Source organism: Acidovorax sp. SDU_ACID1 (assembly GCF_045291395.1).
In the GTDB taxonomy this organism is placed as follows: Bacteria; Pseudomonadota; Gammaproteobacteria; order Burkholderiales; family Burkholderiaceae_C; genus MR-S7.
This window is the reverse complement of record NZ_CP152342.1, coordinates 3,090,541-3,200,236: the sequence shown is the minus strand read 5'-3', so window position 1 is coordinate 3,200,236 and position 109,696 is coordinate 3,090,541. Positions and strand designations below refer to the sequence as shown.

Sequence of the window (109,696 nt, the reverse complement as noted above, 5' to 3'; positions counted from 1 at the left end):
CCTGGCCGGCGTGCCGCTGGTGGCGCGCGCCGTGGGCGGCGTGGGCGGCGGCGGCGCGCGGCTCACGCCGGCCGGGCACGAGCTGCTGGCCGCCGCCGATGCCATGCGCCAGGCGCGCGCCGCCGTGGCGGCGGGCCTGCGCCAGGGCGACGCGGCGCGCGCTCCGCTGCAGGCGGCGGCCGTGCGCCTGTCGGTGCGCACCAGCATGCGCAACCAATGGCCCTGCACCGTGCAGGGCATGCAGGCGCAGGGCCGGATCGTGCGCGTGCACCTGCGCTCCGTGGACGACGCTCTGGCCGTGGTGGCACGCATCACGGTGGAGAGCGCCGAGCTGCTGGGGCTGGCCGCCGGCACGCCGGTGCAGGCGCTGTGCAAGGCCACGGCCGTGCGCGCCATGGCGGAAGGAGGCGCCCCCGTGCCGCAGGAGAACCACTGGCCCGGCCGCGCCACGCGCGTGTCGCGCGGCGAGTTGGGCGACGAGGTGGCGGCGGAGCTGGCCGCCGGCGTGCAGATGGTGGGCTTCGCGCCCGCCGGGTCGCAGCTGCGCGCGCGCTCGCGCGTGGTGATGGCGGTCGACGAGTCGGCCGTGGCGCTGGCCATCGCCTAGCACAAGTTACGTAGGCGTTTATACATAGGCATTTCTCCCAGTGCGGGGCTGGGGAGCCGCACTTAGGATGCGGTGCAACATTCACATGGAGACACGGGCAGCGCCGCGCCACCGCGCGGCGCTCATCTGTTTGCAATGAGCGACGTCATACTGGAAACCTCCCACCTCACCAAGGAATTCAAGGGCTTCACCGCGGTCAGCGATGTGAACCTGTCGGTTCGCCGCGGCTCCATCCACGCGCTGATCGGCCCCAACGGCGCAGGCAAGACGACGTGCTTCAACCTGCTGACCAAGTTCCTGGAGCCCACCTCGGGCACCATCCGTTTCAACGGCACGGACATCACGCGTGAACAGCCGGCGCAGATCGCGCGGCGCGGCGTGATCCGGTCGTTCCAGATCTCGGCCGTGTTCCCGCACCTCACGCTGCTGGAGAACGTGCGCCTGGGCCTGCAGCGCAAGCTGGGCACGAGCTACCACTTCTGGCGCAGCGAGCGCAGCCTGCACCAGCTCGACGACCGTGCCATGCAGCTGCTGGACGAGGTGGGCCTGAAGGACCTTGCCGACGAGGTCACGGTGAACCTGCCCTACGGCCGCAAGCGCGCGCTGGAGATCGCCACCACGCTGGCCATGGAGCCCGAGCTGATGCTGCTCGACGAGCCCACCCAGGGCATGGGCCACGAGGACGTGGACCGCGTCACCCAGCTCATCAAGAAGGTTTCGGCCGGCCGCACCATCCTCATGGTAGAGCACAACATGAAGGTCATCTCGACCATCGCGGACCGCATCACGGTGCTGCAGCGCGGGGCCGTCCTCGCCGAGGGGCCTTACGAGGAAGTTTCGAGGAATCCGCAAGTCATGGAAGCGTACATGGGCACGACCGACGGCCAACTGCAGGGAGCGCACTGAGATGGCCGGCACCCCCGCACTGGAGATCCGCAACCTCGAGGCCTGGTACGGCGAGTCGCACGTGCTGCACGGCGTGGACATGGTCGTGCAGCCTGGCGAGGTGGTCACGCTGCTCGGGCGCAACGGCGCCGGGCGCACGTCCACCATGCGCGCCATCATGGGCCTGACCGGCGCACGCAAGGGCTCCGTCAAGATCAACGGCACCGAGACCATCGGCATGCCCACGCACCGCATCGCCCACCTGGGCGTGGGCTACTGCCCCGAGGAGCGCGGCATCTTCTCCAGCCTGTCGTGCGAGGAGAACCTGATGCTGCCGCCCGTGCTCAAGACGGGCACGGCAGGCATGCCGGTCGACGAGATCTACGCCATGTTCCCCAACCTCGCGGAGCGCCGCGGCAGCCAGGGAACGCGCCTGTCGGGCGGTGAGCAGCAGATGCTGGCCGTGGCCCGCATCCTGCGCACGGGCGCCAACCTGCTGCTGCTCGACGAGATTTCCGAGGGCCTGGCGCCCGTGATCGTGCAGGCCCTGGCCCGCATGATCACCATGCTGCGCGAGAAGGGCTACACCGTGGTGATGGTGGAGCAGAACTTCCGCTTCGCCGCGCCGCTGGCCGACCGCTTCTACGTGATGGAACACGGGCGCATCGTGGAGCAGTTCGGCGCGGCCGAACTCGACGAGAAGATGCCCGTCCTCAACCAATTGCTGGGCGTGTAACGGCGCCCTCCACCCCTGTTTTTTCGACCAAGGAGACAACGATGCAACACAAACTCAAGACGCTGGCCGCCGGCCTCGCAGCCGTGGGCCTGGGCCTGGTGGCCGTGCAGGCGCATGCACAGGACAAAGTCAAGATCGGCCTGATCACCGACATGTCCAGCCTCTACGCCGACGTGGAAGGCAAGAACGGCGCCGTGGCGATCCAGATGGCCATCGACGACTTCGGCGGCAAGGTGCTGGGCAAGCCCATCGAGCTGCTCTCGGCCGACCACCAGAACAAGGCCGACATCGCCGCCTCCAAGGCCCGCGAGTGGATCGACACGCAGGGCCTGACCATGCTGTTCGGCGGCACCAACTCCGGCACGGCGCTGGCCATGGCCAAGATCGCCGAGGAGAAGAAGCGTGTCTACTTCAACAGCGGCGCAGGCTCCTCCGCGCTGACCAACGAGCAGTGCACGCCCTACACCGTGCACTATGCCTACGACACCGTGGCCCTGGCCAAGGGCACGGGCGGCGCGGTGGTCAAGCAGGGCGGCAAGGACTGGTTCTTCCTGACGGCAGACTACGCCTTCGGCCAGGCGCTGCAGGACGACACCACCAAGGTCGTCAACGCCGCGGGCGGCAAGGTGCTGGGCAGCGTGAAGCACCCGCTGAACGCGTCCGACTTCTCCTCGTTCCTGCTGCAGGCGCAAAGCTCCAAGGCGCAGATCCTGGGCCTGGCCAACGCGGGCGGCGACACGATCAACGCGATCAAGGCAGCCAAGGAATTCGGCATCAACAAGACCATGAAGATGGCCGGCCTGCTGGTGTTCCTGACCGACGTCCACAGCCTGGGCCTGAAGAACACCGAAGGCCTGCTGCTCACCACGAGCTGGGACTGGAACCTGAACGACCAGACACGCGCATTCGGCAAGAAGTTCTTCGCCAAGACCAAGCGCATGCCCACGGACATCCATGCGGCCGACTACTCCGCCACCATGAACTACCTCAAGGCCGTGCAGGCCGCCGGCACCACCGATGCCGACAAGGTCATGGCCAAGCTCAAGTCCACGCCCATCAACGACTTCTACGCCAAGGGCAACATCCGCGCCGACGGCCGCTTCGTGCACGACATGTACCTGATGCAGGTGAAGTCGCCCGCCGAGTCCAAGGAACCTTGGGACTACTACAAGGTCGTGGCCAAGCTCCCTGGCGAAGAGGTGTTCACCACCAAGGCCGAGAGCAAGTGCGCACTGTGGAAGTGACGGCCTGCTGACCTGACCTCAACCGACTCCTCCATCCCGCAGCGTTTTTATGGAAATCTTTGGTGTATCAATGCCGGCCATGCTGAGCCAGCTCCTGCTGGGGCTGGTCAATGGCTCGTTCTACGCGATCCTCAGCCTTGGGCTGGCCGTGATCTTCGGCCTGCTCAACGTGATCAACTTCGCGCACGGTGCGCTGTTCATGCTGGGGGCGCTGATCACCTGGATGGCCATGAACTACTTCGGCATCAACTACTGGGTGATGCTGATTGCCGCGCCGCTGGTGGTGGGGCTGGTCGGGGTGGTGATCGAGCGCACGCTGCTGCGCTGGATCTACAAGCTCGACCACCTCTACGGCCTGCTGCTCACACTGGGCCTGACGATGATGATCGAGGGCGTGTTCCGCTCGATCTACGGCGTCTCCGGCCTGGGCTACGACACGCCCGAGGCGCTGGAAGGCGCGACCAACCTCGGCTTCATGATCATGCCGAACTACCGCGCCTGGGTAGTCGTGGCCTCCATCGTGGTGTGCATCGCCACGTGGTACGTGATCGAGAAGACCAAGCTCGGCGCCTACCTGCGCGCCGGCACCGAGAACCCGCGCCTGGTCGAGGCCTTCGGTGTCAACGTGCCCGTGATGATCACGCTCACCTACGCCTTCGGCGCCGCGCTGGCGGCCTTCGCCGGGGTGCTGGCCGCGCCGGTCTACCAAGTCACGCCGCTCATGGGGCAGAACCTCATCATCGTCGTGTTCGCGGTGGTGGTGATCGGCGGCATGGGCTCCATCATGGGCTCCATCCTCACGGGGCTGGGGCTGGGAGTGGTCGAAGGCTTCACCAAGGTCTTCTACCCCGAGGCTTCGTCCACCGTGGTGTTCGTCATCATGGCCATCGTCCTCCTCATCCGCCCCGCCGGCCTGTTCGGCAAAGAGAAGTGATTAGGGGCTGCAACGCATGAACTCGAAGAAATTTGCCCCCATTGGGTATGGCCTGCTGCTGCTGGGTCTGATCGCCGCGCCCTTCCTGGGTGCCTACCCGGTTTTCGTGATGAAGCTGCTGTGCTTCGCACTGTTCGCCTCGGCCTTCAACCTGCTGCTGGGCTACACGGGCCTGCTGTCCTTCGGCCACGCGGCCTTCCTGGGCGGCGCGGCCTACGTGACGGGCCACGCCGTCAAGGTCTGGGGCGCCACGCCCGAGCTCGGCCTGCTGGCAGGCCTCGCGGCCGGCGCGCTGCTCGGCCTCGTGATGGGCTTCTTCGCCATCCGCCGGCAGGGCATCTACGCCACCATGATCACGCTGGCGCTCGCGCAGATGCTGTTCTTCGCGGCGCTGCAGGCGAAGTTCACCGGCGGCGAGGACGGCCTGCAGGGCGTGCCGCGCGGCAAGCTGTTCGGCGTGATCGACCTCACGAGCGACATGACCATGTACTACGTGTGCCTGATCGTCGTCGTGGTGGCCTTCCTGCTGATCGTCCGCACCATCCACTCGCCGTTCGGCCAGGTGCTCAAGGGCATCAAGGAAAACGAGCCGCGCGCCATCTCGCTGGGCTACGACACCAACCGCTTCAAGCTGCTGGCCTTCGTCATCTCGGCCGCCATCGCGGGGCTGGCCGGTTCGCTCAAGACGCTGGTGCTGGGCTTCGCCACGCTGTCCGACGTGCACTGGAGCGCCTCCGGCCACGTGGTGCTGATGACGCTGGTGGGCGGCCTGGGCACGCTCAGCGGCCCGCTGGTGGGCTCGGCCGTGGTCGTGCTGCTGGAGAACAAGATCGGCGAGCTGGGCAACCTGCTGGCCAAGATCACCACCATCGACTGGTTCAACACGCTGGGCGAATCGGTGACCATCGTCACTGGCCTGATCTTCGTGGTCTGCGTGCTGGCCTTCCGTCGCGGCATCATGGGCGAGCTCATCGCCTGGCTGGAACGCCGCAAGGCCGGTGGCGGCGCGCACTGACCGCCCGGGCCAGCCGAACGAATAGCCGCGCACTGCGCGGCTATTTTTTTGATAGCTGGCTGCGCTTGCTGGTACCGGGTTTTGCTGCCATATGCCCCGTAAAGCGCCATATGGCAAGCGCAGGCAGCTCTCTTTTTGGAAGCGCGCTCAGCCCAGCTGCAGCCGGCGTGCGTAGCCCGTCATCTCCAGGTAGCCGCGTCCCACCTCCCGGCCGGCGGCGTCCAGCAGCGCGCACAGCCCCTCCCAGTAGATCGCGCCGGTGGAGCCCTGGCTGTCCAGTTCCTGGTCGTCGAGCAGCGCCCGCACGGTGAAGGCGCCCGCGGGCGTCTGCACGCGCCATTCGACGGGATAGCGCGCGCCGCTGGCGCCGCTCTCCCAGTGGCGTAGCGGGGTGAACGCCACCTCGTGCGGCCCGAAGGCCCGTGCCGCCTCGCCCGCGCGGCGCAGCGAGCCGCCCGCCCAGAGCGCGCTGCCATCGGCCCGGCGCAGGCGGAAGGCCGTGAGCGCGCCGCCATCGTGCAGGTTCATGCCGATCCAGTCCCAGCCCACGGCGTCGGGGTGCATCAGCGCCTCGCTCCACTCGTGGTCCATCCAGGCGCGGCCCGCGCTGACCGGCATGCGCCGGCCCGCGAGCGTGAGCGTGCCGCTCACCGCGAGCTGCGGCTGGCTGTAGTAGTAGCTCGCCTGCGCTTCCTGCGGCCCCTTGCGCGACAGGCCCGCCCGGCCTTGCAGCAGCACGGGCTGGGTGCTCGCGCAGTCCAGCGCCAGCCCGAAGCCCTCGGCCTGCGCCTGCAGCGCGTAGCGGCTGGCACCCGGGGCATCGGCCGCGTGGCGCACCAGCGACCAGCCGCCCAGGCGGATGCGCGCATCGTCCTCGGCCGCCTCGGCGATGCCAAACCCGGCGCGTGCGATGCGCTGGTCATGCAACTGCCGCTTGCCCTGCACATCGGTGAGCGCCGCGTGGGCAAAGAGCAACTGCTTGGCCGCGAACGCCGAACGCAGGCCCTGCGTGGCCTCCACGCGCGAACGGAAGAAGGTGATCTGGAAGCCCCAGGAGCGCTCCTCGGCCTGCGCATGGCCGGTGATGTACCACCACTCGGTGCGCAGCTCCGGGTGGCTGCCGTGGTCGCGCGGGAAGACCAGGGCGCGCGGCGGCAGCGCGAGGGCGGGCGAGCCCCAGGCCAGCGCCCCGAGCAGCAGCGCGCGCCGGCCGAACGCCATGTCAGTTTTCCACGGCGCTGCGCACCACCCGCAACCGATGAAACCGGCGCGACCCCAGCGCGGGCAGCCGCGCAAGGGCCGCCCCGCTGCGCTGGCTGCGTCCCCCTTCCCCTAGCGCGCAGCGCGTAGAGAGAAGGGGAAGCCGCGAAGCGGCTCAGGGGGTTGTCGTTTCATCTCAGGCCATGCGCCCCTGCAGCCGCTCGCCGGCGTCCGCGCAATCGCCCAGGCAGCGCCGCACCCAGTCCTCGTCGTGGTAGGTGGGCAGGTAGCGCTCGCCCGCGTCGCACAGCAGCGAGAGGATGGAGCCCTGCTCGCCGCGCGCGCGCATCTCCTGCGCCAGTGCCAGCATGGCGACGAAGTTGGTGCCCGTCGACGGCCCCACGCGCCGCCCCAGCAGCGCCGAGAGCGCCCGCATGGCGGCGATGGAGTCTGGGTCCTGCACTTCCTCCATGCGGTCCACCAGCGTGCGGATGAAGCTCGGCTCCACGCGCGGGCGGCCGATGCCCTCGATGCGCGAACCCGGGGCGGTGAGCGTGGCGTCGCCGGTGCGGTGGTAGGCCGCGAACACCGAGCCCGCCGGGTCCGCCACGCAGATCTGCGTGGCGTGGCGCTGGTAGCGCACGTAGCGGCCGATGGTCGCGCTCGTGCCGCCCGTGCCCGCGCCCACCACGATCCAGCGCGGCACCGGATGGCGCTCGCGCTGCATCTGCGTGAACATGCTCTCGGCTATGTTGTTGTTGCCGCGCCAGTCGGTGGCGCGCTCGGCGTAGGTGAACTGGTCCATGTAGTGCCCGCCGGTCTCCAGCGCCACGGCGCGCGCGGCGTCGTAGACCTCGCCCGCGCTCTCCACGAAGTGGCAGCGCCCGCCGTAGAACTCGATCAGCGCGATCTTCTCGGCCGAGGTGCTGCGCGGCATCACCGCCACGAAGGGCAGGCCCAGCAGGCGGGCGAAATAGGCCTCGCTCACGGCCGTGGAGCCGCTGGACGCCTCCACGATGGTGGAGCCCTCGCGCACCCAGCCGTTGCACAGTGCGTAGAGGAACAGCGAGCGCGCCAGCCGGTGCTTGAGGCTGCCCGTGGGGTGGGTGGACTCGTCCTTCAGGTACAGGTCGATCCCCGCGGCCGCGAAGGTGGGCAGGGGCAACGGAATCAGGTGCGTGTCGGCACTGCGCTGGTAGTCGGCCTCGATGCGGGCGATGGCCTGGTGCAACCACGACGCGGTGGCAGGGGAAGAGGTGTGTGGCATGGGCATGATTGTCGCAAGCATGCGCCGGTCGCCACCATGGCTCAGCGCCCCCACTCGATGCGGTTGCGCCCGGACGCCTTGCCGCGGTAGAGCGCGGCGTCGGCTTCCTGCATGGCCGCGTCGAACCCGTCCGGGTTGTGGAAGGCGCGCGAAATGCCGATGGTCGCGGTGCAGCGCAGCGGCTCCTTCGCGCCCGGCATGGGCACCGCCTGCTGTTCGATGGCCAGGCGCACGCGCTCGGCCAGGCGCATCACGCCCTCGTCGTCCGTGTCCAGGCAGACGATGACGAACTCCTCGCCCCCGGTGCGGCAGGCCAGGTCTGCACGCCGCACCGTGCGGCGCAGCACCTCGGCCACGCGGCACAGCACCACGTCGCCGGCCTTGTGGCCGTGGGTGTCGTTGATGCGCTTGAAATGATCGATGTCCAGCAGCAGCAGGCGCGCGGGCCCGGCGGTGCGGGCGCCGAAATGCCCCTCCAGCCCCGCGAGCAGGCCGCGCCGGTTGAGCAGGTGGGTCAGCGGGTCGCGCGCCGCCGCGGCCCGCAGCGCGTCGGTCAGGCGGCGCAGCACGAGCCAGATCATGGACGGCGCCAGCACCGTGGCCAGGAAGGACATGTAGACATAGAACATGACCTGGAAGCGGTGCTTCATGTCCAGTGCGTCCAGCCCGTCCTGCACCACCAGCACGCCCTTGATGGCGTTCAGCACGCCCAGGCCGCCGATGAGCAGCGCGAAAAGCGCCATCTCCACGCGCAGGTCCCTGGCAATGCCGCGCATGGCGTGGACCACCGCCACGGTCATGGCCAGGAACATCAGCGCCATGACGAATGCCAGCATCGCGTAGCGGGCGACCGGGCCCGCCAGCCACTGCACCAGCACCTGCGCGGCCGCATAGGTCAGCGCCAGGGCGAGCACCGGCTTGAGCAAGGGGGCGGGCCGGCCGAAGAACCGCATGGCGCCCACCCAATAGACCACGGGTGTGCACACCGTCAGCGTGTGGTTGACTACGACGGATGCACCCCAGTCCGACCCGTCGCCCAGCAACTGCAGCACATAGGCCGAGCCCAGCATGGCATTGCCCAGGGCGAAGGCATCCATGCCCAGCGGGCTGCCCTGCAGGCGCCTGCCGATCAGCCAGAACATGACGGCGAAGCACAGCAGGTGCACGCACAGCATGCCGACGATGACGGTTGCAACCATGGAGGGAAAGAGGCGCGGTGAAGCGGAGGCTGGCGTGGAACAGGCCCGCAGCCTACCAGTCTTCCTTGACGGCCGTGACCGCGTCGCGCCCCGCCGCGGTGCGGCCCGCCGCCCATGCCGTGAGCGTGCCCGCAGCGACCACCGCCAGCCCCAGCAGAACGAGGCGCGGCCAGGGCACGGCCAGGTCCATCGTCCAGTGGAAGCTCTGCGGGTTGACCACGTGCACCAGCACCACCGCCACGGCCAGGCCCAGCAGCGTGCCCGCCACCGCGCCCACGGCCGTCCAGGCCGCGCCCTCGCCGGCGACCACGGCCAGGATCTGCCGGCGCGTGAGGCCCAGGTGCGCCAGCAGGCCGAACTCCTTGCGCCGCGCGAGCACCTGCGCGCCGAAGCTGGCCGCCACGCCGAACAGGCCGATGGCTATGGTCACGGCCTGCAGCCAGTAGGTGACGGCGAAGCTGCGGTCGAAGATGGCCAGCGAGCGCGCGCGGATCGCGCCGGCCGAGGTGAAGTCCAGCGCCGCAGCGTCGGCGCCCAGCCGCTCGCGCGCCAATTGCTGCACGGCGGCGCGCAGCGCGGCCACATCCGCGCCCGGCGCGGGCCACAGCGCGAGGTCGCTGGCGCGCGCGTCGCCCGTCAGGCGCGTGAAATCGCCCGCATCCAGCGCGATGGCGCCGTGCTGGCGCACGTAGTCGCGCCATACGCCTGCTATGAAAAAAGAAGCTGCTTGCGCTTGTCCCGATTGCGCTGCAGGCACAAAAGACTGTGAAAGTGCGGGCCAGTCCGCGCCGGGCCGTGCGCCGTAGAGGTCGGCCACCGCCTCGCTCACGTACACGCCCACCCGGCCGGGCGGCACCGGCAGCGGCGGGCCCACCAGCGGCAGCGCGTGGGCCGGGTCCGGCGCCAGGGGCCGCGCCAGCAGCGCCACGGCCGGGCGCGTGGGCGCGAGCTGCACGCTGCTGGTGCGCAGGGCCTGCGCGCGTGCCACGCCGGGCAGGCGGGCCACGGCGTCGGCGAAGCCGGGGGAAGACGGCGGCGTCGTCGCCCGTGAGGCCGCCCGCCGCGCGCACGTAGAGCGGCGCGGGCAGCACAGCGTCCAGCCACTGGTCCACCGACCCGCGAAAGCTGCCCACCATCACCGTCAGCGCCACGGCCAGGCTGAGCGAGGCCACCACGCCGCCCACCGCCACGGCGGCGGTGGCGCGCATGCGGCGTGCGCGCTCCAGCGCCAGCAGCCGCAGCGGGCCGCGCGCGGCCCAGGGGCGCAGCGCGCCCAGCAGCGCCTGCACCAGCCAGGGCAGCAGGGCGATGCCGCCCACGAGCAGCAGGCCCACCGACACGTAGGCCGCCAGGGGTATGCCAAAAACGGGTGGAGCGCTTGCCAGTAAAGCGCTGGCAGCTATCAAAACCATACCAATGCCGCCGCGTGCGGGGTGCGTGTCGGCCAGGCCCAGCCCCTTGAGCGTCTGCGCGGGCGGCAGCCGCTGGGCCGTGCGGGCGGGCCACCAGCCGCCGGCCAGCGCGGCGGCCGTGCCCAGCATCCCGTAGAGCAGGGCGGCGGGCAGGCTCCACTGCAGCGGCGGGCGCACGCCGGTGAAATAGCCGCCGCCCAGGTCCCCGCCCAGCAGGCGCAGCGCCAGTGCGGCCAGCGCCGTGCCCAGGGCGATGCCGGCCGCGCTGCCCGCCAGGCCTAGCGCGGCGGCCTCGGCCAGTACCAGCGCCAGCCGCTGGCGCGGCGTGGCGCCCAGTACGGCCAGCAGCGCGAACTGCGGCAGCCGCCGTGCCACGCCGAGCGCGAGCACCGAGAACACGAGGAACGCGCCGGTGAACAGCGCCACCAGCGCCAGCACGGTGAGGTTGACGCGGTAGGCACGCGAGAGCTGGTCCACCTGCGCGGCGCTGTCGCCGGGTTCGGACAGCACCGTGTTGGCGGGCAGTTCCCGGGCGAGCGCGACGCGGTCGGCACCGGGCGCAAGCCGCAGGTCGATGCGCGAGAGCTGGCCGGTGCGCCCGAAGAAATCCTGCGCGGCGCCGATGTCCATCACCGCCAGCGGCCCGCCCGCGGCGGCCACCGTGCCCGCCACGCGCACGCTCTGGCGCTGCAGGCCGGCTTGCAGGTCAATGGTCTGCGGGGCGCTGTCCAGCCCCAGCGCCTGCAGCGCCGCCGCATTGAGGAAGACCGTGGCGGGCGCGAGCATCGCCAGCCGGTCGGCGCCCTCCCACGCGCGGGGCATGAGCGCGGGCGCGGTGGCGGGCAGCAGCAGCGCATCGGCCGCCACCACGCGCAGCGGCACGCGCGTCTGGGCATGCCAGGCCACGGCGGGCAGTTCCAGCACCGGGTTGGCATGCGCTACCTGCGGGTGCTTAGCCACGGTGGCGTATAGCGCTTCGGGTAGCGGGCCCTGCGCGGCGCGCAGTTGCAAGTCGCTCTGGCCGCCCGCCACGCGCACGGCGCGCGCGAACTCGTCCAGGGCCGAGGTGTTGATCACGTGCACCGCGAACGCCAGTGCCACACCCAGCATCACCGCCACCACGGCCGCGAGGCTGCGCCAGGGGTGGCGGCGCAGGTCTTGCCAGGAGAACGTGAGGAACAGGGCGCGCATGAAGGGGATTGTGTGGCGCAAAAAAAGCGCCCCGGGATAGGGGCGCCTGTATGGGGGCGTTGCCGGTCAGTCGCGGCGCAGTTTGGCCAGCCAGTGGTCGAGCAGCTTGCCCGCCGCCTCGCGCCCGCCCAGGCCGAAGGCCAGCGCCACGGCCACGGCGATGGCGCCCAGCGTGAGGCCAAAGGCGAGCTGCACGATCTCGTTGGCAATGCCCATGGCGCGCAGGCCCATGGCGATCACCAGACCCAGAATGGCGAAGCGCGCCACGTTGGCGGCCAGCTGGCCGCCCTCGGGGCTGGCGCGGCGGATGGCCGTGGCGGCCACGCCCGAGAGCCAGAAGCCCACGACCAGGATGGCGCTGCCCAGCAGGATGTCGCCGCTGAAGGTGATGAAGGTGGTCACCACGTCGCTCACCTGGTAGAAGCCCAGCTGCGAGGCGGCCTCCACCGCGCCGAAGAGCAGTGCGAAGAACAGCACCACGGCGCCCGCCAGGCGCGAGGGGCTGGTGGCGCCCGAGAGCGCGTGCGACAGGCCCAGCTTGGCCGGCAGGCTGTCGAAGCCTGCGCTCTCCAGCAGCTTGGTGAGCAGGCCGGCGGCGAACTTGGCCACGTACCACGTCAGCAGCAGGATCACGGCCGCCGCGATGATGTGCGGCACGGCGCCCAGGATCTGGTGCAGCACCTGCGTGGCGGGGCGCGAGATGGCCTCGACCTGCAGCGCGTCCAGCGCCGCGATGAGCGAGGGCACGAATACCAGGATGAACACCAGCGTGCCGCCCAGGCGCGAGAGCTGCACGGCCGGGTCGAGCCCGATGCAGGCGTTGAGGCGGTCGCTGCCCGCGGCGGCCAGCAGGTTGGTGACCAGCGCGCGCAGCACGCGCGCCACGACGTAGCCCGCGATGGCGATCACCGCCGCGCCGAAGATGCCGGGCACATAGGCCAGCATGCGGCCGAGCAGGTCGCGCACCGGGTCCAGCACGCCTTCGAGCCGCAGCGCGCCCAGGATGGCCGGCAGGAAGAACAGGATCACCAGCCAGAACAGCACGTTGCCCGCGCTGCGGCTGATGGGGGCCATGCCCGCCTCTTCGGACAGGCGCTCGTCCAGCGTGGTGGCCGCCAGCGCGCGCGTGGTCACGGCGCGCAGCACCACGGCCAGCAGCCAGGCCACCAGCGCCAGCACGGCACCGGCCACGAGGTGGGGCACGTAGCCCACCACGTCCTGCACCATGCTGGCGAAGGGGGCGGACAGCAGCGTCAGGTCCAGCGTGTTGAGCACGGCCACCAGCGTGGCCAGCAGCACCAGCCAGAAGACGGCGGTGGCGGCGGGCGTTTCGGCGTCGATGGGCGTGGCCGCGCTCTCGCCGATGCGCTGGTTCAGCCGCGCCATGCGCAGCACCCGCCGCGTGGCGGCCCGTGCCATGACGGCCAGCAGCCAGCCCAGCGCCAGGATGGCCAGCGCGCCGAGGATCTGGGGAATGTGGGCGCCCAGCGATTGCTGCAGCGCCTGCGAGAAGGTGTTGAGATCCATGGTTCCTCCCGAGTCGGTTGATCGCCGGTCCATTGTGGAGGCCTGAGCTCTCAGCGCAACCCTTGCGCGATGCCTCACGGCTGGGCGGGACTTTTCTTGACAATTCGTATCCAGGCGTTCGCGGGTGTTGCGGCGGGGTTTGCGCCAGATCAGAACCGTGCGCCCTGGCCCTTGAAAGCGGAAGGGGCGTACGTATTTACCCGGTGAGGGGACGCCGCCCCGGCGGCCCCGGATCACCAACCCATCCAAGGAGTTTGAAAATGAATTCTCTGGTATCCCGCGGCAGCCTGTTCGACGACTTCTTCAAGGACTTCGCTCCCGGCTTCTACGTGCGGCCGCTGCACGGCGACGGCCTGCCCCAGCCCTCGCAGATCAAGGTGGACGTGAAGGAGGACGAAGCCTCCTACACCGTCCACGCCGAGGTGCCGGGCGTGCCCAAGGAAGACATCCACGTGAGCGTGGAAGGCGACGTGGTCAGCCTGCGCGCCGAGGTGCGCCAGCACGACGAGAAGAAGGACGGCGAGAAGGTGCTGCGTAGCGAACGCTACTTCGGCGCCGTGGCCCGCAGCTTCCGCTTGCCCACGGAGCTGGACGCGTCGCAGGCCAAGGCCAAGTACGACAACGGCGTGCTGACGCTGGTGTTGCCCAAGAAGCAGGGCGGCAGCGCGCAGCGGCTGGCGATCGAGTAAGCGGCTGCTATCGTAAAAAGAGCATCCAGTGCTTGGGGCACAAGCGATGGATGCTCTTTTAGTTTTCAATCCGCTTGCCGCAGCGCGTCGATGAGCGCGGCCACGTTGGACACGCCCAGCTTGTCGTAGACCGACTGGATCTGGTTGCGCACCGTGGCCGGAGAGCGCTGCAGCCGGGCTGCGATCTGCTTGTGCGTAAGGCCCAGCGCCAGCAGGCGGGCCACCGTGCCCTCGCGGGGCGAGAGCGCATCGGCCGCGCAGCGAGGGCGGGCGCGAAGCCACAGCAGACCGTGTTGTGCGTGCAGCGCGATGGCGAGGGTGCGCGCGAGCAGGCGCGGCTCGCCGCGCTGCCCGGCGGCCACCAACGGGCCAGGCAGCCGGGGGCCCAGCCAGCCTGGCCACTCGGTGCGCAGGGCGTTTTCGAAGACAGCGTCCATGTGGTGCACCATGCCGCGCGGGTCGGCCAGGGCCGAGCCCAGGCGGGCGCCGCCCGGCGCGTGGGCCAGCTGGTTCAGGTGCGTGAGGCGGTTGAGTTCCAGGGCTTGCTGTACGTGGGGCATCAGCGTGCCGAGCAACTGGCGTTCGCCCTCGCTGCAGTGGGCCTCGGGACTGGCGCGGAACAGCGAGAGCCAGCGCGTGAAGCGCGTGGCAGGGTTCAGCGTGCCGCCGATGAAAAAATGCGACTGCTCGAAGCGCCGGCCATAGTCGAGCAGGGCGCGCTGGTGCCGGCCGTTGAACCATGCCCGCGCGTCGAAGGCCATGGTTTCGCTGGGGCGGAGGGTGACCGCCTGCGCGGCCGTGTCCAGGTGCTTGACCTCCTCGTAGGCCGTCAGCATCTCGGCCGGCTGGCGGTGCAGGTGAATGGTGTGGATGTCGATGCCCTGCGCCGTCATTGTGGCCGAGCCCCACATGGCCGAGTCGAAGGGCAGCACAGGCTTGAGCAGCTCCAGGGCCTCGTCCTGGAAACGGTCTACCGGCTGCTCGTGCGACAGCCGGTACAGGCGCAGCAGCAGATGGCTGTAGTCGGCCAGCATGGGCTACCAGCGTGCCTAGTGCTGGGCCTGCGCCAATGCGGCCGATGCGCGGCAGCGCTTCAGCAGCAGGGCACTGAAGACGTCGAAGCGGGCCTCATACATGGCGGTGTCTCCCTGTTTACCTCTTGCGGGCATATGGAAGCCAGGATAGTGCATTTGCATCATTTTGTTTGATGTGTGTCGGAAATATCGTTGGCTGGTCTGTTCCTCTTTTTTACCGACACCATGCATTCCCACTCTTCCGCTTTCCTTGCCTCCCATCCCGTGCGCCCGCTGCTGCTGTGCAGCCTCATTGCCAGCCTCTATGCCTGTGGCGGCGGCAGCGGAGGCGGCGACAGCAACGGCGGCACCACGCCGCAGCCCGTCACGCTGTCGGGCACGGTCCTGATCGATCAAGCCGTGAGCAAGGCCGCCGTGTGCGTGGACCTGAATGCCAATGGCACCTGCGATACCGGCGAGCCCAGCGCGCCCGCCACCGGCAGCGATGGCAAGTACACGCTCACCTACCAGCCTGCCGATGCAGCGGCGGCCACGGCGTTCAACGGAGCCGCGGTGCTCGCCCGCGTGACGCCCGAATCCGTGGATGCGGCAGACCCCGCAAGCACGGCCACGGCCAAGGGCTTCGTGCTGTCCGCGCCCGCCGGCAAGGCCGCGCAGATCAACCCGCTCACCACGCTGGTGCAAAAGGCCATGGCCGGCGGCATGGCGCTGGATGCGGCCGAGGCGGCCGTGGCCCGCCAGCTCGGCATCAGCGCCGCCAAGATCTACGACTACCAGGGCGACCCCTCCTCGGCCTCCGCCGTCCTTCCCGACACGGCGCGCACGGCGGCCAAGGTCACGGCCTACGCGCTGGAGCTGGGCGCGCCCATCCAGGTGGCGGCGCCCGGTGCGGCGGCCGTGGCGTCGAGCCAGCTCGGGTTCCTGAACTACGGCGATGCCCAGAACTACGTCTACCGCGAGCGCATCTCCGACGGCGTGGTGCAGGCCGACGGCTACGCGCGCCAGTTCGAGGCGCGAGCCGGCAAGACCGGCGGCGCGGCCACCGCGAAGGAGGTGCTGTTCCCCGCAGTCACCCTGACCCGCAGCGGCTGGACCCGCTGCGACGACACCGTGCCGCGGCTGGCCACGCTGGGCAGCCCCGCACGCACGCTGCTGTGCAACCAGTCCACCGCGGTCGCGTCCTTCCTCGTGACGACGCAGGACGTGGGCGGCAAGTCCATGGCGGAGGTGGTGGCCCAACTGCGTGCGGGTGACGCCGCGCTGGAGGCCGAAGGCATCCGCCACGACCGCTCCATCGAGATGGATCCGGTCGTCCTGGGCGCTGCCACGTTCCCTACGGGATCGCAGCTGCGCACCAGCCTATCGGCGCAGTTGAACCGCTCGCCGGCCTACATCAACAACACGGCGACGGACCGCTTCGGCTTCACGGCGCTGGAGGGCATGGTCGCCGGCCGGCCGGCCAGCGCGGTGAGCCTGGCGACGCCTGCGACCGTGCGTGCAACGACGATGGGTCTGATGGGGCCGGTCGATGCCAACCACGTGCTGCGCGTGGCCTTCATCGATGCCTCCAACGCGCAGTTCTATGCCTGTGAATCCACTCCGCCGGCCTACAACGACCTGGGGACGTGCGTGGCGCATTCGCAAAGCGCGTTCACGATCTCCACGGTCAACGGCGTGCGCCTGCTGACTTTCGCCAGCTTCCCCGGCCAGGCCTACATGGGCGGCGTGGCACGGGGCTACACGGAATATGACGGCAACGTGTTCGGCTTCCGCGCGCCGGCGGCCATCACCGACGAAGGGCAGGTGCTCACCTATTCCTCCCGCCTGAATGGCACGGCCTGGGCTGCCATGAAGACGGTGCTGGGCATCGAATAAGCTACCGATGCTCCGGAAAGAGTAGCTGCTTGCGCTTGCTGGATGGGCGCTGGAGCCTGTTTTGGCTTCAGGGCCGCAGCGGCCTGGATCAGCGGGCTGCCGCCACGCCCCGCGCCGTCAGGTGCAGCACCCTGTCCGCCCGCGCCGCCGCCGCGTCCGAGTGCGTGACCAGCACCAGCCCCGCGCCCTGCTGGCGCGTCTGGGCGACGAGCAGGTCCAGCACCTGCGTGGCCGTGGTGGGGTCGAGGTTGCCCGTGGGCTCGTCGGCCAGCAGCAGGGCGGGGCGGTGTACCAGGGCGCGGGCGATGGCCACGCGCTGCAGCTGGCCGCCGCTCAGTTGCTGCGGCAGGCGCTCGCCCAGGTCCGCGAGGCCCACGGCCTGCAGCATCTGCCGCGCGCGCGCGGTGTCCGCGCGGCCGAGCAGCATCAGCGGCAGGCCCACGTTCTGCGCCACGTCCAGGTGCGGCAGCACGTGGAAGGCCTGGAACACAAAGCCGACGTGGGCGCGGCGCCAGAGGGCGCGCTGGGTTTCGCCCTGCACGGCTAGGTCGGTGCCGGCGTGCAGCACGCGGCCGGCGTCCCAGGTGTCCAGGCCCGCCAGGCAGTTGAGCAGGGTGGATTTGCCCACGCCCGAGTCGCCGACGATGGCGACGAATTCGCCGGCTGCCACGGTGAAGTGCACGTTCTCGAACACGGTCGACGCGCCGTAGCGCTTGGCGAGGCCTTCGACGCGCAGCAGCGCGGTCATGCGTCCACGCGCTCCAGCCGGGTTCGCACGGCCTGCACGAGCTGCGCCGTGGCGTCGGGCGCGTCGCAGGGGATGGCGTGGCGCCCGGGCATGCCGCGCAGCCAGGTGATCTGGCGCTTGGCGAGCTGGCGCGTGGCGGCGATGCCGCGCTCGGGCAGGGTGGCCAGCGGGTGCAGGCCGTCCAGCGATTCCCACGCCTGGCGGTAGCCCACGCAGCGCATGCTGGGCAGGTCGGGGTGCAGGTCGCCGCGCGCGCGCAGGCGGATCACCTCGTCGAGGAAGCCTTCGGCCAGCATGGCGTGGAAGCGCCGGGCGATGCGCTCGTGCAGCCAGGCGCGGTTGCTGGGTTCCAAGGAAAAAGGGCTCCAGCGCTTATTTGGCAAGCGCTGGCAGCTCTTGTTTTTGTAGTGTGGAAGCTCGACAGCGGCTTGCCCGAGAGGTGCCATACCTCCAGCGCGCGCTGGATGCGCTGGCTGTCGCCCGGGGCCAGCCGGGCGGCGGTGGCGGGGTCCACGCGGGCCAGCTCGGCGTGCATGGCGGGCCAGCCCAGCGCGGCGGCCTGCGCATCCAGGCGGGCGCGCACGGCGGGGTCGGCGGGGGGCATGTCGTCGATGCCGTCGAAGAGCGCCTTGAAATAGAGCATGGTGCCGCCCACGAGCAGCGGCAGCGCGCCGCGCGCACGGATCTCGGCGATGAGGCGCGTGGCGTCCTGCACGAACTCGGCAGCGCTGTAGGGCTGCAGCGGGTCGCGGATGTCGATGAGATGGTGCGGCACGCGGGCCAGCTCCTCGCGCGTGGGCTTGGCGGTGCCGATATCCATGTCCCGGTAGACCAGGGCGGAGTCGACGCTGATGATCTCCACCGGCAGTCGCGGGGCCAGCGCCTCGGCGATGGCCAGGGCGGCGGCGGTCTTGCCGCTGGCGGTGGGGCCGGCCAGCGCGATGGGCTCAAGCATGGGGCTCTCCATGGCGCTGCACCAGCGTCCAGGCGATCAGGGCCAGCAGCACCGACCAGAAGGCCACGCCGCGCACCAGCGGCCACACCGTGCCATCCAGCGCATGGCCCAGCCAGAAGCCGATGGCGAAGGCCGCCAGCATCATCATGAAGCCGTTGAGCGCCGAGGCCACGCCCGCCGCCTGCGGGAACGGCCCCACCGCGCCCGACTGCCCGCAGGGCTGGTGGATGCCGTGGCCCAACATGAACAGGTAGAACGGCGGCAGCAGCGCCGCGACGCTGTGCCAGCCGAGCAGCGCGGCCATCGCCATGAGCAGGCCGCCGCTGCCGCTCAAGGCCCCGGCGATGGCCACCGTGCGCCGCAGCCCCACGCGCGCCAGCAGCCGGCGGCATGCCAGCGTGCCCACGAGGTAGGCCACCGCGGTGGACAGCAGCACCAGCCCGTATTGCGTGCGCGAGAGGCCCAGCACCTCGATGTAGACGAAGGACGAGGCGGCCAGGAAGGTGAACAGCCCGCCATAGCTGGCCGTGGTCTGCAGCGAGAACGCCCAGAACGTGGGCGAGCGCAGCACCAGCGCCCAGGTGCGCGCCAGCGTGGCCGGGCGCAGGGCCTGGGGGTTGCGCTGCCGCAGCGTCTCGGGCAGGCGCAGGGCGATCAGCGCCAGCGTGGCGGCGGCATAGGCCGTCAGCACCAGCAGCGCGGCGCGCCAGCCCAGCCATTCGGTCAGCAGCCCGCCCAGCGGCGCGCACAGGCAGGCGATGAGGCCCAGGCCCGTCAGCGCCTTGGACATGGCGCGAGCGCCGGCCAGCGGCGTGTACAGGTCGCGCACGATGGCCCGCGCGCACATCACCACCGCGCCCATGGCCACGCCCTGCAGCGTGCGCCAGGCCACCAGCAGCGCCATGGTCGGCGCCAGCGCGCTGCCGACGGAGGCCAGGGTGTACAGCAGCAGCCCCGCGAGCAGCACGGGCCGGCGGCCGAAGCGGTCCGACAGCGGCCCCCACAGCAGCTGCGAGCAGCCGAAGGCCAGCAGCAGCGCCGACAGCGTGAGCTGGCCCGCGGCCACGGGCGCGCCCAGGCTGCGCGTGAGCGCGGGCAGGGCGGGCAGGTACAGGTCGGTGGTGACGGGCTGGATGGACAGCAGCAGCGCCAGCACCACGATGGCAAGGCCGGGACGGATGGGCAGCGCGGGCGCGTCATCCGCGCCGACGGCGGCGGAGGGGACGGACATGGTGCGCGCGAGGGTAGCAGATGCCGTATCAGCGCAATGCCATCGTGCGCAACGGCAGGCCGAACAGCGCGGACAGGGCCTCGCGGTACTGTGCGTGGCCCCGGTCGTTGGTGTTGTGGTGGGTGCCGCCGTCCACCAGCACGAAGCGCTTGGGCTCGGCCGCGGCGTCGTACAGCCTGCGGCCCAGCGCGGGGGGATCAGCCGGTCTTCGCTGCCGTGCACCACCAGCAGTGGCGAGCCGATGCCAGCCACCTTGCGCGCCGACTCGAAGCGCTGCGTGATGAGCAGCGACACGGGCAGCCAGCCCCACTTGAAGGTGCTCACCACCTCGGGAATGTTGGTGAAGGTGCCTTCCACGATGGTGCCGCTCTCGTCCTGCACGCGCGCGGCCAGGTCGATGGCGATGGCGCCGCCCAGCGAGTGGCCGAAGATGTAGCGCTCACGCCCCGGCGCCTGCCGCGCCAGCCAGTCCCAGGCGGCCTGCGCATCCTCCAGCGCCGTGGCTTCGGAAGGCAGGCCCGCGCTGCTGCGCCCGAAGCCCCGGTAGTCCACCGCCAGCACGGAAAACCCCAGTCGCTGCATGCGCCGGATGCGGGGAGCGGAGCCGGACACGTTCCAGCGCGCGCCGTGCAGGTACAGCAGCAGCGGCGCGTCGGCCCGGGCCGCGGGTAGCCACAGGCCGTGCAATTGCTCTGGCTTGCCGGTGGTGGCGGAGTCGAATGCGATCCATACGTCCTCCATGCCTTCGGTGTCCTGGATGCCGCCCCAGACGCGGTCGCTGGGCTGGAAGATCCACTCGCGTTGCTTGGCGTCCAGCGTGGCGCAGCCGGCGCTCACGGCGAGGGCCAGGGCGGCAAGGGAAGGGGCGATCCAGCGGCGTCGAGGGTGCATGGAACAGGCAGAGTCCACGCGGCGGCGAAAAGTTCACGCGCCCGCCCGGGCGCGACGGCCGCTACAGCGCCGCGCGCAGGCGCTGCGCGTAGCCGGCCAGCACCTCGGCCGGGGGCTCCTGGCGCGGCCAGGTGAAGGTGATGCCGTCATCGGCGTGGCGCGGCACCACGTGCATGTGGACGTGGCCCACGGTCTGGCCGCCCTCGGCGCCGTTGGCCTGCAGCAGCGTGAGGCCTGCCGGATCGAAGGTCGCGCGCACGGCCAGCGCCACGCGCCGGGCCGTCTGCATCACGGCGGCGGCCTCTGCGGGCGTGGTGTCGAACAGCGTGGCGGCATGCCGCTTGGTGGCCACGAGCACGTGGCCCGGCGTGACCTGGCCGATGTCCATGAAGGCGATGGTGTGGTCGTCCTCGTACACGGTGGCGCTCGGGATCTCGCCCGCTACCAGGCGGCAGAAGATGCACTGGCCGGGAGGCGAGGTGTCGACGAACATGGGCATGCGATGGGTCTCCTGTGGCTATCGGTGGGCGCCAGTGTAGGAGAGTGCCGGCGCGGCCTGGGCGGGCGCGGGGGCGTCGCGCCAGGCGATGCCCGTGTGCGACTGCTTGGCATCGCGCTTGGCCAGCGCGGCGAGGTTGGCGACGGCGTCCGCCTGCTGCATGGTGCCCGGCGCGACGCGCACGGCGCCGATCGCCAGCGTGGTGCAGCCGAAGAAGCGCTGCACGCCGTGCCGGTCCTCGGCCCAGATGCCGCCGGCCTGGCGCGCGGGCTCGTCGAAGAGGGCGATGGCTTCGCGCGCGAAGCCGTCCACGATGCGCCGGCAGCGCTGCAGCCAGTCGCCGCTCTGGAACAGCAGCATGAAGTCGTCCCCGCCGACGTGGCCCACGAAGTCGGTGCGCGCGTCGCAGTGCGTCAGCGCCAGTTGTGCCACCAGCCGGATCATCTGATCGCCGCGCCAGTAGCCGTAGTGGTCGTTGAACGGCTTGAAGTGGTTCAGGTCCGCGTAGCAGGCGACGAACTCGGCACGGTTGTCCAGCAGCCGCTGCATGTGCAGGCTGATGGGGATGTTGCCTGGCAGGAAGGTGAGCGGGTTGGCATGGCGTGCGGCCTCGATGCGCGCCTCGGTCACGCCGCGCACGAGCTGCTCGCCGGTGCCCAGGCCCAGGTAGCGGCCGTTGTCGGTGACGATGAAACCGTCGTTCAGGTAGCGCTGGTCCTGCGAGGTGAGGATGCCCACGAGCTGCTCCACGTCGCAGTCGATCTCCACCAGCCGCGGCGCGTCGTCGGCGAAGGCGTGGCAAGGCTTGCGCCCGTGCACCTCGCGGAAGTAGAGCGTGGCATAGTGGTTCATGAACTGCTGGCGGTTGATGAGCGCCACCGGGCGGGTGCCCTCCAGCACCGCTACCGCATGCAGCTCGGCGTTGCCCTGAAACAGCTCCGCCACGCGGTCGTTGCTGGTGTCGGGGGTGACGGTGGGAGCCTGCACCATGAGCAGCTTGCGCAGGATGCCTGGACGCATGTGCTGGCTGTGGTGGGGCAGCACGGCCACGCGGCGGTCCTGCAGCACGGCGAGGGCCGCGGCGTCGATGGCGCTGCGCGGGGCCGTGGCGGGCCGGCCCAGGAGGTAGCCCTGGCCGTAGGGGATGTCGAGGTCGCGCAGTGCGCGCAGTTCGTCGCTGGTCTCGATCCCTTCGGCCACCAGCGTGGTGCCGAAGGCGTCGGCGATGCCCTTGATGGCCTGCAGCATCTGCAGCTTTTCCGGGTGCTGGCCGATATCGCGGCTGAAGTATTTGTCGATCTTCACGAAGTCCGGCTTCACCTCGGACCACAGGCGCAGGCTAGAGCGGCCGTCGCCGAAATCGTCCAGCGCCAGGCGCGCGCCACAGGCGTGCACCTGCTGCAGCGCTTCGCGCAGCGCCGCGATGTCGGTCACGCGCTCGTGCTCGGTGATCTCCAGCACCAGCATGTGCGGCGGCACGCCCAGGGTGTCCAGCACCGCGGCCAGCGGTTCGGCGCCGCACAGGCCCACGCCCCATACCAGGGCGTCGGCGCTGATGTTGACGAACACGCGCCCCGGGGCGCCCCGCTGGCGCCACTGCCGCAGCGCCTGCGCCACGCACAGCAGCTCGAAGTCGTGCAGCAGGCCCTCCGCCCGCGCCTGCGCCAGCAGCGCATCGGGCGTGTGCAGCGGCGTGCTGGCGGGGCCTCGGATCAGCGCCTCGTGCGCGTAGATGCCGCCCTCGCGCAGGTCCGCCAGCGGCTGGAACACGCAGTGCAGCCCGCCGGCCTCGCGCATCAGGCGCGCCAGCGGCCCCTGGCCCTGCCGCAGCGCGGGCGAGCGCGCCTGCAGGCCGGCCATGACCGGGCAGCGCTTCGATTCGTGCATTGATTACATTCGGTAACTATCCCCGCGCAGCGTAAGCCGGCTCTGTGACGCCCGGGTGACGCGGGCAAAGAAAAAGGCACGCGGCATGCCTGCCACGTGCCTTCGGTGCGGTCCCGCCGGGCGGGATCAGAAGCGGTGGCGGATGCCCACGCCGAAGCTGTTGCCCGACGACTGGTTGGTGATCTTGTCGTTCATGTACATGGCGTACACGTCGGTGCGCTTGGACAGGTTGTAGTCGTAGCCCACGGTGAGGGTCTTGCGGTCCAGGTCCGAGGCCGTCAGCTCGGTCTTGGCCCAGGCCGCCAGCAGCTTGCCGGCGCCCAGCGGCGCCGAAGCGCCCACCTGCAGCGTCTTGGCCTTGCCGGGCGCGTTGTCGGCCTCTGCCTGGCCGTAGCTCAGGTAGGGCTTGACCACCTTGAAGTCGTAGGCGCCCGCCAGCATCCAGTCCTTCTTGGTGGTGCCGAGGTAGGTGCCCTGGCCGGGGTTGCTGATCTGGTCGCGCTCGTAGTAGCCGGTCAGCGTCAGCGGGCCGCCGAAGTAGAAGAAATTGGCGCCCACGTTCTTCTTGCCGTTGTTGCCGGCCTGCTCGCCGAACTGGTACTGCAGGTTGGCCTTGAATCCGCCGACGGTGGGCGTGGTGTAGGCGATCTGGTTGCTCCAGCCCGTGTCCGACGGCGTGGTGGCCTGCCAGCCCGAGGCGTTGAACAGCGGCACGTTCTTGTGCAGGATCAGCGGCGAGAAGGTGAACGAATCGCCCAGCGGGTTGCCGATGACGGAGGGCAGGAAGTTGGGCGCCATCCAGCGGCCCAGCTTCACCTCGCCGAAGCCGCCGGACAGGCTCACGAAGGCATCGCGCGAGAAGAACGTGTCGTTCGGGAAGCGGCCTTGCACGCCCGTGTCCACCTGGATGAACGAGTTGAGCATGAAGTTGGCCTTGAGGCCGCCGCCCAGGTCTTCGCTGCCCTGGAAGCCGAACCACGAGGTGGTCATTCCGCCGCTGTTCACGACGGACTTGCGGTTGGCGTCGCCAGCCATCTTGATGGAGCCGGCGTACACGTCGGTCAGGCCGCTCAACTGAACGGAACTCTGGGCATAGGCCCCTGTGGCGCACAGCGCAGCGGTGGCCAGCGCGATCAGCTTCTTTTGCATTGTTTCTCCTGAGGGTGATAAGGGGGCCGGCCCGATGCCGGCAGCCCCGGTGGATGGCGCTCGCACGCTGGTAAGGAATGTGACGAGTGTGTGTCCAGGGGCAAATTCTGAGCAAGCAAACATCATGCCGCTAGAGTTTTTTGCATTCCGGCGGCCAAGTGTTGCGTGCATGACCACAAGCGGGCCTGCGCATGGGCTTTGATTTCCCTCAAAGCATGAAACGCGCCCGCTCGGCACAGTGGCGGCCATGTTCCCCATTCCGTCCTCCGACCAGTCCGCACAGATCGAGGTGGCCGCCGCGGGCGAGGTGCTGCGCGAGCGCCACCAGCAACCCATGTCCGTGCTGCACCTGGACAGCGGCCGCGTGCTGCTGGGGGTGCGCGAGGAAGGGGTGATGCGCCACCAGCTGGGCGTGGTCGAGGGGCCTTTCTGGCTCGACGCGGCCACGGCGCTGCTGGACCAGCCCTGCGCCCTGGACATGGTGGCCGACACGCGCGTGCAACTGCGGCGCATGCCGCTCGACGAGTTCAAGCACACGTTCGACGGCCTGCCCAAGGCCGCCCAGCGCCTGCTGCGCGACATGGCGACCGGCTACTGCCAGCAGACCGAGCTGGCCGTGAGCCGCCTGGCCCAGGACGCCGAAGCGCGCTGCGCCCAGTGGCTGCTGCGCCATGCGCACAGCTGCGAGGACGGCGGGTTGCGCGTCACGCTGCACCAGCGCAAGCGCCTGATCGCGGCGCAGCTGGGCATTGCGCCCGAAACCCTGTCGCGCGTGCTGCGCCACCTGCGCGAGCATGGCCTCATCGCGGGCACGGGCAACGTGCTGAGCCTGCCGCAGCCGCGTGCGCTGCAGATGGTGGCGGGGGTCTAGGAGAGCCGCGCCACTGTCAGGGTTTTCCTGCGCGGTTCACAGGGTTCCACCCAACCCCAGGGCCAGGGGGGCTGCGTATATTGGGCCGAGCCCCGGTGCTTTTGCCGGGACCGGACCCATCTGCCATGCCCTGCGCCTTGCCCGACGTTTCCGATCCAGGCGCTTCGTCCGCGGAGCGCCCATGACGCCGCCAGAGCACACGGCTGCGCTGGCGGCGCCAGTGTTCGAGCGGGACGAAGGCGGCGACGGGTTCGCGGCCTGGTTTCCCGGGCCGCTGGTGCGCAAGCTGCTGCTGGTAGCCGCCGTCGCGGTCGTGCTCTCGGGGGCCTTGGCCGTCTGGCTCGTCTCGCGCACCGTGGGGCAGGAGTCGATGCACCGGCTCGTGGGCCAGCAGAACGACGAGGTGGAACTGGTCGCGCGCCTGCTGGCCAGCAAGATCGAGCAAAGTCAGAAGGTGCTGGCCACCGTGGCCGAGGGCATCACGCCCGAGATGCTGGATTCGCCCTCATCGCTCGAATGGCTGCTGCAGCAGGGGCTGCCGGCGGTGCGCTTCTTCGATGCCATCCAGGTCGCGCGCAAGGACGGCCACCTCAGCGTCAACCTGCGCTACGGGCGGCTGGAAAAGGCCTCCGGCCTCGATCCGGCCGAGCGCGACTACCTCGTGCGCACCCTGGTGGGCGGCAAGCCGCTGGTGTCCGACCTCATCGGCACGGCGGCTTCCGACGCCCGGGTGATGTTCACCATGCCGTTGCTGCGCGGCGAGGGGCGCGTCATCGGCGCGGTGGCGGGCGTGCTGCGGCTGCAGTCGCAGGGGCTGCTGCCGCACTCGCTGGCCCTGCCGGCGCGCGCCGAGTCGCGCCTGATCGTGTTCACGCGCGAGGGCGTGATCCTCTCGCACCCCAACCTGGAGCGTGTGCTGGGCGACGTGCGCGACGAGCCTGGCCTGGGCGAGGCCTACGCCCGCTGGCGGCGCGCGGGCCAGCCGCTGTCCGGCAGGGGCGAGACCCAGACGCTGGCCGGCCACGTGGTGAGTCTGGCGGCCGTGCCCATGCCCCAATGGGTGGTGGCCCGCGTGAGCGACTCCCAGGAAATGCTCGAACCCCTGCACGGCGCGCAGCGCCGCGCCTGGTGGCTGGCGGCGGCGGCCATCGCGCTGGTGTGTCTGCTGGCCGTGGCGGGCATCGCATGGCTGGCGCGCCCGTTGGCGCTTCTGCGCCAGCGGGCCCGCGCCGTGCTGGAGACGGAAGGGGAGGGAAGCTTCGGCGAACTGACCCCGGATGATGCTCCCTGGCCCCGCTGCGCGGGCGAAGTGGACGACGTGGTGCGTGTGTGCACCCGCCTGGTGGAGCGGCGGCGCACGCAGCAGCGCGGTTCGGAAACCGTGGTGCGCCAATTGCAGGCGGTCCTGGCGCACGCGCCCCTGGGCATCGCCCTCACGCGCGGCGACCGCATCGAGGTCGTCAGCCTCCAGGCATGCCGCATGCTGGGCCACGAGCCGCAGGAGCTGCAGGGGCGCGACCTGCAGACGCTGCTGGCGCCGCAGCAGGGAGGGGAAGGCGCGTTCGGCCAGGTGCATGCGCAGTTCGAGGCGCATGGCGCTTTCGACGGCGAGCTGCCCCTGCGGCGCAAGGACGGCGCCGTGGTGTGGGTGCATGCCCAGGGCCGCGCCCTGCACCCGGGCGAGCTGGCGCGCGGCACCGTGTGGACGCTGGAGGACTGCACTGCCGAGCGCGAGGCGCGCCTGCAGCAGACCTGGGAGCACACGCACGATGCCCTGACGCTGCTGCCCAACCGCGCAGCGTTCGAGCAGCGGCTGCAGGTGCTGCTGGCCGAGCGCACGGGACGGGAGGGCCGCGCGCGGCCGGGGGATGCGGCGGACGACCGCGGCGTGCTGCTGTTCCTCGACCTGGACCACCTCACCGTGGTCAACGACGTGGCGGGCCACGATGCGGGCGACGACGTGTTGCGCCACCTTGCGCGCCTGATCGAGGCCGAGGTGCGCCAGATCGGCTGGGCCGCGCGGCTGGGCGGGGACGAATTCGCGGTGGTCTTGCCCGGCAGTGTCCTGGCGCGCGGCGTGGAGGTGGCGGAGCAACTGCGCGCGGCCGTTCAGGCCTGGGAGCCCTCGTACCACGGGCGCAGTTTCACGCTGGGCGTGAGCATCGGCCTGGTGGCGCTGGATGCGGGGCCCCAGGACGCGGCCGCCGTGCTCTATGCCGCCGACATGGCCTGCTACGACGCCAAGCGTGCCGGGCGCAATCGCGTGGCGGTGCGCAGGGTGCGCGATGGCGTGGCGACGGACTCTTAGCCTCTCTCGGCGTCCGGATAGGCCCGGGCGTACGCGTCGCGCAGCGCCACCTCCAGGTCCAGGCCCGGCTGGTAGCCCTGCAGCGACGGATGCCTGCTGACACCCGCTGCGCGCCGCGGGCAGGGAACGGGTTCTCCCAGCACGGTTCTGACGGGAATGACTTCGGCATGGATCGGCAGCTCCCAATCCTCGTCCTCGTCGACGACACCGCTGGCGCGGATCTTGGCGGAAGCCCGCTCGATATCCATGTAGATGATCGACGAGCCCTTGATTTCCTGGCGGGAGCTTTGCCTCAGGTCTGCCGTGCGGCCGGGAAAGAGCCGGTCCACCATCATGACCAGGGCATGCTCCTTCTCCTGGGGATCGTCCAGCAGCCGGGCCTGGCCGAAAGCCATGACGGACCGGTAGTCGGCCGAATGGTTGAAGGGCGACCGCGCAACCACCAGGGAGTCCAGGTGCGTGACCGTGAGGCAGGCCGGCTCGCCGTGCTCCAGGTTGCGCAGCATGCGGCTGGCGCTGCTGCCGTGCCAGTAGAGGCGCGAGCCCTCGCGCCAATAGAAGGTCGGCGTGCAGAACGGCTGGCCGTCAATGACGTAGGCCACATGGCACAGCATCGCCGAGTCCAGGAGGGCGTGTACCGTTGCGTGGTCGTAGCGGCCTCGGTCGTGCCGACGCTTGACGCGGTTGACCGAATCGACAGAGTAGCTGGTCGGACGGGGCATGCTGGCTGTGGGTGGCCCGTGGCGGGCCTCAGGCTTGGAAACCCAACTTGCCCTCATAGAAGGCGGCCAGTTCGAACACCATGTCGTCCTTGCCGAGGGGCGCCATGATCTGCACGCCTACCGGCAAACCTTCTTGCGTCACGTGCACGGGCAGGGAGGCGGCTGGCGCGCCGACCATGTTGGCCAGGGGCGTATAAGGGGAGTAGTCGAATATGCCGCCCTCGCCGAGGCGGTAGTCCAGATAGTCAGGGTTGCTGGCGGCATAGGTGCCGATGAGGGCGGGCGGAGAGGCCAGGACGGGCAGCGCGATGATGTCGATGGCGTGCTCGGCGAAGAATGCCCCGTAGGCCCTCGCCACCCTGTTCATGGTGTCCATGGACCTCGCATAGTCCACCGCGCTCAGGCTTCTTGCATACTCGATCATCGAGAGGGAGGCTGGCTGCATGTGGGGCTTGTAGCTCTCCCCCGGCGCTTTCTTCACGACGGCATGGACCGCGTTGGCCGCGATCAAGGGCAGCATGCTCGCGACCATGTCCCTGAGGTCGATGGCCGGAAAGGCGTCCATGGCTTCCATCCCCAGCGCCAGTACCGAAGCTCTGAAGGCTTCGTAGGCTTTCTGGACCTCCGGTTCCTGCGGATACAGCGGGTGCGTCGATGGCAGGAATGCCACGCGCTTCACCCTGTTCTCGCCAGAGGTGGCGATGTGCTCGAACGACTGGGCGAAGAACGGACTCGCGTACTGGCACCCGGGGTCTGCGCCATACGTTCCATCCAATGCCACCGCGCTGTCGATCACGCTCCTGGTGATCACGTGGTCCACAGCCAAGCCCGCCCAGCCCTCGCCTTTGTGAGGGCCGGTCGGCATCATGCCGCGTGACGGCTTGAAGCCGAAAAGGCCGCAGTTGGCCGCCGGGATCCGGATCGAGCCCGCACCGTCCCCGCCATGGGCGAGGTCGACGAATCCGGCGGCAACGGCCGCCGCCGCGCCGCCGCTGGAGCCGCCCGCGCTGTGCGCCAGCGATCGGGGATTGCGCGTGGGGCCGCCGTAGACGGGCGCCTCCGTCGTCGGGCTGGTGCCCAGCTCGGACGTGGTGGTTCTCGCGAAGAGGTTGAGACCGAGCTTCTTGTAGCGCTGAACCAGTTCGCAGTCATAGTCCCAAGGGGTGTCCTTGAAGAGATGCGAGCCGGATGTCGATTTCAGCCCTTTGGCGCCGAAGCCCAAATCCTTGACCGCGAACGGGACACCCAGGAACGGCTGGGTTTCGGCCAGCCGAAGGCGCTCGTCGGGGCTCAACTTCGCGAGCCGTGCGTCGATCGCCCTGGCGTTCTCCAGCCCCAGTTCCTCGTTGACGCAGGCCATGCAGTTGATGGTGCCATCGTCGCGGCGGACCGCCGCGAGCGTCTCCTGGATGGTTTCCTCCGCGGAACACTGCCCCGACGCGATGCGCCTTGCCAGGGCATGCACATACCTCGTCATTTCTTGGCCACTCCCAGCCGCTTCATCAGGGCGCCTTCTTCCTTGTTGCTCTCGACGATGAATTTGCCGTAGTCCTCCGGGTTCAGGTAGACGATCGGCTGGTCCACCGATGCCAGCACCTTCTTCATGTTGTCCGAGAAAAGCGCCTTCTTGAAGGCGTCATGCAGCTTCTGCACGACCTCCGGCGGCATTCCCTTGGGGCCTGCGAGCCCCCAGGGGGATTCGAAGACCAGGTCGTAGCCGTACTCATTGAGGATCGGGACGGTGTTCCACTTCTTGGTGCGCTCCTTGCCGAAGGTGATGAGAAGACGCATGCGGCCCGAATCGACGTGCGGCGCCATGCCCGAGGAGTCCACGCCGAAATCGATGTGCCCTCCCAGCAGTGCGCTCATGACCTCGCTGCTGCCCTTGTAGGGGATGTGCTGGAATTTCAGGCCGGCCTTCTCGGCGATGGCCTCGGTGGCGAGATGCTGGCTGGTGCCGTGGCCCACGCTGCCGTAGGTCACCTTTCCCGGATGCTGCTTGGCGTAGGCGACCAGGTCGTCCCATGTCTTGAACGGCGAATCCTTGTTGACGACTATCCCGAAGGTGTAGCCGGTCAGGCCGATGATGGGCGTGAAGTCCTTGATGGCGTCGTATTGCACGTCCTGCATGTAGGGCATGCGAATGACGGCGACCGAATGCTGGGTGATGGTGTAGCCGTCGGGCTTGGCCGTGCGCGCGACGATTTGCGGTCCCAGGGTGCCGCCGACGCCGGGCTTGTTCTCGATGACGATGGGCTGGCCCAGGGATGCGGCGGCCTCGGTGGCGAAGGCTCGGAGAACGACATCGGTGGAGCCGCCAGCCGGCCATGGAACCACCAGCTTGACCGGCTGCGTGGGGAAATCGGTCGCCTGGGCAGCGACGCCGGTGAATGCCAGCGCGCAAACGGCCAACAGTTTTCGCATAGATGTATCTCCTGATTTTGGTTTTCAGTGAAGCGGCTGAATGTAAGGAGGAGACAATCAATCAAAAAGCGAATTTATTTTGAGTGGGATCAACCGATGGTTGAAGTCCGAAAGAACCGAGGAGGTGGCATGGCGCATACGAACCAGCGCGCGCAAGGCCTGCTTGCGCGGCTCAAGCTGCGCCACTTGCGCATCGTGCAGGCGCTGGCGGAACTGCAGACCGCGACCAAGGTGGCTGCGCTCTTTCACATCAGTCCGGCGGCGGTGTCCAAGGCCCTGCTGGAGGCGGAGGCCATCGTCGGCATGCCGCTGTTCCTGCGCCAGCACGAGGGCATGCAGCCCACGGAGATCGGCCTGCATCTGATCGAGGGGGCCCGGCTGGTGCTCCGGCAGATGGAGCGCCTGGCGGAGTCCGTGGAGGCTGTCCAGGGCGGCTCGCATGGCCACTTCAGCCTGTCCTTTCGCGCTGCGTCGGCCTACCCGCTCGTCAGCAGCGCGATCTGCGCCTATCGGGAAACGGCGCCGGAGGTCCGGATCAGCGTGGTCGAGGGGGGCTCGTCGACATGGTGGCACGGGTCGAGTCGGGAGAGCTGGACCTGCTGTTCTCCTACGACGACACGCGCCTGGACCGCCCGCATCTGCGCCGGTCGCCCGTGATCACCGGGCAGCGGATCATCGTCGTGGCCAATGCCTCGCATCCGCTGTTCCAGCGCAAGCGCATCGATGCACGGGAGCTGCGCGAGCAGCAATGGTGCATCCCGGCGCCAGGCTCCCGCGTGCGGCACCACTTGCAGGCGGCGTTCCATGCGCTGGACCTGCCTGCGCCGGACCAGGGCGTGGTCGTCAGCGACATGGGCATGACCCTCAGCCTGCTGCAGCGCTCCCATTTCGTCGCGGCACTTCCCCAGCGCACGGCGGATCAGTTTGCCGCGGGCAACCTGGCGCGGGAGCTGCCGTTCCGGCTGTCCGGCAGGCTCGACCCGGTCATGATGGTCTGGAACGATGCCTTGTCTCCGCGGGCATCGGCCAAGGTCTTCCGCGATTTCGTCCGTTCCTATGCGCTGTCGCATGGATACGTGCGGAACTGACGCCGCGCCTGCGCTCCTTCAGACCGACTGCAGCCGCCCCAGGGCGCGCAGCACGTTCTCCGCCGTGGCGGGAGCGGTCAGCTCCACCCGCCCGCCGCAGCCTCGCCCCGCCGCGATGGCGTTGCGCAGGGCCTCGTACACGCTCACGGCCAGCATGAACGGCGGCTCGCCCACGGCCTTGCTGCCGCCCACGTTGTCCTCGCGGTTGGCCTCCGGCCACAGATCGACCCGGAAGTGCGCGGGCACGTCGCCCGTGGCCGGGATCTTGTAGGTGCTGGGCGCGTGCGTGGTGAGCAGCCCCTTGTCGTTCCACACGAGCTGCTCGGTGGTGAGCCAGCCCATGCCCTGCACGAAGCCGCCCTCGATCTGCCCGATGTCGATGGCCGGGTTGATGCTGTGGCCCACGTCGTGGAGGATGTCCACGGCCAGCACGCGGCTCTCGCCCGTCGCGGTGTCGATGGCGACCTCGGTGCAGGCCGCACCGTAGGCGAAGTAGTAGAACGGCCGGCCGGTCAGGGTGGTCTTGTCGTAGTGGATCTTGGGCGTGCGGTAGAAGCCGTCGCTCCAGAGCTGGATGCGGTTGGCGTAGGCCTGCTGCACCACGTCGTCCCACGCGCGCACGGCCTTGGGCGAGATCACCTGCCCGCCGGCGAAGCGGATGGAGCCCGCGCCGCAGCCGTCGAGCCCGCAGACGAAGGCCGCGAGGTTGTCGCGCACGTGGCGCGCGGCGAACTGCGCGGCGCGGCCGTTCAGGTCGGTGCCGCTCGATGCGGCGGTGGCGCTGGCGTTAGGCACCTTGCCGGTGTCGCTGGCGGTGACCAGCACGCGGGCGAAGGGCACGCCCAGCTCGTCGGCCACGATCTGCGCCACCTTGGTGTGCAGGCCCTGCCCCATTTCGGTGCCGCCGTGGTTCACCTGCACGCTGCCGTCGGTGTAGACGTGCACCAGCGCGCCGGCCTGGTTGAACAGCGTGGCGGTGAAGCTGATGCCGAACTTCACCGGCGTGATGGCCAGGCCGCGCTTGAGCGAGGCGTTGCCCTCGTTCCAAGCCGATATGGCCGCCTGCCGTTGCCTGTAGCGCGCAGACTGCTCCAGTTTTGGTAGCAAGTCGTGGAGGATGTTGTCTTCCACCGCCATCTGGTAGTGGGTGACGTTGCGATCCCGCAGGCCGTAGAGGTTGGCCATGCGCACGTCCAGCGCATCGCGGCCCAGCGCGCGGGCGATGTCGCCCAGGATGGCCTCGATGGCGATCACGCCCTGCGGCCCGCCGAAGCCGCGGAACGCCGTGTGGCTCTGCGTGTTCGTCCTGCAGCGGTACGAGGCGATGTCCACGTGCTCCAGGAAGTAGGCGTTGTCGCAGTGGAAGACGGCACGGTCGGCCACGGGGCCGGACAGGTCGGCGCTGAAACCGCAGTTGGCGGCCATGGTGAGCTGCAGGCCCGCGATGCGGCCGTCTTCGCCGAAGCCCACGTCGTACTCGTAGGCGAACGGGTGGCGCTTGCCGGTGACCATGAAGTCGTCGTCGCGGTCCAGGCGCAGCTTGACGGGGCATTTGAACTTGTTCGCCGCCACGGCCGCCCACACGGCCAGGTGGCCGGCCTGCGTCTCCTTGCCGCCGAAGCCGCCGCCCATGCGCCGGCATTCCACGCGCACCGCGTGGTTCTCGATGGCGAGCGCGTGCGCCACCCAGTGCTGCACCTCGCCGGGGTGCTGGGTGCTGGAGTAGATCCACCACTGGCGCTGTTCCAGCGGCAGTGCGTAGGCGATCTGGCCTTCGAGGTAGAAGTGTTCCTGCCCGCCCACCTCGAACGCGCCCTGCAGGCGGTGCGGCGCGGCAGCCAGCGCGGCGGCGGCGTCGCCCCGGCGCACGAAGACGGGCGGCAGCACGTAGCTCTGGGCGGCGAGGGCGTCCTGCACCGTCAGCACGGCGGGCAGGGGGGCGATGTCCAGCTTCACCTGGCGCGCGGCACGGCGAGCGCCCATCACCGAATCGGCCACCACCAGGCCCACGACCTGGCCGACGTGGTGCACGCTGTCGGTGGCGAACACGGGTTCGTCGTGCGCGAAGGCGGCCAGCATCTTGTCGCCCGGCACGTCGGCCGAGAGCACCACGCCGCGCACGCCGGGCAGCGCGAGCGCGGCGGTGGCATCCACGCCGCTCAGCCGGCCGTGCGCTACGGGCGAGAGGATGGGCGCGGCGTAGAGCGTGCCCTTCACCTCGGGCAGGTCGTCGATGTAGTGCGCGCTGCCGGCCACCTGGGCGCGCGCGCTCTCGTGCGGGTGCGAGCGGCCCATGGCGCTTTCCGCCACGGGGGAGCGGGGCGGGGGCGGGGCCTCGGCCATGGGGCCGGCGGCGCCTGCGGCGTCGGCCGCGATGGCGACGGGGTGGTCCTCGGCGTCGCGGCTCAGGGGAGCGTCTTCACGCTGGTTCATGCCAGCACCTCCGCGTCGAGTTGGTCGAGAGAGACGGGCTGCTGCCCGCCCTGGGTTGCGAGCCAGAAGCGCTGCAGCAGCGCGCCCAGCACCTCGCGGCGGTAGGCGCCGCTGGCGCGCATGTCGCTGATGGGGTTGAACTCGGCCTGCAGCGCGGCGGCGGCGCGCTCCACCGTGGCGGCGCTCCAGGACTGGCCGGCCAGCGCGGCCTCGGCTTGGCGCGCGCGTGCCGGCGTGGCGGCCACGCCGCCCGCGCCGATGCGGGCCTGGGCGACGGCGCCCTGAGCGACGGTCAGGCGGATGGCCAGGCAGACGGCAGAGATGTCGTCGTCGAAGCGCTTGGAGACCTTGTAGGCCGCCACGTGCTCGCCCGCCTGGGGCAGGGGCACGTGGATGAAGGTGAGCAGCTCATCGGGCGCCATCACGTTCTGGCGGTAGCCGGTGTAGAGGTTTTCCAGCGGGAGGCGGCGGCTGCCGCGCGTGCTGGCCAGCTCCACCTGCGCGCCCAGCGCGATCAGCAGCGGCATGGAGTCGCCGATGGGCGAGCCGTTGGCCACGTTGCCGCCCAGCGTGCCGGAGTTGCGCACGGGCAGGCCGGCGAAGCGCGCGGCGAAGCGGTGCAACTGCGGCCAGTGCGACTCGATGCGCGCGAAGGCGTCGGCCAGCGGCACGGCGGCGCCTATCGTGAGATGGTTCGCGGGCTGGCCCGCCTGCTCCGTGATGGTGCGCAGCTCCCGCGCGCGGGTCACGTCCAGCAGGCGGTCGAAGCGGCGGTGCTGCTTGGTGATCCACAGCCCCACGTCCGTGGCGCCGGCCACGACCTGGGCCTGCGGGTGGGCGGCGCGTGCGGCCAGCAGGTCGGCCAGGGTGGTGGGAGCGATATAGGCAAAATCGGGCTCCAGCGCAGATCCATCAAGCGCGAGCAGCTCCAATTGTTGTAGCAGTGCGGCTTCGTCGACCGGTACGCGGGGGAGTCGCTGCATCTGCTGCGCGGCGTCCAGGATGGGGCGGTAGCCCGTGCAGCGGCACAGGTTGCCCGACAGCTCCTCGGCCGCCAGCGCGCGGGTCACCTCGCGGCCCTGGCAGACGTGGTTCTGGTACATGCCGAACAGGCTCATCACGAAGCCCGGCGTGCAGAAGCCGCACTGCGAGCCGTGGCACTGCACCATCGCCTCCTGCGCGGGGTGCAGGCCGCCACCGCAGGAGGAGGGGATCAGCGGGTCCTCGGCCAGGTCTTCCACCGTCCACAGCGCCATGCCGTCGATGGAGTGCGCCAGGCGGATGCAGCTGTTGACGGCCTGGTAGTGCACGCGCCCGCCGCGCGCTTCGCCCAGCACCACGGTGCAGGCGCCGCAGTCGCCTTCGCCGCAGCCTTCCTTGGTGCCGGTGGCGCCCAGGTCTTCGCGCAGCACTTCCAGCAGGGTGCGGTCGGGGGCGATGCCGGCGAACTGCACGGGCTGGCCGCGGCGGATGAAGCGGATGGGGCGTGGCGTGGTCATGGGGCCAAGGGTATGCCCTACGCGGGTGGTTTCCAATATGGCCTGGCATATAACCCCGATGCCGCGCGCGCTATGCCGCGTGTACATTGGCGCCCCACGATCTCCCTGCCGCCATCCGGCATATCAAACGGCATATGGCTTGCATGCCCCCCCGCATATGAGAGACCAAGCGCTTTTCGACAAGATCGACCTTCATCTCATCAGGGTATTGCACACCGTGTTGACCGAACGCAGCGTATCGAGGGCCGCCATCCGGCTGGGCATGCACCAGCCGGCGGTGTCGAGCGCGCTCAAGCGGCTGCGCGACCTCTCGGGCGATCCGCTGCTGGTGCGCTCGGGCGCGGGCATGCTGCCCACCGACGCCGCCCTGCGCATGGTGGAGCCGGCTGCCAGCATCCTGCGCGCGGCCGAGGGGCTGTTTTCCGACGCGCGCGGGTTCGACCCGCGCACGGGCACGCGCACCTTCCGCGTGGCCGCCAGCGACTACCTGGACCCGCTGTTCCTGCCCCGCCTGGTCTCGCGCATCAAGACCGAGGCGCCGCTGTGCCCGGTGGAGATATTGCCGCTGTCGGCCGATGCCCACTACCACGCCCACCTGGCCCAGGGCGAGGCGGACGTGGTCATCGGCAACTGGCCCCAGCCGCCGGGCGAACTGCACCTGGGGCGGCTGTTCGGCGACGAGGTGGTGTGTCTGGTCAGCCGAGAGCACCCGGCCGTGCGCCGCGGCTGGACGCCCGAGGAATGGCTGGCGGCCGAGCACATCGCGCCCACGCCCACGCACCCCGGCGCGCGCGGGGTGATCGACGCGCACCTGGACGGCCAGGGCCTGGCGCGCAACATCACGGTGCGCTGCGCGCACTTCAGCCTGATTCCCTCCATGGTGGCGGGCAGCCTGCTGGTGCTGACCACGGGGCGCCAGTTCTGCGAGCGCTTCGCAGAGCGCCTGCCGCTGGTCGTGCTGCCCAGCCCCGTCGAATTCCCCCGCCTGCTTTATTACCAGCTCTGGCATGCGCGCTCGCACCATTCGGCGGCGGGCATGTGGCTGCGCGAGTGCATCCGGTCGGTGGCCTCGTCGCTACGAAAAGAGTAGCTGGTTGAGCTTGTCGGATAAGCGTTGGATGCCAATTTCACCCAAAAAACTACCACGGATTTAGGAGACAATCGCAGGCATGAACCCCACATCTCCTCCCGCTTCCGGCGCGCCGCCGCGGCTGCAGCTGGCGGGCATTACCAAGAGATACCCGGCCGTGGTGGCCAACGACGGCATCTCGCTCACCGTGCAGCCCGGCGAGGTGCATGCGGTGCTGGGCGAGAACGGCGCCGGCAAGTCCACGCTGATGAAGATCATCTACGGCGCCGTCAAGCCCGACGAGGGCCACATGCACTTCGACGGCAAGCCGGTGCAGGTGCGCAACCCGCAGGAGGCGCGCGCGCTGGGCATCGCCATGGTGTTCCAGCACTTCAGCCTGTTCGACACGCTGACCGTGGCCGAGAACGTGTGGCTGGGCCTGGACAAGAGCCTGCAACTGGCCGAGGTGGCGCGCCGCATCACCGCCACGGCCGCGCAGTACGGGCTGGACGTGGACCCCGCGCGCCCCGTCTACACCCTGAGCGTGGGCGAGATGCAGCGCGTGGAGATCATCCGCGCGCTGCTGACCGACCCGAAGCTGCTGATCCTGGACGAGCCCACCTCGGTGCTCACGCCCCAGGCGGTGGAAAAGCTTTTCGTGGTGCTGCGCAAGCTCGCCGGCGAGGGCTGCAGCATCCTCTACATCAGCCACAAGCTGCACGAGATCCGCGCGCTGTGCACCGCCTGCACGGTGGTGCGCGCGGGCCGCGTGACGGGCGTGTGCGACCCGCGCGAGGAATCCAACGCTTCGCTCTCGCGGCTGATGATCGGCGCCGAGCCGCCGGCGCTGGCGCACCGCGAATCCAGCGCGGGCGCCACGGTGCTGCGCACGCAGGCGCTCAGCCTGCCGCGCGTGGACCAGTTCGGCGTGGACCTGTACGACATCGACCTGGAAGTGCGCGCGGGCGAGGTCGTGGGCATCGCGGGCATCTCGGGCAACGGACAGAAGGAGTTGCTCTACGCGCTTTCGGGCGAGGACACGCGTGCCGCGCCCGGCATGGTGCAGATCGGCGGGCAGAACGCCGAGCGCTTGGGGCCGCGCCAGCGCCGCGCGCTGGGCCTGCACTTCGTGCCCGAGGAGCGTCTGGGCCGCGGCGCCGTGCCGTCGATGGGCCTGGCGCACAACCTGCTGCTCACGCGCGGCGACGCCGTGGGCCCCGGCGGCTGGCTGCGCATGCGCCAGCTGCAGGCGCAGGCGCGCGGGATCATCGAGCGCTTCCAGGTCAAGGCGGGCGGCCCGGATGCGGCGGCCAAGTCGCTCTCGGGCGGCAACCTGCAGAAATTCATCGTGGGGCGCGAGATTGGTGCGCGGCCCAAGCTGTTCATCGTCTCCCAGCCCACCTGGGGCGTGGACGTGGGCGCCGCCGCGCAGATCCGCGGGGCGCTGCTGGAGATGCGCGACGCGGGTTGCGCGGTGCTGGTGGTGAGCGAGGAGCTGGATGAGCTGTTCGAGATCTCCGACCGCCTCTACGTGCTGGCCAAGGGGCGCCTGTCGCCCTCCGTGCCGCGCGCAGAGGCCACGGTGGCGCGCATCGGCGAATGGATGAGCGGGCTGTGGCATGCCGACGTGCAGGCCCATCTGGCACAGCAGGAGGTGGACCATGCTCAAGCTTGAGGCGCGCCCCCAGGCCTCGCGGCTGTGGACGTATGGATCGCCGCTGCTGGCGCTGGCGATCACGGTGCTGATCGGCGTGCTGCTCTTCGCGGTGCTGGGCAAGGACCCGGTACGCGGGCTGCAGGTGTTCTTCTGGGAGCCCGTCAAGTCGCAGTACGCGCTGGGCGAGCTGGCCGTGAAGGCCACGCCGCTGCTGCTCATCGCGCTGGGGCTGGCCGTGTGCTTCCGCTCCAACGTCTGGAACATCGGCGCCGAGGGGCAGTTCGTCATCGGCGCGGTGGCGGCCGGCGGCATGGCGCTGCTGGCGGACAAGACCACGGGGCCGTGGATCATCGGCGCCATCCTGCTGGCCGGCGTGCTGGGCGGCATGGCGTGGGCCGGCATCACGGCGCTGCTGCGCGACCGCTTCAACGCCAACGAGATCCTGGTGAGCCTGATGCTGGTCTACGTGGCCACGCTGGTGCTGGGCTACCTGGTCTACGGACCTTGGAAGGACCCGATGGGCTTCAATTTCCCGCAGACCAAGATGTTCGAGCGGGTGACGCAGATGCCCAAGCTGTTCACCGGCTCGCGCGTGACCATCGGGCTGCCGCTGGCGCTCATCGGCGCGGCGCTGCTGTGGGTGTTCCTGTTCCGCACCCGCGCGGGCTTCGCCCTGCAGGTGGGCGGGCTGGCGCCGGCCGCGGCGCGCTACGCGGGCTTTTCCAGCCGCCGGGCGCTGTGGAGCGCGCTGCTCATCTCCGGCGGCGCGGCGGGCCTGGCCGGTGCGCTGGAGGTGGCCGGGCCCATCGGCCAGCTCACGCCCTACGTGCCGGCGGGCTACGGCTTCGCGGCCATCATCGTGGCCTTCGTGGGGCGGCTGCACCCGGTGGGCATGGTGTTCTCGGCGCTGCTCATGAGCATGTTCTACATCGGCGGCGAACTGGCGCAGTCGCGCCTGGGGCTGCCCAAGTCGCTCACGGGCGTTTTCCAGGGGCTGCTGCTGTTCACGCTGCTGGCGTGCGACACGCTGATCGCCTACCGCGTGCGCTGGGTGGGCGCGAAGACTGATCCGAGGGGAGCCCGCTGATGGAATCGTACGCATTGCTGCTGGGCAGCACGCTGAGCGCCGGCACGGTGCTGGCCATCGCAGCGCTGGGCCTGCTCATCAACGAGAAGGCAGGCATCGTCAACCTGGGCGCCGAGGGCATGATGCTCTGCGCGGCCATCGCGGCCTTCGCTACGGTGGTGCACACGGGCAGCTTCTTCCTGGGGCTGCTGGCCGGCATGGCCGCCGGGGCGCTGCTGGCGGCCATCTTCGGGGTGCTGGTGATCTGGTTCAACACCAACCAGTACGCCACGGGGCTGGCGCTGTCGCTGTTCGGCGTCGGGTTCTCGGCCTTCGCGGGCATCAGCTACGTGCAGGCCAAGCTGCCCGAGACGCCCAAGTTCTCCTGGCCGGCGCTGGGCGACCTGCCCGTGGTGGGGCAGGCGCTGTTCCGCCAGCACCCGCTGGTCTACCTCACCGTGGTGCTGGCGCTGCTCATGGTCTGGTTCCTCTACCGCACGCGTGCGGGGCTGGTGCTGCGTTCGGTGGGCGAGTCGCCCGAGTCGGCCCACGCGCTGGGCTACCCGGTGCGCCGCATCCGCCTCGCTGCGGTGATGGCCGGCGGCGCGCTCTGCGGGCTGGCGGGCGCCTACGTCTCCACGGTGTACACGCCGCTGTGGGTGGAGGGCATGGTGGCCGGGCGCGGCTGGATCGCGCTGGCGCTCACCACCTTCGCCACCTGGCGGCCGGCGCGCGTGCTGCTGGGCGCGTACCTGTTCGGCGGCGTGACCATGCTGCAGTTCCACCTGCAGGCCACGGGCGTGCAGGTGGCGAGCCAGCTGCTGTCCATGCTGCCCTACGTGGCCACCATCGTGGTGCTGGCGCTCATCTCGCGCAACCCGGCCTGGATCCGTGCGAACATGCCGGCCTCGCTGGGCAAGCCGTTCTATCCCGGCAGCTAGTTTTTTCGTTTTCCATTCCTTCCGAAGAACTTCCAATGAATGCACTGAACAAACGCTCCCTGTTGAAGGCCGTGGCCCTGTCGGCCGTGACGCTGGCCACGCTGGCCGCCTGCGGCAAGAAGGAGGAGGCGCCTGCACCCGCTGCGGCGCCGGCCCCGGCTGCCGCGCCCGCGGCGGACAAGCTCAAGATCGGCTTTATGTACGTGAGCCCCATCGGCGACGGCGGCTGGACCTTCCAGCACGACCTGGGCCGCAAGGCCATCCAGGAGAAGTTCGCAGGCAAGGTGGAAACCTCCTTCGTCGAGAGCGTGCCCGAGAGCGCCGACGCCGAGCGCGTGCTGCGCGACATGGCCGGCCAGGGCAACAAGCTGATCTTTGCGACCAGCTTCGGCTTCCAGGAATACGTGCAGAAGGTGGCGGCCGACCTGCCGGACGTGAAGTTCGAGCACGCCACGGGCTACAAGCAGGCCGCCAACGTGGCGACCTACGACACCAAAACCTTCGAGGGAGCCTACCTCGCCGGCATCGTCGCGGGCGGCATGACCAAGACCAAGACCGTGGGCGTGGTGGCTTCGGTGCCGATCCCCGAAGTGGTGCGCAACATCAACAGCTTCGTGCTCGGCGCGCAGAGCGTGGACCCGTCCATCAAGGCCAAGGTGGTCTGGGTGAACGAATGGTTCAGCCCGCCCAAGGAGGCTGAGGCCGCCACCTCGCTGATCAACGGCGGCGTGGACGTGATGTACCAGAACACCAACTCGCCCGCCGTGCTCAAGACGGCCGAGGAACGCGGCGCCCGCGCCTTCGGCAAGGACGGCGACATGAGCGCCTTCGCGCCCAAGGCTCACCTGGGCTCGGCCGTGGTCGACTGGACGCCGTACTACTCCAAGGTGGTCGAGGACACGCTCGCGGGCAACTGGCAGGGCGGCAACTTCTGGTGGGGCGTGAAGGAAGGCGCGATCGACCTACTGAAGATCGCCGACGACGTGCCCCAGGAAATCAAGGACCGCGTCGAGAAGGCCCGCGCGGGCCTGAAGGACGGCAGCTTCGCCGTCTGGGCCGGTCCCATCAAGGACAACACCGGCAAGGAGCTGCTGGCCGCGGGCCAGGTGGCCGATCTGCCGTTCCTCACCGGCATCAACTTCTACGTCGCCGGTGTCGAAGGCAAGGTGCCGGGCGCCGAGGGCAAGTAGGCACGGATTTTGTGTAAGCATAGGCAGTCCGGCGCCGCGCCTGGCTGCTCCTCCTCTTCATTTCCCGAAGGAAACCCATGACTGATTTGCACAAACGCTCCCTGCTCCAGATGGCCGCGCTGTCGGCCGTCGCCGCCGCGGCCCTCGTGGGCTGCGGCAAGAAGGAAGAGCCGGCGCCCGCCGCTCCGGCCGAGCCGGCACCGGCCGCTGCGCCTGCGGCCAAGCCCGAGCCGCTGAAGATCAGCTTCGCCTACGTCGGCCCCGTGGGCGACGGCGGCTGGTCCTTCGCGCACGACCAGGCGCGCAAGAAGCTCGAAGCCGAGTTCGGCGACAAGATCCAGACCAGCTACGTCGAAAGCGTGCCCGAGGGCCCCGACGCCGAGCGCGTGCTGCGCGACATGGTCACGCAGGGCAACAAGCTGGTCTTCGGCACCACCTTCGGCTACATGGACGTGATGCAGAAGCTGGGCGGCGAATTCAAGGACGTGAAGTTCGAGCACGCCACCGGCTACAAGACCAGCGAGAACGTGCGCACCTACGACAGCCGCACCTACGAGGGTGCATACCTCGCGGGCATCATCGCCGGTGGCATGACCAAGACGGGCACGCTGGGCGTGGTCGGCTCGGTGCCGATTCCCGAGGTGATCCGCAACATCAACAGCTTCACGCTGGGCGCGCAGAGCGTGAACCCCAAGATCAAGACCAAGGTCGTGTGGGTCAACGAATGGTTCAGCCCGCCTAAGGAGACCGAGGCCGCCACGTCGCTCATCAACGGCGGCGCCGACGTGCTGTTCCAGAACACCGACTCGCCCGCCGTGCTCAAGACCGCTGAGGAAAAGGGCAAGCGCGCCTTCGGCTGGGATTCGGACATGACCGCCTACGGCCCCAAGGCCCACCTGGGCTCGGCCGTCATCAACTGGGCGCCGTACTACATCAAGGCCACCAAGGACGTGCTCGACGGCACCTGGGCCACGGGTCAGAGCTGGTGGGGCGTGAAGGAAGGTGCGATCGACCTCGTCTCCATCGCCGAGGACGTGCCTGCCGAGATCAAGTCCAAGGTCGAAGAGGCGAAGGCCGGCCTGAAGGACGGCAGCTTCGTGATCTGGAAGGGCCCGATCGTGGACAACGCCGGCAAATCCGTGCTGGAGAAGGACGCGGCGGCCGACGACAAATTCCTCACCGGCATCAACTTCTACGTCCAGGGCGTGGAAGGCAAGGTGCCGGGCAGCGACAAGAAATAAGCCGCAGGGCTTTGCTGCCAAAGGCCGCCCGTCTTGGGCGGCCTTTTTCATGCGCCGATCCGGTCCAGCAGGCTGTACCAGGCCACGCCGGCAGCGATGTAGAAGCGCTGCAGCCCGTGCAGAGGAATGGGCTGCAGCGGCGTGACCGGGAAGGGGCATGCCGATGCCGGCCCGCCCGCCACCAGGGCCGCCACGTGCCTGCCCAGACTCGTCGCCATGGCGATGCCGCGCCCGTTGTAGCCCAGCGCCATGGTGATGCCCGGCGCGGGCTGGTGCAGGTGGGGCATGAAGTCGCGCGTGACGGCGATGCGCCCGGCCCAGCGGTACTCGTATTCCACGGGGCCGAGCTGCGGGAACATCAGCGCCAGCGCGCGTTCGAGGTGCGCGAAGTCCTGCGGCCCCTGCGGGTCGGCGAAGTGGCCGCGGCCGCCCATCAGCAGCCGGCCCTGCGCGTCCTTGCGGAAGTACAGCAGCAGCCGCTGCGAGGTCGAGCCTGTCTCGCCGCCGGGCAGGATGTCCGCGCCCGCCGCGCCCAGCGGCTTCGTCGCCACGATGAAGCTGTTGGCGGCGAGCACCGTGCGCGCCAGCCCCGGCCACAGGCCGTCGGTATAGCCGTTGGTGCCCAGCACCACCTGCTGCGCCCGTACGCGGTGGCCTTGCGCCGTGATGGCGACCCAGTGCGTGCCCTGACGCTCCAGCGATACCACGGGCGAGCCGCCGTGCACCTGTACGCCCAGGCCCTGGGCAGTGCGCACGAGGCCGCGCACGTAGGCCAGCGGCTGGATGCCGCCTGCGCGCCCGTCGAGCCAGCCGCCCGCGAAGGCCGGCGTGCCGATGCGCGCGGCGGCGGCGGCGCGGTCGAGCATCTCCACGCGCACGCCGCGCCGCTCCCACTGCCGGGCGCGTGCATGCATGCCGTCCACGGCCTGCTGCGTATAGCCCACCTGCAGCCAGCCCGCGCGCACCGGGGCGCAGTCGATGGCGTGGCGCGCGATGAGCTCGAACACCAGGTCCGCCGAGCGGGACACGGCGTCGATCAGCGGCTCGGCATGCTCGGCGCCGTAGAGGCGCACGAGATCGTCGGGGTCGTGCTTGAGCGTGGGGTTGACCTGCCCGCCGTTGCGCCCCGAGGCGCCCCAGCCGGGTGCGTGCGCGTCGAGCACGCACACACGCGCGCCGCTCTCGGCCAGGTGCAGCGCGGCCGACAGGCCGGTGTAGCCCGCGCCGATGACGAGCACGTCGGCGGAGAGCGGGGCATCCAGCGCGGGCGTGTCGGGCGCGGGTGGTGCCGTGGCCGCCCACAGCGAAGGGGCCGCGGGGTGCGAGGCTATCGGGCGGGCGCTCATGCGGCACCTCCTGCCGGGGCGTGCAGCACGCGGCGCAGGAAGTCCTGCGTGCGCGCATGGCTGGGTGCGCCGAGCACCTGCGCGGCGGGCCCTTCCTCGACGATGCTGCCGCTGTGCAGGAAGCACACGCGGTCGGCCACCTCGCGCGCGAAGCCCATCTCGTGCGTCACCACGATCATGGTCATGCCTTCGTCGGCGAGCTGGCGCATGACCTCCAGCACGTCGCCCACGAGCTCCGGGTCGAGCGCCGAGGTGGGCTCGTCGAACAGCATGGCCTCGGGCTTCATTGCGAGCGCCCGCGCGATGGCCACGCGTTGCTGCTGGCCGCCGGAAAGCTGCGCAGGCCAGGCCTGGGCCTTGTCTGCCAGGCCCACCTTGCGCAGCAGCTCCAGCGCCTCGGCGCGGGCCTTGTCGGGCGTTTCGCCCTTCACGTAGACAGGGCCTTCCATCACGTTCTCGACCACCGTGCGGTGCGGGAACAGGTTGAAGCGCTGAAACACCATGCCCATGCGGCTGCGCAGCTTGTGGATGGAAGGCGCGCGGTTGTCCACGCGCTCGCCGAAGGCGCGCACCTCGCCGCCCTGGTAGGACTCCAGGCCGTTGATGCAGCGCAGGACCGTGGACTTGCCCGAGCCCGAGGGGCCGATCAGGCACACCACCTGGCCGCGCTCCACGCGCAGGCTCACGCCCTGCAGCACGCGGTGGTCGCCGTAGGCCTTTTCGAGGCGGTCGATCTCGATCATGGCGTCTTCCTCCCCGCGCCGAAGCGGTGCTCCAGCCGCCGCAGGCCCCAGACCAGCGGCAGGCTCATCGCGAGGTAGAGCAGGGCGACCAGGGTGTACACGGTCATGTTCTGGAAGGTGGACGAGGCGATGAGCTGGCCCGCGCGCGTCATCTCGGCCACGGTGATGGTGGAGACCAGCGACGAGTCCTTGAGCATCATCACCAGCGTGTTGCCGTAGGGCGGCAGTGCGATGCGGAAGGCCTGCGGCAGGGTCACGCGGCGCATCAGCAGCGCGGGCCGCATGCCCATGGCCAGCGCCGCCTCGCGCTGGCCCGGGTCCACGGCCTCGATGCCGGCGCGGAAGTTCTCGGCCTGGTAGGCCGAGTAGGCGATGCCCAGCCCGATCACCCCGGCCTGGAAGGCCGTGAGCTGGATGCCGATTTCCGGCAGCACGAAGTAGATGTAGAAGAGCTGCACGATGATGGGCAGCCCCCGGATCACGTTGATCACGGTGGATGCGCACACCGAGATCGCGCGCACCGGCGAGAGCTTGCCCAGTGCCAGCACCAGCCCGATCACGCTGGACAGCAGGAACGACAGCACGGTGACCTGCACCGTGACCACCGCCCCCTGCAGCAGGATGGGCAGGAACTCGCGCGCGTGTTGGATGAAGCCTTGCATGGCGTCTCAGATTCCCCATTTCTTCACGATGGCTGCCAGCGTGCCGTCGGCCTTGATCGCGGCGATGGCCTTGTTCAGGCGCTCGCGCGTGGCCGTGTCGCCCTTGCGCACCACGAGGCACACGTCACCCACGTTCGAGGGCTTGTAGCCTTCGGCCAGCTTCACGCCCTGGAAGGTGTTCTGGCGGATCTGGTAGGCGATGATGGGCTGGTCGCCCAGGCCGGCCTTAATGCGGCCGAGCGCGAGGTCGCGCGTCATGTCGGCAACCGAGTCGTAGCTGCGCACCTCCTTGAAGATGCCCTTCTTCTGCAGCATGTCGATGAACACCGTGCCCACCTGGGCACCGACGATCTCGCCCTTGAGGTCGTCGAGCGAGGCGTAGGCCTTGGCGTCGTCGGCCTTCACGATCAGGCCCTCGCCATACGAATAGACGGGGTCGCTGAAGTCCACCACCTGCTCGCGCGCCGGGGTCTTGAGCATGGCGGCCGAGACGATGTCGATCTTGTTCGAGGTGAGCGAGGGGATCAGCGCAGAGAACACGGTCTGCTGGATCTGGACCTGGAAGCCGCCCGCCTTGGCCACCGCCTGCGCGGTGTCCACCATCATTCCCTGGATGCTGTTGGTCTTCACGTCGAGGAAGGTGAACGGGATGCCCGTCGCCGTGGCCCCCACGTTGTAGGAGGCGGGTGCGGCGCCCTGCGCCGCGGCCAGCGTGACGGCGCCGGCGGCGCACAGGCCCATGGCGATGCGGTGGAGGTGGCGGCGGGTGAAGCGGTGCATGGATGGCTCCTTGTGGCAAGTGAAGGGATGGGCCGCGCGGCGCGCCCGGGCTATGGCGCCCGGGTGCATTTGCGCTTTCCTGGCTTTGCAAGAACGGTGCCAATGATCGATTTCAATGAATCTTTAATGAATAGATTCAAACCACTAAAAGATTCAATCGAATCGATATTCGATATTTCAAGGAGGAAAAGCTATACTTCATTCCCATGGACATGCCCGCCCCGCCCGATGAGGACACCAACCCCCTGTTCAACCAGTCGCTGGAAAAAGGGCTGGCCGTGCTCTGCGCCTTCAGCGCGCAGCGGCGCAGCATGACGCTGGCCGACGTGGCGGCTGCCGCGGGCATCAGCAAGAGTTCGGCGCAGCGCATGGTGTTCACGCTCGAGCAGCTCGGCTTCGTGCGCAAGCACCCGCAGACGCGGCGCTACCAGCTCACGCCGCGCGTCATGCGCATCGGCTTCAACTACCTCGCGGCCAACCCGCTGATCGACCTGGCCAACCCTTACCTGTCGGAACTCACCAACGTGACGACCGAGACCACTTGCCTCACCGAGCCCGACGGGCTGGACATGGTCTACGTGGCGCGCTTCATCAGCGCCCAGTTCGTGCCCGTGCACATGCCCATCGGCAGCCGCATCCCGATGTACTGCACAGGTTCGGGGCGCGCCTGGCTCAGCGCGCTGCCGGACGCCGAGGCGCTGGCGCTGCTGCGCGCCAGCGAGCGCGTGGCCCACACCCGCCATACCCTCACCGACGAGGCCGCCATCCTGGCCGAGCTGGGCCAGGCGCGCCAGCGCGGCTACGCCATCAACCGCGAAGAGTTGTTCCTGGGCGACATGACGCTCGGCGCCCCGGTGATCGGCAGCCATGGCCGGCCCGTGGCGGCCGTGCACATCGTGGCGCCCACGAGCCGCTGGACGCCCGAGGAGGCCGAAAGCCGCCTGGGCCCCGCGCTGCTGGCCTGCGCCCGCTCGCTGAGCAATTCGGTGCGCGCGCTGGCCTAGCGCAGCTCCTGCACCTGCACCTGCATGGTGCGTGCCATGCACCGTTCCCGTTTCCCTTTCCAAGGAGTCGCACCATGGGTATCCAGATCATCCGGCAGAGCGCCACCGCGCCTGACCTGCAGGACCACGGCACCGTCGCCGTACCGCTGAGCGCGCCCGCCTGCGCCCTGCGCGGGCTGGACGTGGCCATCCCGCAGCGCCCCGGCACCGAGACCGGGCTGTGGGAGTGTTCGCCGGGCCGCTTCCAGCGCCAGGTGGCCTCGGGCGAGGTCATGCACATCCTCGCGGGTGCGGGCTGCTTCCTGCCCGAGGCCGCGGGTGCGGAACCGGTGGAGTTCCGTGCGGGCGATACGCTGTTCTTCCCGCCCGATACGCGGGGTGTATGGGAGATCCGCGAGGCGGTACGCAAGCTCTACGTGATGGTCTGAGGGTGGTCTGCAGGCGCATGGAACGGCGCTTGCGTTTATCCTTGCCGGCAGCCCCGGCAAGGCCGGGTGCGGCCCCCACGATACGCACACCACACCCATGATCGAAGCCACCCTCTGGCACCCCGTCGCCGCGGTGCAGGACATAGCCCAGGCCCCTTGGGCCGCGCGCCTGCTGGAGCGCGACATCGTGCTCTGGCGCGACGCCGATGGCCGCCTGCAGGCCTTTGCCGACCAGTGCCCGCACCGCGGCGCGCGCCTCTCGCTGGGCCGTGTGCACGGCGGCCGGCTCGAGTGCCCCTACCACGGCTGGCAGTTCGCCGCGAACGGCCAGTGCGTGCACGTGCCTGCACTGCCGCATTTCACGCCGCCGGCCACGCACTGCGCCCGCCACTACGAAGTGCGCGAGGCCCACGGCCTCGCATGGGTGCGGCTGGAGGCGGGAGATGCGCCGCTGCCCGCCTTCGCGGCGGAGGACGATGCGCACCTGCGCAAGCTCCTGTGCGGCCCCTACGACGTGGCGGCGAGCGCGCCGCGCATCGTGGAGAACTTCCTCGACATGTCGCACTTCGGCTTCGTGCACGAGGGCTGGCTGGGCGCGCGCGAGGCCGCGGCCATCGAGGACTACCGCGTGGAGCGCACGCCCACCGGCCTGCGCGCCACGGGCTGCAAGGCCTGGCAGCCGCAGTCCAATCTGCATTCCACGGCGCCCGCGCAGGTGGAGTACGAATACGAGGTGACGGGGCCCTACGCGGCCGTGCTCACCAAGGTGCCCGAGGCGGGCACCACCGCCGTGCAGGGCTGGCGCGAGTCCATCGCGCTCTACATCTGCCCCCTCGCGCAGGAGGCGAGCCGCGTGTGGTTCCGCCTGGCCGTGGCCGACTTCGACGCGCCCGACGAGAAGCTGCGCGCCTTCCAGCACACCATCTTCACGCAGGACCAGCCGGTGCTCGAATCGCAAAGGCCCGGGCGCCTGCCGCTCGACCTGCGGGCGGAACTGCACACCGCCGCCGACAAGGCATCCTCGGCCTACCGCCGCTACCTCCAGGCCAGCGGCATCACCTTCGGAGTCTGCTGATGTACAAGGTCCCGCCCATCGCCCCCGAACGCCTGCCGGGCCTGCTGGCCGCCATGCCCAAGGCCGAGCTGCACATCCACATCGAGGGCTCGCTGGAGCCCGAGATGATCTTCGCGCTGGCCGCGCGCAACGGCGTGGCGCTGCCCTATGCCAGCGTGGAGGCCCTGCGCCGGGCATATGCCTTCACCGACCTGCAGAGCTTCCTGGACATCTACTACGCGGGCGCCAGCGTTCTGCTGCACGAGCAGGACTTCTACGACATGGCCCGCGCCTACCTTGCGCGGGCAGCGGCTGACAACGTGGCGCACGCCGAAATCTTCTTCGACCCGCAGACGCACACCGCGCGCGGCGTGGCGATGGAAACCGTGGTGAACGGCCTGCACCGCGCCTGCACCGACGCACGGGCCGCGCAGGGCATTTCAGCGTCGCTGATCCTGTGCTTCCTGCGCCACCTGAGCGAGGAAGACGCCTTCGCCACGCTGGAGCAGGCCCAGCCGCTGCTCGACCGCATCGTCGGCGTGGGGCTGGACAGCAGCGAGGTCGGCCATCCGCCCGAGAAGTTCGCGCGCGTGTTCGCGCGCTGCCGCGAGCTGGGCCTGCACGTGGTGGCCCATGCGGGCGAGGAGGGGCCGCCGGCCTACATCTGGAGTGCGCTGGACGTGCTCAAGGCCGAGCGCATCGACCATGGTGTACAGGCGGTGCACGACGCGGCGCTGATGCGCCGCCTGGCCGAGGAGCGCATCGCGCTCACCGTGTGCCCGCTGTCCAACCTGAAGCTGCGCGTGTTCCCGCGCCTGGAGGACCACAACCTCAAGCAGCTGCTGCAGGCGGGCCTGGCGGCGACGGTGAACTCGGACGATCCGGCCTACTTCGGCGGCTACCTCAACGCCAACCTCACGCAGACCTTCGCCGCGGTGCCGCAGCTCACCGCGCGCGATGCCTACCAGCTCGCCTTCAACAGCTTCGAGGCCAGCTTCGCGCCGCAGGCCGACAAGCGCGCCTGGGAGCACCGGCTCAAGGAGTGCTTCGAGCTCTACGTCGAGAACGACTGAGGCCCTAGGACCACGATAGCGTCTATCCTGTGCATGCCCGCCGCTGCGCCGCAGCGGACCCGGGGGCGATAACGACAGGAGACAACGCATGAGAGAGAGCATCCACCGCGGCGCATGGCCGCGTTCCGTGCTGACCCTGGCCGCCGTGGCGGCACTCGCAGCCTGCGGAGGCAGCGGCGGGGGCGATGGCAGCACCTACAGCGCCGAGATCCGCCGCACCACCATGGGCGTGCCGCACATCAAGGCCGGCAACTGGGGCAGCGCCGGCTACGGCTTCGGCTACGTGCAGGCGCAGGACAACCTGTGCACCATGGCCGACTCGTTCCTCACCTACCGCGGCGAGCGCTCGCGCCACCTCGGCGGCAGCGCGCAACTGGTCTACAACAGCACGCTGGGGCGGCCGCGCAACATCGACTCCGACTTCTTCCACCGCCACGTCATCTCCGACGAGGCGGTGGACCGCACGATGGCGGCGCAGCCGGCCAAGCTGCTGCAGATGGTGGAGGGCTTCGCTGCGGGCTACAACCGCTACGTGCGCGAAGCCAAGGCCGGCGGCTCGGCCCATGCGGCCTGTCGCAGCGAGGCCTGGGTGCAGCCCATCACCGCGCGCGACGTGTGGCGCCGCATCTATGCCGCCAACCTGGCGGGCGGCTACAGCAACTTTGCGGAGGCCATCGCCAATGCGCAGCCGCCGCAGGCCAAGGCCGGCGCGCAGGAGCCCGCCGCCTTCGAGCCGGGCCGCACGCGTGCGCCGAGCCTGCAGGTGGGCGGCGAGCTGGGCGTGGGCAGCAACATGTACGGCTTCGGCACGGCGGCCACGGGCGAAGGCAGCGGCGTGCTGTTCGGCAACCCGCACTGGTACTGGAAGGGACCGGACCGCTTCTACCAGGCGCAGCTCACCATCGACGGGGAGGCGAACGTGAGCGGTGTGTCCTTCCTCGGCCTGCCGGTGATCCAGATCGGCTTCAACGACAGCGTGGCCTGGAGCCACACGGTGTCCACGGCGCGGCGCTTTGGCTTCTTCCAGCTGTCGCTCGTGCAGGGCGAGCCCACGAGCTACCTGCGCGACGGCGTGCCGGTGAAGATGAAGCCTGCCACCATCACCGTGCCCAGCCGCAATGCCGATGGCTCGGTGAGCGACGTGACGCGCACGCTCTACCACTCCGAATACGGCCCGCTCGTGAACCTGGCGGGCCTGAACCCCGCGCTCGCCTGGAGCCAGGGCATGGCCTTCGCCATCCGCGACATCAACGGCGAGAACTTCCGCACGCTGCGCACCTGGATGCGCTGGAACCAGGCCAAGTCGCTGGACGAGTTCATCGCCATCCAGAAGGAAGAGGCGTCGATCCCCTGGGTCAACACCGTGGCCGTGGGTCGGGGCAGCGCCAAGGCCTGGTACGCCGACATCGGCGCCGTGCCCAACGTGTCGCCCGCGCAGACGGCGGCCTGCACCACGCCGTTCGGCATGGCCGTGGGCCAGGCGCTGCCCAACGTGCCGTTCTTCGACGGCTCGCGCAGCGAGTGCGACTGGCTCACCGACGCCGACTCGGTGCAGAAGGGCGCGGTGGGCGTGTCGCGCATGCCCAGCCTGCAGCGCGACGACTACGTGGGCAACATGAACGACAGCTACTGGCTGGCCAACGTGCATGCGCCGCTCACGGGCTATCCGGCCATCTTCGGCCCGGCCGGCACCAGCGCGCAGACCCTGCGCACGCGCATGGGCCACACCATGGCGCTGGAGCGGCTCGCAGGCACCGACGGCTATGCGGGCAACAAGGCCACCAGCGCCGTCGTGCGCGAGATGGTGCTGGGCAGCCGCGTGTTCTCGGCCGAGCGCTTCAAGGACGAGGTGCTGGACCTGATCTGCACGCCCGCGCAATGGACGGTGAACGGCGCTGCGGTGGACGCCGCCCAGGCCTGCGCCGTGCTGGCCGCATGGGACAACCGTGGGCGCAAGGACTCCAGGGGCTCGCACCTGTGGGACGAGTTTTGGAGCCGCGTGCCCACCGCCAGCCTGTTCACGGTGCCGTTCAGCGCGGCCGACCCGCTGAACACGCCGCGCGGCATCAACGCCGCAGCGGCCGACGCGCTGCGCCAGGCCATGGCCACGGCCATCGCCCGGGTGGGGCAGAGCGGCTACGCGCTGGATGCGCCGCGCGGCGAAGTGCTGTACGCCACGCGGGGCGGCACCCGGCTGCCCCTGTATGGCGGCTGCGGCGCGATGGGCTACTTCACCATCACCTGCTCGGAGAACGACATCACCCAGGGCGGCTACAGCATGGACGGACAGCCCAACGCCAGCAACAGCTACATGCAGGTGGTGAGCTTCTCGGCCAGCGGCGTGCAGGCGCACACCTTCCTGACCTTCTCGCTGTCGGACGACCCGGCCTCGCCGCACCATGGCGACTACACCAAGGCCTACAGCGCCGGGCAGTGGCTGCGCGTGCCGTTCACCGAGGCGGAGATCACCGGCAACGCCGACTACCGCACGGCCACCGTGAAGGAGTGATCCTGCAAGCCCCGGCGGGGCGGAGCCTTCCCGCCCCGCCGGGCGTCACAGCGCCGTGCGCAGCCGCCAGATCTCGGGGAACAGCACCACGTCGAGCATCTTGCGCAGGTAGCTCACGCCGCCGGTGCCGCCGGTGCCGCGCTTGAAGCCGATCACGCGCTCGACCGTCGTCACGTGGCGGAAGCGCCAGAGGCGGAAGGCATCCTCCAGGTCGGCCAGCTCCTCGCCGAGCTGGTACAGGTCCCAGTGCCGCTTCGGGTCGCGGTACACGGCCAGCCAGGCCTGCTCCACCGCGTCGCTGGCCTCGTAGGGCTGGGTGAAGTCGCGCTGCAGGTGGCTGGCGGGCACGCCGAGGCCCCGGCGCGCCAGCAGGCGCAGGGCCTCGTCGTACAGCGAAGGCGCCTCGTACGCGGCCTGCACCTGCGCCAGCAGGTCGGCGCGATGGGCATGGGGACGCAGCATGGCCGCGTTCTTGTTGCCCATGGCGAATTCGATGCAGCGGTACTGGTAGCTCTGGAAGCCGCTGGACTGGCCCAGGAAGGGCCGCATGGCCGTGTATTCGGGCGGCGTCATGGTGGCCAGCACGTCCCAGGCGTGCACGAGCTGCTCCATGATCTTGGACACGCGCGCGAGCATCTTGAACGCTGGCTGCAGGTCGTCCCGCGCCACGTGGGCGATGGCGGCGTGCAGCTCGTGCAGCATGAGCTTCATCCACAGCTCGCTGGTCTGGTGCTGCACGATGAACAGCATCTCGTCGTGCGCGGGCGACAGGGGCTTTTGCGCGCCCAGGATGGCGTCGAGCTGCAGATAGTCGCCATAGCTCATGCTGCGGCTGAAGTCGAGCTGCGCGCCTTCCGCACGCACGATGGATTCGTTGGTGGGATTCATGTCACTGCGTTGATCTGGTGGAACACGGGGCTGCGCCACTCGCCGCTCTCCAGCACCTCGCGCAGGTGCCGCACGGCGTGCCACACGTCTTCGAAGCCGGTGTAGAGCGGCGTGAAGCCGAAGCGCAGGATGTCCTTGTGCGGCCCCGCGCCGCCATCGCCCTTGCGGAAGTCGCCGATCACGCCGCGCGCGATCAGCGCCTGCACGATGGCGTAGGCGCCGTCGCCCTGCGTCAGGCACACCTGCGAGCCGCGCTGCGCGCGCGCGCGGCGTGGCGAGGCCCAGGCCGTGGCCCTGGCAGGTTTCTTCCACCAGGCGGATGAACAGGTCGGTCAGCGCCAGCGACTTGGCGCGCAGCGCGGCCATGCCGCCGAACTGCTCGGCTTCGGTATAGACATCCAGCCCGCACTGCAGCACGCCCATGCTGACCATGGGCTGGGTACCGCACAGGTAGCGCTGGATGCCCTGGGCCGGGTGGTAGCCAGGCTCGAACCGGAAGGGCTCGGCATGGCCGAACCAGCCCGCGAGCGGCTGCCAGAAGCGGTCGATGAGGCGCGGGTGCGCCCACACGAAGGCCGGCGCGCCGGGCCCGCCGTTGAGGTACTTGTAGCTGCAGCCCACGGCGAAGTCGGCGCCGGCGCCGTGCAGGTCCACGGGCACGGCGCCCGCGCTGTGGCACAGGTCCCAGACGCAGACGATGCCCTGCGCATGCGCGGCGGCCGTGACGGCGGCCATGTCGTGCATGGCGCCGGTGCGGTAGTTCACGTGGGTGAGCATGCAGATGGCCACGTCGTCCCGCAGCGCGCCGTCGATCTCCTCCGGTTCGAGCAGCACCAGCTCCAGCCCGTATTCCTGGCACACGGACTGGGCGATGTAGAGGTCGGTCGGGAAGTTGCTGCGCTCGCTGATGAGCTTCCTGCGGCCCGGCGCGTCCTCGCGCACGATGCGGGCGGCGGCCGTCAGCACCTTGTAGAGGTTGATGGAGGTGGTGTCGGTGAACACCACTTCCCCCGGCCCCGCGCCGATCCAGGGCGCGAACTGGTCGCCCAGGCGCCGGGGCAGTTCGATCCAGCCGGCGCTGTTCCACGATCGGATCAGGCCCTGGCCCCACTCCTGCTGCACGATCTCGGCCGCGCGCGTCGCAGCCGCCCGGGGGCTGGCGCCCAGCGAATTGCCGTCCAGGTAGATCACGCCGTCCGGCAGCACGAAGCGCTCGCGCAGCGGGCGCAGCGTGTCCTGCGCGTCCAGGGCCTGGCAGTCTTGCAAAGTGGTCATGGTGTTCCTTTTTGATAGCTGCTTGCGCTTGCTGGGTAAGCGCTGGAGCCGTTTTTGGCTTGAAACGGGTTACAGCGCCCGCAGCACAGCGCGCACCGGCGAGGCGTCGGCGGTGGTCAGCTTGAGCGGCAGCGCGATGAGTTCGTAGTCGCCCTCGGGCACCGCGTCGAGCACCAGGTTCTCCAGCACGCGCAGGCCGCGCCGGCGGATCACCTGGTGGCTGGGCAGCGCCTTGCTGTCGGCCGGGTCGATGCTCGCGGTGTCGATGCCGATGAGCATCACGCCCAGATCGGCCAGCCGCTCCACCGTTTCGGGCGCATAGGCGGCGAGGCCGGCGTCCCAGCGGTCCACGGGCATGCGCGCATAGGTGCGCACCAGCACGCGCGGAGGCAGGCCCTGCACGGCGTGGGCGATGTGGCGCCATTCGACGAGCGGCCCGCAGCCGATGGCATGGACCACGCGGCACGGGCCCAGGAACGGCTCCAGCGGCACCGCGCCGATGGCCTCGCCCGCCGGGTCGTAGTGCAGCGGCGCGTCGGCGTGCGCGCCCACGTGGGGCGAGAGGGTGAGGGCGCTCACGTTGACCGGGCAGCCGGGGGCGATGGTGGCAGTCCACTGCGCCTGGTAGGGCGTGTCGCCGGGAAAGACCGGGCTGCCCGCGTGCACGGGCGGGGAAATGTCCCACAGAGGGCGGGCGGTAGCAGGGGCGCGATGCATGGCCGCCGACCTTAGCGCGCTGGTGGCGCCGTGGTGTCGGTTATCTGCAACGCTATGGATAAAGGAGCTGCTGGCGCTTGCCAGTCAAGCGCTGGAGGGCGAAATCACTCCTGAAATACCGGCAGCCCGTGGCGCCGGCGTGCGCGCTGGCAGGCGTCGCTGCCGGCCTCGAACTCGCGGCACGGCGAAGGGCGCCACTCATAGATGCCGCAGGCCGCGCGCTCGCCCACCCGCCCCGTGAGCGCGGCGCAGCGCGGCGATGCGTGGTCGGTGCCGCGCATGCGGCGCAGGCCTGCGTTCACCTCCACGGCCAGGCCGTCGGGCACGTCGCCGCCGTATTCCTGGGTTTCGTGGACGGAGAAGTCGACGCGAAAGCTCGCGCAGCAGGCGCCGCAGGTCAGGCAGGGGTGGGTCATCGCTGGAAGAGGGGAGGGCTCGGGCGCATTGTGCGGGCACCGGCGATGGTGCACTCGGGCGGCGGGTCTCTGATTTCGGTCAGCCCCTGGGGAAACACCCGCTTGTAAAATGAGAATTAATCCTATTCATAAATCCACGAGTTTCCACATGAATCAACCGCGCGACGGTGCCGCCAGTTCGCAGGCCATGGGCCTGGACGCCTTGCCCAGGGGAGTGCCTGCCACGGTGGCCGGCCTCGCCGAAGGCGGGCACGACAGCGTGCGCGCCATGGTGCTGCGGCTGATGGAGATCGGTTTTCTGCCCGGCGAGCCCGTGCGCGTGATCGCCAGCGGCTTCCCGTCGGCCGATCCGCTGGCCGTGCGCGTGGGCCAGGCCACGTTCGCGCTGCGCCGGCACGAGGCCGCGCTGGTGCAAGTGCGCGTGGACGCGGCGGGGGCAGGCGCATGAGCGCGCAGCCTTTGCATGTCGCCCTGCTGGGCAACCCCAACTGCGGCAAGACGGCACTGTTCAACCTGCTGACCGGCGCGCGCCAGAAGGTGGCCAACTATGCCGGCGTCACCGTCGAGCGCAAGGAGGGCCACCTGACCACGCCGGGCGGGCGCCGCGTGCGCGTGCTGGACCTGCCGGGCTCCTACAGCCTGCATGCCCAGAGCCTGGACGAGGCGGTGACGCGCGACGTGATTACCGGCCGCCGCGCGGGCGAGCCCGTGCCCGAGCTGCTGGTCTGTGTGACCGACGCCACCCACCTGCGCTTGAACCTGCGCCTGGTGCTGGAGGCGCGCGCCCTGGGTCTGCCCATGGTGCTGGTGTTGAACATGAGCGACATGGCGCAGCGCCAGGGCATCGAGATCGACCGCGCGGTGCTGGCGCGCGAGCTGGGCATGCCCGTGGTCGGCACGGTGGGCGTGCGCCTGGACGGCGCGCGCGAGCTGCTGCAGTGGCTGGACACGGCGCAGCCCGTCGCCGCCGCAGCGCCGGCCGTGCAGCCGCAGGCCCGGCCCGCGCTCAACGCGCTGGAGGACGACCGGACCCAGCGCGTGGAGCAGCTGCACCAGGAGGTGCGCCGCATCATGGACCTGGCCGTGCGCGAGCCCCAGGTGCGCCTGCAGCGCGACGACCGCATCGACGCCGTGGTGCTGCACCCGCTGTGGGGCACGCTGCTGCTGGCGGTGACGCTGTTCCTCATGTTCCAGGCCGTCTTCAGCTGGGCCGAGGTGCCCATGGGCTGGATCGAGGGTGCCACGGCCGCCGGCGCGCAGTGGCTCAATGCCCACATGGCCGAGGGGCCGCTGCGCGGGCTGCTCACCGAGGGGCTGATCGCCGGCGTGGGCGGCGTGGTGGTGTTCCTGCCGCAGATCCTGATCCTGTTCCTGTTCATCCTGGCGCTGGAGGAATCGGGCTACCTGCCGCGCGCAGCGTTCCTGCTGGACCGCCTCATGGGCACGGTGGGGCTGTCCGGGCGCTCGTTCATCCCGCTGCTGTCGAGCTTCGCCTGCGCCGTGCCGGGCATCATGGCCACGCGCTCCATTCCTGACTGGCGCGACCGGCTGGTGACCATCATGATCGCGCCGCTCATGACCTGCTCGGCCCGCCTGCCGGTGTATGCGCTGCTGATCGCGGCCTTCATCCCCGAGCGCACCGTGGCCGGCGTGTTCAACCTGCAGGGCGTGGTGCTGTTCGCGCTGTACCTGGGCGGCATCCTGAGCGCCATGGCCGTGGCGGCCGTGGCCAAGCTCGCTCGCCGCGGCGGCGCCGCCGCGCCGTTGCTCATGGAGCTGCCGGCCTACCGCTGGCCCAGCCCGCGCAACCTGCTGCTGGGGCTGTGGGAGCGCGCGCTGATCTTCCTGCGCCGGGTGGGCGGCATCATCCTCACGGTGACGGTGCTGCTGTGGTTCCTGTCCACCTACCCCGCGCCGCCCGTGGGCGCCACGGGCCCGGCCATCGAATACAGCTTCGCGGGCCGTCTCGGCGCGGCGCTGGCGGTGGTCTTCGCGCCCATCGGCTTCAACTGGCAGATCAGCATCGCGCTGGTGCCTGGCATGGCCGCGCGCGAGGTGGCGGTGAGCGCGCTGGGCACGGTGTACGCCATCGCCGCGTCGGCCGACGAGACGGCCGAGCAGCTCGCCCCGCTGCTGGCCAGCCAGTGGTCGCTGGCCACGGCGCTGTCGCTGCTGGTGTGGTTCATCTTCGCGCCGCAATGCATCTCCACCATCGCCGCCGTGCGGCGCGAGACCAACGGCTGGCGCTGGCCGCTCGTCATGACGGCCTACCTGTTCGCGCTGGCGTACCTGGCCAGTTTCATCACCTACCGCGTGGCCGTCGCCCTGGGCGGCGGCTGAGCGGGGAAAGGAGCAACGGCTATGTGGCAAGAGATCCTTACCGGCGCCATCGTCGCCGTGGCGGCCATCGCGCTGCTGTGGCGCTTCCTGCCCCAGCGCTGTCGGGCGCGGGCGGCCAGCGTGCACCCGGCCCTGGGGCCGGCGGCCAAGCCGGGCTGCGGCGGCTGCAATGCCTGCGGTGGCGAGCGCTGCGCACCGCCGCGCAAGCCGTAGCTGCTGCTGCCAAAAAGGAGCTGCTTGCGCTTGCTATATATGGTTTTCAGATGATTTCCATGATGAAACCAGTATCTGACAAGCGCGGGCAGCTCCTTTTTTCATAGAACCGAGCGTCCGCGTCAGGCGGCGTCCCGCCACCGCTCCACTTCGTCCTCCGCCAGCGCGGGCAGGCCGAGCTTGGCGCGCGTGTCGTGGCAACCGTAGGAGGCGAACGGAAAGTCGCGGCAAGTGCGGGGGCGCGCAGCGTAGATGCCGCAGCCGATGCAGCCTCCGCCCAGGTCGGCCAGCGCCACGCAGCGCACGGGGTGGCGCTCGGTGCCGTTCATGCGGCAGCGGTTGCCGCCCGCCTCGTGGACCAGGGCATCGGGCACGGTGCCGCCCATGGACTGCAGTTCGTAGACGGAGAACTCCACGCGGTAGTTCTGGCAGCACGCGCCGCAGTGCAGGCAGGGGTGGACGGGTTCGGGCATGCGGGTTCCTCGGGATTCAGGCGCATCGGCAACGGGCCGCGCTCCGCGCAGGGCGGAGGGCGGCCGGAAAAAGGGGCGATGGAGGCATGCGCAAAGGGCATGCCGCGGCTGAACCGGGCGCTAGGTGTGGCCCTGGAGGAACTTCAGGTAGAAGGTGTGGATGCGCACCTGCAGCGCATGCACGCGCGCCGCCATGCGCCGCGCGGCGGCGTGCAGCTCAGGCGCGCGCAGGCGCTGGCGGTCGGGGCGGGGCGGGTGGCCCGGGCGCGTGGGGTGGGGTTGCGCCGGGGCCAGCATGGGAAGGGTGTGGGAAGGGGCTTATATGCGGCCGAGCAAAAGGTACTCCATGAGTGCCTTTTGCACGTGCATCCTGTTTTCCGCCTCGTCCCAGACGACGGACTGGGGGCCGTCGATCACGTCGGCCATCACTTCCTCGCCGCGGTGCGCGGGCAGGCAGTGCATGAACAGGGCGTCGGGGCGCGCCGCGGCCATCATCTCGGCGTCCACGCACCAGTCGGTGAAGGCCTTGCGGCGGGCCTCGTTCTCGGCCTCGTAGCCCATGCTGGTCCACACGTCGGTGGTCACCAGGTCGGCGTCCTTGCAGGCTTCCAGCGGGTCCTTGAAGACCTTGTAGCAGCCCCCGCGCGGCATGCGGCCGCCGAAGGCGAGCTTTTCATGAACCTCGTAGCCGCCGGGCGTGCTCACGTGCACCGTGAAGCCCAGCAGGTCGGCGGCCTGCAGCCAGGTGTTGGCCATGTTGTTGCCGTCGCCCACCCACGCCACGGTCTTTCCGGCGATGGAGCCGCGGTGCTCGATGTAGGTGAACAGGTCGGCCAGGATCTGGCAGGGGTGGAACTCGTTGGTCAGGCCGTTGATGACCGGCACGCGCGAGAACTCGGCGAAGCGCTCGATCTTCTCCTGGCCGAAGGTGCGGATCATCACCAGGTCCACCATGCGGCTGATGACACGCGCGCTGTCCTCGATGGGCTCGGCGCGGCCGAGCTGGCTGTCGCCCGTGGTCAGGTGCACCACCGAGCCGCCGAGCTGGTACATGCCCGCCTCGAAGCTCACGCGCGTGCGCGTGCTGGCCTTCTCGAAGATCATGGCCAGCGTGCGGTCGGAGAGCGGGTGGTGCTTCTCGTAGCTCTTGAACTTGCCCTTGATGATGGCGGCGCGCGAGAACAGGTAGTGGTATTCGTCGGCGGTGAAGTCGCTGAATTGCAGGTAGTGCTTCATACGGGGTCGATTGTCTTCATTCGGCCAGGATGGCTTTGACCAGCGGGGTCAGCTTGGCGACGATCTCGTCGGCCTCGGCGGTCGTCAGTATCAGCGGCGGCACCAGGCGGATCACGCTGTCGGCCGTGACCGAGAGCAGCAGGCCCGCTTCGGCTGCGCGGCCGATCAGGGCGCCGCAGGGCTTGTCCAGCTCGATGCCCAGCATCAGGCCCTGGCCGCGGATGTCCTTCACGCCGGGCAGGCTGCCCAGCTCGCGCTGCAACGCGGCCTTCAGGTGGTCCCCCACCTTCGCGGCGTTGGCCAGCAGGCCCTCTTCTTCCATGATGCGCAGGGTCTCCACGCCCGCCCGCATGGCCAGCGGGTTGCCGCCGAAGGTGGTGCCGTGGTTGCCGGGCTGGAGCACGTCGGCGGCCTTCGGGCCGGCCACGACGGCGCCGATCGGCACGCCCGAGCCCAGGCCCTTGGCCAGGGGCATCACGTCGGGCACGATGCCGGCCCATTGGTGCGCGAACCATTTGCCGGTGCGGCCCACGCCGCATTGCACTTCGTCGATCATCATGAGCCAGCCGCGCTCGTCGCACAGCGTGCGCAGCTGCTGCAGGTATTCCACGCGCATGGGGTTGATGCCGCCTTCGCCCTGGATGGTTTCAAAGAACACCGCCACGACGTTGGGGTTGCCTTCGGTGGCTTTCCTGATGGCCTCGATGTCGTTGAGCGGCACGCGGATGAAGCCTTCGACCAGGGGGCCGAAGCCGCTGTAGATCTTGGGGTTGCCCGTGGCCGACATGGTGGCGATCGAGCGGCCGTGGAACGCCTTTTCATAGACCACGATCTCGGGCTTGGCGATGCCCTTGTCCACGCCGTACTTGCGCGCGATCTTGAGTGCGGCTTCGTTGGCCTCCAGGCCGGAATTGCAGAAGAACACGTTCTGCATGCCCGACAGCTCCACGAGCTTGGCGGCGAGCTGCTCCTGCCCCGGCACGTGGTAGTAGTTGGAGGTGTGGATCAGCTTGGCTAGCTGGTCCTGCAGCGCGGGCACCAGCTTGGGATGGTTGTGGCCGAGCGTGTTCACGGCGATGCCACCGAGTCCGTCGAGGTACTCCTTGCCGTTCACGTCCCACACGCGGCAGCCCTGGCCGCGCTCCAGCGCGATGGGCACGCGGCCATAGGTGTTCATCACGTGGGGCGAGGCAGCCTCGACGAATGCGGTCATGCGGAAATCTCCAGACGGTACGGTGACGAAAAAACGAAGCACGATTCTAGGGGCTGCCCTCGTGCGCAACGTTGAGGATTGCGCATCACTGTCATGCAGGCACGGAGGGGCATTGAGGCCAAGTCTTCTATAAGAGTTAGAATCGCGGGTTCGCGGCGCACAAGGCCGCGGCCCTCTCCAACGACCCCATACCGATGGTTGCTCCCTCTTCCAAAGAAGTCTTCATCCAAGGCGTGACGCACGAAGGGAGAACCTTCCGGCCCAGCGACTGGGCCGAGCGGCTGGCAGGCGTCATGAGCCAGTTCCGCCCCGGCGGCGCGCGCACCTCGCCCGGCAGCCACCTGGGCTATTCCCCCTGGTGCCTGCCCACCGCGCTGAACGGCGTGAAGTGCGTGGTGGTCCACCGCGACCTGCAGGACCACGAGCCCATGGCCTGGGACTTCGTGATGAACTTCGCGAAGGACAATGGCCTGCAGGTCGTCGAAGCCTGCCTGCTGCCCGACCCCAAGGCCTGACCCCTCAGGCCTTTTCTTTGGGCGCCCGGCACTGCGTGCCGCGGGCACAAAAAAACCGCCCGAAGGCGGTTTTTCTGCTTTGCTGACAGCGCACCCGTTGCAAACGGCGGGCGGCAGGGCCGCCCGGGCTGTTGCCTGAAGAGGGTCAGGCGGCCAGGGCCAGGGCTTTCACCTTGGCGGACAGGCGGCTCTTGTCGCGAGCGGCCTTGTTCTTGTGGAAGATGCCCTTGTCGGCGATCGTGTCCAGCACGGACTGGGCCTTGGCGAACAGTTCGGTGGCCTTGGTCTTGTCGCCGGCCAGGACGGCCTTCTCGACGTTCTTGACGGCGGTGCGGTATTTGGAGCGCAGCGATGTGTTCGCGGCGTTCAGCTTGAGGCCTTGGCGGGCGCGCTTGCGGCCCGATGCCAGGCGGGGGTTCTTTTTCTTCGGCTTAGCAGATGCCATGATGTGTATTCCTTGTGTCTGAGGATGTTGTCAGCAAAGCCGACCATTATAGCGCAGCCGCCGTTTTCGGGCCGCCGCGCCGGCAAGCGCATACACTCGCGGCAGTGTCCCTGTTCAAAGCCGCCTCCACCGTTTCGCTGCTGACCCTGGCCTCGCGCGTGACGGGCCTGGTACGCGACCTGCTCATGGCCTCGATGTTCGGGGCCAACGTGCTCACCGACGCGTTCAACGTCGCTTTCCGCATCCCCAACCTGTTTCGCCGCCTGTTCGCCGAGGGGGCGTTCAGCCAGGCCTTCGTGCCGGTGCTGGCGGCGCACAAGGCCCAGCATGGCGAGGAGGCCACGCGCGGTCTGGTCGATGCCGTGGCCACCGCCTTGTTCTGGGTGCTGCTGCTGGCCTGCGTGCTGGGCGTCGCGGGCGCGCCGCTGCTCGTGTGGCTGCTGGCCAGCGGGCTGCGGCAGGATCCGGCGGGCTTCGACGCGGCCATCGTCATGACGCGCTGGATGTTCCCCTACATCGGCTTCATGTCGCTGGTGGCGCTGGCCGCGGGCGTGCTCAACACCTGGAAGCGCTTCGCTGTGCCGGCGGCCACGCCGGTGCTGCTGAACCTGTGCATGATCGCCGCCGCCTGGCTGGGCGCGCCGCAGCTCGCGGCGCGCGGCATCGAGCCCATCTACGCGATGGTGGGCGGCGTGATGGCCGGCGGCGTGCTGCAGCTGGCGGTGCAGGTGCCGGCCCTGGTGCGCCTGGGCCTGCTGCCGCGCATCGGCATGACCTGGGGGCGCGTGCGCGCCGCCTGGGGCGACGCGGGCGTGCGCCGCATCCTCACGCTGATGGCGCCTGCGCTGCTGGGCGTGGGCGTGGCGCAGATCTCGCTGATGATCAACACGCAGATTGCCTCGTACCTGCAGCCGGGCAGCGTGACCTGGCTGTTCTACGCCGACCGGCTCATGGAGTTTCCCACCGCGCTGCTGGGCGTGGCGCTGGGCGTGGTGCTCACGCCGCAGCTCGCGGCGGCCCGGGCGGCGGGCGACGGCGAGCGCTATTCGGCCATGCTCGACTGGGGCCTGCGCATCGTGGTGCTGCTGGCCGTGCCCTGCGCCGTGGGGCTACTGGTGTTCGCCCAGCCGCTGGTGGCCACGCTGTTCCACCACGGCGCGCTGCAGGGCAGCGACGTGGGCCGCATCTCGGTGGCGCTTGCGGGCTATGGCGTGGGCCTGCTCGGGCTGGTGGCCATCAAGGTGCTGGCGCCGGGCTACTACGCCAGCCAGGACATCCGCACGCCGGTGCGCATCGCCATCGTGGTGCTGGTGGCCACGCAGCTCATGAACGTGGCGCTGGTGCCGCTGCTCGCGCATGCGGGGCTGGCCCTGTCCATCGGCCTGGGGGCGCTCATCAACGCGCTGTGGCTGCTCACGGGGCTGGTGCGGCGCGGCAGCTTCCAGCCGCGGCCGGGCTGGGCGCGCTTCGCAGGGCAGGTGCTCGCGGCCAGCGCGCTGCTGGCGGTGTTCCTGGCCTGGGGCGCGCAGCACTTCGACTGGCTGGCGTTGCGCGCCACCGAGCTGCGCCGCGCGGGCCTGCTGGCGCTGCTGCTGTGCGCGGCGGTGCTGCTCTACTTCGGCGCGCTGTGGGCCTGCGGGCTGCGGCTGCGCCAGCTACTGCGCCGTTGAGACCATGCCGCTGCGCTACGACGTTCCCACGCCCCTGGAATATTTCGCCGCCCTGGTGCAGGGCGACGACGTGCCGCTGCTGGAGGCGGCCGCCTGCATCGCGCACGACGAGGAGCCCGGCCTGGACGTGCAGCAGATCCTGGGCGACATGGACCAGCTCCAGGCCCGCCTGCGCCGCCGCCTGCCGGCCGACGCGGGGGCGCTGCAACGGCTGGGCGCGCTCAACCAGTTCTTCTACGGCGACCTGGGCTTCAGCGGCAACCTGAACGACTACTACGCGCCCGACAACAGCTACCTGCACGCCGTGCTGCGCACGCGGCGCGGCATCCCGATCTCGCTGGCCGTGCTCTGGCTGGAACTGGCGCAGGGCGTGGGCCTGCGGGCGCAGGGCATCGCGTTCCCGGGGCACTTCCTGGTCAAGGTGCTGCTGCCCGCGGGGCAGGTGGTGATCGACCCGATGACGGGCGAGTCGCTCTCGCGCGAGGCGCTCGCCGAACGGCTGGAGCCCTTCCGGCGCGGCGCCACGGAGGATGCGCAGCACGAAGCGCCGCTGGGGCTGTACCTGCAGGCCGCGACCGCGCGCGACATCCTGGCGCGCATGCTGCGCAACCTCAAGGAAATCCACCGGGCGCGCGAGGACTGGGAGCGCCAGGTCGCCGTGCAGGACCGCCTGCTCGTGCTGCTGCCGGATGCCTGGACGGAATGGCGCGACCGCGGCCTGGCCCGCGCGGAGTTGGGCCATCACCGGCAGGCGGCCGAAGACCTGGAAATCTATCTCGCACACGCGGCGCAGGCGGACGACGCGCAGGCGATCACCTCCCTCGTGGGCGCGCTGCGCCGCGCCTGAGAGCGTGTTCAAAGTCTTTTCATGGTGTCCGCAAGGCAGCAGACAGCCGCAATCTAGGCACGCACCGCAGGCCATGCTGGCGGCCTGGACAAGGTGGGCAACGAAGAGTGCGGCTTTCTGCTGCCTTGCCCGAAGGGTTGCCCCGTCAAGGGGGCATCTGCCGCGTTGCCTGGCCGGCCGCGCAAATGCTCGCCGGGGCCACCAGCCCGGCTGCGCCTTGCGCCTAACAGCTGCCCCCTTGACGGGGCAACGGGCGCCATGAAAGGGCTTTGAACACGCTCTGGTTTGTCACACGGCGGACACGGAATGCGGCCACCATGGCCGCTGCCTTCGTGCCTCCTTCCGCCCATGACTTTTTTCTCCGACCTTCCCTCCCAAGACATCCTGCAGCGCATCGCCGACGAACTGGTGGACGGCTACGACGAAGAGCTGGAGCTGGAAATCGAAGACCGCCAGTGGGACGAGGAGGGCGTGCGCTCCCCCGAGGACCGGCTGGAGCGCCAGCGCTACTTCCGCGAGCTGTTCCGCCTGCAGGGTGAGCTGGTCAAGCTGCAGGACTGGGTGCAGCACACGCGCCAGAAGGTGGTGATCCTGTTCGAGGGGCGCGACGCGGCGGGCAAGGGCGGCGTGATCAAGCGCATTACCCAACGACTGAACCCGCGCGTGGTGCGCGTGGCCGCGCTGCCCGCGCCCAACGACCGCGAGCGCACGCAGTGGTACTTCCAGCGCTACGTGGCGCACCTGCCCGCGGCGGGCGAGATCGTGCTGTTCGACCGCAGCTGGTACAACCGCGCGGGTGTCGAGCGCGTCATGGGCTTTTGCACCGACGACGAGTACGAGGAGTTCTTCCGCAGCGTGCCGGAGTTCGAGAAGATGCTCGTGCGCTCGGGCATCACGCTGGTCAAGTACTGGTTCTCCATCACCGACGAGGAGCAGCACCTGCGCTTTCTGGGCCGCATCCACGACCCACTCAAGCAGTGGAAGCTCAGCCCCATGGACCTGGAGAGCCGCGTGCGCTGGGAGGAATACACCAAGGCCAAGGAGGCGATGCTGGAGCGTACCCACATCCCCGAGGCGCCGTGGTGGGTGGTGCAGGCAGTGGACAAGAAGAAGGCGCGGCTCAACTGCATTGCGCACCTGCTGGGCCAGCTGCCCTACGAGGAAGTGCCGCACCCCGCGGTGGTACTGCCGGCGCGGGTGCGCAACCCGGACTACTTCCGCCAGCCCGTGCCCGCGTCCATGTACGTGCCCGAGGTGTACTGAGGCGGCCGGGTACTATCAAAAAAGAAGCTGCTTGCGCTTGATACTTAAAGAATCCAGCATGTTTCCATGCTGAAACCTCGGTACACCAAGCGCAAGCAGCTATTGTTTTCGCGTTAGCGTCAGGCGGCCTTGACGGCCAGCACCGGGCAGGGCACGTTCAGCAGGATCTCCTGCGCCATGCTGCCCAGCAGCAGCTTGCCTACGGGCGAGCGCTTGCGCAGGCCGATGATGAGCACCGACACCTGCAGCTGCTCGACCATCTCCTCGATTTCCTCGATCGCACTCTTGCCGCGCACGAACTGCTTGAACTCCGCCTGGATGGGCAGTGCCGACAGGCGCTCCTCGACGCGCTCGGCCTCGTAGCCGTTGATGAGGCTCGGGTCCTCCTGGCGGCCGCCCGGGCCGGCGTTCACGACGACCAGGCGTTCGTTGCGGCGGGTGGCGATTTCTATGCCCTTGTCCAGAGCGGCCTGGCCTTCGGGGCGAGGAACATAGGCGACGAGAATGGTCATGCGGTGTCTTCCTTGGTTGTGTTGAATCGGGGTGGCGCAAGGCTGCGGCACAGCCGGCAGGATAGCCCAACGTCCCGGCGTTGGCGAGGGGCCTGGATCAGGCGTCGCACAGCGCCGACGGCGTGCCGGCCAGCCCGAAATGCCGCCACGCGCGGCGCAGCTGCGTGTCCGATGCGAAGCCCGCCAGCAGCGCCGCCTGCGTGACCCCGGCGCCCGAGCGCAGCGCCGCCTCGGCCGTGGCCAGGCGGATGCGGCGCAGGTACTGCAGTGGGGCGATGCCCGCGTGCTCCAGGAAGAGGCGGGCCAGGTGGCGCGGCGTGACGTGGGCCGCGCGCGCCATGGCGGCCACGGTCCAGCCGGCGGCGGGCTGCTGGCTGACGGCGTCCTGCACGCGGTGCAGCGCGGCGTGCAGGTGGTTGCGGTGGTGCAGGAAGGGCGAGAGCGCGGGGTCCTGCGGCCCGCGGCGCAGCGCGACCACCATGGTCTGGGCGACCTGCGCGGCCAGTGCGGGGCCGCAGGCGTGGGCGATGCGTTCCAGCACCAGGTCGATGCCGGTGGTAACGCCGGCGCTGCTGTGCACCGGCCCGTCGGAGACGAAGACGCGGTTGGCCTGCACTTCGCAGCGCGGCTCGGCGGCGCGCAGGTCCTCCAGGTGCTGGTGGTGCGTGGTCGCGCGCCGCCCCGCGAGGTGGCCGGCGCGCGCGGCCAGCAGGGCGCCCGCGCAGATGGTCACCAGCTCCAGCCGCCCCTCGGCCGGGCGCAGGCCGCGCAGCCAGTGGAGCAGAGCGCGTGCGGGCGGGGCGTCCAGGTCGATGCTGCCCGCCAGGCCCGGCAGCACCACCCAGGCGGGCGCGCTGCCGTCCAGCGCGGGCAGCGGCTGCAGGCCCGCGAGCCGCACGCCGACGGAGCTGTCGGCCGCGGCCTCGGGCCCGGCGAACTCGATGCGGAAGCGCTCCGCTTCGCCGCGCGCCGCCAGCCGCTGGTTGGCGATGCGCAGCGCCTCGGCTGGCCCGGCCCAGTCCAGCGCCAGGCTGCCGGGCAGCAGCGCGAAGACGGCGCGGACCGTGCCGCTCATGCGGCCAGCGCCTCCTGCACGGTACGCAGCGTGGCGAAGCGTCCGGCCAGCACGGTGGCGGTGCGGGCCTGGATGTCGGCGGCGGCGAGCGTGCGGCCGTCGGGCTGGGCCATGTCCCAGGTCATCGTGGCCTCGGTCACGAAGTCCACGGTCCAGCCGAGGTCGCTCGCGTGGCGCGTGGTGGTCTCGCAGCACTGCTCGGTGCGGATGCCGCTCACGATCAGGCGCTGGATGCCGCGCTGCGTGAGCCACACGCCGAGCCCCGTGCCCACCAGCGCGCTGTGGCGCGACTTGGTGAAAGTGGCCGCCGCGTCGAACGCGGCCAGCCCCTGCAGCGCACGCACGTGGCCCGAGGCCTGGGAGAAGGGGTTGGCGGGCACGTCAGGCCCGTCGCTGTGCAGCACGCGCACGATGGGGATGCCGCGCGCCGCGCAGCCCTCGATCAGCGCGTTCTGCGCGGCGAGGTAGGCGGGCAGGCCACGCTCGGTGAAGAACGGGCGGTGGCGGAAGGATTCCTGGGCATCTATCACTATCAGACATGCATTCATGCGGTGCTCCACAAGAGGGATGGTCGATAGCGCTCATGGTGCCTGCGCGGGCGCCGTGCGTCCTGCCGCCGAAGGACAGGATCCGGTCATTTTGCGACATGGCTGGTCACACCAGCCGCGCCGCCTCCAGCTCCTTCTTGAGGTAGGCGTAAAAGAGCGGTGCCGCCACCAGCCCGGCGGGGCCGAACACCGCCTCGGCCACGAACATCACCGCCAGCAGCTCCCACACGCCCATGTGCGTGCGCTGGCCCACCACCTTGGCGTTGATGACGTATTCGGCCTTGTGGATCAGGATCAGGAAGGCCAGGCAGGCCACCGCCGCCGTCGGCGAGACGGACAGGCCCACCAGCGTGAGCACCGCGTTGCACAGCAGGTTGCCCACGATGGGCACCAGCCCGGCCACGAAGGTGAGCGTGATGAGCGCGGGCGTGTAGGGCAGCCGCATGTCCCACAGCGGCAGCACCAGCAGCAGGAACAGGGCGGTGAGCAGGGTGTTGAAGGCCGCGATCCAGAACTGCGCGGCGACGATCTGGCGGAAGGCATCGCCCATGCGGGCCACGCGCAGTGCCAGTTCCTGCGCCAGGGGCCCGCGCGTGCCTTTCATGCTGCGCACGGCGGCCAGCGCGCCGATGAGCAGTCCCACGTAGGCGTAGAGCAGCCCGGTGAGCCACACACGCCCGGCCGTGGCGAGCGCGCCCGACTTGGCCGCCAGGTAGCCGGCGATGGCGCGCTGGATCTCGGCCGCGCCCGCGGGCAGCTGGGCGGCGATGTCGGGTGGCAGCTTCAGGCGCAGCTCCAGCACGGTGCGCGCCAGGTAGTCCAGCAGCTCGCGGTACTGCTGCGGCGCATCGACGATGTAGGTGCGCGAGTGCGACAGCGCCAGCGCCATGAACAGCAGCGGCGAGAGCATCACCAGCGCAGCGGCCAGCGTCTGCCCGCTGACCGGCAGGCGGCGCGGCAGCCACCCCAGGCGCGGCGCCAGCCAGCGCGTGAGCAGGAAGCCCAGGCAGACGCACAGCAGGCCGGGCAGCAGGCCGCGCAGCATCACCAGCAGCAGCGTGCCGCCCATGAGCAGGTAGCTGGCGATCTTGACGCCGCGCGTGGGCGGCGGGAAGGGCGGTTGCCCGGAAGCCATGGAAGGAAGCGGTATCAGGCCACCACGACGGCGGCACCCGCGCCGCGCTCGGCGATCGTGCCGATCGCATGAACCGCCTCGCCCGCGGCGCGCAGCGTCGCAGCCGTGGCGTCGGCATGGGCCGCATCCACCACCACCACCATGCCGATGCCGTTGTTGAACGTGCGGTTCATCTCCACGTCGTCGATCCCGGCGGTCTTCTGCAGCCAGGCGAACAGCTCGGTCTGTGGCCAGCTTCCGGCCTTCAGGTGCGCGGCCAGGCCCTCGGGCAGCACGCGCGGGATGTTCTCCAGCAGGCCGCCGCCGGTGATGTGGGCCAGGGCCTTGATGGGGTGCTTTTCCAGCGCGGCCAGCACGTTCTTCACATACAGGCGCGTGGGCTCCATGACGGCCTGCTTGAAGGGCTTGCCATCCAGCGTGGCGGGCAGATCGGCGCCACCTTGTTGTGCGCGCTCGATGCACTTGCGCACCAGGCTGAAGCCGTTGGAGTGCACGCCGCTCGACGCCAGGCCCAGCACCACGTCGCCCGCGGCCACGTTCTTGCCCGTCAGGATCTTGGACTTCTCGACCGCGCCCACGGCGAAGCCGGCCAGGTCGTATTCGCCCGCCGGGTACATGCCGGGCATCTCGGCCGTCTCGCCGCCGATCAGCGCGCAGCCGGACAGCTCGCAGCCCTTGGCGATGCCGCCCACGACGGCGGCGGCGGTGTCCACGTCGAGCTTGCCGCAGGCGAAGTAGTCCAGGAAGAACAGCGGCTCGGCGCCCTGCACCAGCACGTCGTTCACGCTCATGGCCACCAGGTCGATGCCCACAGTGTCGTGCATGTTCCACTCGAAGGCCAGCTTGAGCTTGGTGCCCACGCCGTCGGTGCCGCTGACCAGCACGGGCTCCTGGTAGCGCTTGGGCACCTCGAACAGCGCGCCGAAGCCGCCGATGCCGGCCATCACGCCCTCGCGCAGGGTTTTCTTGGCCAGCGGCTTGAGGCGTTCGACCAGGGCGTCGCCCGCGTCGATGTCGACGCCGGCGTCTTTGTACGAGATGGGGGTGGAGGAGCTCATGGAGGTGCGGGTGGGCGAAAACAACGGATTTTAAGGGGCCGTAAAATCACCGGCTGCTCCGGCTCTGCTACGGCAGGGCTTTTCCATCCGCTTCCCATGCAATCCCATACCTCCCGCCACGTCCGATGAAGCAACTGGCGCTCGACATCGGCCTGGCCACCGGCCCCACGCTGGACAACTTCCACGCCGGTCCCAACGACCAGGCGCTGCAGCATCTGCGCCTGGCCGCCGGTGACGGCGCGGCGCCGCGCTCGCCCGTGCCCACCTACCTGTGGGGCGAGACGGGCACGGGCAAGTCGCACCTGCTGCGCGCCGTGTACGAGGCGCTGCGCGGCCAGGGTGCACGCGTGGGCTGGCTGGATGCCTCCGTGGCCGCGCCCACGGCCTTCGACGAGCGCTGGAGCGCCGTACTGCTCGACGACGTGCACCTCTACACCACCGGGCAGCAGGCGGCCGCGTTCAACTGGTTCGTCAATGCCATCAGCCCCGCCGTGGGCGCGCCGCGCTGGGTGCTGGCGGCCGGGCTGGTGCCACCGGCCGACCTGCCGCTGCGCGACGACCTGCGCACGCGCCTGGGCTGGGGCCATGTGTTCCAGCTCCATCTGCTTCATGAACCCGAGCGCCGCGCCGTGCTGCGCCAGCAGGCCGACGCGCGCGGCATCTTCCTGTCCGACGACGTGCTGGACTACATGCTGGGCCGCTTCTCGCGCGACCTGGGTAGCCTGACGCAACTGCTCGACCGGCTCGACGGCTTCGCGCTGCGCGAAAAGCGTGCCATCACCATCCCCTTGCTCAAGACCATGCTGGAGACGGAATGAACAACCCCCTGAGCGGCTTCGCCGCTTCCCTTCTCTCGCATCGCTGCGCGCTGCGGGAAGGGGGACGCCGCCAGCGCGGCGGGGCGGCCCTTGCGCAGCGGCCGCTGGCGCGGGTTGCGCCAGTTGCATGGAGCCGGGGCGGAGCAACACACCATGGAAAACTGAAATGCAGGCATCTCGTCCTCGTCTGGCCCTGTTCGATCTCGACCATACGCTGCTGCCGCTCGATTCTGACTACGAGTGGGGCGAGTTCACCATCCGCATCGGCTGGGCCGACCGGGCCGAGTTCGGCCGGCGCAACCAGGCGTTCTACGACGCCTACGTGGCCGGCACGCTCGACGTGCACGAGTACGTGCGCTTCGCCACCGAGGCCGTGTGCCGGCGCGGCGCGCAGGCCGCGGCCGACGCGCATGCGCAGTTCATGCGCGAGGTGATCGCCCCGGCCATCCGCGCGCAGGCGCTGGCGCTGCTGAAGCAGCACCGCGACGCGGGCGACGAGGTGCTCATCATCACTGCCACCAACGAGTTCGTGACCCGTCCCATCGCCCAGGCGCTGGGCGTGGAACAACTGCTGGCCGTGGAGCTGGAGCGCGGTGGCGACGGCTGGTACACCGGCGCCATCCGCGGTGTGCCCTCCATGCGCGAAGGCAAGGTGCGGCGCATGGAGGAGTGGCTGGCCGCGCGCGGCCTGGACTGGGCGGGCGTGGAGAGCACCTTCTACAGCGACTCCATGAACGACGTGCCTCTGCTCGAGAAAGTGGACCACCCCGTCGCCACCAACCCCGATCCGCGCCTGCGGGCGCTGGCCCAGGAGCGCGGCTGGCGCATTCTGGACCTTTTCGAAGAAAAAAATGATCAAGACCTTCATCGACAAACTGCTGGGCAAGGCGGCCCCGCGCGGCGCCAAGCCCCGCTTCGGCAAACGCGAGGAAGTGCCGGCCTCGGTGCACGGCATCGACCCCGCGCTGGTGGACCGGCGCGCCATCGACGTGGTGCGCACGCTGCAGGACGAGGGCTACCAAGCCTACATCGTCGGCGGCGCCGTGCGCGACCTGTTGCTGGGCCTCAAGCCCAAGGACTTCGACGTGGCCACCGACGCCACGCCCGAGCAGGTCAAGGGGCTGTTCCGCCGCGCCTTCATCATCGGCAAGCGCTTCCGCATCGTGCATGTGGTGCACGGGCGCGGCCGCGAGCACGAGGTGATCGAGGTTTCCACCTTCCGCGCCTACCTGGACAACGCCGCGGCGGAGGCCGTGAGCGGCAACGAGAAGACCAGCAAGGCCGCCCTGGCGGGCATGCAGCACGCCGTGGACGCATCGGGCCGCGTGCTGCGCGACAACGTCTGGGGTCCGCAGGACGAGGACGCCACGCGGCGCGACTTCACCGTCAACGCCATGTACTACGACCCGCAGACGCAGATCGTGGTGGACTTCCACAAGGGCATCCAGGACGCGAAGAAGAAAACCTTGCGCATGATCGGCGACGCCGCCGCGCGCTACCGCGAGGACCCGGTGCGCATCATCCGCGCCGTGCGCTTCGCGGCCAAGCTGAGCGCGCTGGGCTTCACGCTGGAGGCCAGGACCGCCAAGCCGCTGGCCGAGTGCAAGCGCCTGCTGCAGGAGGTGCCGCAGAGCCGCCTGTTCGACGAAATGCTCAAGCTCCTGCAGACGGGCCACGCCAGCGCATCCATCGAGCAGCTCCAGAAGCTGGGCCTGGAGCGGGGCATCTACCCGCTGCTGGACGTGGTGGTGGAGCGCGCCGGCGAGCCCCTGGTGCAGGCCGTGCTGCAGGACACCGACCGCCGCGTGGGCGAGGGCAAGGCCGTGGCGCCCAGCTTCCTGCTGGCCTGCGTGCTGTGGCCCGACGTGAAGACCGGCTGGGAGCAGCGCCTGGCGCGCGGCGAGCACGCCTTCCCGGCGCTGCAGGAGGCGATCGACGCGGTGTTCGAGCAGCGCATCGGCGACGTGTCCGGCCGCGGCAAGCTGGCCGCCGACATGCGCGAGATCTGGGTCATGCAGCCGCGCTTCGAGAAGCGCTCGGGTAGCACGCCCTTCGGCATGGTGGCGCACATCCGCTTCCGCGCGGGCTTCGACTTCCTGCGCCTGCGCGCCGATGTGGGCGAGGTGGGCGAAGGCCTGGTCGAGTGGTGGCAGGAGTTCTCCATCACCGACGACGCGCGCCGCCAGGACATGATCGCCCAGGCGCGCGAGGAGCAGCGCCAGCAGCAGCGCAAGGCCGCGCCCGTGGTGCGCCGCGTGCCCAAGGCGCCTGCCGCCGCCGCGCCGGTGCCGCAGGGCGATGAAGTGGAGGAGGTGCCCGCCACCGCCGCCGACGGGGCCGCGCCCAAGAAGCGCCGCCGGCGCCGCCGCAAGCCCGCGGGCGGCGAGGGCAGCGCAGCGCCCGAGGCCTGAGCGTGAACGTGGGCGCCTGGATCGGCCTGGGCGCGAACCTGGGCGACGCCCGCGCCGCGCTGCGCGCCGCCGTGCGGGCGCTGGCCGCGCTGCCCGGCACGCGCGTGCTGCGCGTCTCGTCGCTCTACCGCAGCGCTCCCGTCGATGCCGGCGGGCCGGACTACCTCAATGCCGTGGCCGAGCTGTGCACGCCGCTCGCGCCGCTGGCGCTGCTGCACGCGCTGCAGTCCATCGAGCAGGCCGCCGGCCGCGAACGCCCCTACCGCAACGCGCCGCGCACGCTGGACCTGGACCTGCTGCTCCATGGCGACGAACGGCTGGACAGCCCCGAACTCACCGTGCCCCACCCGCGCATGGGCCAGCGCGCCTTCGTGCTGCTGCCGCTGGCGGAGCTGGCGCCCGGCCTGGTCCGTGCGGAGCAACTCGCCGCGGTGACGGGCCAGCGCATCGAGCGCGTGGAGCAGGACTGGGCGGGCTTCTGAAACGATAGCTGCCCGCGCTTGCCATCCAAAGTTTTCCGCATGAAAACATGCGGAAACCCTTGCGTATCAAGCGCGACCAGCTATCGTTTTCAATCGACCCGTGCGCCGGAGGACTTCACCACCTGCTGGTACTTGGCGCGCTCGGCGGCCATGAAGGCGTCGAACTGCTCGGGCGAGGTGGGCACGGGCTCGGCCATCAGCAGCTCGAAGCGGGTCTGCGTCTCGGGCGCCTTGAGCGCGTCGGTGAAGGCCTTGTTGAGCTTGGCGATCACCGGCTTGGGCGTGCCGGCGGGTGCCACCAGGCCCCACCAGGTGTCGATGGAAAAGCCCGGGTAGGTGTGCGAGAGCGGCGGCACACCCGGCAGCATGGGACTGGTGGCCAGCGACGTGACGGCCAGCGCCTTGAGCTTGCCTGCCTTGATGTTGGGCGCGGCGGCGGCCAGGTTGTCGATGTTGAAGTCCACCTCGCCCGCCAGCAGCGCCAGCTGCGCCGGGCTGGCGCCGCGGTAGGGGATGTGCAGCGCGTAGATGCCGGCCTTCTGCTTGAACATCTCGCCCGCCAGGTGGCCGGCGCTGCCGTTGCCGCCGCTGCCGTAGTTGAGCTTGCCCGGGTTGGCCTTGGCGTAGGCGATCAGGTCCTGCAGGGTGCGGATCTTGAGCTGCTCGGCCCGCGCGGCGTTCACCACCAGCACGTTGGGCACGCGCACCATCTGCGTGATGCCGGCGAAGTCCTTGCCCGCGTCGTAGGGCATGCGCGCATAGAGCCAGGGGTTGACGGCGTGCGTGGCCGTGGCCGCGATGCCGATGGTCAGCCCGTCCGGCGCGGACTTGGCCACCAGGTCGGCGCCGATGTTGCCGCCCGCACCCGCCTTGTTGTCGATGATCACCGTGCCCAGCGTGTCCTTCACGCGCTCGGCCAGCGCGCGCGCCGTGACGTCGATGGGCCCGCCGGGCGCGTAGGGCACGACCAGGCGGATCGGCGTATCCTGCGCATGGCTCAGCGGGGCTGCGAATGCCGCCGCGGCGGAGGCGGCGCAAAGGAGGAGGTGTCTGCGGTTCATAGCCCTCCATTGTGCAAAAAACTGCCGGGCCTGGGGCGCCGCAATGCGGGCGCCGTCCTACGGCGCGGTGCGCCGCCCCTTCCTACGATGGGTGCGCCCGCCCGTCTCGATGAAAGGACCGACATGCTGGACACACCTTCCACCCTGGACGCATCGCGCTACGCCGACTGCATCGTGGCCTGCAACGCCTGCGCCGCCACGTGCGACTTCTGCGCCGCCGCCTGCCTGCGCGAGCCCGACCCGCGCCACATGGCCAAGTGCATCGTGCTGGATATGGACTGCGCCGGCATCTGCCGCCTGGCCGCCGCCACCATGGCCCGTGAGAGCCCGCACGTGGCCTACATCTGTGAGCTGTGCGCGCGCATCTGCGAGAGCTGCGCGCAGGAATGCGCAAGCCATGCGGCGGAGCACTGCCAGGACTGCGCCGAGGCGTGCAAGCGCTGCGCCAGCCTGTGCCGCGACATGATCGCCTGAGGCTGCGCGCGCACCGCCGGCGTCAGCCGCCGTGCTTGTCGGCCTCGGAGGTGAAGGCGTCGGCGTAGAACTCGTCGGGCGGCAGGCCGCGCTCGGCGCTATAGGCCGCGCGCGCGGAGTCCACCACGATGGGAGCGCCGCAGGCGTAGACTTGGTGGCCCGACAGGTCGGCGAAATCTTCTATCACCGCCCGGTGCACGAAGCCCGTGCGGCCCGTCCAGCCGTCCTCGGGCAGTGCGTCGGAGACGACGGGCACGTAGCGCAACTGCGGCATCTCGGCCAGGCGCTCGCGGATCCAGCCGTCCATGTACAGGTCGGCCGGGCGGCGCCCGCCCCAGTACAGCGTGGCCGGGCGCGCGGTGCCCTTGTGCTGCATGTGCTCGATCAGCGCCTTGATGGGCGCGAAGCCCGTGCCGGAGGCCAGCAGCACCAGCGGCTTGTCGGAGTCCTCGCGCAGGAAGAAGCTGCCGAAGGGGCCTTCCACGCGCAGGATTTCCTTTTCCTTCATGGCGCCGAACACGTGCTCGGTGAAGCGCCCGCCGGGCATGTGGCGGATGTGCAGCTCCACACCCGGCGCGCTCTCCTGGGTGTGCGGCGCGTTGGCCATCGAATAGGCGCGGCGCGCGCCGTCGCGCAGGATGAATTCGATGTACTGCCCCGCGTGGTAGCGGAAGGTGTCGGCCGCGGGCAGCTGCAGGCGCACCTGCATCACGTCGTGCGAGGCGCGCGTGAGCGAGGCCACGCGCACCGGCAGCTTCTTGATAGGGTAGGCGCTTTCGTCCGTCACCTGGCGCGATTCGAGCACCACGTCGCTCAAGGGCCGGGCGCAGCAGGTGAGCACGTAGCCCGCGGTCTCTTCCTCGGCGCTGAGCGCCTTGGACTGGTGTTCGCCGTGTTCCACGGAGCCGCTGAGCTTCTTGCACTTGCACGAGCCGCAGGCACCGTCCTTGCAGCCGTAGGGCAGGCCGACACCGCCGCGGATGGCGGCGGCCAGGATGGCCTCGCCCGCCTGCGCCTCGAAGGCGCGGCCGCTGGGCTGCACGGTGATCTGGAAAGCGGTCATGGCGTGGGTATCCTTGGCATTCTTGAACAAGCAAACCGGTCGATTTTGCCCTCAAACCAAACACCCCTCGGCGCCTTGCCCGCGCGCTTCCGGCGCCAGCGCGTGCTCATCGTCGGCTGCGGCGACGTGGGGCTGCGCGCCGCGCGCGCGCTCGGCGCGGGCGCCCGCGTGCTGGCGCTCACCTCCACGCCCGAGCGCGTGCCCGCATTGCGCGCCGCCGGCATCACCCCGCTGGTGGGCAACCTGGACCAGGCTGCCACGCTGGCCCGCCTGGCGGGCGTGGCCACGCGTGTGCTGCACCTGGCGCCGCCGCCGGGCGAGCGCGAGGTGGGCCCGCGCTGGTGGCTGGACCCGCGCAGCGTGGCGCTGGCGCGCGCGCTGCGGCTGCGCACGCTGCCGCAGACGCTGGTCTACGCCTCCACCACCGGCGTGTACGGCGACTGCGCGGGCGCGTGGGTGGCCGAATCGCGCCCCGTGGCCCCGGCCACGCCGCGCGCCCAGCGCCGCGTGAATGCCGAGCGCGCAGTGCGCCACCTGGGGCGCGCGGGCGTGCGCGTGAGCATCCTGCGCGTGCCCGGCATCTACGCGGCCGACCGCGAGGGCGGCACGCCCCGCGCGCGCCTGCTGCGCGGCACGCCCGTGCTGCAGGCGCACGACGACGTCTACACCAACCACATCCACGCCGACGACCTGGCGCGCGCCTGCGTGGCGGCGCTGTGGCGCGGGCGGTCGCAGCGCACCTACCATGCGAGCGACCGCAGCGAACTGAAGATGGGGGACTACTTCGACCTGGCGGCCGACCTGTACGGCCTGCCGCGCCCGCCGCGCGTGTCGCGCGACGCGGCGCGCGCGCAGTTGCCGGTGTCGCTGCTGAGCTTCATGGGCGAGTCGCGCCGGCTGCTCACCGAGCGCCTGGCGCGCGAGCTGCGCGTGCGCCTGCGCTACCCCACCGTGGCCGAGGGGCTGCGCGCGGATCAGCGCGGATAGGTATTGCCCTGCTTGTCGTAGCAGCGGAACACGTTGCAGTGGGTGATTTCGCGCGGCGGCGGGCGCGGCCCGGGGCGCGGAGGCACGACGACCACCGGGGGCGTGTAGTACGGCGCCTGGGCGCGGCTGGCGCGTGCGCGTTCGGCCCGGGCGAAGTCGGCGGGGCTGAGGCAGGCCAGGTCCGCCTCGCGCTGCGCGGCGTCCAGGCGCGCCTGCTCGTCGTACATGCCGCGGCCCAGCGTGCCCATCACTTCCTGCAGGCTGCGGCGCGCGCGCTGGCAGGCCACGGACCGGGCAGGGTCGTTGCCGGCTGGAGCTGCCGCGCGTTCGGCGCGTTCGGTATCGCGGCGCTGCGCGGCCTCGTGCTGCTGGCGCTCGCGCTTGCGCTCCCATGCCTCGGCGGCCTGCTCGCGCTCCTGCTGGAGTTCCTCGGGCGTCTTGCGCGCCTCGACCTCGCGTGCGGCCTCGCCCCGGGCGCAGCCGCCGTCGGTGTAGGTGACCTTGCCGGTGGCAGGGTCGGTGCAGCGCGTGACCTGGGCTGCGGCGGGCAGGGCCAGCCACGCCGCGGCCAGGAGCACGGCGTGCAGGGGGGCGGGTCAGGGGCACGGCAGACCTCAGCGCCAGTCGGGGGTGGGGGCGTAGCGCCGGCCGGGCACGGGCTGGTTGCCACGGTTGGGGCGTTCGGCGCGCTGGTCCTGCTCGCGCCGGCGGTCCCATTCGCGCTGCCGCTCGGCCTGGCGGCGGTCCGCCTCCCGGCGCTCGGCATCGCGGCGGCGGTCCGCTTCGCGGCGATCAGCTTCCCGGTGGCGCTCGGCCTCGCGGCGCTCGCGCTCGCGGGCGTCGCGCCATTGGCGCTCGCGCCAGTCGTCGCGGTCGCGCCAGACGGGACGCGGGGGCGGCACATAGACGGGCTGCGAATAGATCACGCCGGGGCGTTCGTAGACGGTCACCGCAGGCGCCGGGCTGGGGTAGTAGCCGCCCGCGTCGTAGTACGGATCGCCTGGCACGGCCACGCAGCCCGCCGCCAGTGCGGCGAGCGTGCCGATGGCACCGAGGCGAAGAAAGCGGGGTGAAGGCATGGTGGTCTCCCTGTAGGCCGCGGGGCGGCGGTTGGCGCGGCGCATGGTTTGGCGCTAAGGGTGAGACGCCCGCCGGCGTATTTTGGTTGACCCCCGGGGTGAACTTTGTCAGCTTTTGCCGCTGCTTCACCATTGTGTCGGATTGTTGCGGCTGCGCCTCCGCCGGCGCTCCCTGCGCGAAGCGCGTGCGCCGCCAACAAAGAATTACCGCCTTGCGGCGCAATTATGTGGACAGTATCCATTTTTGTTCCTAGCATGTAGATGCTGTTCACAAAACCATGGAGACACCGCATGCAATTCATCCCCTACCTGAACTTCGACGGCAATTGCGCCGAGGCATTCGCCTTCTACGCCAAGGTGCTGGGCGGCACCATCGTCTACCAGGGCACCTTCGGCGAAATGCCGTCCCAGCCCGGGATGCCGCCCTTGCCCGAGTCGGCCAGGAAGCGTGTGATGCACGTGCATCTGCAGGCCGGTGCGCAATCGCTCATGGGCTCGGATGCCATGCCCGCGATGCCGGGCCAGGACCCCGGCGCCTGCGCCGGCGGCTACCAGAAGCCGCAGGGCCTGTGGGTGTCGATCCAGGTGGAGACGCCGGCCGAGGGCCGGCGCGTTTTCGATGCGCTGGCCGAAGGCGGCCAGGTGGCCATGCCGTTCGCGGAGACTTTCTTCTCGCCCGGCTTCGGCATGGCGGTCGACCGCTTCGGCACGCCGTGGATGATCAACGTGCAGGCACCGGCCTGAAAGGAGAACCCCATGCATTACGTCGATGGATTCGTCGTTCCCGTGCCCCGCGCCAAGCTGGACGCCTACCGTGCGCTCGCACAGAAGGCGGGCGAGGTGTGGATGGAATACGGCGCCCTGCAGTATTTCGAATGCGTGGCCGATGACGTGCAGCCCGGCAAGCAGACCTCGTTCCCCCAGGCAGTGCAGCTGCGGGAGGACGAGGTGGTCGTGTTCGCGTGGATCGTCTACCCCTCGCGCGCCGAGCGCGACCGCATCAACGCGCTGGTGATGAAGGACCCGCGCATCGAGTGCTCGCCCGAGAACATGCCCTTCGACGGCATGCGGATGTTCTGGGGCGGCTTCAGCGGCCTGGTCGAGAAGGGCTGGGGCGTTTGAGAAAAATCGGCCTCCAGCGCTTGTACAGCAAGCGCTGGCAGCTATCTTAAAAATAGCGCTACACGGCCCCGGCGGCGCGCAGCGCGGCGATGGCGGCGCTGTCCAGCCCCAGCCCGCGCAGCACCTCGTCGGTGTGCTGCCCCAGTGCGGGCGGCGCGTTGCGGTAGGTGACGGGCGTGGCCGACAGGCGCAGGGGGCTGGCCACGCCGCTGACGGTGGCGATGCCGTCGCCGGCATCGCGCGGCAGGTCCACGCGCAGGCCGCGGGCGCGCACCTGCGGGTCGTCGAAGGCCTGGGCGATGGTGTTGATGGGGCCGCAGGGCACGGCCTTGTCTTCCAGCAGCGCGATCCATTCGGCCGTGGTGCGCGTGCGCATCAGCGGCTCCATCAGCGCCAGCAGGGCGGGGCGGTTGCGCACGCGCGCGGTGTTGGTGGCGAATCGTTCGTCCTGGCTCCATGCGTCGTGGCCCGCGGCGGCGCAGAAGCGCTGGAATTGCCCGTCGTTGCCGATGGCCAGCAGCACGTTGCCGTCGCTGGTCGCGAAGTCCTGGTAGGGCGCCAGGCTGGGGTGGATGTTGCCCGCGCGCTGCGGCGCCGCGCCGGTGGCGAGAAAGCCGCTGGCCTGGTTGGCGAGCACGGCCATGCCCACGTCGAGCAGGGCCATGTCGATGTACTGGCCCTCGCCGGTGGCGTTGCGTGCGTGCAGCGCGGCCAGGATGGCGTTGCTGGCATACAGGCCCGTGAACAGGTCCACCACGGCCACGCCCATGCGCAGCGGGCCGCCGCCGGGCGCGCCGTCGGCATGGCCGGTGATGCTCATGAGGCCGCACAGGGCCTGCACCATGAGGTCGTAGCCCGCGCGCTCGGCATAGGGCCCGTCCTGGCCGAAGCCGGTGATGGAGCAGTAGACGAGGCGCGGGTTCAGGCGCTTCAGGCTCTCGTAGTCCAGCCCGTATTGCGCGAGGCCCCCGGTCTTGAAGTTCTCCACCACCACGTCGGCCTCCTGTGCCATGCGGCGCAGCAGGGCCTGCCCCTCGGGGTGGGCCATGTTCACGGTGAGGGAGCGCTTGTTGCGGTTGCAGGCCGCGAAGTAGCTGGCCTGGCGCGTGTCGTTGCCCGCGGCGTCTTTCAGGAAGGGCGGGCCCCAGTGGCGCGTGTCGTCGCCGGCCTGGGGTCGCTCCACCTTGACCACGTCGGCGCCCAGGTCGGCCAGGGTCTGCGTGCACCAGGGGCCGGCGAGCACGCGCGAGAGGTCGAGCACCTTGACGCCCGACAGGGCGCCTGTGGAATGGTTCATGGTCAAATCGGCCTCCAGCGCTTGCCAGGCAAGCGCAAGCAGCTACTGTTTCAGGAGTGTCAGTTGGCGAAGGCGGCCAGGCCGGTCTGCGCGCGGCCCAGGATCAGCGCGTGCACGTCGTGCGTGCCCTCGTAGGTGTTGACCACCTCCAGGTTCACCAGGTGGCGGGCCACGCCGAATTCGTCGCTGATGCCGTTGCCGCCCATCATGTCGCGCGCCAAGCGGGCGATGTCCAGCGCCTTGCCGCAGTTGTTGCGCTTGATGAGGGAGGTGCCTTCGACCGACGCGATGCCTTCGTCCTTCATGCGGCCGAAGCGCAGCGCGGCCTGCAGGCCCAGGGCGATCTCGGTCTGCATGTCGGCCAGCTTCTTCTGCACGAGCTGGTTGGCGGCCAGCGGGCGGCCGAACTGCTTGCGGTCCAGCGTGTACTGGCGCGCGGTGTGCCAGCAGAACTCGGCCGCGCCCATGGCGCCCCAGGCGATGCCGTAGCGCGCGCTGTTCAGGCAGGTGAAGGGGCCCTTGAGGCCCTGCATCTCGGGGAAGGCGTTCTCTTCGGGCACGAACACGTCGTCCATGACGATCTCGCCGGTGATGCTGGCGCGCAGGCCCACCTTGCCGTGGATGGCGGGGGCGGAAAGGCCCTTCATGCCCTTCTCCAGCACGAATCCGCGGATGGGGCCGACGGCGCCGCCCTCGGACACCTCCTTGGCCCAGACCACGAACACGTCGGCGATGGGGCTGTTGGTGATCCACATCTTCGTGCCCTTGAGCTTGTAGCCGTCGGCTGTTTTGTAGGCGCGCGTGGCCATGCTGCCGGGGTCGGAGCCGTGGTCGGGCTCGGTCAGGCCGAAGCAGCCGATGAATTCGCCGCTGGCCAGCTTGGGCAGGTACTTTTGCTTCTGCGCCTCGGTGCCGAATTCATGAATGGGCACCATCACCAACGAGCTTTGCACGCTGGCCATGGAGCGGTAGCCCGAGTCCACGCGCTCCACCTCGCGGGCGATCAGGCCATAGGCCACGTAGTTCAGGCCGGGGCCGCCGTACTGCTCGGGGATGGTGGGGCCCAGCAGGCCCAGCTCGCCCATCTCGCGGAAGATGGTCACGTCGGTCTTCTCGTGGCGGAACTGCTCCAGCACGCGGGGGGCGAGCCTGTCCTGGCAGTAGGCGGCGGCGGCATCGCGGATGGCGCGCTCGTCGTCCGTCAGCTGCTGTTCGATGAGGAAGGGGTCGTCCCATTGGAAGCGGGCGTGGGCCATGGTGTCTCCTGTGCGAAAAAGAGGGGAATACATGCGGAATGCGTGCATCGTAGGGCTCCCGCTAAAGAGATGGCAAGCGAGTAGTTTGCATCCAGAAATGCGTTTATGGAATGTATGGGATAGAGTGCGCGCATGCGCCGCCACCTTCCATCCACCCAGGCCCTGGCCTGCTTCGAGGCTGCCGCCCGGCATGAGAGCTATACACGCGCTGCGCAGGAGCTGGCGCTCACGCAAAGCGCCGTGTCGCGCCAGATCCTTGCGCTGGAAGACCAGCTGGGCGTGCAGCTCTTTCGCCGCACGCGCCACGGCGTGGTGCTCACGCCCGCCGGGCGCCACTACGGCCGCCAGGTGGCGCGCTGGCTGCAGGAGCTGGAGCAGGGCACGCTCGACGTGATGGCCCACCAGGGCCACGGCGGCGCCGTCTCGCTCGCGGCGGTGGCCACCTTCGCCACGCGCTGGCTCATCCCGCGCCTGCCGCTGTTGGTCGCGCGCCATCCCGAGATCGTGGTGCACATCGAGACGCGCACGCGGCCTTTTTTGTTCTCCGACACCACGTTCGATGCGGCGCTCTACGCCGGCACACCCGAGCAAGTGGCCAACTGGCCCGGCGTGCAGGCACAGCTGCTGATGCAGGAGGACGTGGTGCCCGTGTGCAGTCCGAAGCTGCTCGAATCGGCCGCGCAGCAGTCAGGCATGCCGCGCGGCACCGGGCGCGCCCACCAGGGCCTGCCGCCGCAGGCGCTGGCGCGCCTGCCGCTGCTGCAGCAAAGCACGCGGCCTTATGGCTGGCAGCAGTGGTTCGGCGCCATGGGCGTGCACGACGCGCCGCGCGCGCTGGACGGGCCGCGGTATGAGCTGTTTTCGATGACGGCCGCCGCCGCCGCACAGGGCCTGGGCGTGGCGCTGATCCCGCCGATGCTGATCGAGGCCGAACTGGCGCGCGGCGACCTCGTCGTGGCCTGCGCCCGGCCGCTGCGCGGCGAGCGCGGCTACTACCTCGTCAGCCCCGGCGAGGCGCAGCCGCCGGTGCTGGCGGCGTTCGCCGCGTGGCTTCAGGAGATGGCAAGCACTGCCGCGGCGCCGCTGTCATAGCCAGGGCATCGCTGCCAGGCACAGCGGCACCAGCACCGCCGTGGCCACGCCGTTCAGGCTCATCGCCAGTGCCGCGAACGCGCCGGCCGTGGGATGCACCTGCAGCTCGCGCGCCGTGCCGATGGCGTGGGCCGTCAGGCCGATGGCGAAGCCGCGTACCGCAGGGTCGTGCACGCGCAGCAGGCGCATCAGCGGTGCGGCCAGCACTGCGCCCGCGATGCCGGTAATGGCCACGGCTACCGCCGCCAGCGACGCCGGGCCGCCCATGCGCTCGGCCACCGGCAAGGCGATGGGCATGGTGGCCGACTTGGGCGCCAGCGCCATCAGCGTCTCGCGCGTGCCGCCCAGCGCCCAGGCGATCAGCAGGGCCGAGACGATGGCCACCGTGCCGCCCACCAGCAGGGCCACGCCGATGGGGCGCCAGAGCTGGCGGATGCGCTCGCGCTGCGCGAACAGAGGCACGGCCAGGGCCACCGTGGCCGGGCCGATCAGGAAGCTCAGCAGTCCCACGCCTTCGCGGTAGGTGGCGTAAGGCGTGCCCGTGAGCAGCAGCACGGCCACGACGAGCGCGGTGGCGGTGAGCGGGGGGATCAGCAGCGGGTGTGCGCCGCTGCGCCGGTACACCGCCAGCGTGAACGTGTAGGCCAGCATCGTGAGCACCAGCCAGGGCAAAGGCGAGGCGGCCAGCCAGGCAGTCAGGGCGTCCATCAGGTGCGCTCCTCCTCGGCGGGGCGCGTGTCCGCGCTGTCACGCAGCAGCCAGCGCAGCGTCCACGCCGTCACCGCCAGCGTGATGGCCGCGCCCGCGATGCCCGCCACGAGGAAGGGCAGCCACTCGCGCGCGATGCGTTCGAAGTGCAGCATCACGCCCGCGATGGCCGGGATGAACAGCAGCATCATGTTCTGCAGCAGGCTGCCCGCCATGCGCTCCAGCGCGTCGGGCACGCGGCCGTAGGCGAGCAGGGCGGCGAGCAGCAGCAGCATGCCCGCCAGCGCGCCGGGCAGCGGCAGGTGCAGCCATTGGACGAGGAGCTCTCCGAGGAGCTGGAAGGCGAAGAGCGCGGTGAGGGCGTAGACCATGGGCGCGATCATCGCCCATGTCCTGTGCGGGCGTGGGTGATCGGCCGATTGCGCGAGCGGCGCAGTCGCAATACGCTGGCGTGGCTACTTCATCCATGCTAGGAGTTAACGCCATGGCCACCACCACCTACCACGCGCCCACCTTCGATCCCACCGTGGACGAGATCGAGACGCTCAAGCAGCTCGAAATGGGGCAGTCCCTCAGCGTGCCCGACGCGCTCAAGCACCACTTGTCCGGCCGCCTGCTCGACTGGGGCTACATCGGCAAGACGCCCAGCGGCCAGTTCAGCATCACCGAGACGGGGCGCCAGCTCATCCGGCGCCAGAACAACTAGGGCGTTTGCGCGCGGACAAGAAAAGGCCGCCTCTGCATGCGCAGAGGCGGCCTTGCCGTGTCTGGTGTGGGGCCGCATTCGAACTCTGCCCCGAAACCCGCATGAATGCTGGGTATGGTTTGACTTTCGGCGAAATGTACCCCCACATTGCTCTTGATACCCCCGCCAGGAAGCTGACCGACGCCAAGCTCCGCACCCTGACCACCCCCGGCAAGCACTTCGACGGCGGCGGGCTCTACCTGGATGTGACCAAGGCGGGCGGGCGGTACTGGCGTATGAAGTACCGGCGCGGCGGCAAGGAGAAACTGATGGCCTTCGGCGTGTATCCCGCCGTGAGCCTCAAGGACGCCCGCGACCTGGCGGCGGCAGCGCGCAAGGCCCTGCAGGCGGGCGACGATCCGGCCGAACTGCGCAAGGCCGACAAGGCGCGAGTTGCCCATGAGACGGCCAACACCCTGCAGGCCGTGGCCGCCGACTGGATGAAGCACCAGGCCAGCCGCTGGGAGACCGAAACCGCCGACCGTATCCGCGCGTCGCTGGAGGCCGACGTGTTCCCCACCCTAGGCGCGCGCGCCATGGCTGGCATCAAGCCCGGCGAGGTCATGGCCGCAGTGAAGAAGATCGAGGCACGGGGCACGGGGCGAGGGCGACCAGGCGGGCCGCGTGTTGCAGCGGGTCAAGGCCATCTACCGCTGGGCAGTCACGCATGAGCGCATTGAGGTGAATCCCATGCTTGACCTAGTGCAGTCCGAAATCCTCAAGCCCCGCGAAGTGCAGCACCGCGCCGCCCTGGCCCCGGCCGAGTTGCCAGCCTTCCTGGCGAAGCTGGACGCCTACGACGGCGAGCCCCACACGGTGCAGGCCCTGCGCATGGTGATGCTGACGGCCACCCGGCCGGGCGAGGTGCGCGGCGCCCGCTGGGCAGAGTTCGACCTCGCGGCGAGGCTGTGGGTGATGCCGGCCGAGCGCATGAAGATGCGCAGCGAACACCGCGTGCCGCTGTCCCGCCAGGCCCTGGAGGTGCTGGAGGCCATGCAGCCCATGAGCGGTGAACGCGACCTCGTATTCCCAGCCCCACCTATCCCAGCAAGCCCCTGAGCGAGAACACCCTGAACAGTGCCATGGCCCGCATGGGCTACAAGGGCAGCGCCACGGCGCACGGCTTCCGTGCCTTGTTCTCCACGGTGGCGAACGAAGCGGGCTGGAACCCTGACGTGATCGAGCGCCAGTTGGCCCACATGGAACGCAACAAGATCAGGGCGGCCTACCACTGCAGCACCTACATGGATGAACGCGCCCGGCTCATGCAGTGGTGGGCCGACCACCTGGACGGCCGCAAGGCGGGCAACGTGGTGCCATTCGGTAGCCTGAACACCCGGCTGCGCCAGCCCCAGAGCAACCCGCTAGCCGCCCCGCTGCATGCCAGCCGGGCGGCTTTCTTGTGCCCGCGCCGCAAAGCCTTCACCCCGGAAACTTGAAAATGGCGGGGCACCCGGGGGCAAATCAGCAAACCCAGCATCCATGCCGGTTTGTGGCCGATGGCAACCCGCCGCCACAAGAGCAGCAAAAGCCATCGCCTCCAGGCAAGAAGGAGGAGGAAGAACAGCAGCAACAGATTTCAGCTCTGCGCCATACAGTGATGGCGCGTGAGATCTATGGGTAAGCGGTAGCTCTGCCTGTGCGGTCGCCTTAGGGCGACTTTTTTCGCCCAGGCTCAGTACACCCCGTACCGCCAGGAGAAGTACAGGGCCGCCAGAACGCCAATGATGGCCAGGATCGTCATTGCCCTTCCCATGATGCCTCCTAGGTGAAAGCGCATGGTAGCCCCAGACGTGAAAAAGCCCGCTCATGGCGGGCTAGGTGTTGGCCGTGGGCACTTACGCGGCCCACGTTACGGCACATCCTATGCAGGAAGCTCTCTTTGTTTTTCTCGTCGTGAGGGCTCTTGTTCGACGTGCCGTCGTGAAATTCGGCATTGCCTGCGCAGGCAATTGGTGAGGCAATCCCACCAAGGGCGGATTGTAGCAGGCTGCCTCTCGCCCATGAAAAGCCACCCGAAGGTGGCTCTTGGTTAGCCCTGGCGCCGCCGCATCCTTGAGATGCCCAGCATGGCCAGGATGGATGACAGCCCGATCAACGCCCATTCGGAGAGGGTGGGGATGGCGGCTGCGGCCAGCGGCCCGATCTGCACTGTGAATGAGTCTGCGGTGGGGCCGGCGCCCCACGTCCAAGTGTAGGTGCCGGGTGTAAGGCCGAGCGCCGCAAGCGTGGTTGCACTCCAGACCGCGGAGGATGACAGAAGGGATTGCGAGGTGTAGCCCAGCGGGACGAACATCCGGCCGGTGTCACCCAAAATTCCCACGAAATCACCTAATCCCGCATCGGCGTACGTCAGTGTCGTGGATGTGCCGAACGAGGTTGGCCCAGCCACCCCTGAATTGAACAGGTCCATTGCCGTACCTGCGATATTTGTCGTGCCGCCGATATACACAAGCGCATCGGTGCCCCGCGCCAGAGGGCGGGTATTGGAAATGGTGGGGGCGGGCAGCCCTGCCGTATTTATGGATCCGCTCCCGCTGGCAACCACATCGCCCCCGCTCTCGTAAATGTGGAGGGTATAGGCGGCAAATACCTGGGTGCTCAGGCATAGCAATGCGGCTGCGGTGATTGATCTGAGTTTCATGGTGCCCCTCTCTTCTGAAGCATTTTGCGCCAGTCCCACGGGGCTATCGGCTCCTTGTCGGCCCACAGCCCCGCGCGCTTGGCCGCGGCCTCCTGCTCGGCGAACTCATACTGCCCGCGCGCCTCAGGTGTTTGCTCACGCGAGTAGGCCCGATAGCTATCAAGTCTGTCCGCCGTATTCAGTCCATGCGAATGCATCTGTAGACCGCAGGCTGGGAACTCGCGACGAAGGGCGAAAAACCGGTAGACCGCATGTCGTGATTGGCTCCGGTGCTGAATTTGACGGTAGCCAGAAGACGGCGATTCCGACCGCCCAACTCTTTGATCCCATACACCTTCACCACGTGGTCTACGCCTGCCGTGGTGTGTCGAATACGCGCTTTTCTGTACGAACGCAGGGAGCCCACTTCGACCGCTGTCATCTCGTTCAAGCCATCCAGGGCCCTGAACCAGGTTTCCAAATGAATGGACCCATCCGCTCCTAGGATGACGCCCGCCGCTTCGTTCCAGATTTCCTGTGTACCGCCCACGGTCGCGCCAGGGATAGTTCCAGCATTGCCGTGGCGATTGTTGGCGAGGCCAACATGATCCTTTGGCCCCGTCAGTCCCGACAGATCAAAGTCAACGATGACTGTCCCGTCCAAAGACTTTTCGCCCACGTCGAAGTCGAAGCTGTACGAAGGATTTGTGAGAGTCACATCGGTGTCTAGGGAGACAGTCACGGCGGTTCCTTTCTCATTGAGAGGGCTAACCTTACCAGCAACTACTTCACGCTCTCTGTCTTCTTGGGCTTGGTGGGATGTCGGGGTCATTCGTGCCCATGGTCAGGGAAGGCGAACGGTCGCCATCAAGGCTTCTCGCTAGCTATTGCCGGTGTTGTAGAAGCATCGGCCACGGCGGCCGAAGACGCTGCAACCGGGACGACCGCGGGCTTCACTTCCTCTTTGGCGGTCAGAACTCCGCATTTTTTAGCAACTGCCGCTTGCTGCAGGGCGTCATGTTCGCCCTTGAGTCGGGCGTACTCGGCTTCCTGCTGTTTGGTGCCGCCCAGTGCGAATAGGGCGGGCCTGACCTGCTCCCCATAGGGCGTACCAGTTGAAGGTTAGTAGAGTCCGTTTTCAGAGGAAGAACGGACATGAAGAAGAGCAGATTCACCGACGAGCAGATCATCGGATTTCTCAAGCAGGCCGAGGGCGGCATGCCGGTCAAGGAACTGTGCCGCCTGGGCGGCTTCAGCGATGCGACCTTCTACAAGTGGCGTGCCAAGTTCGGTGGCATGCAGGCCAGCGAGGCCACGCGGCTGCGCGAGATCGAGGGCGAGAACGCCAAGCTCAAGAAACTGCTGGCCGAGGCCCATCTACACATCGAAGCGCTGAAGGTGGGCTTCGGGGTAAAGCGCTGACCCCGCAGGCCAGGCGCGAGGCCGCTGCCAGGATGGTTCAAGAACTGTCCATCAGCGAGCGCCGCGCCTGTCGCTATGCGGGGTTGTCCAGAACCAGCTACCGGGAGCCGCCCAGCATGAACGAGTCCACAGCCAGCCTGAGCACGCGCATCGTCGAGTTGGCGCATGAGCGCCGGCGCTTCGGCTACCGGCGCATCCATGACCTGTTGGCCCTGGAAGGCCATCAGGTGAACCACAAGCGCGTGTGGCGCCTGTACAAGCTGGCCAACCTGTCGGTGCGCAAGCGCCGCAAGGTCAAGCGTCCCACGGGCGAGCGTCAGCCCTTGGTGAGCAGCCGCCATGTCAATGACACCTGGAGCACGGACTTCGTGATGGACGCACTGACCAATGGCCGGCGCATCAAGTGCCTGACGGTGGTCGATGACTTCAGCCGCGAGTGCGTGGACATCGCGGTGGATCACGGCATGGGCGGCGAGTACGTCGTGCGCTTGCTGGACCAGGCCGCGCAGTTCCGAGGCTATCCACTGGCCATCCGCACCGATCAGGGGCCGGAGTTCACCAGCCGGGCTTTCATTGCGTGGGCAGCGGCACGAGGCGTGCGGCACCTGCTCAACGATGCAGGCTGTCCGACCCAGAACGCCTACATCGAGAGCTTCAACGGCAAATTCAGGGATGAGTGCTTGAACGAGCAATGGTTCGAGACGCTGGTGCAGGCTCGCCAGGAGGTGGCCCGATGGCGGCGTGACTACAACGAGGTGCGGCCCCACAGTTCACTGGGGCGCATCTCGCCGGCCAGCTTTGCTGCCTTGCATCGCCAGCGCGCTGGCGATGCAAGGCAATCACCGGAGATCAAGTAGTCTCCACAACCTTGGACTCGCTAACTCGGGACTGGCACGTCTAACGGGGGCAGGTCAGGTGCGCAGCAGCGAAGATGAACCGCGAGCGGATAACGTACGGCAGATTGAGTGCAAGCGTGCCGAGCGGTTCGATGAACTCGATGGCTACGTCCATTCGAGCCTTATCGTTGAAGGCGTGAACGAGGTCTCGCCACCCTTTCAGTTGATGCGTGTAGCGAGTCAGGTCGTTGACGATGTTTGCGAGTTCCTGAGAGAACTCTTGGAACATCCCGGAATAGGCAGCCCATGAGAAAGGAAGCTTTGGCGGCAAGCTCCCCCACTCGTAGGGCATGTACTTCCCGGTGAAAGCTACAGCTTTCAGGGCTGCACGGTATTGGCGGTAGCGGTAGACAGTCATCGTTCGACCTTGGCATCAGGCCCGTTCCGTAGTGAACGCCTGGCAGTGTCGCTGAACGCAGCCGCACCATCAACGCATGCAAGTTGAGTGCGTTGCGGACCTGGCGCGCCTTAGCCAGGCCGGCCAGCGGATAGCCGCCAAGATCCAGGTGGCGACTTTCGCCATCGTGCGCATCGCGGAATACCCAGGTGCGCGAGCCGCCTTCCATCCTGAGATAAAGGCCAAGCAGAGCTACGTCACCATGGCATAAGAGCCTTCACATGCGGCGGAAGACTTCCAGAGAGGGGGCTTCGAGCGTCATCCTGCCGAGGTGGCTTGGTAGGGTTTGGTGGGTTTTGAGGGGTTTTTTTCCGACGAAACGCGAGCAAGTGAAAAAAGCTTGGCCGGTTGGGCTGGCATGCAGTCCGGCCCGAGCGGTGGGGTTTGTAGGCTTTGAAGGGTTTACCGACCGTCGAAGCGCGAGCAAGCGTTTTTTCGCCTGGCACTTAGCAGTGCTTGAAATCACCAGCAAAAGTCTCGTTTTTAGGCTGCCGTTGCCCCGTAGCTGGGGGCACTTTCCTGGGGGCACCTGCGCCTACAAATGTGCCCCCAATTCTGAGAATGATGCCCCCAAATGTGCCCCCAAATTGCGTGGATGCGTATGGACTGGCTGAGACTGCTGTGGACAGCTAAGATGCTGATTTCCAAGGGAAAATAAAAAAGTCCAGATGAGTATGGACTCATCTGGACTTGTTCGTGGTGCCCGGGGCCGGAATCGAACCGGCACGCCTTGCGGCGGGGGATTTTGAGTCCCCTGCGTCTACCAATTTCACCACCCGGGCGGAAGGAGGAGGAAAGCCGCAAATTATGGCACAGTAGGGGCGTATGAAGACCTATCCCACCATCGAGGACGCGATCGGGCGCACGCCGCTGGTCGCACTGCAACGCATCGGGGCCCAGGACAACGCGGCACGCGGCAACGTCATTCTGGGCAAGCTGGAAGGCAACAACCCGGCGGGCTCGGTGAAGGACAGGGCGGCCTTGTCGATGATCCGGCGGGCCGAGGAGCGCGGCGAGATCAAGCCGGGCGACACGCTGATCGAGGCCACCTCGGGCAACACCGGCATCGCGCTGGCGATGGCGGCCATCATCAAGGGCTACCGCATGGTGCTGATCATGCCGGAGGACCTGTCGGTGGAGCGTGCGCAGACCATGAAGGCCTACGGCGCCGAACTGATCCTCACGCCCAAGAGCGGCGGCATGGAATACGCGCGCGACCTGGCCGACCAGATGGTGGCGCAGGGCAAGGGCGTGGTGCTCGACCAGTTCGCCAACCCCGACAACCCGCGCATCCACTACGAGACCACCGGCCCCGAGATCTGGGAGCAGACCGGGGGGCGAATCACCCATTTCGTGAGCGCCATGGGCACCACGGGCACGATCACCGGCGTGTCGCGCTTCCTGCGCGAGAAGAACCCGGGCGTGCGCATCGTCGGCGCGCAGCCCAGCGAGGGCTCGCGCATCCCGGGCATCCGCAAGTGGCCCGAGGAATACCAGCCCAAGATCTACGACCCGCAGATGGTGGACGAACTGGTGCTGGTGCACCAGGACGATGCCGAGGACATGGCCCGGCGCATGGCGCGCGAGGAGGGCATCTTCGGCGGCATCTCCGCAGCCGGCGCCTGCTGGGTGGCGCAGCAGATCGCGCAGCGCGAGCACAACGCCACCATCGTCTTCGTGGTCTGCGACCGGGGCGACCGGTATCTCTCCACCGGGGTCTTCCCCGTATGACCGCCATGCGCTACGAAACCCGCTTCTGCACCCACTGCGCCACGCCGCTCGCCCCGATCACGCTGCTGGAAGACAGCGGCGAGAAGGAGCGCCTGCGCTGCGCCGCCTGCGGCTGGACCCACTGGAACAACCCCACGCCGGTGCTGGCCGCCATCGTGGAGGTGGACGGCCGCGTGCTGCTGGCGCGCAATGCGCTGTGGCCGCCCAAGATGTTCGCGCTGATCACCGGCTTCATGGAGGCGGGCGAGTCGCCCGAGGAGGGCATCGCGCGCGAGGTGAAGGAGGAGACCAACCTCGACGCGCTCTCCGTCACGCTCGTGGGGGCGTACGAGTTCATCCGCATGAACCAGGTCATCATCGCCTACCACGTGCGGGCCGAGGGCGAGGTGCGCCTGTCGCCCGAGCTGGTGGACCACCGCTTCTATGAACTGGACGAGCTCAAGTGCTGGCCCGCCGGCACGGGCTATGCGCTGGCCGACTGGCTGCGCACGCGCGGGCACGAGCCGGTGTTCTTCACCGCAGAGGAAAACGCGGAGCGCCGCCGCGGACTGGATTGAGGACCCCTGACCATGGACATTCACAAGGAAGTAGACGCACGGGGCCTGAACTGCCCGCTGCCCATCCTGCGCGCGAAGAAGGCGCTGGCGGACATGGCCAGCGGCCAGCTGCTCAAGGTGTTGGCCACCGACACCGGGTCGCTGCGCGACTTCCAGGCGTTCGCACGCCAGACGGGCAATGAACTGGTGGAGCAGCAAACGGTGGGCGAGGAGTTCGTGCACATCCTGCGCCGCCGCTGAAGCCAAGTGCCAAATTGGCCGCTAGCGCTTACTGGGTAAGCGCACGCAGCTATCAAAATCAAAGCACCAGCGTCTTCAGGTACTCGCGGAAGTGCGTGCCCACCTGCGGGTGCAGCAGGGCCAGTTCTACCGTGGCCTCCAGAAAGCCCTCCTTGCTGCCGCAGTCGTAGCGCTTGCCTGCGTACTGGAAGGCGTACACGGTCTCGTGCTGCATCAGGCGGGCGATGGCGTCGGTGAGCTGGATCTCGCCGCCCACGCCCTTGGGCTGGTTGCGGATCTCCGCGAAGATGCGCGGCGTGAGCACGTAGCGGCCAGCCACGCCCATGCGCGAAGGCGCCTTCTCGGGCGCGGGCTTCTCCACGATCTCGTCCACGCGCAGCAGCGCGCCGCCGGCGGGCTCGCCGCGCACGATGCCGTAGCGGCGCGTGTGGTCGGGCGGCACTTCCTGCACGGCCAGCAGCGAGCGGCCCTGCTTCTGGAAGGCGGCGGTCATCTGCGCCATCACGCCGGGGCCGCCGCTCTCGCCCACCATCAGGTCGTCTGCCAGGATCACGGCGAAGGGCTCGTTGCCCACCAGCGGCTCGGCGCACAGCACGGCGTGGCCCAGGCCCAGGCTGCGCGGCTGGCGCACGAACAGGCAGTTCATGTCGGCCGGGCTGATGCTGCGCACCAGCTCCAGCATTTCCTGCTTGCCGGCATTCTCCAGCTCGTTCTCCAACTCGTAGGCGGTGTCGAAATGGTCTTCGATGGCGCGCTTGCTGCGGCCGGTGACGAAGACCATGTCGCGGATGCCGGCCTCGTAGGCCTCTTCCACGGCGTACTGGATCAGGGGCTTGTCCACCACCGGCAGCATTTCCTTCGGGGACGCCTTGGTGGCGGGCAGGAAGCGGGTGCCGAGCCCTGCGACGGGGAAGACGGCCTTGCGGACGCGGGTGGGAGCGGTCAAGTCAGGTACCTCGCGAAAAAGTGGATGGTGAAAAAGACAAGGGCGCCCGGATCAGCGCGGCGCCCTTGTGCCCTATGGGGATTGATCTTAGCCCAGCCGTGCGAGCTGTTCGCGCAGGCGCGCCAAGGTCGCGCCAAAGTCTGACACGCGCTTTTTCTCCTGCTCGATCACGGCGGGCGGGGCCTTGGCGACGAAGGCCTCGTTGCCCAGCTTGGCGCCGGCCTTGGCGATCTCGCCTTCCAGCCGCGCGGCTTCCTTGGACAGGCGCACCTTCTCGGCCGCCACGTCGATCTCGACGAACAGCGCCAGGCGCGCCTCGCCCACCACGGCCACGGGGGCGGTCTTGGCGGCATCCGCCCAGGCGGCCTCGTCGTCGAACACCTGTACTTCCGAGAGCTTGGCCAGGTTTTGCAGCACGGGCGCGATGGCGCGCATGAAGGCGGCGTCGCCCGTCACCAGCAGCGGCAGGCGCTGCGCGGGCGACACGCCCATCTCGCCGCGCAGCGTGCGGCAGGCGTCCACCACCTGCTTGATGCGCTGCACGTAGGCGATCGCGGCCTCGTCGATTTTCTCGGGCTGGGCCTGCGGATAGCGCGCGATGGCGACGGAGTCGCCCGCCATGCCTGCCACGGGGGCCACTTTCTGCCAGAGCGCTTCGGTGACGAACGGGATGATGGGGTGGGCCAGGCGCAGGATGGCCTCCAGCACGCGGATCAGCGTGCGGCGCGTGCCGCGCTGCTCGGCCTCGTTGCCCGTCTGGATCTGCACCTTGGCGATTTCCAGGTACCAGTCGCAGAACTCGTTCCAGATGAACTCGTAAAGGGCGCTTGCCACGTTGTCCAGGCGGAACTCGGCGAAGCCCTTGGCGACTTCGGCCTCCACCTTCTGCAGCTGCGAGACGATCCAGCGGTCGGGCTGGCTGAAGGCCATGTAGCCGCCCGCGCAGTCGGCGGCGGTGTGCTCCTTCAGGCCGCAGTCGTAGCCCTCGCAGTTCATCAGCACGAAGCGGCTGGCGTTCCAGAGCTTGTTGCAGAAGTTGCGGTAGCCCTCGCAGCGCTTGCTGTCGAAGTTGATGCTGCGGCCCAGCGAGGCGAGCGCGGCGAAGGTGAAGCGCAGCGCGTCGGCGCCGTAGGCGGGAATGCCCTCGGGGAATTCCTTCTGCGTGTTCTTGCGCACCGTGGGCGCGGTCTCGGGGCGGCGCAGGCCCTGGGTGCGCTTGTCGAGCAGGGGTTCGAGCGCGATGCCGTCGATCAGGTCGACCGGGTCGAGCACGTTGCCTTCGGACTTGCTCATCTTCTTGCCCTGCGCGTCACGCACCAGGCCGTGGATGTAGACGTGCCTGAACGGCACACGGCCCGTGAAGTGCGTGGTCATCATGATCATCCGGGCGACCCAGAAGAAGATGATGTCGTAGCCCGTGACCAGCACGGAGGAGGGCAGGTAGAGGTTGTAGTCGTCGGTCTCGGCCGTGCCCTGGCCGGGCCAGCCCATCGTCGAGAAGGGCACGAGGGCCGACGAGTACCACGTGTCCAGCACGTCCTCGTCGCGCGTCAGCGTCTTGCCCGGTGCCTGGGCCTGCGCTTCTTCCTCGCTGCGCGCCACGTAGACCTTGCCGTCCTCGTCGTACCACGCGGGGATCTGGTGGCCCCACCAGAGCTGGCGGCTGATGCACCAGTCCTGGATGTTGTTCATCCACTGGTTGTAGGTGTTGACCCAGTTCTCGGGCACGAACTGCACCTGGCCCGAGGCCACGGCGTCGATGGCCTTCTGCGCGATGGACTTGCCCGTGACATCGCCTTCGCCCACCTTGCCCATCGCCACGAACCACTGGTCGGTCAGCATCGGCTCGATCACCTGGCCGGTGCGCGTGCAAATGGGCACCATGAGCTTGTGCTTCTTTGTCTCGACCAGCAGGCCCTGCGCCTCCAGGTCGGCCACGATGGCCTTGCGCGCCACGAAGCGGTCCATGCCGCGGTATTTCTCGGGCGCGTTGTCGCTGATCCTGGCCTGCAGCGTCAGCACCACTTCCATCGGCAGCTTGTGGCGCTGGCCCACGGCGTAGTCGTTCTGGTCGTGCGCGGGAGTCACCTTGACCACGCCGGTGCCGAATTCCTTGTCCACGTACTCGTCGGCGATGATGGGAATCTCGCGGCCCACCAGGGGCAGCGTGACGCTCTTGCCGATCAGGTGTTTGTAGCGCTCATCCTCGGGGTGCACCATCACGGCCACGTCGCCCAGCATGGTCTCGGGGCGCGTGGTGGCCACGACGAGCTGGCCAGAGCCGTCGGTGAGCGGGTAGGCGATGTGCCAGAGCGAGCCGTCCTTCTCCTCGTTCTCCACCTCCAGGTCGGAGACGGCCGACTGCAGCACCGGGTCCCAGTTCACCAGCCGCTTGCCGCGGTAGATCAGGCCCTGCTCGTAGAGGCGCACGAAGGTTTCGGTGACGACCTTGGAGAGCTTGTCGTCCATCGTGAAGTACTCGCGGCTCCAGTCCACCGTGTCGCCCATGCGGCGCATCTGCGTGGTGATGGTGTTGCCGCTCTTTTCCTTCCACTCCCACACCTTCTTCACGAACGCCGGGCGGCCCAGATCGTGGCGGCTCTGGCCCTGATCCTGCAACTGGCGCTCCACCACGATCTGCGTGGCGATGCCCGCGTGGTCGGTGCCCGGCACCCAGGCCGTGTTGTGGCCCAGCATGCGGTGGTAGCGCGTGAGGCTGTCCATGATCGTCTGGTTGAACGCATGGCCCATGTGCAGCGTGCCCGTCACGTTGGGCGGCGGCAGCTGGATGCAGAACGCGGGCTCGCCCGCCTGCGGCGCGCCCGTGCCCCGGTAGCCCGCCGTGCCGTAGCCGCGCCGCTCCCACTCGGGGCCCCAGTGGGCTTCCAGGGCAGCAGGTTCGAAGGACTTGGACAGGCTGTCGAGGCCGGGTTGGGCAATGGTGTCGCTCATGGCAAATGAAAACGGCATCCACAGGGGATGCCGCCTGGTAGGTGGATTGACGGTTGGGCCCGATTTTACCGGCCGCTGCGCCGTGCTTACACTGGCCGGCATGCACGCCGCGCCCGCTGCTCCCCAGCACCTGCGCCTGTCCTCGCGCGACTACGCGGGACGCGACAGGGCCGATGCGCTGCGCGAGCTGTTTGGCCGCGCGCTGATGCGCGTCGACCTGTGGGCTTGCGAGGACGCCGCGCCGCTGGACTTCCAGGTCAGCCTGATGCTGCTGGGCGATGGGGGCGCGTATGCGTACAGCGAGCACACGCCCGCCCACATCGCGCACCGGCCCGCGCACATCGGCGACGGCGGGGACGACCTGTTCCTGACCGCCACCCAGGCCGGCTGCGTGCTGCGCACCGGCAGCGGCGACGTCGCGGTGCCGGCGGGCGGCTTCCTGCTGCATTCCAAGGCGCGTGCGCACGAGATCGTCCACCCCTTGGGCGGGCGCACCGCCACGCTGCAGCTCTCGCACGCCGCGCTCGCGCATAGGCTGCCGGGCCTGGAAGAAGCGCCCCTGCGGGTGTTGCCTGCCGGCCTGCAGGAGCCGGCACTCGCCATGGGCTATGCGCAGCTGCTGGCGGGCCACCCCACGCTCGCGGCGCCGCTGCTGCAATCGGCCCAGGCGCATTTGCAGGATCTGATGGCGGGAATCCTCGCGCCCGCAGCGCCGGGGTGCGGCACGCTGGATGTGCCGCGCCTGGCGCTGATCCAGCGCGACATCCTCGCGCGCCTGACCCAGCCCGAGCTGAACCTTGCGCAGATCGCCCGCCTGCACCACCTCACCCCGCGCCAGGTGCAGCGCCTGTTCGCGCGCGAGGGCACGTGCTTTTCCGATTACGTGCGCGATGCCCGGCTGGACCGCGTGCGCGCCGCGCTGGCCGACCCGCGCCAGCACCACCGGCGCGTGCTGCAGATCGTGCTGGACAACGGTTTCGACGATTTTTCCGCCTTCAGCCGCGCCTTCAAGCGGCGCTTCGGCACCACGCCGACCGAAATGCGCGGCATGTCGCTTTGAACAACGCGATTGTCGCGGCCGGCAAGGACGCGGATCGGTGCATTCCAAAGAATGTGCCGCACCATGACAAGCACCTTCATCAGCCGCTTTTTTCTCGCCGCTTTCGCCCTGCTGGCCGCAGCCAGCGCGCAGGCCGCCATTCCCCAGTCGCAGCGCGACTACCTGCTGGCTTTCTACGCCGCCACCAACGGCCCCAATTGGCTGAACAACGACGGCTGGGGCGACCCGCCGGGCACCGAGTGCGGCTGGTACGGCATCACCTGCGACGCGGGCGAGACCACCGTCACCGGCCTGGAGTTCGTCACCAACTCCATGGCCAGCACCCCGCCTGGCACGCCGCTGCCCGACTGGGCCGCGCTGCCGGACCTCACCTCCATCGCCCTGGGCAACACCAGCCTGACCGGCCCCGTGCCGCCCATCGCCGGGCTGTCGCAACTCACGTTCTTCAACGTGAGCGGCGGCCAGTTCACCGGCCCGCTGCCCGACCCGTCCGGCCTGCAGCACCTCACGCGCTACAGCGCCGTTCTGAACGCCTTCACCGGCCCGCTGCCGCCATTCACCAACATGCCCGCGCTGGAATGGCTGCTGCTGCGCGGCAACCAGCTCAGCGGCACCATCCCGCCGCTCACCGGCATGCCCGCGCTCACCATCCTGTCGCTGCAGCAAAACCAGCTCACCGGCACCATCCCCGCGCTGCCGCTGGGCCTGGAGCGCCTGGTGGTGGACCAGAACCAGCTCACCGGCCCCGTGCCCGCCGCGCCCAACTCGCTGCAGACGGGCGGCTCCATCCTGTGCCCCAACCACCTCACGCCCTCGGCCAGCAACGACTGGAACGTGGCCACGGGCGAGACGCCCTGGCACGCCCAGTGCACCGCCGCGCCGCCGGGGCTGGGCGCCGCCGCCATTCCGACATTGGGCGAATGGGCGCTGGCGCTGCTGTCGCTGGCCGCCGCCGCTGTGGGCTTCGCGGTGCTGCGGCGCAGGCAGGTTTAAAGCGTTTTTGGGCTCCAGCGATTGCCCAGTAAGCGCAAGCAGCTATCGATTTGAAAGCATCCCCATGATCCGCACCCTGATCGCCATGGCGCTGGCCTGCGCCGCCGCCACGGCCGCTGCCGCGCCTTACGCCGTCACCTACACCGGCACCATCGCCAACTCCAGCTTCGCGCAGATCGTCAACGGCGAGCACTACCGCATCACCTTCGTGTTCGACAACGGCGGCAACACGGCGGTGAACCAGACCTGGGGCGCGGCCGACCTGCGCTGCGCCATCTGGCGCATGAACGACGCGGGCAACGCCGTGTTCGCGCAAGACCTGAGCCCGCTCGCCTCGCCGCCCACTGCAGCGACCGGCGCCATCACCACCAACGGCTCGGGCGTGCTGACCGGCATGTTCACCGGCGTCAGCAGCAGCCCGGCGGGACCGGACTTCAGCAGCAGCGGCTTCACGCACCCGGTGCCGCTGCACTGGTTCGCCAACGGCAGCAACAGCGTGCTGCGCGATGGCGCGTCGGCGCACGCCTTCGACGACGCGGCTGGCGGCGTGCAGATGCACCCCACGAACTGGCTGCTGCACACCCCCAGCGGCCCTTGTGCCGCGGCAGTGGCGCCGGACGTGCCGCCCACGCCCGTGCCCACGCTGGGGCACGCGGGTCTGGCGCTGCTGGCGGGCCTGATGGGCGGGGCAGGGTGGTGCTCGCAGCGGCGTAAACGCGGCTGAAGCGAAAGGCGTGGCGGCATGCGGGGCCTGCGTCGTGGACTGGCGCCATCCCATGCCTGCACAACCCGCTCCTACCCCGCACCACCGCCTGTCCACGCGCGACCTGGCCGCGCGCGACCGCCTGCCCGCGCTGCGCGAGTTGTACGGGCGCGAGCTGATGCGTGTGGACCTGCGGCCCCATCCCGGCATCGACATGGCCCAGGTGGACTACCACGCCCGCATCAGCGCGCTGGGCGACGGCGCCGTGCATGCGCGCGTGACGCACTCGCCCATGCACCTGCTGCGCACGCCCGAACTGATGCAGGACGGCAACGACGACCTCTACCTGTGCCTGCAAGCGCGCGGCACGACCATCCGCGGCGCACGGTTCGAAGAATTCACGGCCTTGCCTGGCGGCTACGTGCTGCTGTCCAAGGCGCGCATGCACGAGGCGTTCACGCCGCATGGCGGTTTGTCCGATTGCATCCAGGTGCAGCGTGCCCACATCGCGGCTCTGGTGCCCGGCCTGGAAGAAGCGCCCATGCGTGCCTTGCCGCCCGGCACGCCCGGCGCCGCCATGGCACTGGCCTATGCCAGCCTGCTGGGCGAGGACGCGAGTCTGCTGCCCGCGCAGCGCCAGATCGCCGTGGAGCACCTGCACGCGTTGCTGGCCGCCGTCATCGCCCCGGCGTCGCAGGCCGGCCTGCCGCCCGGCCGCGCATCCGTCACCGCGCCGCGCTTGGCGCTCATCAAGCAGGCCATCCATGCGCGGCTGCACCACAGCGACCTGAACCTGGTGCAGATTGCGCGGCAGCACCACCTCACGCCACGCCAGGTGCAGCGCCTGTTCGCGGCCGAAGGCACGTGCTTTTCCGACTATCTGCGCGAAGCGCAGCTGGCGCGCACCCATGCCCTGCTGCTCGACCCCGCGCAGCGCCACCGCCGCGTGCTCGCCATCGCGCTGGACTGCGGCTTCGCTGATATTTCAGCCTTCAACCGGGCATTCAAGCGCCGCTTCGGCGTGGCACCCACGGAGCTGCGCGGCGGATTCTGACGAGTCTGTCGCTCCAGGCAAAGCCCGCGTCACTTGCCGCAAAGACGTGTCCCGCGCGCCTGGGAAGAATCGCGGCTTTCATCCACCACAGCCGCCCGGCGAAGCCCATGCCCGACCTGTCCCGCCACCTGGCCACCGCCGCCACCTTCGTGCTGCTCACGGCGCCCGCTTGGGCGGCGGGCGTGCTGGAACTGCTGCACAAGGAGAAGGTGCCACCCGCCGAGGTGCTGTGCGCCGCCGCGCAGGCGCCGTGCGCGCCCCCTGTCTTCGTTGACGGCCCCGCATGGGTCAGTGCCCACCTTGCAGCGCAGCCTCCCGCACCTGCGTCGGCGCTGCGCCAAAGCGCTGCTTGAACAGCCGGTTGAACGCCGCCAGGTCGGAAAACCCCGCGTCGTAGGCCAGCGTGGCCACCAACTGGTGCGCGTGGCGCGGGTCGATCAGCATGCGCTGCACGTGGGCCAGGCGGCAGTTCTGCAGGTGGGCGGTGAAGGTGCTGCCGTCCTCCTCGAACAGGCGCTGCACCTGCCGCACGCTCAGGCCGTGGCGCTGGGCCACGTGCGCCACCGACAACTGCGGGTCGCGGTAGGCGCGTGCCACGTCGGCGCGCAGGGCCGACAGGCGGGCCGCGCGCTCCCCACCCATGCGGGCCTGTTCGGCCGCATCGCCATGGGCACCCAGGGCCAGGGCGAGCAGGTCGGTCAGATGCCCGGCGGCCAGCTCCGCCAGCGGCGCGTCGAAGGCCGCCTCGCGCCGCACGGCGCTCGCGTAGCCGAACAGCAGATCCATGCGCGGGCTGGCACCGAAGTGGCGCGCGTGGCCGTCCAGCCGGGGCAGCATCGGGCGCAGCGCGGCGCGCTGCACCCAGATGGTCTGGATGTGCCCGGCGGCGGGGTAGAGATATTCGAACGCCTCGTCCATGGGCGCGAACAAGGTGTCGCCGGGCGCGAACGCGGTCTGCGCCAGTGGTCCGCCGGTGAACTGGAACGGCTGCGTGAAGCGCGTGACCAGCACCGCGTCGATGCCCGCGTGCGCGGCGAGCTGGCGGGTGCGCCGCGCTGCGTAGGGGCTCAGCAGCCCGCCGCCCAGCCCGGCATTGGGCGTCAGTTGAAACGTGGTCAAGTCCAGCCGGAAGGCGCCTTCGTCGCACAGCGGTTCCAGGTCCACCGCCATCGCCAGCCGTGCATAGCCGTCGCGTACGAATTCCATGCGCGTGGTGGCAGGCAGCGCGTCGGTGGTGAAGCGGTGGGGCAGCACCCTCGCCGTCATGGCACCTCCCCGGCGCGCAGCTGCGTGGGCGTGGCGCCGTAGCGCTGCTTGAACAAGCGGTTGAACGCCGCCAGATCGGAAAACCCCGCCTCGTAGGCGATGCTGGCGACCAAGAGGTGCGCGTGCGCGGGACTGGCGAGCAGCCGGCGCACATGCTCCAGGCGGCAGTTCTGCACATGGGCGGTGAAGGTGGCGCCGTCCTCCTCGAAAAGGCGCTGCACCTGCCGCACGCTCATGTAGTGGCGCTGCGCCAGGTGTGCCACCGACAACTGTGGGTCGCGGTACGTGCGCTCCACGTCGGCGCGGATGGCCGCCAGCCGCGCCGCGCGCCCGCCGCCCGCACGGGCCGCCTCGGCTGCATCGCCGCGCGCGCCCATCAGCAGCGCGGCCAGGTCGGCCAGGTGCTCGCCCGCCTGCCACTGCGCGCCGGCGGTGGCGGGCGGCGTGCGCAGCAGCAGGCGCGCGTAGGACTGCATCAGTGCCGACCCTGGCGCGTCGGGCGCCAGCAGGCGCATGGAATCCGCGTCCAGGCGCGGCACGCGGCGGCGCAGCGCGGCGCGGTCAAAGCTCATCACCACCAGATCGCCGGGCCGGTCGTAGATCATGTTGGCGGGCCGTGCCAGCGTGCCCAGCATCAACTGGCCGGGGACGATGCGCTCGCGGTCCATGCCCTCGCAGGCCACGGCGGCGCCGGCGCGGTGGCCCACCAGGAACACGCTGTCGATCCCGTCCTGCGCCACGCGGCCCTGGCCGCGCATGGCCTGCACCGGGCGGCCGAAGGTGCCCTCCATCACGGCAATGCCCGCGCTCAGGGGCTGCGCCGCCAACGCCAATTCGGGTGTGCCGCCGTCCACCGTGTGCAGGTCCACGCCCATCACCGCGTCGGCCAGCACGTCGCGCACATAGGCGGTGCGCTGGGCGGGGGGCACGTCGGCGCTGGAAAAGCGCAAGGCGGGCAGGGCGGCGGACATGGGTGGACTCCTTCTGGCGTGGTGTTGTGTCCGGCGAGTATTCCCAGCCCGCTTGCCATGGGTCAAGACGGCGAGGGGCCGTATGTCGTTTGCGGCAAAGAGGTTGTCGCCTGGTGCAAAGCCTTTGTCGCGCAAGCCCAAGACGCGGGGTGTGCAAGGGCGGGCGATTGCTCCTGAAAAGAGAGCTGTTTGCGCTTTGTGAACGAGCCCTGGGTCCTGTTTGGGCTTGCGAAACCACCTGCAAGCGCTTTGCTGGCGGCGACACGCCGCGGCGCTGTCGTTTGCGGCAAAGACCTTGTCGCCCCGCGCAAAGACGCCGCCGCCCCGCTTGCGAAGAATCGCCGCCACAACCAACAAACCCCGCCCGTGCTCCACCGCCCCCTCCTCGCCAGTGCCCTGCTGCTGCCCCTGATGCTGCTCTTTGCCGCAACAGCCCAGGCTGCCACCTTCACCGTCAACACCACGGACGACTTCAACGACGCCAGCCCCGGCGACGGCCAGTGCGCCAGCGCGGCCAGCCAATGCACGCTGCGCGCCGCCATCCAGGAGATCAACGCTCTGGGCGAGAGCGCCAACGCCATCCGCTTCAACATCCCCGGCGGTCCCCACACCATCTGGCCGCAATTCGCGGGCCTGCCCGACATCACCGTGCCCGTCACCATCGACGGCACCACCCAGCCCGGCAGCCAGCCCAACACCCTGCCCGTGGGCACCAACGCCATCGTCGCCGTGGGCATCGACGGCGGCGATGCGGGCAGCGCGCCGGGCCTCGTCTTCAAGCCCGGCTCGGGCGGCTCCGAGGTGCGCGGCCTGCGCGTCACCCGCTTTCAAGGCGGGGGCATCGTCATCGACGGCGAAGGCCAGCCCGGCAGCGTGAACGACATCCTCCTGCGGGGCAATTTCATCGGCACCGACGGCAGCGGCGCGGGCAACGACGTGAACGGCGGCGCGGCCAACGGGCAGCACGGCATCCACGTCACCGGCGGCGCGGGCGGCACCGCCATCGGCGGCGGCGGCCTGGCGGGCCGCAACCTCATCGTTGGCGACGCGCTCGGCAGCGCCGTCACCGCGGCCTGGGGCGCGCACGGCGCCCAGGTCATCGACAACCTCATCGGCACCAACCGCGCGGGCACCCAGCGCCACGCCACCCAGGTCGGCGTGCTGCTCGAAGAAGCCGCGCGCACCGCCCTCGTGCTCGGCAACACCATCGGCGCGGCCCACACCGGCGTGCTCATCCGCCACGGCGGCACTGATCCGCAGGGCGACGGCCACGCCATCCGGGGCAACCGCATCGGTATCGGCCCCGGCGGTGAAAGCATCGCGGGCAGCGAAGACGGCGTGCACATCACCAACGCGGGCCGCTCCGCCACCATGCCGTGGAACAACGCCATCGGCGGCGCCGCGCAAGACCAAGGCAACACCATCGCCCACTGGGGCCGCAACGGCGTGCGCATCGCGCGGCTGAACGACCCCGCCGCCCCCGCCTCGCCCCGCAACACCATCCTGGGCAACAGCATCTTCGGCAACGGCGCCCTGGGCATCGAGCTGATCGACATCACCGTCATCCCGCCCCTGGGCGGCCAGCCGCAAGAGCCGCCCCCCGCCGCCATCAACGGCGGCCAGGCCGCCCCCGCCATCACCAGCGCGCTCGTCGGCGGCGGCGGCGTGCAACTGGCCTACCAGTTCAGCGGCCCGCCGGGGCAGGCGTACTTCATCGAAGTCTTCACCAACAGCGCCTGCGACGCCAGCGGCTACGGCGAAGGCCAGACCCTGCTCACCCGCATCGACCTGCCCGACGCCAGCGGCGGCCAGCACACCGCGCAACTGCAACCGCTGCTGCCCGGCACCGTGCTCACCCTCACCGCCACCGGGCAACAGGGGCAGTCGCCCACGGGCGGCACGTCGGAGTTCTCGCGCTGCCTGGCCGTGGGGCAGACGGTGGGCGGCGGCAACCCGCCGGGCCAGCCCGGCATCGCCCCCGTGCCCACGCTGGGCCACGCCGCGCTGGCGCTGCTGGGCACCCTCGTCGGCGGGCTGGGCCTGCGCATGCGGCGGCGACACTCCTGAATTCATAGCTGCTTGCGCTTGCTGCATCAACGGAGAAGGCCATTTCGACCATGAAAACCAAACACATCGCCGCCGCCGTCCTGGCCCTGGCAATGGGCGCCGCGCAGGCCGCGCCGTTCGCCATCACCTACCAGGGCACCATCGCCGATTCCGACATTCCGGGTGTGCACAACGGCCAGCGCTACACCCTCACGCTGGTGATGGACAACGGCGGCAGCGATGCCGACAACGAAACCTGGGAGCCGAGAGACCTCACCTGCGCCATCTGGCGCGTGAACGATGCCGCCAACGTGGTCGTCGCCCACGACCTGCGCGCCGCGCCGCCGGCGGGCTCTGGCGGGGCGGTGGAAACCAACGGCAGCGCCGACCTGATGGAGGTGTTCACCCACCTCGAATCGGGCTACGGCATGCCTGGTGCCGCCCTGCGCACACGCGGCCTGCCGCCTGGCGCGCCCTTGAGCAGTTGGTACGCCAACGACAGCAACCGCGTGTTCTACGTCGATGGCGGCCAGGGCAATGAATTCGCCTTTGGCGATTCCACCGGCGGCGTGCCCATGAACACCCAGGCATGGAGCGAGCCAGCCCCCTTCACCGGCAACTGCCTGGACGCCGCCGGGCCCGCAGGCGCGGGCGGCGGCGTGGCCCCCGTGCCCACGCTGGGCCACGCCGCGCTGGCGCTGCTGGGCGCGCTGGTCGGCGGCGCGGGGCTGCGTGGCGGGCGGCACCGCAACGAATCCATCCATCCACAAAAAAGGACGCTTCGACCATGAAAACCTCCCACCTCTTCAGCGCCGCCCTGCTGGCCCTGGCCGCCGGCGCCGCGCAGGCGCAGACCCTGCAGCTCAACGGCGACGTGGACGCCGCCGGTTGCGCCAACGGCCAGTTCGAGCTGGGCGTGGTGACCACGGGCACCACCACCGGCCTCTGGAGCCAGCACACCACGGTGGACATCGGCAGCGCCCGCTACATGGACCTGGTGACCGACCAGCCCGTGCCCGATGGCGCCTATTCCTGGGCGCTGGGCGACGGCAACGACACGGGCACGCAGACCCACGCCTTCCCGCTGCCGCCGGCCACGCCGTTCACCGTGACCATCACGCTGCGCAACGCAGCGGGCCTGCCGGTGTACCGCACCCAGGGCACGGTGAGCCCCGGCTGCGACGCCACGGGCACGCCCCCCAGCGTGGCGAACATCGCCAACACCCCGCTGGGCGGCGGCAACGGCGGCGGCGGCCCGGTCGCCGTGCCCACGCTGGGCCACGCGGCGCTGGCGCTGCTGGGCGCCCTCGTTGGCGGGCTGGGCCTGCGCATGCGGCGGCGCAACTCCTGAATTCATAGCTTCCCGCGCTTGCTGCACCAACGGGAAAGGCCATTTTGACCATGGAAAGAAGACAGATTGCCGCCGCCATCCTGGTTCTGGCTGCCTGCGCCGCCCAGGCCGCGCCGACGCCGCGCCTGCCTGCCGCGCAAGCCAGCGAGGAAGCCGCCGCCGATGGCATCAACCTCTGGGGCTTGTTCGGGATGCTGGCGGCCCTGGGCGCGGGCATGGCCGCCGTGGGGCTGCACGGGCGGGCGCTGGCGCGGCGGGAGGCGCACGAAGACCCGCACACGGATCCGCACGCAGACCAGGCCGAAGGCGCTGGCCCGCGGCGCCGCGGGTCAATGCTCTGGAAACCATAGCTGCTTGCGCTTGCTGGGCGGGCGCTGTGGCCATTTTTTATACATGAAACCTTCACAAACCATGACGCACCGCTTGCGCATCGCCGCCATTGCCTGCCTGCTGCCGGCGCCCGCCTGGGCCGCCACGTTCACCGTGACCAACAACACCGACCATGCCGATGCGGATCCGGGCGACGGCGTGTGCGCCATCGCCCCGGCGCTGGGCGGCGGCTGCTCGCTGCGCGCGGCGCTGCAAACCGTCCTCTATGCGCCGGGCGGGCCGCACACCATCGCGTTCAACCTGGCGCCGCCCATCGTGCCCCTTATCGAGCCCGCGCTGCCGCTGCCCCCGGTGCAGCGGCCCGTCATCATCGACGGCTACACCCAGCCCGGCGCCAGCCCCAACACGCTGGCCGTGGGCAACGATGCGCGGGTGCTCATCCAGATCGACGGGCGCGGCGCGGGCAGCAACGCGGCGGGGCTGCGCTTCGAGCCCGGCGCCAGCGGATCGGTGCTGCGCGGGGTGGCGGTGCATGGCTTCGGCTACGGCGGCGTGTGGCTGAACGGCGCGGGCAACATGGTCATCGCGGGCAACTTCATCGGCACCGACGGCACGGGCAGCGGCGACGACGGCGCGGGCGACCTGGCCAACCAGACGGCGGGCATCTACCTGGGCGGCGGCGCGTCGCACAACACCATCGGCGGCGCGCTGCCGGCCGACCGCAACCTGATCGTGGGCCACCGCAACGGCTACGCGGTGCAGATCAGTTCGGCGGGCCAGGCGGGCAACCACACGGTGCGCGGCAACTACATCGGCACCACGCGCGGCGGCAACAGCCGCGTGGCCACCTGGGCCGGGGTGCAGATGGTGCGCAGCGGCGCCAACACCATCGCCGGCAACGTGATCGGCGCGGAGCACATGGGCGTGTGGATCCTGGGCGACGGCGAGGGCAACGCCATCACCGGCAACCGCATCGGCGTGGGCGCGGACGGCACCAGCGCCATCACCCCCGCCAGCGCCATCGGCCAGCACGGCGTGCTGGTGAGCGACGCCAGCCTGGACGGCGCCCCCCGCGCGCCACAGGCCACGCGCATCGGCGGCAGCGCGGCCGAGGGCAACCACATCGCCCACTGGGGCGGTGCGGGCGTGCGCGTGCAGCGCACCCACGCGGGCAGCCTGCCGCTGCGCCACCATGGCATCCAGGGCAACCGCATCCACGGCAATGGGCGGCTGGGCATCGAACTGATCGACACCGCCGCCAGCGAGGGCGCCATCCCCTCCGACCCCGCGCCCGCGCGCGTGAACGACGGCATCCCCACGCCCACGCTCCTGGGTGCCACGGGCGACGGCGCGGGCACGGGCGTGACCTTCGCGCTGGCCGAGGGCGAGGCCAACACCGTGTACGAGTTCGAGCTGTTCGCCAACGCGGCCTGCGACCCCTCGGGCTGGGGCGAGGGCCAGACGCCGCTGGCGCGCTTCACCGCCAGCACCAACGCCGTCGGCAGCCTGAACGACAGCGCCGCCGCGCCCCCGGTGCCGGCGGGCACCGTGCTCACGCTGACGGCCACGCGCCACGGCGGGTCGGGCCTGGCCGGCACGTCGGAGTTCTCGGCCTGCCGCACCGTGGCGGGCGGCGCCGCGCCCGGCACGCCGCCCGCCATCGGCGCCATTCCCAACGCCCAGCTCACTGCCACCGTGGGCCAGCCCTACACCCTCGATCTGGCCGCGCACGTGGTGCTGACGGAGGGCGACCCCATCCAGTCCTACGCGCTGCAGGGCGCGTTGCCCGCGTGGCTGTCGTTCGACCCAGCCACCGGCGTGCTGACCGGCACGCCCGCCGCCGTGGGCAGCCACGCCTTCACTGCCACGGCCACCGACAAGGACGGCGCCAGCGCGCCGCGCGGCTTCACCCTCACCGTGGCGGCGGGGCGGGCCAAGGGGGCCATGGTGGCAACCCGCCAAGCGGCGCGGCGCCCATCCCCACGCTGGGGCATGCGGGGCTGGCGCTGCTGTCGGTGCTGGTGGGCGCGGCGGGGTGGCGGCGGCGGCCATCGCGCGCATGAAACCGCCCGTGGTCGCGGCGCTGCGCGCCATCGGCGGCTATCTCATCGCGGCGGTGGCGGGGTATTGCCTCACCGTGCTGCTGTCGTCCAGCACGCACGACCGCGCCGTGGAGGCCGCCATGGCGGGCGCGTTCGTGTGGGGGCCGCTGGGGGCGGTGGCGGCGTGCGTGGCGGGGTGGTGGATGGCATGAGGCCGGTGCCGTGCGCTTGCACCAGCCAGAAGCGCCAACGAAACGCCAAGCCCGCCACTTGAACTGCGGGCTTTTTCGCGTCTGGTGCCCAGGCCGGTGCCTCATGCGCAGCGCGTCGTTTTTTGCAAAGCCTGCGTCGCTTGGCGCCAAGACGCCGAGGGGCCGCTTGCGAAAAATCGCCCTCTTCATCATCAGGACGAGGGACACATTTCCATGTTCAAACACCAACGCATCGCCTGGGCCGCGGCCGCGCTGGCGGCGTCGCCGGCCGCAGTCTGGGCGCAGGACGCGCCTTGCATCATCAACGGCGTGCCGGTACCCGTGGTTTCCACCCACCAGGGCGTCCAGGTGGGCACCGCCAACACCACCTGCCACAACGGCACGCTGGGCGCCGGGCGGGGCAACTATTCGGGCGAGCGCGGCAGCGTGGCCGTGGGCCTGGATAACGAGGTGCAGGGCGAGTACGGGTTCGCGGCGGGCAACCGCAATGTTGCCAATGGCGTGCAGGGCATGGCCCTGGGCACCTTGAACGAGGCCCACGGCATCGCCAGCACCGCCGTCGGCAACCGCAGCGTGGCCAACGGCGACTACAGCACCGCGCTGGGCCGGGGCAACCACTCGGACGGCGAGGCCAGCACCGCCGTGGGCACCGACAACCGGGCCGAAGGCGCCCACGGCACCGCCCTGGGCTGGACCAACGTTGCCAGCGGTGACGCCAGCACCGCCGTGGGCCGCAGCAACACCGCCAGCGCCACCAACGCCACGGCCCTGGGCCGCAGCAACGAGGCCAGCGCCGTGCGCAGCCTGGCCGCCGGCACCAACAACCACGCGACGGCCCAGCAGGCCACGGCCGTGGGCGACAGCAACCGCGCCACCGCGCAAAGCGCCGCCGCCTTCGGCATCGGCAACACCGCTGGCAGCGCCAACGCCACCGCGCTGGGCACCAACAACCAGGCCACGGCCGCGCGCAGCACCGCCATCGGCTACGACAGCCGGGCCACGGCGCAGGACAGCGTGGCCATCGGCAGCGGGGCGCGCAATGACCGGGCCGCCACCGTGTCGGTGGGCGCCGCGGGCCAGGAGCGGCAGATCGTCCATCTGGGCGCCGCCACGCAGATGAGCGACGCCGTGAACCTGAGCCAGGTGCATGCTCTGAGCCTGGCCCTGGGCGGCGGCGCCGGCTACAC

General features: G+C 69.7%; 104 protein-coding genes, 1 tRNA gene and 8 pseudogenes (2 of these 113 running past the window's edge). 59 read left to right on the top strand and 54 right to left on the bottom strand.

Annotated elements, in window-relative coordinates; all coding sequences use genetic code 11:
- From AAG689_RS15680 to AAG689_RS15655, 6 genes are all read left to right on the top strand, one after another.
- Positions 1–607, top strand: the 3' portion of a protein-coding gene (locus AAG689_RS15680; protein ID WP_406626348.1) for a TOBE domain-containing protein. Its footprint begins 173 nt before the window's first position; only the last 607 of its 780 coding nucleotides appear in the window; its start codon lies beyond the left edge, outside the window; it ends in the stop codon at positions 605–607.
- Between the two features lie 135 nt (positions 608–742).
- The gene (locus AAG689_RS15675) at positions 743–1,513 is read left to right on the top strand and encodes an ABC transporter ATP-binding protein (protein WP_406622806.1); all 771 of its coding nucleotides are present in this window, start codon (positions 743–745) and stop codon (positions 1,511–1,513) included.
- 1 nt (position 1,514) lies between these two features.
- The gene (locus tag AAG689_RS15670) at positions 1,515–2,228 is read left to right on the top strand and encodes an ABC transporter ATP-binding protein (protein WP_406622805.1); all 714 of its coding nucleotides are present in this window, start codon (positions 1,515–1,517) and stop codon (positions 2,226–2,228) included.
- 41 nt (positions 2,229–2,269) lie between these two features.
- Positions 2,270–3,472, top strand: coding sequence for an ABC transporter substrate-binding protein (locus AAG689_RS15665; protein ID WP_406622804.1), 1,203 nt, complete (start codon positions 2,270–2,272; stop codon positions 3,470–3,472).
- 49 nt (positions 3,473–3,521) lie between these two features.
- A complete protein-coding gene (locus AAG689_RS15660; protein WP_034689807.1) occupies positions 3,522–4,406 on the top strand; it encodes a branched-chain amino acid ABC transporter permease in 885 nt (294 codons plus the stop codon).
- Positions 4,407–4,422: 16 nt separating this feature from the next.
- Positions 4,423–5,421 (top strand): branched-chain amino acid ABC transporter permease, encoded by a 999-nt coding sequence (locus AAG689_RS15655; protein WP_020227001.1) that lies wholly within the window; start codon positions 4,423–4,425, stop codon positions 5,419–5,421.
- Between the two features lie 147 nt (positions 5,422–5,568).
- Here AAG689_RS15655 and AAG689_RS15650 read toward each other — a convergent pair whose 3' ends face one another.
- The 5 genes and pseudogenes from AAG689_RS15650 to AAG689_RS15630 form a co-directional block, all read right to left on the bottom strand.
- Positions 5,569–6,642 (bottom strand): lipocalin-like domain-containing protein, encoded by a 1,074-nt coding sequence (locus AAG689_RS15650; RefSeq protein ID WP_406622803.1) that lies wholly within the window; start codon positions 6,640–6,642, stop codon positions 5,569–5,571.
- Between the two features lie 175 nt (positions 6,643–6,817).
- The gene (locus AAG689_RS15645) at positions 6,818–7,888 is read right to left on the bottom strand and encodes a PLP-dependent cysteine synthase family protein (RefSeq protein ID WP_406622802.1); all 1,071 of its coding nucleotides are present in this window, start codon (positions 7,886–7,888) and stop codon (positions 6,818–6,820) included.
- A gap of 41 nt (positions 7,889–7,929) precedes the next feature.
- A complete protein-coding gene (locus AAG689_RS15640) occupies positions 7,930–9,087 on the bottom strand; it encodes a diguanylate cyclase (RefSeq protein WP_406622801.1) in 1,158 nt (385 codons plus the stop codon).
- Positions 9,088–9,139: 52 nt separating this feature from the next.
- A pseudogene (locus tag AAG689_RS15635) lies at positions 9,140–11,690 on the bottom strand (FtsX-like permease family protein).
- Positions 11,691–11,756: 66 nt separating this feature from the next.
- Positions 11,757–13,217 (bottom strand): mechanosensitive ion channel, encoded by a 1,461-nt coding sequence (locus AAG689_RS15630; RefSeq protein ID WP_406622800.1) that lies wholly within the window; start codon positions 13,215–13,217, stop codon positions 11,757–11,759.
- A gap of 260 nt (positions 13,218–13,477) precedes the next feature.
- Here AAG689_RS15630 and AAG689_RS15625 point away from each other — a divergent pair, with 260 nt between their 5' ends.
- Positions 13,478–13,906, top strand: coding sequence for an Hsp20/alpha crystallin family protein (locus tag AAG689_RS15625; protein WP_406622799.1), 429 nt, complete (start codon positions 13,478–13,480; stop codon positions 13,904–13,906).
- A 65-nt stretch (positions 13,907–13,971) separates the two neighbouring features.
- Here the strand turns inward: AAG689_RS15625 and AAG689_RS15620 are convergent, their stop codons facing one another.
- Positions 13,972–14,940: a response regulator transcription factor gene (locus AAG689_RS15620; protein ID WP_406622798.1), complete on the bottom strand. Its 969-nt coding sequence runs from the start codon at positions 14,938–14,940 to the stop codon at positions 13,972–13,974.
- A 225-nt stretch (positions 14,941–15,165) separates the two neighbouring features.
- Here AAG689_RS15620 and AAG689_RS15615 point away from each other — a divergent pair, with 225 nt between their 5' ends.
- Positions 15,166–16,815, top strand: a complete 1,650-nt coding sequence (locus AAG689_RS15615; protein WP_406622797.1) for a hypothetical protein — start codon at positions 15,166–15,168, stop codon at positions 16,813–16,815.
- A gap of 88 nt (positions 16,816–16,903) precedes the next feature.
- Here the strand turns inward: AAG689_RS15615 and AAG689_RS15610 are convergent, their stop codons facing one another.
- The 7 genes and pseudogenes from AAG689_RS15610 to AAG689_RS15580 form a co-directional block, all read right to left on the bottom strand.
- Complete coding sequence (locus AAG689_RS15610; protein WP_406622796.1) at positions 16,904–17,563, bottom strand: ABC transporter ATP-binding protein; 660 nt, start codon at positions 17,561–17,563, stop codon at positions 16,904–16,906.
- Positions 17,560–18,518: pseudogene (miaA, locus tag AAG689_RS15605) on the bottom strand (tRNA (adenosine(37)-N6)-dimethylallyltransferase MiaA). The gene AAG689_RS15610 and the pseudogene miaA overlap by 4 nt, the downstream one beginning before the upstream one ends.
- The gene (locus tag AAG689_RS15600; RefSeq protein WP_406622795.1) at positions 18,511–19,749 is read right to left on the bottom strand and encodes a multidrug effflux MFS transporter; all 1,239 of its coding nucleotides are present in this window, start codon (positions 19,747–19,749) and stop codon (positions 18,511–18,513) included. Before AAG689_RS15600 ends, miaA begins: the two are co-directional and overlap by 8 nt.
- Before the next feature lie 28 nt (positions 19,750–19,777).
- Positions 19,778–20,640, bottom strand: a pseudogene (locus AAG689_RS15595) (alpha/beta hydrolase).
- A gap of 61 nt (positions 20,641–20,701) precedes the next feature.
- Positions 20,702–21,139 (bottom strand): HIT family protein, encoded by a 438-nt coding sequence (locus tag AAG689_RS15590; RefSeq protein WP_406622794.1) that lies wholly within the window; start codon positions 21,137–21,139, stop codon positions 20,702–20,704.
- An 18-nt stretch (positions 21,140–21,157) separates the two neighbouring features.
- Complete coding sequence (locus tag AAG689_RS15585; protein WP_406622793.1) at positions 21,158–23,026, bottom strand: EAL domain-containing protein; 1,869 nt, start codon at positions 23,024–23,026, stop codon at positions 21,158–21,160.
- A 126-nt stretch (positions 23,027–23,152) separates the two neighbouring features.
- Complete coding sequence (locus AAG689_RS15580) at positions 23,153–24,175, bottom strand: porin (protein WP_406622792.1); 1,023 nt, start codon at positions 24,173–24,175, stop codon at positions 23,153–23,155.
- Between the two features lie 247 nt (positions 24,176–24,422).
- Here AAG689_RS15580 and AAG689_RS15575 point away from each other — a divergent pair, with 247 nt between their 5' ends.
- Positions 24,423–25,046 (top strand): Crp/Fnr family transcriptional regulator, encoded by a 624-nt coding sequence (locus AAG689_RS15575; protein ID WP_020227015.1) that lies wholly within the window; start codon positions 24,423–24,425, stop codon positions 25,044–25,046.
- 181 nt (positions 25,047–25,227) lie between these two features.
- Complete coding sequence (locus tag AAG689_RS15570) at positions 25,228–27,354, top strand: diguanylate cyclase (protein WP_406622791.1); 2,127 nt, start codon at positions 25,228–25,230, stop codon at positions 27,352–27,354.
- Here the strand turns inward: AAG689_RS15570 and AAG689_RS15565 are convergent.
- Genes AAG689_RS15565 through AAG689_RS15555 form a run of 3 tightly spaced genes read right to left on the bottom strand, consistent with a single transcriptional unit; the run spans position 27,351 to position 30,500 of the window.
- Positions 27,351–28,076 (bottom strand): pyridoxamine 5'-phosphate oxidase family protein, encoded by a 726-nt coding sequence (locus AAG689_RS15565; protein ID WP_406622790.1) that lies wholly within the window; start codon positions 28,074–28,076, stop codon positions 27,351–27,353. The two genes, AAG689_RS15570 and AAG689_RS15565, sit on opposite strands and share 4 nt — an antisense overlap.
- A 28-nt stretch (positions 28,077–28,104) precedes the next feature.
- Entirely contained in the window at positions 28,105–29,541 is a 1,437-nt protein-coding gene (locus AAG689_RS15560) for an amidase (RefSeq protein ID WP_406622789.1), read from the bottom strand.
- An 8-nt stretch (positions 29,542–29,549) separates the two neighbouring features.
- Positions 29,550–30,500, bottom strand: a complete 951-nt coding sequence (locus AAG689_RS15555; RefSeq protein WP_406622788.1) for a Bug family tripartite tricarboxylate transporter substrate binding protein — start codon at positions 30,498–30,500, stop codon at positions 29,550–29,552.
- Positions 30,501–30,629: 129 nt separating this feature from the next.
- Here AAG689_RS15555 and AAG689_RS15550 point away from each other — a divergent pair, with 129 nt between their 5' ends.
- Both AAG689_RS15550 and AAG689_RS15545 read left to right on the top strand, forming a co-directional pair.
- Complete coding sequence (locus AAG689_RS15550; RefSeq protein WP_406622787.1) at positions 30,630–31,157, top strand: LysR family transcriptional regulator; 528 nt, start codon at positions 30,630–30,632, stop codon at positions 31,155–31,157.
- Positions 31,064–31,588: a LysR substrate-binding domain-containing protein gene (locus AAG689_RS15545; protein ID WP_406622786.1), complete on the top strand. Its 525-nt coding sequence runs from the start codon at positions 31,064–31,066 to the stop codon at positions 31,586–31,588. Before AAG689_RS15550 ends, AAG689_RS15545 begins: the two co-directional genes overlap by 94 nt.
- A gap of 18 nt (positions 31,589–31,606) precedes the next feature.
- Here AAG689_RS15545 and xdhB read toward each other — a convergent pair whose 3' ends face one another.
- Both xdhB and xdhA read right to left on the bottom strand, forming a co-directional pair.
- Positions 31,607–34,021: a xanthine dehydrogenase molybdopterin binding subunit gene (gene xdhB, locus AAG689_RS15540; protein WP_406622785.1), complete on the bottom strand. Its 2,415-nt coding sequence runs from the start codon at positions 34,019–34,021 to the stop codon at positions 31,607–31,609.
- On the bottom strand, positions 34,018–35,520 hold the full coding sequence (xdhA, locus tag AAG689_RS15535; protein ID WP_406622784.1) for a xanthine dehydrogenase small subunit: 1,503 nt from the start codon (positions 35,518–35,520) through the stop codon (positions 34,018–34,020). The genes xdhB and xdhA overlap by 4 nt, the downstream gene beginning before the upstream one ends.
- 157 nt (positions 35,521–35,677) lie before the next feature.
- On the opposite strand from xdhA, the gene AAG689_RS15530 reads away from it, so the two are divergent.
- From AAG689_RS15530 to AAG689_RS15505, 6 genes are all read left to right on the top strand, one after another.
- Complete coding sequence (locus AAG689_RS15530; RefSeq protein WP_034689815.1) at positions 35,678–36,610, top strand: LysR family transcriptional regulator; 933 nt, start codon at positions 35,678–35,680, stop codon at positions 36,608–36,610.
- 79 nt (positions 36,611–36,689) lie between these two features.
- Positions 36,690–38,264, top strand: a complete 1,575-nt coding sequence (locus AAG689_RS15525; RefSeq protein ID WP_406622783.1) for an ABC transporter ATP-binding protein — start codon at positions 36,690–36,692, stop codon at positions 38,262–38,264.
- Entirely contained in the window at positions 38,251–39,333 is a 1,083-nt protein-coding gene (locus AAG689_RS15520) for an ABC transporter permease (RefSeq protein WP_406622782.1), read from the top strand. Before AAG689_RS15525 ends, AAG689_RS15520 begins: the two co-directional genes overlap by 14 nt.
- Complete coding sequence (locus tag AAG689_RS15515; protein ID WP_406622781.1) at positions 39,333–40,253, top strand: ABC transporter permease; 921 nt, start codon at positions 39,333–39,335, stop codon at positions 40,251–40,253. Before AAG689_RS15520 ends, AAG689_RS15515 begins: the two co-directional genes overlap by 1 nt.
- A 35-nt stretch (positions 40,254–40,288) precedes the next feature.
- Positions 40,289–41,443, top strand: a complete 1,155-nt coding sequence (locus AAG689_RS15510; RefSeq protein ID WP_406622780.1) for a BMP family ABC transporter substrate-binding protein — start codon at positions 40,289–40,291, stop codon at positions 41,441–41,443.
- 77 nt (positions 41,444–41,520) lie between these two features.
- Entirely contained in the window at positions 41,521–42,684 is a 1,164-nt protein-coding gene (locus AAG689_RS15505) for a BMP family ABC transporter substrate-binding protein (protein ID WP_406622779.1), read from the top strand.
- Between the two features lie 47 nt (positions 42,685–42,731).
- Here the strand turns inward: AAG689_RS15505 and AAG689_RS15500 are convergent, their stop codons facing one another.
- From AAG689_RS15500 to AAG689_RS15485, 4 genes are read right to left on the bottom strand one after another with little or no spacing between them, the layout of a single operon-like run.
- On the bottom strand, positions 42,732–44,030 hold the full coding sequence (locus AAG689_RS15500; protein ID WP_406622778.1) for an NAD(P)/FAD-dependent oxidoreductase: 1,299 nt from the start codon (positions 44,028–44,030) through the stop codon (positions 42,732–42,734).
- Positions 44,027–44,773 (bottom strand): amino acid ABC transporter ATP-binding protein, encoded by a 747-nt coding sequence (locus AAG689_RS15495; RefSeq protein WP_020227030.1) that lies wholly within the window; start codon positions 44,771–44,773, stop codon positions 44,027–44,029. Before AAG689_RS15495 ends, AAG689_RS15500 begins: the two co-directional genes overlap by 4 nt.
- The gene (ehuD, locus tag AAG689_RS15490) at positions 44,770–45,435 is read right to left on the bottom strand and encodes an ectoine/hydroxyectoine ABC transporter permease subunit EhuD (protein WP_406622777.1); all 666 of its coding nucleotides are present in this window, start codon (positions 45,433–45,435) and stop codon (positions 44,770–44,772) included. The genes AAG689_RS15495 and ehuD overlap by 4 nt, the downstream gene beginning before the upstream one ends.
- Before the next feature lie 6 nt (positions 45,436–45,441).
- Positions 45,442–46,215, bottom strand: coding sequence for an ABC transporter substrate-binding protein (locus AAG689_RS15485; RefSeq protein WP_020227032.1), 774 nt, complete (start codon positions 46,213–46,215; stop codon positions 45,442–45,444).
- Positions 46,216–46,421: 206 nt separating this feature from the next.
- On the opposite strand from AAG689_RS15485, the gene AAG689_RS15480 reads away from it, so the two are divergent.
- The 5 genes from AAG689_RS15480 to AAG689_RS15460 all read left to right on the top strand — a co-directional run bounded on the left by AAG689_RS15480 (position 46,422) and on the right by AAG689_RS15460 (position 52,283).
- Positions 46,422–47,219, top strand: coding sequence for an IclR family transcriptional regulator (locus AAG689_RS15480; RefSeq protein WP_406622776.1), 798 nt, complete (start codon positions 46,422–46,424; stop codon positions 47,217–47,219).
- Positions 47,220–47,293: 74 nt separating this feature from the next.
- Positions 47,294–47,647, top strand: coding sequence for a cupin domain-containing protein (locus tag AAG689_RS15475; protein WP_406622775.1), 354 nt, complete (start codon positions 47,294–47,296; stop codon positions 47,645–47,647).
- Between the two features lie 97 nt (positions 47,648–47,744).
- Positions 47,745–48,722 (top strand): Rieske 2Fe-2S domain-containing protein, encoded by a 978-nt coding sequence (locus AAG689_RS15470; RefSeq protein WP_406622774.1) that lies wholly within the window; start codon positions 47,745–47,747, stop codon positions 48,720–48,722.
- Complete coding sequence (locus AAG689_RS15465; RefSeq protein WP_406622773.1) at positions 48,722–49,774, top strand: adenosine deaminase; 1,053 nt, start codon at positions 48,722–48,724, stop codon at positions 49,772–49,774. The genes AAG689_RS15470 and AAG689_RS15465 overlap by 1 nt, the downstream gene beginning before the upstream one ends.
- Before the next feature lie 88 nt (positions 49,775–49,862).
- On the top strand, positions 49,863–52,283 hold the full coding sequence (locus AAG689_RS15460; protein WP_406622772.1) for a penicillin acylase family protein: 2,421 nt from the start codon (positions 49,863–49,865) through the stop codon (positions 52,281–52,283).
- Positions 52,284–52,328: 45 nt separating this feature from the next.
- Here the strand turns inward: AAG689_RS15460 and kynA are convergent, their stop codons facing one another.
- The 4 genes and pseudogenes from kynA to AAG689_RS15440 all read right to left on the bottom strand — a co-directional run bounded on the left by kynA (position 52,329) and on the right by AAG689_RS15440 (position 55,579).
- On the bottom strand, positions 52,329–53,171 hold the full coding sequence (gene kynA, locus AAG689_RS15455) for a tryptophan 2,3-dioxygenase (protein WP_020227038.1): 843 nt from the start codon (positions 53,169–53,171) through the stop codon (positions 52,329–52,331).
- A pseudogene (gene kynU / locus AAG689_RS15450) lies at positions 53,168–54,377 on the bottom strand (kynureninase). The gene kynA and the pseudogene kynU overlap by 4 nt, the downstream one beginning before the upstream one ends.
- A 138-nt stretch (positions 54,378–54,515) precedes the next feature.
- The gene (gene kynB, locus AAG689_RS15445) at positions 54,516–55,163 is read right to left on the bottom strand and encodes an arylformamidase (RefSeq protein ID WP_406622771.1); all 648 of its coding nucleotides are present in this window, start codon (positions 55,161–55,163) and stop codon (positions 54,516–54,518) included.
- A 104-nt stretch (positions 55,164–55,267) separates the two neighbouring features.
- Entirely contained in the window at positions 55,268–55,579 is a 312-nt protein-coding gene (locus AAG689_RS15440; protein WP_406622770.1) for a YkgJ family cysteine cluster protein, read from the bottom strand.
- Positions 55,580–55,727: 148 nt separating this feature from the next.
- On the opposite strand from AAG689_RS15440, the gene AAG689_RS15435 reads away from it, so the two are divergent.
- From AAG689_RS15435 to AAG689_RS15425, 3 genes are read left to right on the top strand one after another with little or no spacing between them, the layout of a single operon-like run.
- Positions 55,728–56,027 (top strand): ferrous iron transport protein A, encoded by a 300-nt coding sequence (locus tag AAG689_RS15435; RefSeq protein WP_406622769.1) that lies wholly within the window; start codon positions 55,728–55,730, stop codon positions 56,025–56,027.
- Positions 56,024–57,919 (top strand): ferrous iron transporter B, encoded by a 1,896-nt coding sequence (locus AAG689_RS15430; RefSeq protein WP_406622768.1) that lies wholly within the window; start codon positions 56,024–56,026, stop codon positions 57,917–57,919. The genes AAG689_RS15435 and AAG689_RS15430 overlap by 4 nt, the downstream gene beginning before the upstream one ends.
- A 21-nt stretch (positions 57,920–57,940) precedes the next feature.
- Positions 57,941–58,132: a hypothetical protein gene (locus AAG689_RS15425; protein ID WP_406622767.1), complete on the top strand. Its 192-nt coding sequence runs from the start codon at positions 57,941–57,943 to the stop codon at positions 58,130–58,132.
- A 122-nt stretch (positions 58,133–58,254) separates the two neighbouring features.
- On the opposite strand, the gene AAG689_RS15420 is transcribed toward AAG689_RS15425, so the two are convergent.
- From AAG689_RS15420 to AAG689_RS15405, 4 genes are all read right to left on the bottom strand, one after another.
- Positions 58,255–58,605 (bottom strand): YkgJ family cysteine cluster protein, encoded by a 351-nt coding sequence (locus tag AAG689_RS15420; protein ID WP_406622766.1) that lies wholly within the window; start codon positions 58,603–58,605, stop codon positions 58,255–58,257.
- A gap of 120 nt (positions 58,606–58,725) precedes the next feature.
- On the bottom strand, positions 58,726–58,902 hold the full coding sequence (locus AAG689_RS15415; RefSeq protein ID WP_020227046.1) for a hypothetical protein: 177 nt from the start codon (positions 58,900–58,902) through the stop codon (positions 58,726–58,728).
- A 21-nt stretch (positions 58,903–58,923) separates the two neighbouring features.
- The gene (gene argF, locus AAG689_RS15410; RefSeq protein WP_406622765.1) at positions 58,924–59,841 is read right to left on the bottom strand and encodes an ornithine carbamoyltransferase; all 918 of its coding nucleotides are present in this window, start codon (positions 59,839–59,841) and stop codon (positions 58,924–58,926) included.
- Between the two features lie 16 nt (positions 59,842–59,857).
- The gene (locus AAG689_RS15405; protein WP_406622764.1) at positions 59,858–61,054 is read right to left on the bottom strand and encodes an aspartate aminotransferase family protein; all 1,197 of its coding nucleotides are present in this window, start codon (positions 61,052–61,054) and stop codon (positions 59,858–59,860) included.
- A 194-nt stretch (positions 61,055–61,248) separates the two neighbouring features.
- Here AAG689_RS15405 and AAG689_RS15400 point away from each other — a divergent pair, with 194 nt between their 5' ends.
- Positions 61,249–61,569 carry a DUF3579 domain-containing protein gene (locus AAG689_RS15400; protein ID WP_406622763.1) on the top strand — a complete coding sequence of 107 codons (321 nt, stop codon included), beginning with the start codon at positions 61,249–61,251 and terminating at the stop codon, positions 61,567–61,569.
- A 145-nt stretch (positions 61,570–61,714) separates the two neighbouring features.
- On the opposite strand, the gene rpsT is transcribed toward AAG689_RS15400, so the two are convergent.
- Positions 61,715–62,014 carry a 30S ribosomal protein S20 gene (rpsT, locus tag AAG689_RS15395; protein WP_020227050.1) on the bottom strand — a complete coding sequence of 100 codons (300 nt, stop codon included), beginning with the start codon at positions 62,012–62,014 and terminating at the stop codon, positions 61,715–61,717.
- A gap of 104 nt (positions 62,015–62,118) precedes the next feature.
- Between rpsT and murJ the strand changes: the two genes are divergently transcribed.
- The 3 genes from murJ (at position 62,119) to ppk2 (ending at position 65,794) form a co-directional block, all read left to right on the top strand.
- Positions 62,119–63,684 carry a murein biosynthesis integral membrane protein MurJ gene (murJ, locus tag AAG689_RS15390; protein WP_020227051.1) on the top strand — a complete coding sequence of 522 codons (1,566 nt, stop codon included), beginning with the start codon at positions 62,119–62,121 and terminating at the stop codon, positions 63,682–63,684.
- 4 nt (positions 63,685–63,688) lie between these two features.
- Complete coding sequence (locus tag AAG689_RS15385; protein ID WP_406622762.1) at positions 63,689–64,531, top strand: SirB1 family protein; 843 nt, start codon at positions 63,689–63,691, stop codon at positions 64,529–64,531.
- 348 nt (positions 64,532–64,879) lie between these two features.
- A complete protein-coding gene (ppk2, locus tag AAG689_RS15380) occupies positions 64,880–65,794 on the top strand; it encodes a polyphosphate kinase 2 (protein ID WP_406622761.1) in 915 nt (304 codons plus the stop codon).
- A gap of 119 nt (positions 65,795–65,913) precedes the next feature.
- Here the strand turns inward: ppk2 and AAG689_RS15375 are convergent, their stop codons facing one another.
- The 5 genes from AAG689_RS15375 to purM form a co-directional block, all read right to left on the bottom strand.
- The gene (locus AAG689_RS15375) at positions 65,914–66,306 is read right to left on the bottom strand and encodes a universal stress protein (protein WP_020227054.1); all 393 of its coding nucleotides are present in this window, start codon (positions 66,304–66,306) and stop codon (positions 65,914–65,916) included.
- 97 nt (positions 66,307–66,403) lie between these two features.
- Positions 66,404–67,381: a GlxA family transcriptional regulator gene (locus AAG689_RS15370; protein ID WP_406622760.1), complete on the bottom strand. Its 978-nt coding sequence runs from the start codon at positions 67,379–67,381 to the stop codon at positions 66,404–66,406.
- The gene (locus AAG689_RS15365) at positions 67,378–67,929 is read right to left on the bottom strand and encodes a cysteine hydrolase family protein (protein ID WP_406622759.1); all 552 of its coding nucleotides are present in this window, start codon (positions 67,927–67,929) and stop codon (positions 67,378–67,380) included. The genes AAG689_RS15370 and AAG689_RS15365 overlap by 4 nt, the downstream gene beginning before the upstream one ends.
- A 106-nt stretch (positions 67,930–68,035) precedes the next feature.
- The gene (locus AAG689_RS15360) at positions 68,036–69,064 is read right to left on the bottom strand and encodes an AI-2E family transporter (protein ID WP_406622758.1); all 1,029 of its coding nucleotides are present in this window, start codon (positions 69,062–69,064) and stop codon (positions 68,036–68,038) included.
- Positions 69,065–69,078: 14 nt separating this feature from the next.
- On the bottom strand, positions 69,079–70,122 hold the full coding sequence (purM, locus tag AAG689_RS15355) for a phosphoribosylformylglycinamidine cyclo-ligase (protein ID WP_406622757.1): 1,044 nt from the start codon (positions 70,120–70,122) through the stop codon (positions 69,079–69,081).
- Between the two features lie 125 nt (positions 70,123–70,247).
- Here purM and hda point away from each other — a divergent pair, with 125 nt between their 5' ends.
- From hda to folK, 4 genes and pseudogenes are all read left to right on the top strand, one after another.
- Complete coding sequence (hda, locus tag AAG689_RS15350) at positions 70,248–70,940, top strand: DnaA regulatory inactivator Hda (RefSeq protein ID WP_406622756.1); 693 nt, start codon at positions 70,248–70,250, stop codon at positions 70,938–70,940.
- A gap of 166 nt (positions 70,941–71,106) precedes the next feature.
- Positions 71,107–71,781: pseudogene (locus AAG689_RS15345) on the top strand (HAD family hydrolase); the annotation flags it as partial.
- A gap of 10 nt (positions 71,782–71,791) precedes the next feature.
- Positions 71,792–73,351, top strand: coding sequence for a polynucleotide adenylyltransferase PcnB (gene pcnB, locus AAG689_RS15340; protein ID WP_406622755.1), 1,560 nt, complete (start codon positions 71,792–71,794; stop codon positions 73,349–73,351).
- 2 nt (positions 73,352–73,353) lie between these two features.
- Positions 73,354–73,833: a 2-amino-4-hydroxy-6-hydroxymethyldihydropteridine diphosphokinase gene (gene folK / locus AAG689_RS15335; RefSeq protein ID WP_406622754.1), complete on the top strand. Its 480-nt coding sequence runs from the start codon at positions 73,354–73,356 to the stop codon at positions 73,831–73,833.
- Positions 73,834–73,922: 89 nt separating this feature from the next.
- Here the strand turns inward: folK and AAG689_RS15330 are convergent, their stop codons facing one another.
- Entirely contained in the window at positions 73,923–74,894 is a 972-nt protein-coding gene (locus AAG689_RS15330) for a Bug family tripartite tricarboxylate transporter substrate binding protein (protein ID WP_406622753.1), read from the bottom strand.
- A 123-nt stretch (positions 74,895–75,017) separates the two neighbouring features.
- Here AAG689_RS15330 and AAG689_RS15325 point away from each other — a divergent pair, with 123 nt between their 5' ends.
- Positions 75,018–75,368, top strand: a complete 351-nt coding sequence (locus AAG689_RS15325) for a four-helix bundle copper-binding protein (protein WP_020227065.1) — start codon at positions 75,018–75,020, stop codon at positions 75,366–75,368.
- A 22-nt stretch (positions 75,369–75,390) separates the two neighbouring features.
- Here AAG689_RS15325 and AAG689_RS15320 read toward each other — a convergent pair whose 3' ends face one another.
- Positions 75,391–76,431: a CDP-6-deoxy-delta-3,4-glucoseen reductase gene (locus tag AAG689_RS15320; protein ID WP_406622752.1), complete on the bottom strand. Its 1,041-nt coding sequence runs from the start codon at positions 76,429–76,431 to the stop codon at positions 75,391–75,393.
- Positions 76,432–76,476: 45 nt separating this feature from the next.
- Here AAG689_RS15320 and AAG689_RS15315 point away from each other — a divergent pair, with 45 nt between their 5' ends.
- Positions 76,477–77,418, top strand: coding sequence for an NAD-dependent epimerase/dehydratase family protein (locus AAG689_RS15315; RefSeq protein ID WP_406622751.1), 942 nt, complete (start codon positions 76,477–76,479; stop codon positions 77,416–77,418).
- Here the strand turns inward: AAG689_RS15315 and AAG689_RS15310 are convergent.
- Together AAG689_RS15310 and AAG689_RS15305 are read right to left on the bottom strand one after the other, a co-directional pair.
- Positions 77,406–77,996, bottom strand: a complete 591-nt coding sequence (locus tag AAG689_RS15310) for a DUF4124 domain-containing protein (RefSeq protein WP_406622750.1) — start codon at positions 77,994–77,996, stop codon at positions 77,406–77,408. The genes AAG689_RS15315 and AAG689_RS15310 overlap by 13 nt on opposite strands.
- 36 nt (positions 77,997–78,032) lie before the next feature.
- Positions 78,033–78,497, bottom strand: coding sequence for a hypothetical protein (locus AAG689_RS15305; RefSeq protein WP_406622749.1), 465 nt, complete (start codon positions 78,495–78,497; stop codon positions 78,033–78,035).
- A 291-nt stretch (positions 78,498–78,788) separates the two neighbouring features.
- On the opposite strand from AAG689_RS15305, the gene AAG689_RS15300 reads away from it, so the two are divergent.
- Together AAG689_RS15300 and AAG689_RS15295 are read left to right on the top strand one after the other, a co-directional pair.
- The gene (locus AAG689_RS15300; protein WP_406622748.1) at positions 78,789–79,241 is read left to right on the top strand and encodes a VOC family protein; all 453 of its coding nucleotides are present in this window, start codon (positions 78,789–78,791) and stop codon (positions 79,239–79,241) included.
- Between the two features lie 12 nt (positions 79,242–79,253).
- Positions 79,254–79,619, top strand: coding sequence for a DUF1428 domain-containing protein (locus tag AAG689_RS15295; protein ID WP_406622747.1), 366 nt, complete (start codon positions 79,254–79,256; stop codon positions 79,617–79,619).
- Between the two features lie 58 nt (positions 79,620–79,677).
- On the opposite strand, the gene AAG689_RS15290 is transcribed toward AAG689_RS15295, so the two are convergent.
- Positions 79,678–80,916: a CaiB/BaiF CoA transferase family protein gene (locus AAG689_RS15290; RefSeq protein WP_406622746.1), complete on the bottom strand. Its 1,239-nt coding sequence runs from the start codon at positions 80,914–80,916 to the stop codon at positions 79,678–79,680.
- 59 nt (positions 80,917–80,975) lie between these two features.
- A complete protein-coding gene (locus AAG689_RS15285) occupies positions 80,976–82,172 on the bottom strand; it encodes an acyl-CoA dehydrogenase (protein ID WP_406622745.1) in 1,197 nt (398 codons plus the stop codon).
- Positions 82,173–82,304: 132 nt separating this feature from the next.
- On the opposite strand from AAG689_RS15285, the gene AAG689_RS15280 reads away from it, so the two are divergent.
- A complete protein-coding gene (locus AAG689_RS15280; RefSeq protein WP_406622744.1) occupies positions 82,305–83,264 on the top strand; it encodes a LysR family transcriptional regulator in 960 nt (319 codons plus the stop codon).
- Here the strand turns inward: AAG689_RS15280 and AAG689_RS15275 are convergent.
- Both AAG689_RS15275 and AAG689_RS15270 read right to left on the bottom strand, forming a co-directional pair.
- Positions 83,259–83,972, bottom strand: coding sequence for an LrgB family protein (locus AAG689_RS15275; RefSeq protein WP_406622743.1), 714 nt, complete (start codon positions 83,970–83,972; stop codon positions 83,259–83,261). The genes AAG689_RS15280 and AAG689_RS15275 overlap by 6 nt on opposite strands.
- Entirely contained in the window at positions 83,972–84,343 is a 372-nt protein-coding gene (locus AAG689_RS15270) for a CidA/LrgA family protein (RefSeq protein WP_406626347.1), read from the bottom strand. Before AAG689_RS15270 ends, AAG689_RS15275 begins: the two co-directional genes overlap by 1 nt.
- A 113-nt stretch (positions 84,344–84,456) precedes the next feature.
- On the opposite strand from AAG689_RS15270, the gene AAG689_RS15265 reads away from it, so the two are divergent.
- The 4 genes from AAG689_RS15265 to AAG689_RS15250 all read left to right on the top strand — a co-directional run bounded on the left by AAG689_RS15265 (position 84,457) and on the right by AAG689_RS15250 (position 86,156).
- A complete protein-coding gene (locus AAG689_RS15265; protein ID WP_020227077.1) occupies positions 84,457–84,678 on the top strand; it encodes a hypothetical protein in 222 nt (73 codons plus the stop codon).
- 134 nt (positions 84,679–84,812) lie between these two features.
- The gene (locus tag AAG689_RS15260) at positions 84,813–85,388 is read left to right on the top strand and encodes a tyrosine-type recombinase/integrase (RefSeq protein WP_406622742.1); all 576 of its coding nucleotides are present in this window, start codon (positions 84,813–84,815) and stop codon (positions 85,386–85,388) included.
- 19 nt (positions 85,389–85,407) lie between these two features.
- A complete protein-coding gene (locus tag AAG689_RS15255) occupies positions 85,408–85,776 on the top strand; it encodes a tyrosine-type recombinase/integrase (RefSeq protein WP_406622741.1) in 369 nt (122 codons plus the stop codon).
- A 23-nt stretch (positions 85,777–85,799) separates the two neighbouring features.
- Positions 85,800–86,156 carry a tyrosine-type recombinase/integrase gene (locus AAG689_RS15250; protein WP_406622740.1) on the top strand — a complete coding sequence of 119 codons (357 nt, stop codon included), beginning with the start codon at positions 85,800–85,802 and terminating at the stop codon, positions 86,154–86,156.
- Positions 86,157–86,749: 593 nt separating this feature from the next.
- On the opposite strand, the gene AAG689_RS15245 is transcribed toward AAG689_RS15250, so the two are convergent.
- The 3 genes and pseudogenes from AAG689_RS15245 to AAG689_RS15235 form a co-directional block, all read right to left on the bottom strand.
- The gene (locus AAG689_RS15245; protein ID WP_406622739.1) at positions 86,750–87,361 is read right to left on the bottom strand and encodes an IPTL-CTERM sorting domain-containing protein; all 612 of its coding nucleotides are present in this window, start codon (positions 87,359–87,361) and stop codon (positions 86,750–86,752) included.
- Positions 87,358–87,516, bottom strand: a pseudogene (locus AAG689_RS15240) (thermonuclease family protein); the annotation flags it as partial. The gene AAG689_RS15245 and the pseudogene AAG689_RS15240, both read right to left, overlap by 4 nt.
- Before the next feature lie 23 nt (positions 87,517–87,539).
- The gene (locus AAG689_RS15235) at positions 87,540–88,082 is read right to left on the bottom strand and encodes a hypothetical protein (protein ID WP_406622738.1); all 543 of its coding nucleotides are present in this window, start codon (positions 88,080–88,082) and stop codon (positions 87,540–87,542) included.
- Positions 88,083–88,495: 413 nt separating this feature from the next.
- Between AAG689_RS15235 and AAG689_RS15230 the strand changes: the two genes are divergently transcribed.
- A protein-coding gene (locus tag AAG689_RS15230) for an IS3 family transposase (protein ID WP_406622737.1) occupies positions 88,496–89,619 on the top strand; the annotation gives its coding sequence in 2 pieces (ribosomal slippage) (positions 88,496–88,751 and positions 88,751–89,619; 1,125 coding nt in all).
- A gap of 40 nt (positions 89,620–89,659) precedes the next feature.
- Here the strand turns inward: AAG689_RS15230 and AAG689_RS15225 are convergent.
- From AAG689_RS15225 to AAG689_RS15215, 3 genes and pseudogenes are all read right to left on the bottom strand, one after another.
- On the bottom strand, positions 89,660–90,016 hold the full coding sequence (locus tag AAG689_RS15225) for a hypothetical protein (protein WP_406626406.1): 357 nt from the start codon (positions 90,014–90,016) through the stop codon (positions 89,660–89,662).
- Positions 90,017–90,161: 145 nt separating this feature from the next.
- A pseudogene (locus AAG689_RS15220) lies at positions 90,162–90,224 on the bottom strand (hypothetical protein); the annotation flags it as partial.
- Positions 90,225–90,752: 528 nt separating this feature from the next.
- Positions 90,753–90,837 (bottom strand) — tRNA-Leu (locus AAG689_RS15215).
- A 43-nt stretch (positions 90,838–90,880) separates the two neighbouring features.
- Between AAG689_RS15215 and cysM the strand changes: the two genes are divergently transcribed.
- The 3 genes from cysM to AAG689_RS15200 are packed head-to-tail and all read left to right on the top strand — an operon-like array spanning position 90,881 to position 92,583.
- Positions 90,881–91,786, top strand: a complete 906-nt coding sequence (gene cysM / locus AAG689_RS15210; protein ID WP_406622736.1) for a cysteine synthase CysM — start codon at positions 90,881–90,883, stop codon at positions 91,784–91,786.
- Positions 91,787–91,791: 5 nt separating this feature from the next.
- A complete protein-coding gene (locus tag AAG689_RS15205; RefSeq protein ID WP_406622735.1) occupies positions 91,792–92,343 on the top strand; it encodes an NUDIX domain-containing protein in 552 nt (183 codons plus the stop codon).
- A gap of 12 nt (positions 92,344–92,355) precedes the next feature.
- Positions 92,356–92,583, top strand: a complete 228-nt coding sequence (locus AAG689_RS15200) for a sulfurtransferase TusA family protein (RefSeq protein WP_406622734.1) — start codon at positions 92,356–92,358, stop codon at positions 92,581–92,583.
- A gap of 58 nt (positions 92,584–92,641) precedes the next feature.
- On the opposite strand, the gene galU is transcribed toward AAG689_RS15200, so the two are convergent.
- Both galU and AAG689_RS15190 read right to left on the bottom strand, forming a co-directional pair.
- A complete protein-coding gene (gene galU / locus AAG689_RS15195) occupies positions 92,642–93,529 on the bottom strand; it encodes a UTP--glucose-1-phosphate uridylyltransferase GalU (RefSeq protein ID WP_406622733.1) in 888 nt (295 codons plus the stop codon).
- Between the two features lie 87 nt (positions 93,530–93,616).
- Positions 93,617–96,481, bottom strand: a complete 2,865-nt coding sequence (locus tag AAG689_RS15190; RefSeq protein ID WP_406622732.1) for a valine--tRNA ligase — start codon at positions 96,479–96,481, stop codon at positions 93,617–93,619.
- 82 nt (positions 96,482–96,563) lie between these two features.
- On the opposite strand from AAG689_RS15190, the gene AAG689_RS15185 reads away from it, so the two are divergent.
- The 5 genes from AAG689_RS15185 (at position 96,564) to AAG689_RS15165 (ending at position 100,644) form a co-directional block, all read left to right on the top strand.
- Positions 96,564–97,541, top strand: a complete 978-nt coding sequence (locus AAG689_RS15185; RefSeq protein ID WP_406622731.1) for an AraC family transcriptional regulator — start codon at positions 96,564–96,566, stop codon at positions 97,539–97,541.
- Positions 97,542–97,604: 63 nt separating this feature from the next.
- Complete coding sequence (locus AAG689_RS15180; RefSeq protein WP_406622730.1) at positions 97,605–98,534, top strand: IPTL-CTERM sorting domain-containing protein; 930 nt, start codon at positions 97,605–97,607, stop codon at positions 98,532–98,534.
- 64 nt (positions 98,535–98,598) lie between these two features.
- Entirely contained in the window at positions 98,599–99,258 is a 660-nt protein-coding gene (locus AAG689_RS15175; RefSeq protein ID WP_406622729.1) for an IPTL-CTERM sorting domain-containing protein, read from the top strand.
- A gap of 52 nt (positions 99,259–99,310) precedes the next feature.
- Positions 99,311–100,291: a helix-turn-helix transcriptional regulator gene (locus AAG689_RS15170; RefSeq protein WP_406622728.1), complete on the top strand. Its 981-nt coding sequence runs from the start codon at positions 99,311–99,313 to the stop codon at positions 100,289–100,291.
- 107 nt (positions 100,292–100,398) lie between these two features.
- On the top strand, positions 100,399–100,644 hold the full coding sequence (locus AAG689_RS15165) for a hypothetical protein (RefSeq protein ID WP_406622727.1): 246 nt from the start codon (positions 100,399–100,401) through the stop codon (positions 100,642–100,644).
- Here the strand turns inward: AAG689_RS15165 and AAG689_RS15160 are convergent.
- On the bottom strand, positions 100,580–101,557 hold the full coding sequence (locus AAG689_RS15160) for a helix-turn-helix transcriptional regulator (RefSeq protein WP_406622726.1): 978 nt from the start codon (positions 101,555–101,557) through the stop codon (positions 100,580–100,582). The two genes, AAG689_RS15165 and AAG689_RS15160, sit on opposite strands and share 65 nt — an antisense overlap.
- The gene (locus AAG689_RS15155) at positions 101,554–102,528 is read right to left on the bottom strand and encodes an AraC family transcriptional regulator (protein WP_406622725.1); all 975 of its coding nucleotides are present in this window, start codon (positions 102,526–102,528) and stop codon (positions 101,554–101,556) included. Before AAG689_RS15155 ends, AAG689_RS15160 begins: the two co-directional genes overlap by 4 nt.
- 366 nt (positions 102,529–102,894) lie before the next feature.
- Between AAG689_RS15155 and AAG689_RS15150 the strand changes: the two genes are divergently transcribed.
- The 7 genes and pseudogenes from AAG689_RS15150 to AAG689_RS15120 all read left to right on the top strand — a co-directional run.
- Positions 102,895–104,595, top strand: coding sequence for a CSLREA domain-containing protein (locus AAG689_RS15150; RefSeq protein ID WP_406622724.1), 1,701 nt, complete (start codon positions 102,895–102,897; stop codon positions 104,593–104,595).
- Between the two features lie 50 nt (positions 104,596–104,645).
- The gene (locus tag AAG689_RS15145; protein ID WP_406622723.1) at positions 104,646–105,365 is read left to right on the top strand and encodes an IPTL-CTERM sorting domain-containing protein; all 720 of its coding nucleotides are present in this window, start codon (positions 104,646–104,648) and stop codon (positions 105,363–105,365) included.
- Positions 105,362–105,925, top strand: a complete 564-nt coding sequence (locus AAG689_RS15140; RefSeq protein ID WP_406622722.1) for an IPTL-CTERM sorting domain-containing protein — start codon at positions 105,362–105,364, stop codon at positions 105,923–105,925. The genes AAG689_RS15145 and AAG689_RS15140 overlap by 4 nt, the downstream gene beginning before the upstream one ends.
- 50 nt (positions 105,926–105,975) lie before the next feature.
- Positions 105,976–106,275 carry a hypothetical protein gene (locus AAG689_RS15135; RefSeq protein WP_406622721.1) on the top strand — a complete coding sequence of 100 codons (300 nt, stop codon included), beginning with the start codon at positions 105,976–105,978 and terminating at the stop codon, positions 106,273–106,275.
- A 43-nt stretch (positions 106,276–106,318) separates the two neighbouring features.
- A pseudogene (locus AAG689_RS15130) lies at positions 106,319–108,166 on the top strand (putative Ig domain-containing protein); the annotation flags it as partial.
- 65 nt (positions 108,167–108,231) lie between these two features.
- Positions 108,232–108,318 carry an IPTL-CTERM sorting domain-containing protein gene (locus AAG689_RS15125; RefSeq protein WP_406626346.1) on the top strand — a complete coding sequence of 29 codons (87 nt, stop codon included), beginning with the start codon at positions 108,232–108,234 and terminating at the stop codon, positions 108,316–108,318.
- 404 nt (positions 108,319–108,722) lie between these two features.
- On the top strand, positions 108,723–109,696 hold the 5' portion of the coding sequence (locus AAG689_RS15120) for a YadA-like family protein (protein ID WP_406622720.1). Its footprint extends 688 nt past the window's final position; 974 of the gene's 1,662 nt are visible here — the first part of the coding sequence; the start codon lies at positions 108,723–108,725; its stop codon lies off the right edge, out of view.

Coding starts and splice junctions, on each gene's coding strand:
- AAG689_RS15675 (WP_406622806.1), top strand. CDS start 743: ATGAGCGACGTCATACTGGAAACCTCCCACCTCACCAAGGAATTCAAG.
- AAG689_RS15670 (WP_406622805.1), top strand. CDS start 1,515: ATGGCCGGCACCCCCGCACTGGAGATCCGCAACCTCGAGGCCTGGTAC.
- AAG689_RS15665 (WP_406622804.1), top strand. CDS start 2,270: ATGCAACACAAACTCAAGACGCTGGCCGCCGGCCTCGCAGCCGTGGGC.
- AAG689_RS15660 (WP_034689807.1), top strand. CDS start 3,522: ATGGAAATCTTTGGTGTATCAATGCCGGCCATGCTGAGCCAGCTCCTG.
- AAG689_RS15655 (WP_020227001.1), top strand. CDS start 4,423: ATGAACTCGAAGAAATTTGCCCCCATTGGGTATGGCCTGCTGCTGCTG.
- AAG689_RS15650 (WP_406622803.1), bottom strand. CDS start 6,642: ATGGCGTTCGGCCGGCGCGCGCTGCTGCTCGGGGCGCTGGCCTGGGGC.
- AAG689_RS15645 (WP_406622802.1), bottom strand. CDS start 7,888: ATGCCACACACCTCTTCCCCTGCCACCGCGTCGTGGTTGCACCAGGCC.
- AAG689_RS15640 (WP_406622801.1), bottom strand. CDS start 9,087: ATGGTTGCAACCGTCATCGTCGGCATGCTGTGCGTGCACCTGCTGTGC.
- AAG689_RS15630 (WP_406622800.1), bottom strand. CDS start 13,217: ATGGATCTCAACACCTTCTCGCAGGCGCTGCAGCAATCGCTGGGCGCC.
- AAG689_RS15625 (WP_406622799.1), top strand. CDS start 13,478: ATGAATTCTCTGGTATCCCGCGGCAGCCTGTTCGACGACTTCTTCAAG.
- AAG689_RS15620 (WP_406622798.1), bottom strand. CDS start 14,940: ATGCTGGCCGACTACAGCCATCTGCTGCTGCGCCTGTACCGGCTGTCG.
- AAG689_RS15615 (WP_406622797.1), top strand. CDS start 15,166: ATGCATTCCCACTCTTCCGCTTTCCTTGCCTCCCATCCCGTGCGCCCG.
- AAG689_RS15610 (WP_406622796.1), bottom strand. CDS start 17,563: ATGACCGCGCTGCTGCGCGTCGAAGGCCTCGCCAAGCGCTACGGCGCG.
- AAG689_RS15600 (WP_406622795.1), bottom strand. CDS start 19,749: ATGTCCGTCCCCTCCGCCGCCGTCGGCGCGGATGACGCGCCCGCGCTG.
- AAG689_RS15590 (WP_406622794.1), bottom strand. CDS start 21,139: ATGCCCATGTTCGTCGACACCTCGCCTCCCGGCCAGTGCATCTTCTGC.
- AAG689_RS15585 (WP_406622793.1), bottom strand. CDS start 23,026: ATGCACGAATCGAAGCGCTGCCCGGTCATGGCCGGCCTGCAGGCGCGC.
- AAG689_RS15580 (WP_406622792.1), bottom strand. CDS start 24,175: ATGCAAAAGAAGCTGATCGCGCTGGCCACCGCTGCGCTGTGCGCCACA.
- AAG689_RS15575 (WP_020227015.1), top strand. CDS start 24,423: ATGTTCCCCATTCCGTCCTCCGACCAGTCCGCACAGATCGAGGTGGCC.
- AAG689_RS15570 (WP_406622791.1), top strand. CDS start 25,228: ATGACGCCGCCAGAGCACACGGCTGCGCTGGCGGCGCCAGTGTTCGAG.
- AAG689_RS15565 (WP_406622790.1), bottom strand. CDS start 28,076: ATGCCCCGTCCGACCAGCTACTCTGTCGATTCGGTCAACCGCGTCAAG.
- AAG689_RS15555 (WP_406622788.1), bottom strand. CDS start 30,500: ATGCGAAAACTGTTGGCCGTTTGCGCGCTGGCATTCACCGGCGTCGCT.
- AAG689_RS15550 (WP_406622787.1), top strand. CDS start 30,630: ATGGCGCATACGAACCAGCGCGCGCAAGGCCTGCTTGCGCGGCTCAAG.
- AAG689_RS15545 (WP_406622786.1), top strand. CDS start 31,064: ATGGTGGCACGGGTCGAGTCGGGAGAGCTGGACCTGCTGTTCTCCTAC.
- xdhB (WP_406622785.1), bottom strand. CDS start 34,021: ATGAACCAGCGTGAAGACGCTCCCCTGAGCCGCGACGCCGAGGACCAC.
- xdhA (WP_406622784.1), bottom strand. CDS start 35,520: ATGACCACGCCACGCCCCATCCGCTTCATCCGCCGCGGCCAGCCCGTG.
- AAG689_RS15530 (WP_034689815.1), top strand. CDS start 35,678: ATGAGAGACCAAGCGCTTTTCGACAAGATCGACCTTCATCTCATCAGG.
- AAG689_RS15525 (WP_406622783.1), top strand. CDS start 36,690: ATGAACCCCACATCTCCTCCCGCTTCCGGCGCGCCGCCGCGGCTGCAG.
- AAG689_RS15520 (WP_406622782.1), top strand. CDS start 38,251: ATGCTCAAGCTTGAGGCGCGCCCCCAGGCCTCGCGGCTGTGGACGTAT.
- AAG689_RS15515 (WP_406622781.1), top strand. CDS start 39,333: ATGGAATCGTACGCATTGCTGCTGGGCAGCACGCTGAGCGCCGGCACG.
- AAG689_RS15510 (WP_406622780.1), top strand. CDS start 40,289: ATGAATGCACTGAACAAACGCTCCCTGTTGAAGGCCGTGGCCCTGTCG.
- AAG689_RS15505 (WP_406622779.1), top strand. CDS start 41,521: ATGACTGATTTGCACAAACGCTCCCTGCTCCAGATGGCCGCGCTGTCG.
- AAG689_RS15500 (WP_406622778.1), bottom strand. CDS start 44,030: ATGAGCGCCCGCCCGATAGCCTCGCACCCCGCGGCCCCTTCGCTGTGG.
- AAG689_RS15495 (WP_020227030.1), bottom strand. CDS start 44,773: ATGATCGAGATCGACCGCCTCGAAAAGGCCTACGGCGACCACCGCGTG.
- ehuD (WP_406622777.1), bottom strand. CDS start 45,435: ATGCAAGGCTTCATCCAACACGCGCGCGAGTTCCTGCCCATCCTGCTG.
- AAG689_RS15485 (WP_020227032.1), bottom strand. CDS start 46,215: ATGCACCGCTTCACCCGCCGCCACCTCCACCGCATCGCCATGGGCCTG.
- AAG689_RS15480 (WP_406622776.1), top strand. CDS start 46,422: ATGGACATGCCCGCCCCGCCCGATGAGGACACCAACCCCCTGTTCAAC.
- AAG689_RS15475 (WP_406622775.1), top strand. CDS start 47,294: ATGGGTATCCAGATCATCCGGCAGAGCGCCACCGCGCCTGACCTGCAG.
- AAG689_RS15470 (WP_406622774.1), top strand. CDS start 47,745: ATGATCGAAGCCACCCTCTGGCACCCCGTCGCCGCGGTGCAGGACATA.
- AAG689_RS15465 (WP_406622773.1), top strand. CDS start 48,722: ATGTACAAGGTCCCGCCCATCGCCCCCGAACGCCTGCCGGGCCTGCTG.
- AAG689_RS15460 (WP_406622772.1), top strand. CDS start 49,863: ATGAGAGAGAGCATCCACCGCGGCGCATGGCCGCGTTCCGTGCTGACC.
- kynA (WP_020227038.1), bottom strand. CDS start 53,171: ATGAATCCCACCAACGAATCCATCGTGCGTGCGGAAGGCGCGCAGCTC.
- kynB (WP_406622771.1), bottom strand. CDS start 55,163: ATGCATCGCGCCCCTGCTACCGCCCGCCCTCTGTGGGACATTTCCCCG.
- AAG689_RS15440 (WP_406622770.1), bottom strand. CDS start 55,579: ATGACCCACCCCTGCCTGACCTGCGGCGCCTGCTGCGCGAGCTTTCGC.
- AAG689_RS15435 (WP_406622769.1), top strand. CDS start 55,728: ATGAATCAACCGCGCGACGGTGCCGCCAGTTCGCAGGCCATGGGCCTG.
- AAG689_RS15430 (WP_406622768.1), top strand. CDS start 56,024: ATGAGCGCGCAGCCTTTGCATGTCGCCCTGCTGGGCAACCCCAACTGC.
- AAG689_RS15425 (WP_406622767.1), top strand. CDS start 57,941: ATGTGGCAAGAGATCCTTACCGGCGCCATCGTCGCCGTGGCGGCCATC.
- AAG689_RS15420 (WP_406622766.1), bottom strand. CDS start 58,605: ATGCCCGAACCCGTCCACCCCTGCCTGCACTGCGGCGCGTGCTGCCAG.
- AAG689_RS15415 (WP_020227046.1), bottom strand. CDS start 58,902: ATGCTGGCCCCGGCGCAACCCCACCCCACGCGCCCGGGCCACCCGCCC.
- argF (WP_406622765.1), bottom strand. CDS start 59,841: ATGAAGCACTACCTGCAATTCAGCGACTTCACCGCCGACGAATACCAC.
- AAG689_RS15405 (WP_406622764.1), bottom strand. CDS start 61,054: ATGACCGCATTCGTCGAGGCTGCCTCGCCCCACGTGATGAACACCTAT.
- AAG689_RS15400 (WP_406622763.1), top strand. CDS start 61,249: ATGGTTGCTCCCTCTTCCAAAGAAGTCTTCATCCAAGGCGTGACGCAC.
- rpsT (WP_020227050.1), bottom strand. CDS start 62,014: ATGGCATCTGCTAAGCCGAAGAAAAAGAACCCCCGCCTGGCATCGGGC.
- AAG689_RS15385 (WP_406622762.1), top strand. CDS start 63,689: ATGCCGCTGCGCTACGACGTTCCCACGCCCCTGGAATATTTCGCCGCC.
- ppk2 (WP_406622761.1), top strand. CDS start 64,880: ATGACTTTTTTCTCCGACCTTCCCTCCCAAGACATCCTGCAGCGCATC.
- AAG689_RS15375 (WP_020227054.1), bottom strand. CDS start 66,306: ATGACCATTCTCGTCGCCTATGTTCCTCGCCCCGAAGGCCAGGCCGCT.
- AAG689_RS15370 (WP_406622760.1), bottom strand. CDS start 67,381: ATGAGCGGCACGGTCCGCGCCGTCTTCGCGCTGCTGCCCGGCAGCCTG.
- AAG689_RS15365 (WP_406622759.1), bottom strand. CDS start 67,929: ATGAATGCATGTCTGATAGTGATAGATGCCCAGGAATCCTTCCGCCAC.
- AAG689_RS15360 (WP_406622758.1), bottom strand. CDS start 69,064: ATGGCTTCCGGGCAACCGCCCTTCCCGCCGCCCACGCGCGGCGTCAAG.
- purM (WP_406622757.1), bottom strand. CDS start 70,122: ATGAGCTCCTCCACCCCCATCTCGTACAAAGACGCCGGCGTCGACATC.
- hda (WP_406622756.1), top strand. CDS start 70,248: ATGAAGCAACTGGCGCTCGACATCGGCCTGGCCACCGGCCCCACGCTG.
- pcnB (WP_406622755.1), top strand. CDS start 71,792: ATGATCAAGACCTTCATCGACAAACTGCTGGGCAAGGCGGCCCCGCGC.
- AAG689_RS15330 (WP_406622753.1), bottom strand. CDS start 74,894: ATGAACCGCAGACACCTCCTCCTTTGCGCCGCCTCCGCCGCGGCGGCA.
- AAG689_RS15325 (WP_020227065.1), top strand. CDS start 75,018: ATGCTGGACACACCTTCCACCCTGGACGCATCGCGCTACGCCGACTGC.
- AAG689_RS15320 (WP_406622752.1), bottom strand. CDS start 76,431: ATGACCGCTTTCCAGATCACCGTGCAGCCCAGCGGCCGCGCCTTCGAG.
- AAG689_RS15305 (WP_406622749.1), bottom strand. CDS start 78,497: ATGCCTTCACCCCGCTTTCTTCGCCTCGGTGCCATCGGCACGCTCGCC.
- AAG689_RS15300 (WP_406622748.1), top strand. CDS start 78,789: ATGCAATTCATCCCCTACCTGAACTTCGACGGCAATTGCGCCGAGGCA.
- AAG689_RS15295 (WP_406622747.1), top strand. CDS start 79,254: ATGCATTACGTCGATGGATTCGTCGTTCCCGTGCCCCGCGCCAAGCTG.
- AAG689_RS15290 (WP_406622746.1), bottom strand. CDS start 80,916: ATGAACCATTCCACAGGCGCCCTGTCGGGCGTCAAGGTGCTCGACCTC.
- AAG689_RS15285 (WP_406622745.1), bottom strand. CDS start 82,172: ATGGCCCACGCCCGCTTCCAATGGGACGACCCCTTCCTCATCGAACAG.
- AAG689_RS15280 (WP_406622744.1), top strand. CDS start 82,305: ATGCGCCGCCACCTTCCATCCACCCAGGCCCTGGCCTGCTTCGAGGCT.
- AAG689_RS15275 (WP_406622743.1), bottom strand. CDS start 83,972: ATGGACGCCCTGACTGCCTGGCTGGCCGCCTCGCCTTTGCCCTGGCTG.
- AAG689_RS15270 (WP_406626347.1), bottom strand. CDS start 84,343: ATGGTCTACGCCCTCACCGCGCTCTTCGCCTTCCAGCTCCTCGGAGAG.
- AAG689_RS15265 (WP_020227077.1), top strand. CDS start 84,457: ATGGCCACCACCACCTACCACGCGCCCACCTTCGATCCCACCGTGGAC.
- AAG689_RS15260 (WP_406622742.1), top strand. CDS start 84,813: ATGTACCCCCACATTGCTCTTGATACCCCCGCCAGGAAGCTGACCGAC.
- AAG689_RS15255 (WP_406622741.1), top strand. CDS start 85,408: ATGCTTGACCTAGTGCAGTCCGAAATCCTCAAGCCCCGCGAAGTGCAG.
- AAG689_RS15250 (WP_406622740.1), top strand. CDS start 85,800: ATGGCCCGCATGGGCTACAAGGGCAGCGCCACGGCGCACGGCTTCCGT.
- AAG689_RS15245 (WP_406622739.1), bottom strand. CDS start 87,361: ATGAAACTCAGATCAATCACCGCAGCCGCATTGCTATGCCTGAGCACC.
- AAG689_RS15225 (WP_406626406.1), bottom strand. CDS start 90,016: ATGACTGTCTACCGCTACCGCCAATACCGTGCAGCCCTGAAAGCTGTA.
- cysM (WP_406622736.1), top strand. CDS start 90,881: ATGAAGACCTATCCCACCATCGAGGACGCGATCGGGCGCACGCCGCTG.
- AAG689_RS15205 (WP_406622735.1), top strand. CDS start 91,792: ATGCGCTACGAAACCCGCTTCTGCACCCACTGCGCCACGCCGCTCGCC.
- AAG689_RS15200 (WP_406622734.1), top strand. CDS start 92,356: ATGGACATTCACAAGGAAGTAGACGCACGGGGCCTGAACTGCCCGCTG.
- AAG689_RS15190 (WP_406622732.1), bottom strand. CDS start 96,481: ATGAGCGACACCATTGCCCAACCCGGCCTCGACAGCCTGTCCAAGTCC.
- AAG689_RS15180 (WP_406622730.1), top strand. CDS start 97,605: ATGACAAGCACCTTCATCAGCCGCTTTTTTCTCGCCGCTTTCGCCCTG.
- AAG689_RS15175 (WP_406622729.1), top strand. CDS start 98,599: ATGATCCGCACCCTGATCGCCATGGCGCTGGCCTGCGCCGCCGCCACG.
- AAG689_RS15170 (WP_406622728.1), top strand. CDS start 99,311: ATGCCTGCACAACCCGCTCCTACCCCGCACCACCGCCTGTCCACGCGC.
- AAG689_RS15165 (WP_406622727.1), top strand. CDS start 100,399: ATGCCCGACCTGTCCCGCCACCTGGCCACCGCCGCCACCTTCGTGCTG.
- AAG689_RS15160 (WP_406622726.1), bottom strand. CDS start 101,557: ATGACGGCGAGGGTGCTGCCCCACCGCTTCACCACCGACGCGCTGCCT.
- AAG689_RS15155 (WP_406622725.1), bottom strand. CDS start 102,528: ATGTCCGCCGCCCTGCCCGCCTTGCGCTTTTCCAGCGCCGACGTGCCC.
- AAG689_RS15145 (WP_406622723.1), top strand. CDS start 104,646: ATGAAAACCAAACACATCGCCGCCGCCGTCCTGGCCCTGGCAATGGGC.
- AAG689_RS15140 (WP_406622722.1), top strand. CDS start 105,362: ATGAAAACCTCCCACCTCTTCAGCGCCGCCCTGCTGGCCCTGGCCGCC.
- AAG689_RS15135 (WP_406622721.1), top strand. CDS start 105,976: ATGGAAAGAAGACAGATTGCCGCCGCCATCCTGGTTCTGGCTGCCTGC.